At 62.8% G+C, this 113497-nt stretch carries 103 protein-coding genes (1 of these 103 running past the window's edge); 32 read left to right on the top strand and 71 right to left on the bottom strand.

Translation table 11 applies throughout. The annotated features are described in order from the left end of the window. Positions 1 to 225: 225 nt before the first annotated feature. From rpoS to ABIE20_RS09020, 8 genes are all read right to left on the bottom strand, one after another. Entirely contained in the window at positions 226 to 1233 is a 1008-nt protein-coding gene (rpoS, locus tag ABIE20_RS09055; protein WP_130263482.1) for an RNA polymerase sigma factor RpoS, read from the bottom strand. 106 nt (positions 1234 to 1339) lie between these two features. Further along, positions 1340 to 2239: a peptidoglycan DD-metalloendopeptidase family protein gene (locus ABIE20_RS09050; RefSeq protein ID WP_429504511.1), complete on the bottom strand. Its 900-nt coding sequence runs from the start codon at positions 2237 to 2239 to the stop codon at positions 1340 to 1342. A gap of 179 nt (positions 2240 to 2418) precedes the next feature. Continuing rightward, positions 2419 to 3096, bottom strand: a complete 678-nt coding sequence (locus ABIE20_RS09045) for a protein-L-isoaspartate(D-aspartate) O-methyltransferase (RefSeq protein WP_115088362.1) — start codon at positions 3094 to 3096, stop codon at positions 2419 to 2421. After that, positions 3096 to 3845, bottom strand: a complete 750-nt coding sequence (gene surE / locus ABIE20_RS09040) for a 5'/3'-nucleotidase SurE (RefSeq protein ID WP_429504509.1) — start codon at positions 3843 to 3845, stop codon at positions 3096 to 3098. The genes ABIE20_RS09045 and surE overlap by 1 nt, the downstream gene beginning before the upstream one ends. Beyond that, complete coding sequence (gene truD, locus ABIE20_RS09035; RefSeq protein ID WP_429504507.1) at positions 3833 to 4891, bottom strand: tRNA pseudouridine(13) synthase TruD; 1059 nt, start codon at positions 4889 to 4891, stop codon at positions 3833 to 3835. Before truD ends, surE begins: the two co-directional genes overlap by 13 nt. After that, a complete protein-coding gene (ispF, locus tag ABIE20_RS09030) occupies positions 4888 to 5361 on the bottom strand; it encodes a 2-C-methyl-D-erythritol 2,4-cyclodiphosphate synthase (RefSeq protein WP_429504505.1) in 474 nt (157 codons plus the stop codon). The genes truD and ispF overlap by 4 nt, the downstream gene beginning before the upstream one ends. 71 nt (positions 5362 to 5432) lie before the next feature. After that, on the bottom strand, positions 5433 to 6287 hold the full coding sequence (gene fghA / locus ABIE20_RS09025; protein ID WP_429504504.1) for an S-formylglutathione hydrolase: 855 nt from the start codon (positions 6285 to 6287) through the stop codon (positions 5433 to 5435). An 8-nt stretch (positions 6288 to 6295) separates the two neighbouring features. Further along, complete coding sequence (locus tag ABIE20_RS09020; RefSeq protein ID WP_123565778.1) at positions 6296 to 7408, bottom strand: S-(hydroxymethyl)glutathione dehydrogenase/class III alcohol dehydrogenase; 1113 nt, start codon at positions 7406 to 7408, stop codon at positions 6296 to 6298. Positions 7409 to 7514: 106 nt separating this feature from the next. Between ABIE20_RS09020 and ABIE20_RS09015 the strand changes: the two genes are divergently transcribed. Continuing rightward, positions 7515 to 8411: a LysR substrate-binding domain-containing protein gene (locus tag ABIE20_RS09015; RefSeq protein ID WP_429504501.1), complete on the top strand. Its 897-nt coding sequence runs from the start codon at positions 7515 to 7517 to the stop codon at positions 8409 to 8411. A gap of 60 nt (positions 8412 to 8471) precedes the next feature. Here ABIE20_RS09015 and ispD read toward each other — a convergent pair whose 3' ends face one another. The 23 genes from ispD to rpsB form a co-directional block, all read right to left on the bottom strand. Then, a complete protein-coding gene (ispD, locus tag ABIE20_RS09010; RefSeq protein WP_429504499.1) occupies positions 8472 to 9179 on the bottom strand; it encodes a 2-C-methyl-D-erythritol 4-phosphate cytidylyltransferase in 708 nt (235 codons plus the stop codon). Next, positions 9176 to 9454: a cell division protein FtsB gene (gene ftsB / locus ABIE20_RS09005; protein ID WP_038996723.1), complete on the bottom strand. Its 279-nt coding sequence runs from the start codon at positions 9452 to 9454 to the stop codon at positions 9176 to 9178. Before ftsB ends, ispD begins: the two co-directional genes overlap by 4 nt. Positions 9455 to 9615: 161 nt before the next feature. Beyond that, positions 9616 to 10905, bottom strand: a complete 1290-nt coding sequence (gene eno / locus ABIE20_RS09000) for a phosphopyruvate hydratase (RefSeq protein ID WP_123565775.1) — start codon at positions 10903 to 10905, stop codon at positions 9616 to 9618. Positions 10906 to 11058: 153 nt separating this feature from the next. Further along, positions 11059 to 11904 carry a 3-deoxy-8-phosphooctulonate synthase gene (gene kdsA, locus ABIE20_RS08995; RefSeq protein WP_429504497.1) on the bottom strand — a complete coding sequence of 282 codons (846 nt, stop codon included), beginning with the start codon at positions 11902 to 11904 and terminating at the stop codon, positions 11059 to 11061. A 3-nt stretch (positions 11905 to 11907) separates the two neighbouring features. Continuing rightward, positions 11908 to 13536, bottom strand: coding sequence for a CTP synthase (locus ABIE20_RS08990; RefSeq protein ID WP_038996727.1), 1629 nt, complete (start codon positions 13534 to 13536; stop codon positions 11908 to 11910). A 271-nt stretch (positions 13537 to 13807) separates the two neighbouring features. Next, a complete protein-coding gene (gene tilS, locus ABIE20_RS08985; RefSeq protein ID WP_429504495.1) occupies positions 13808 to 15103 on the bottom strand; it encodes a tRNA lysidine(34) synthetase TilS in 1296 nt (431 codons plus the stop codon). Positions 15104 to 15220: 117 nt separating this feature from the next. After that, complete coding sequence (locus ABIE20_RS08980; RefSeq protein WP_045193615.1) at positions 15221 to 16168, bottom strand: acetyl-CoA carboxylase carboxyltransferase subunit alpha; 948 nt, start codon at positions 16166 to 16168, stop codon at positions 15221 to 15223. A gap of 98 nt (positions 16169 to 16266) precedes the next feature. After that, complete coding sequence (gene dnaE, locus ABIE20_RS08975) at positions 16267 to 19788, bottom strand: DNA polymerase III subunit alpha (protein WP_429504493.1); 3522 nt, start codon at positions 19786 to 19788, stop codon at positions 16267 to 16269. Between the two features lie 107 nt (positions 19789 to 19895). Beyond that, positions 19896 to 20525: a ribonuclease HII gene (rnhB, locus tag ABIE20_RS08970; protein ID WP_429504491.1), complete on the bottom strand. Its 630-nt coding sequence runs from the start codon at positions 20523 to 20525 to the stop codon at positions 19896 to 19898. Then, on the bottom strand, positions 20526 to 21653 hold the full coding sequence (lpxB, locus tag ABIE20_RS08965; RefSeq protein ID WP_429504489.1) for a lipid-A-disaccharide synthase: 1128 nt from the start codon (positions 21651 to 21653) through the stop codon (positions 20526 to 20528). Between the two features lies 1 nt (position 21654). Further along, positions 21655 to 22431: an acyl-ACP--UDP-N-acetylglucosamine O-acyltransferase gene (gene lpxA / locus ABIE20_RS08960; protein WP_045193619.1), complete on the bottom strand. Its 777-nt coding sequence runs from the start codon at positions 22429 to 22431 to the stop codon at positions 21655 to 21657. Beyond that, positions 22428 to 22868 carry a 3-hydroxyacyl-ACP dehydratase FabZ gene (gene fabZ, locus ABIE20_RS08955; protein WP_010224833.1) on the bottom strand — a complete coding sequence of 147 codons (441 nt, stop codon included), beginning with the start codon at positions 22866 to 22868 and terminating at the stop codon, positions 22428 to 22430. Before fabZ ends, lpxA begins: the two co-directional genes overlap by 4 nt. 110 nt (positions 22869 to 22978) lie before the next feature. Beyond that, positions 22979 to 24034, bottom strand: a complete 1056-nt coding sequence (gene lpxD / locus ABIE20_RS08950; protein ID WP_429504487.1) for a UDP-3-O-(3-hydroxymyristoyl)glucosamine N-acyltransferase — start codon at positions 24032 to 24034, stop codon at positions 22979 to 22981. A gap of 2 nt (positions 24035 to 24036) precedes the next feature. Further along, complete coding sequence (locus ABIE20_RS08945; RefSeq protein WP_038996736.1) at positions 24037 to 24540, bottom strand: OmpH family outer membrane protein; 504 nt, start codon at positions 24538 to 24540, stop codon at positions 24037 to 24039. A gap of 44 nt (positions 24541 to 24584) precedes the next feature. Next, a complete protein-coding gene (bamA, locus tag ABIE20_RS08940; RefSeq protein WP_429504485.1) occupies positions 24585 to 26945 on the bottom strand; it encodes an outer membrane protein assembly factor BamA in 2361 nt (786 codons plus the stop codon). A gap of 74 nt (positions 26946 to 27019) precedes the next feature. Beyond that, the gene (rseP, locus tag ABIE20_RS08935) at positions 27020 to 28372 is read right to left on the bottom strand and encodes an RIP metalloprotease RseP (protein ID WP_429504483.1); all 1353 of its coding nucleotides are present in this window, start codon (positions 28370 to 28372) and stop codon (positions 27020 to 27022) included. A 57-nt stretch (positions 28373 to 28429) separates the two neighbouring features. Beyond that, complete coding sequence (gene ispC / locus ABIE20_RS08930; protein WP_429504482.1) at positions 28430 to 29620, bottom strand: 1-deoxy-D-xylulose-5-phosphate reductoisomerase; 1191 nt, start codon at positions 29618 to 29620, stop codon at positions 28430 to 28432. Beyond that, entirely contained in the window at positions 29617 to 30432 is an 816-nt protein-coding gene (locus ABIE20_RS08925; RefSeq protein ID WP_429504480.1) for a phosphatidate cytidylyltransferase, read from the bottom strand. Before ABIE20_RS08925 ends, ispC begins: the two co-directional genes overlap by 4 nt. Beyond that, complete coding sequence (gene uppS, locus ABIE20_RS08920) at positions 30432 to 31187, bottom strand: polyprenyl diphosphate synthase (RefSeq protein ID WP_429504478.1); 756 nt, start codon at positions 31185 to 31187, stop codon at positions 30432 to 30434. Before uppS ends, ABIE20_RS08925 begins: the two co-directional genes overlap by 1 nt. 18 nt (positions 31188 to 31205) lie before the next feature. Next, positions 31206 to 31763 carry a ribosome recycling factor gene (gene frr / locus ABIE20_RS08915; protein WP_429504476.1) on the bottom strand — a complete coding sequence of 186 codons (558 nt, stop codon included), beginning with the start codon at positions 31761 to 31763 and terminating at the stop codon, positions 31206 to 31208. Next, a complete protein-coding gene (gene pyrH / locus ABIE20_RS08910) occupies positions 31760 to 32503 on the bottom strand; it encodes a UMP kinase (RefSeq protein ID WP_010224848.1) in 744 nt (247 codons plus the stop codon). Before pyrH ends, frr begins: the two co-directional genes overlap by 4 nt. A gap of 182 nt (positions 32504 to 32685) precedes the next feature. Further along, positions 32686 to 33549 carry a translation elongation factor Ts gene (tsf, locus tag ABIE20_RS08905; RefSeq protein WP_429504474.1) on the bottom strand — a complete coding sequence of 288 codons (864 nt, stop codon included), beginning with the start codon at positions 33547 to 33549 and terminating at the stop codon, positions 32686 to 32688. A 193-nt stretch (positions 33550 to 33742) separates the two neighbouring features. Further along, entirely contained in the window at positions 33743 to 34483 is a 741-nt protein-coding gene (gene rpsB, locus ABIE20_RS08900; RefSeq protein ID WP_045193628.1) for a 30S ribosomal protein S2, read from the bottom strand. Positions 34484 to 34827: 344 nt separating this feature from the next. On the opposite strand from rpsB, the gene map reads away from it, so the two are divergent. The 4 genes from map (at position 34828) to ABIE20_RS08880 (ending at position 40428) form a co-directional block, all read left to right on the top strand. Continuing rightward, entirely contained in the window at positions 34828 to 35610 is a 783-nt protein-coding gene (map, locus tag ABIE20_RS08895) for a type I methionyl aminopeptidase (protein WP_429504472.1), read from the top strand. A 21-nt stretch (positions 35611 to 35631) separates the two neighbouring features. Continuing rightward, positions 35632 to 38331, top strand: coding sequence for a [protein-PII] uridylyltransferase (locus ABIE20_RS08890; RefSeq protein WP_429504470.1), 2700 nt, complete (start codon positions 35632 to 35634; stop codon positions 38329 to 38331). Positions 38332 to 38354: 23 nt separating this feature from the next. After that, entirely contained in the window at positions 38355 to 39548 is a 1194-nt protein-coding gene (dapC, locus tag ABIE20_RS08885; RefSeq protein ID WP_429504468.1) for a succinyldiaminopimelate transaminase, read from the top strand. Between the two features lie 127 nt (positions 39549 to 39675). Continuing rightward, entirely contained in the window at positions 39676 to 40428 is a 753-nt protein-coding gene (locus ABIE20_RS08880) for a M12 family metallopeptidase (RefSeq protein WP_429504466.1), read from the top strand. On the opposite strand, the gene ABIE20_RS08875 is transcribed toward ABIE20_RS08880, so the two are convergent. Then, the gene (locus ABIE20_RS08875; protein WP_429504464.1) at positions 40421 to 42067 is read right to left on the bottom strand and encodes a Na+/H+ antiporter; all 1647 of its coding nucleotides are present in this window, start codon (positions 42065 to 42067) and stop codon (positions 40421 to 40423) included. The genes ABIE20_RS08880 and ABIE20_RS08875 overlap by 8 nt on opposite strands. A gap of 230 nt (positions 42068 to 42297) precedes the next feature. On the opposite strand from ABIE20_RS08875, the gene ABIE20_RS08870 reads away from it, so the two are divergent. Genes ABIE20_RS08870 through ABIE20_RS08855 form a run of 4 tightly spaced genes read left to right on the top strand, consistent with a single transcriptional unit; the run spans position 42298 to position 45404 of the window. Beyond that, the gene (locus tag ABIE20_RS08870; RefSeq protein ID WP_429504462.1) at positions 42298 to 42660 is read left to right on the top strand and encodes an ArsC family reductase; all 363 of its coding nucleotides are present in this window, start codon (positions 42298 to 42300) and stop codon (positions 42658 to 42660) included. Positions 42661 to 42702: 42 nt separating this feature from the next. Further along, positions 42703 to 43737: a 2,3,4,5-tetrahydropyridine-2,6-dicarboxylate N-succinyltransferase gene (gene dapD, locus ABIE20_RS08865; protein WP_429504460.1), complete on the top strand. Its 1035-nt coding sequence runs from the start codon at positions 42703 to 42705 to the stop codon at positions 43735 to 43737. A gap of 54 nt (positions 43738 to 43791) precedes the next feature. Next, the gene (locus tag ABIE20_RS08860) at positions 43792 to 44997 is read left to right on the top strand and encodes an aminotransferase class V-fold PLP-dependent enzyme (protein WP_429504458.1); all 1206 of its coding nucleotides are present in this window, start codon (positions 43792 to 43794) and stop codon (positions 44995 to 44997) included. After that, a complete protein-coding gene (locus tag ABIE20_RS08855; RefSeq protein ID WP_429504456.1) occupies positions 44994 to 45404 on the top strand; it encodes a SufE family protein in 411 nt (136 codons plus the stop codon). Before ABIE20_RS08860 ends, ABIE20_RS08855 begins: the two co-directional genes overlap by 4 nt. On the opposite strand, the gene tcdA is transcribed toward ABIE20_RS08855, so the two are convergent. Next, a complete protein-coding gene (gene tcdA, locus ABIE20_RS08850) occupies positions 45383 to 46204 on the bottom strand; it encodes a tRNA cyclic N6-threonylcarbamoyladenosine(37) synthase TcdA (RefSeq protein WP_429504454.1) in 822 nt (273 codons plus the stop codon). The two genes, ABIE20_RS08855 and tcdA, sit on opposite strands and share 22 nt — an antisense overlap. Before the next feature lie 289 nt (positions 46205 to 46493). Here tcdA and ABIE20_RS08845 point away from each other — a divergent pair, with 289 nt between their 5' ends. The 4 genes from ABIE20_RS08845 (at position 46494) to ABIE20_RS08830 (ending at position 51637) form a co-directional block, all read left to right on the top strand. Continuing rightward, positions 46494 to 49085, top strand: coding sequence for a glycosyltransferase (locus ABIE20_RS08845; RefSeq protein ID WP_429504452.1), 2592 nt, complete (start codon positions 46494 to 46496; stop codon positions 49083 to 49085). 193 nt (positions 49086 to 49278) lie between these two features. Beyond that, positions 49279 to 50430, top strand: a complete 1152-nt coding sequence (gene dapE / locus ABIE20_RS08840; protein WP_429504450.1) for a succinyl-diaminopimelate desuccinylase — start codon at positions 49279 to 49281, stop codon at positions 50428 to 50430. Next, positions 50430 to 51242, top strand: a complete 813-nt coding sequence (locus ABIE20_RS08835; protein ID WP_429504448.1) for a putative RNA methyltransferase — start codon at positions 50430 to 50432, stop codon at positions 51240 to 51242. The genes dapE and ABIE20_RS08835 overlap by 1 nt, the downstream gene beginning before the upstream one ends. Positions 51243 to 51259: 17 nt before the next feature. Continuing rightward, positions 51260 to 51637, top strand: a complete 378-nt coding sequence (locus tag ABIE20_RS08830; protein WP_429504447.1) for a hypothetical protein — start codon at positions 51260 to 51262, stop codon at positions 51635 to 51637. An 87-nt stretch (positions 51638 to 51724) separates the two neighbouring features. On the opposite strand, the gene ABIE20_RS08825 is transcribed toward ABIE20_RS08830, so the two are convergent. Further along, on the bottom strand, positions 51725 to 51934 hold the full coding sequence (locus tag ABIE20_RS08825; protein ID WP_038996759.1) for a cold-shock protein: 210 nt from the start codon (positions 51932 to 51934) through the stop codon (positions 51725 to 51727). Positions 51935 to 52156: 222 nt separating this feature from the next. Between ABIE20_RS08825 and plsB the strand changes: the two genes are divergently transcribed. From plsB to ABIE20_RS08810, 3 genes are all read left to right on the top strand, one after another. Further along, on the top strand, positions 52157 to 54643 hold the full coding sequence (gene plsB, locus ABIE20_RS08820) for a glycerol-3-phosphate 1-O-acyltransferase PlsB (RefSeq protein ID WP_429504444.1): 2487 nt from the start codon (positions 52157 to 52159) through the stop codon (positions 54641 to 54643). An 84-nt stretch (positions 54644 to 54727) separates the two neighbouring features. Beyond that, positions 54728 to 55126, top strand: coding sequence for a YbaY family lipoprotein (locus ABIE20_RS08815; protein WP_038996762.1), 399 nt, complete (start codon positions 54728 to 54730; stop codon positions 55124 to 55126). Positions 55127 to 55159: 33 nt separating this feature from the next. Continuing rightward, entirely contained in the window at positions 55160 to 55849 is a 690-nt protein-coding gene (locus ABIE20_RS08810; RefSeq protein ID WP_429504442.1) for a DUF4197 domain-containing protein, read from the top strand. Positions 55850 to 55960: 111 nt separating this feature from the next. Here the strand turns inward: ABIE20_RS08810 and ABIE20_RS08805 are convergent, their stop codons facing one another. After that, on the bottom strand, positions 55961 to 59026 hold the full coding sequence (locus ABIE20_RS08805) for an efflux RND transporter permease subunit (protein WP_429504440.1): 3066 nt from the start codon (positions 59024 to 59026) through the stop codon (positions 55961 to 55963). A gap of 6 nt (positions 59027 to 59032) precedes the next feature. Continuing rightward, positions 59033 to 60133, bottom strand: coding sequence for an efflux RND transporter periplasmic adaptor subunit (locus ABIE20_RS08800; protein ID WP_429504438.1), 1101 nt, complete (start codon positions 60131 to 60133; stop codon positions 59033 to 59035). Positions 60134 to 60328: 195 nt separating this feature from the next. Here ABIE20_RS08800 and ABIE20_RS08795 point away from each other — a divergent pair, with 195 nt between their 5' ends. Then, on the top strand, positions 60329 to 60961 hold the full coding sequence (locus ABIE20_RS08795; protein ID WP_429504436.1) for a TetR/AcrR family transcriptional regulator: 633 nt from the start codon (positions 60329 to 60331) through the stop codon (positions 60959 to 60961). Here the strand turns inward: ABIE20_RS08795 and ABIE20_RS08790 are convergent. Further along, positions 60958 to 61740: a class I SAM-dependent methyltransferase gene (locus tag ABIE20_RS08790; RefSeq protein ID WP_429504434.1), complete on the bottom strand. Its 783-nt coding sequence runs from the start codon at positions 61738 to 61740 to the stop codon at positions 60958 to 60960. The genes ABIE20_RS08795 and ABIE20_RS08790 overlap by 4 nt on opposite strands. 95 nt (positions 61741 to 61835) lie before the next feature. Between ABIE20_RS08790 and ABIE20_RS08785 the strand changes: the two genes are divergently transcribed. Then, positions 61836 to 62456 carry an energy transducer TonB gene (locus ABIE20_RS08785; RefSeq protein WP_429504433.1) on the top strand — a complete coding sequence of 207 codons (621 nt, stop codon included), beginning with the start codon at positions 61836 to 61838 and terminating at the stop codon, positions 62454 to 62456. A 3-nt stretch (positions 62457 to 62459) separates the two neighbouring features. Here ABIE20_RS08785 and ABIE20_RS08780 read toward each other — a convergent pair whose 3' ends face one another. The 7 genes from ABIE20_RS08780 to ppc all read right to left on the bottom strand — a co-directional run bounded on the left by ABIE20_RS08780 (position 62460) and on the right by ppc (position 69622). After that, positions 62460 to 63155, bottom strand: coding sequence for an extensin family protein (locus ABIE20_RS08780; RefSeq protein ID WP_429504431.1), 696 nt, complete (start codon positions 63153 to 63155; stop codon positions 62460 to 62462). Between the two features lie 6 nt (positions 63156 to 63161). After that, positions 63162 to 63992: an isocitrate lyase/PEP mutase family protein gene (locus ABIE20_RS08775; RefSeq protein ID WP_429504430.1), complete on the bottom strand. Its 831-nt coding sequence runs from the start codon at positions 63990 to 63992 to the stop codon at positions 63162 to 63164. Between the two features lie 33 nt (positions 63993 to 64025). Further along, complete coding sequence (locus ABIE20_RS08770) at positions 64026 to 64895, bottom strand: DUF72 domain-containing protein (RefSeq protein WP_429504429.1); 870 nt, start codon at positions 64893 to 64895, stop codon at positions 64026 to 64028. A 3-nt stretch (positions 64896 to 64898) separates the two neighbouring features. Next, positions 64899 to 65195 (bottom strand): hypothetical protein, encoded by a 297-nt coding sequence (locus tag ABIE20_RS08765; protein WP_429504427.1) that lies wholly within the window; start codon positions 65193 to 65195, stop codon positions 64899 to 64901. A 129-nt stretch (positions 65196 to 65324) separates the two neighbouring features. Continuing rightward, entirely contained in the window at positions 65325 to 65999 is a 675-nt protein-coding gene (gene tsaB / locus ABIE20_RS08760; protein ID WP_429504425.1) for a tRNA (adenosine(37)-N6)-threonylcarbamoyltransferase complex dimerization subunit type 1 TsaB, read from the bottom strand. An 87-nt stretch (positions 66000 to 66086) separates the two neighbouring features. Further along, positions 66087 to 66737: an adenylate kinase gene (gene adk, locus ABIE20_RS08755; protein ID WP_429504423.1), complete on the bottom strand. Its 651-nt coding sequence runs from the start codon at positions 66735 to 66737 to the stop codon at positions 66087 to 66089. 257 nt (positions 66738 to 66994) lie between these two features. Then, complete coding sequence (gene ppc, locus ABIE20_RS08750) at positions 66995 to 69622, bottom strand: phosphoenolpyruvate carboxylase (RefSeq protein ID WP_429504421.1); 2628 nt, start codon at positions 69620 to 69622, stop codon at positions 66995 to 66997. A gap of 132 nt (positions 69623 to 69754) precedes the next feature. Between ppc and ABIE20_RS08745 the strand changes: the two genes are divergently transcribed. From ABIE20_RS08745 to ABIE20_RS08735, 3 genes are all read left to right on the top strand, one after another. Then, positions 69755 to 70099, top strand: a complete 345-nt coding sequence (locus ABIE20_RS08745; RefSeq protein ID WP_429504420.1) for a pilin assembly protein — start codon at positions 69755 to 69757, stop codon at positions 70097 to 70099. A 271-nt stretch (positions 70100 to 70370) separates the two neighbouring features. Beyond that, complete coding sequence (locus tag ABIE20_RS08740; protein WP_429504418.1) at positions 70371 to 70784, top strand: DUF4398 domain-containing protein; 414 nt, start codon at positions 70371 to 70373, stop codon at positions 70782 to 70784. A 50-nt stretch (positions 70785 to 70834) separates the two neighbouring features. Next, complete coding sequence (locus tag ABIE20_RS08735; protein ID WP_429504417.1) at positions 70835 to 71623, top strand: OmpA family protein; 789 nt, start codon at positions 70835 to 70837, stop codon at positions 71621 to 71623. A 166-nt stretch (positions 71624 to 71789) separates the two neighbouring features. On the opposite strand, the gene ABIE20_RS08730 is transcribed toward ABIE20_RS08735, so the two are convergent. From ABIE20_RS08730 to ABIE20_RS08660, 15 genes are all read right to left on the bottom strand, one after another. Next, on the bottom strand, positions 71790 to 72116 hold the full coding sequence (locus tag ABIE20_RS08730) for a hypothetical protein (protein WP_195885810.1): 327 nt from the start codon (positions 72114 to 72116) through the stop codon (positions 71790 to 71792). Then, the gene (locus tag ABIE20_RS08725; protein ID WP_429504414.1) at positions 72113 to 73036 is read right to left on the bottom strand and encodes an alpha/beta hydrolase; all 924 of its coding nucleotides are present in this window, start codon (positions 73034 to 73036) and stop codon (positions 72113 to 72115) included. Before ABIE20_RS08725 ends, ABIE20_RS08730 begins: the two co-directional genes overlap by 4 nt. Next, complete coding sequence (locus ABIE20_RS08720; RefSeq protein ID WP_038996779.1) at positions 73008 to 74285, bottom strand: flavohemoglobin expression-modulating QEGLA motif protein; 1278 nt, start codon at positions 74283 to 74285, stop codon at positions 73008 to 73010. The genes ABIE20_RS08725 and ABIE20_RS08720 overlap by 29 nt, the downstream gene beginning before the upstream one ends. Before the next feature lie 24 nt (positions 74286 to 74309). Next, on the bottom strand, positions 74310 to 74855 hold the full coding sequence (locus tag ABIE20_RS08715) for a hypothetical protein (RefSeq protein WP_045193668.1): 546 nt from the start codon (positions 74853 to 74855) through the stop codon (positions 74310 to 74312). A gap of 28 nt (positions 74856 to 74883) precedes the next feature. Further along, on the bottom strand, positions 74884 to 75588 hold the full coding sequence (locus tag ABIE20_RS08710) for a TetR/AcrR family transcriptional regulator (RefSeq protein WP_429504413.1): 705 nt from the start codon (positions 75586 to 75588) through the stop codon (positions 74884 to 74886). Between the two features lie 100 nt (positions 75589 to 75688). Beyond that, positions 75689 to 77191 carry a lysine--tRNA ligase gene (lysS, locus tag ABIE20_RS08705; protein WP_429504411.1) on the bottom strand — a complete coding sequence of 501 codons (1503 nt, stop codon included), beginning with the start codon at positions 77189 to 77191 and terminating at the stop codon, positions 75689 to 75691. Positions 77192 to 77284: 93 nt separating this feature from the next. Next, a protein-coding gene (prfB, locus tag ABIE20_RS08700) for a peptide chain release factor 2 (RefSeq protein WP_429504409.1) occupies positions 77285 to 78380 on the bottom strand; the annotation gives its coding sequence in 2 pieces (ribosomal slippage) (positions 77285 to 78307 and positions 78309 to 78380; 1095 coding nt in all). A gap of 153 nt (positions 78381 to 78533) precedes the next feature. Continuing rightward, positions 78534 to 79538, bottom strand: coding sequence for a diguanylate cyclase (locus ABIE20_RS08695; RefSeq protein WP_429504407.1), 1005 nt, complete (start codon positions 79536 to 79538; stop codon positions 78534 to 78536). Between the two features lie 51 nt (positions 79539 to 79589). Then, positions 79590 to 80603 carry a chemotaxis response regulator protein-glutamate methylesterase gene (locus ABIE20_RS08690; protein ID WP_429504405.1) on the bottom strand — a complete coding sequence of 338 codons (1014 nt, stop codon included), beginning with the start codon at positions 80601 to 80603 and terminating at the stop codon, positions 79590 to 79592. Continuing rightward, complete coding sequence (locus ABIE20_RS08685) at positions 80600 to 82885, bottom strand: hybrid sensor histidine kinase/response regulator (RefSeq protein ID WP_429504403.1); 2286 nt, start codon at positions 82883 to 82885, stop codon at positions 80600 to 80602. Before ABIE20_RS08685 ends, ABIE20_RS08690 begins: the two co-directional genes overlap by 4 nt. After that, complete coding sequence (locus tag ABIE20_RS08680; protein ID WP_429504401.1) at positions 82882 to 83547, bottom strand: chemotaxis protein CheW; 666 nt, start codon at positions 83545 to 83547, stop codon at positions 82882 to 82884. The genes ABIE20_RS08685 and ABIE20_RS08680 overlap by 4 nt, the downstream gene beginning before the upstream one ends. After that, a complete protein-coding gene (locus ABIE20_RS08675) occupies positions 83544 to 84812 on the bottom strand; it encodes a CheR family methyltransferase (RefSeq protein WP_429504399.1) in 1269 nt (422 codons plus the stop codon). The genes ABIE20_RS08680 and ABIE20_RS08675 overlap by 4 nt, the downstream gene beginning before the upstream one ends. Then, a complete protein-coding gene (locus ABIE20_RS08670; protein WP_429504397.1) occupies positions 84809 to 85339 on the bottom strand; it encodes a chemotaxis protein CheW in 531 nt (176 codons plus the stop codon). The genes ABIE20_RS08675 and ABIE20_RS08670 overlap by 4 nt, the downstream gene beginning before the upstream one ends. Positions 85340 to 85346: 7 nt before the next feature. Then, positions 85347 to 86969 carry a methyl-accepting chemotaxis protein gene (locus ABIE20_RS08665; protein ID WP_429504395.1) on the bottom strand — a complete coding sequence of 541 codons (1623 nt, stop codon included), beginning with the start codon at positions 86967 to 86969 and terminating at the stop codon, positions 85347 to 85349. Positions 86970 to 87099: 130 nt separating this feature from the next. After that, on the bottom strand, positions 87100 to 87819 hold the full coding sequence (locus ABIE20_RS08660; RefSeq protein ID WP_429504394.1) for a tellurite resistance TerB family protein: 720 nt from the start codon (positions 87817 to 87819) through the stop codon (positions 87100 to 87102). Positions 87820 to 87971: 152 nt separating this feature from the next. Between ABIE20_RS08660 and ydcS the strand changes: the two genes are divergently transcribed. The 8 genes from ydcS (at position 87972) to ABIE20_RS08620 (ending at position 95953) form a co-directional block, all read left to right on the top strand. Further along, a complete protein-coding gene (gene ydcS / locus ABIE20_RS08655; protein ID WP_429504392.1) occupies positions 87972 to 89123 on the top strand; it encodes a putative ABC transporter substrate-binding protein YdcS in 1152 nt (383 codons plus the stop codon). Between the two features lie 72 nt (positions 89124 to 89195). Then, on the top strand, positions 89196 to 90236 hold the full coding sequence (locus tag ABIE20_RS08650) for an ABC transporter ATP-binding protein (protein WP_429504390.1): 1041 nt from the start codon (positions 89196 to 89198) through the stop codon (positions 90234 to 90236). A 1-nt stretch (position 90237) separates the two neighbouring features. After that, positions 90238 to 91176: an ABC transporter permease gene (locus ABIE20_RS08645; RefSeq protein WP_429504389.1), complete on the top strand. Its 939-nt coding sequence runs from the start codon at positions 90238 to 90240 to the stop codon at positions 91174 to 91176. Further along, positions 91166 to 91972: an ABC transporter permease gene (locus tag ABIE20_RS08640; RefSeq protein ID WP_429504387.1), complete on the top strand. Its 807-nt coding sequence runs from the start codon at positions 91166 to 91168 to the stop codon at positions 91970 to 91972. Before ABIE20_RS08645 ends, ABIE20_RS08640 begins: the two co-directional genes overlap by 11 nt. An 18-nt stretch (positions 91973 to 91990) precedes the next feature. Beyond that, positions 91991 to 93415 (top strand): gamma-aminobutyraldehyde dehydrogenase, encoded by a 1425-nt coding sequence (locus ABIE20_RS08635; protein ID WP_429504385.1) that lies wholly within the window; start codon positions 91991 to 91993, stop codon positions 93413 to 93415. A 13-nt stretch (positions 93416 to 93428) separates the two neighbouring features. Next, complete coding sequence (locus ABIE20_RS08630; protein ID WP_429504383.1) at positions 93429 to 95291, top strand: NAD(P)-binding protein; 1863 nt, start codon at positions 93429 to 93431, stop codon at positions 95289 to 95291. 162 nt (positions 95292 to 95453) lie between these two features. Continuing rightward, positions 95454 to 95624, top strand: coding sequence for a type II toxin-antitoxin system HicA family toxin (locus ABIE20_RS08625; RefSeq protein WP_429504382.1), 171 nt, complete (start codon positions 95454 to 95456; stop codon positions 95622 to 95624). Next, a complete protein-coding gene (locus ABIE20_RS08620; RefSeq protein ID WP_429504380.1) occupies positions 95621 to 95953 on the top strand; it encodes a type II toxin-antitoxin system HicB family antitoxin in 333 nt (110 codons plus the stop codon). The genes ABIE20_RS08625 and ABIE20_RS08620 overlap by 4 nt, the downstream gene beginning before the upstream one ends. Before the next feature lie 54 nt (positions 95954 to 96007). Here the strand turns inward: ABIE20_RS08620 and ABIE20_RS08615 are convergent, their stop codons facing one another. The 3 genes from ABIE20_RS08615 to ABIE20_RS08605 form a co-directional block, all read right to left on the bottom strand. Further along, positions 96008 to 97114: an NADH:flavin oxidoreductase/NADH oxidase gene (locus tag ABIE20_RS08615; protein ID WP_429504378.1), complete on the bottom strand. Its 1107-nt coding sequence runs from the start codon at positions 97112 to 97114 to the stop codon at positions 96008 to 96010. A gap of 117 nt (positions 97115 to 97231) precedes the next feature. Beyond that, positions 97232 to 98941 (bottom strand): single-stranded-DNA-specific exonuclease RecJ, encoded by a 1710-nt coding sequence (recJ, locus tag ABIE20_RS08610; protein WP_429504376.1) that lies wholly within the window; start codon positions 98939 to 98941, stop codon positions 97232 to 97234. A 57-nt stretch (positions 98942 to 98998) separates the two neighbouring features. After that, entirely contained in the window at positions 98999 to 99541 is a 543-nt protein-coding gene (locus ABIE20_RS08605) for a YaeQ family protein (protein WP_429504375.1), read from the bottom strand. Between the two features lie 130 nt (positions 99542 to 99671). On the opposite strand from ABIE20_RS08605, the gene ABIE20_RS08600 reads away from it, so the two are divergent. Together ABIE20_RS08600 and ABIE20_RS08595 are read left to right on the top strand one after the other, a co-directional pair. Further along, positions 99672 to 100871, top strand: a complete 1200-nt coding sequence (locus ABIE20_RS08600) for a CaiB/BaiF CoA transferase family protein (RefSeq protein WP_429504373.1) — start codon at positions 99672 to 99674, stop codon at positions 100869 to 100871. 44 nt (positions 100872 to 100915) lie between these two features. Beyond that, positions 100916 to 101803 (top strand): TIGR02285 family protein, encoded by an 888-nt coding sequence (locus ABIE20_RS08595; RefSeq protein WP_429504372.1) that lies wholly within the window; start codon positions 100916 to 100918, stop codon positions 101801 to 101803. 160 nt (positions 101804 to 101963) lie between these two features. On the opposite strand, the gene ABIE20_RS08590 is transcribed toward ABIE20_RS08595, so the two are convergent. Next, positions 101964 to 102260 carry a DUF3509 domain-containing protein gene (locus ABIE20_RS08590; RefSeq protein ID WP_429504370.1) on the bottom strand — a complete coding sequence of 99 codons (297 nt, stop codon included), beginning with the start codon at positions 102258 to 102260 and terminating at the stop codon, positions 101964 to 101966. A 138-nt stretch (positions 102261 to 102398) separates the two neighbouring features. Between ABIE20_RS08590 and ABIE20_RS08585 the strand changes: the two genes are divergently transcribed. Continuing rightward, a complete protein-coding gene (locus ABIE20_RS08585; protein WP_429504368.1) occupies positions 102399 to 103061 on the top strand; it encodes a response regulator in 663 nt (220 codons plus the stop codon). Between the two features lie 7 nt (positions 103062 to 103068). On the opposite strand, the gene ABIE20_RS08580 is transcribed toward ABIE20_RS08585, so the two are convergent. From ABIE20_RS08580 to ABIE20_RS08545, 8 genes are all read right to left on the bottom strand, one after another. Beyond that, the gene (locus ABIE20_RS08580) at positions 103069 to 104289 is read right to left on the bottom strand and encodes an EAL domain-containing response regulator (RefSeq protein WP_429504366.1); all 1221 of its coding nucleotides are present in this window, start codon (positions 104287 to 104289) and stop codon (positions 103069 to 103071) included. A gap of 84 nt (positions 104290 to 104373) precedes the next feature. Continuing rightward, positions 104374 to 107970, bottom strand: coding sequence for a transporter substrate-binding domain-containing protein (locus ABIE20_RS08575; protein ID WP_429504364.1), 3597 nt, complete (start codon positions 107968 to 107970; stop codon positions 104374 to 104376). Between the two features lie 89 nt (positions 107971 to 108059). After that, positions 108060 to 109469 (bottom strand): threonine synthase, encoded by a 1410-nt coding sequence (gene thrC / locus ABIE20_RS08570; RefSeq protein WP_045193698.1) that lies wholly within the window; start codon positions 109467 to 109469, stop codon positions 108060 to 108062. Between the two features lie 105 nt (positions 109470 to 109574). After that, positions 109575 to 110879, bottom strand: a complete 1305-nt coding sequence (locus tag ABIE20_RS08565; RefSeq protein WP_429504362.1) for a homoserine dehydrogenase — start codon at positions 110877 to 110879, stop codon at positions 109575 to 109577. Between the two features lie 79 nt (positions 110880 to 110958). Next, entirely contained in the window at positions 110959 to 111687 is a 729-nt protein-coding gene (dsbC, locus tag ABIE20_RS08560) for a bifunctional protein-disulfide isomerase/oxidoreductase DsbC (RefSeq protein WP_429504360.1), read from the bottom strand. A gap of 173 nt (positions 111688 to 111860) precedes the next feature. After that, complete coding sequence (locus ABIE20_RS08555) at positions 111861 to 112319, bottom strand: hypothetical protein (protein WP_429504358.1); 459 nt, start codon at positions 112317 to 112319, stop codon at positions 111861 to 111863. Positions 112320 to 112392: 73 nt separating this feature from the next. Beyond that, positions 112393 to 112695: a hypothetical protein gene (locus ABIE20_RS08550; protein ID WP_258578838.1), complete on the bottom strand. Its 303-nt coding sequence runs from the start codon at positions 112693 to 112695 to the stop codon at positions 112393 to 112395. A gap of 1 nt (position 112696) precedes the next feature. Further along, positions 112697 to 113497 carry the final stretch of an RHS repeat-associated core domain-containing protein gene (locus ABIE20_RS08545; protein ID WP_429504356.1) on the bottom strand. Its footprint extends 3522 nt past the window's final position, so only the last 801 of its 4323 coding nucleotides appear in the window; its start codon lies off the right edge, out of view; the stop codon is at positions 112697 to 112699.

The following is a 113497-nucleotide window of genomic DNA, read 5'->3' as shown; positions in this document are numbered from 1 at the left end:
CACTGAAAACGACAACTGTTTACTACAGCGTACAGCCAAGGCTTACACAACGAGTAAGCGATGGCTTACATGAACTAGAACAGTACCAACATCGCCGTCGGATCGCGCCCAAACCCGAATGTTTCCAGAACGCCATCGGGAAACCGTTCACGGGTAATTTTGTGTTCTGCAGATGCAAAAACGCCCCGACGTGTCGGGGCGCTCTTCACAGCGATATCGCAGTTTTTACTGAAACAGCGACTCGCTGGACAGGCCGTTCTTTTCGAGAATCTCGCGCAAGCGCTTGAGGCCCTCTACCTGGATCTGCCGCACCCGTTCCCGGGTCAGGCCGATCTCCAGGCCTACATCTTCCAGCGTACTGCTTTCATGGCCGCGCAGGCCGAAGCGGCGGATCACCACCTCGCGTTGCTTGTCGGTCAGCTCGCTGAGCCACTGGTCGATGCTCTGGGACAGATCGTCATCCTGAAGCAGCTCGCACGGATCAGTAGGACGGTCGTCGGTGAGGGTATCGAGCAGGGTTTTGTCCGAATCAGGCCCCAGGGACACATCCACCGACGATACCCGTTCGTTGAGCCCAAGCATGCGCTTGACCTCGCCGACCGGTTTTTCCAGCAGGCTGGCGATCTCTTCCGGGGACGGTTCGTGATCGAGCTTCTGGGTCAGTTCGCGGGCGGCGCGCAGGTAGACGTTGAGTTCCTTGACCACGTGAATGGGCAAGCGGATGGTACGGGTCTGGTTCATGATCGCCCGTTCGATGGTCTGCCGGATCCACCAGGTGGCGTAGGTAGAGAAACGGAAGCCGCGTTCAGGGTCGAACTTCTCGACCGCCCGGATCAGGCCGAGGTTGCCCTCTTCGATCAGGTCGAGCAGCGAAAGCCCCCGGTTGACATAACGCCGGGCGATTTTAACCACCAGGCGCAGGTTGCTTTCGATCATGCGTTTGCGCCCGGCCGGATCGCCACGTTGCGACAGGCGCGCAAAGTGCACTTCTTCTTCCGGCGAGAGCAATGGCGAGAAGCCAATTTCATTGAGGTAAAGCTGGGTTGCATCAAGTGCCCGAGTGTAATCGATGTACTTGTGCTGTTTGAGCGTAGAGCCCTGTTTAGCCTTGGTCCGAACCGTAGATACAGCAGGTTCGTCTGACATCACATCCGTTTCCAAAACAATGCCGGTCTCCATCAGGAGAACCTCATCGTCGATGTCAAACTCCGGCACTTCTTTACTGAGAGCCATTGTTATAGTCCTTTGCTGAGTTCGAACTCAGACTCAAGCGACGCCTTTATCCCTGGCAGCGCTGGAGCCTGTCCCCTCTACGCGAGGAACAGGCCGGGCCGAGCAATCAACGACGTGGCAGGAATTGCAGTGGATCGACAGGTTTGCCCTGGCGGCGAATTTCAAAATGAAGCTTCACCCGGTCGGTACCCGTGGACCCCATTTCGGCAATTGTCTGCCCTACCTTGACCTGCTGTCCCTCCCGAACCAAAAGCCTGCGGTTGTGGCCGTAGGCACTGACGTAGGTATCGTTGTGCTTGATGATTACCAACTCGCCGTAGCCCCGCAAGCCACTCCCGGCGTAGACAACTGAACCATCAGATGCAGCAAAAACAGGCTGTCCCAAATCACCGGCGATATCAATGCCTTTATTCAAACTACCGTTTGAAGCGAATTTTCCAATCAGCACGCCATTGGCCGGCCAGGCCCAGCCGGCCGTAGAACGGCCCGCAGGGGGCACTTGCACGGGTGCCGTGGTGGTCACCACCGGCGCTACTGGCGGGGTGCTTGGCGTGGTCGCAGGCGCCGTGGTGGGCGGCGGCGTTATCGGCTTGCCGGAGCTGTCCAGCGGACGCTTGATGATGGTGGTCTTGCTTGAAGAAGATGGCGAGCTGGTGACCACGGTGGTGCCGACGACTGGCGCCGGGCCACTGGAGCGGCCATCGAAGCGAATCGCCTGGCCCGGGCGAATGGTGTACGGCGGGGCGATGCCGTTGCGCGCAGCCAGGGCCTTGTAGTCCCAGCCATAGCGAAAGGCGATGGAGAACAGCGTGTCGCCAGGGCGCACCACGTACTGACCGGTTGTAACCACAGGGCGTTTGGGCGCGGCGTTGTTGCGATCGACCACGCGAACACTGTTGGAGGACGTGCTGGAGCACCCCGTCACCAGTGTGCCCAAGGCCAGTGCAATCAGCAGAAGCTTGAAGCTTGATGGATCCTTGCGCTGCCGAATGTTTGTGTGACCCACCCGCCGCTCCCTCTAATGGTGACCGATGTTAAAAATGCAATATTGTTGCAATTATACCCGAGCGCACTGCCCTGCGGATGTCAGGCCATTGCTAAACGTGATCTGCAACAGACTATGGTAGCCCGCCAGATAGACAGGGCAATGCCGCCGAAATTCGCCCGGGCGAAAAAAAAGCCCGGTCAGGCCAGCGGCCCGGTGAGCAACGGCACGAAACGCACGGCGCCCAGTACCCGTCGCGAGAAGCCGTGCTCTTCGCGCACGATCAACATCAATTGCTGGGTTTCACCGGCCGGCCCCACCGGAATGACCATGCGCCCACCCGGGGCGAGCTGGTCGAGCAGCGCTTGCGGCACCTCGGGTGCCACGGCGGTGACAATGATGCCGTTGTAAGGTGCCAGCGCCGGCCAGCCTTCGCAGCCATCACCCCAGCGGAACACTACGTTACGCAGGTTCAGCTCGATCAGGCGCTCTTTGGCGCGATCCTGCAGGACCTTGATGCGTTCAACGGAAAACACCCGCTCGACCAGTTGCGCAAGAATCGCGGTCTGGTAGCCGGAACCTGTGCCGATCTCCAGCACCTTGTCCAGCGGGCCGGCTTCGAGCAGCAGCTCGCTCATGTGCGCGACCATGAACGGCTGGGAGATGGTCTGGTTGTTGCCGATCGGCAACGCGGTGTCTTCGTAGGCACGGTGGGCCAGGGCTTCATCGACGAACAGGTGACGAGGCGTACGGCGCAGCACATCGATCACTTTGGGGTTTGAGACCCCCTCTTCGATCAGGCGCTTGATCAGCCGTTCGCGGGTTCGCTCAGAGGTAAAACCGATACCGTGGCGCATCAGATCGTCCTGTTCGCGCATCAGAGTAAGCCCTCCAGCCAACCGTCGAGGCGCTCGAAGGCATCGTTGAAGGTCCGGTCGAGCTGCAGCGGGGTAATCGAGACATAGCCCTGCATCACCGCGTGGAAGTCAGTGCCCGGGCCGCCATCTTCGGCATCGCCGGCCACGGCGATCCAGTAGCCTTCCTTGCCCCGTGGGTTGACCTCCTTGGTCGGCGCCGCGGCGCGCGCGCGATGGCCCAGGCGGGTCAACTGGATGCCACGGATGTGCTCCAGCGGCAGGTTGGGGATGTTGACGTTGAGCACCGTGCGCGGCGGCAGCTCAAGGCTGGCGTGGGCCTCGACCAGTTTACGGGCGAAATAGGCCGCTGTCGGCAAGTTGTCGGGGAGCCGCGAGAGCAACGAGAAGGCAAACGAGGTACCGCCGAGAAAACGGCCCTCAAGCGCAGCAGCCACGGTGCCGGAATACAGCACGTCATCGCCAAGGTTGGCGCCCAGGTTGATCCCCGACACCACCATGTCCGGAGCGGTCTCCAGCAGGCCGTTGAGGCCCAGGTGGACGCAGTCGGTCGGCGTGCCGTTGAGGCTGATAAAACCATTGGCCAGGGTTTGCGGGCACAGCGGCCGGTCGAGCGTCAGCGAGCTGCTGGCGCCGCTTTTGTCCTGGTCCGGGGCGATCACCACACATTCGGCATAATCCGCCAGCGCAGCATGCAGCGCGGCGAGACCGGGTGCGGTAACCCCGTCGTCGTTCGAAATCAGAATACGCATGGGCTGTCCGTCTGCCCTGCCGGCACCAGATCAACAAGCTCGCGCACCACCACGGTGGCGAAGCATCCGGCCGGAAGGACGAATTCCAGTTGCAGGATATCAGGCTCGGGATAATGCCACGTCAGCCCGCTAATGGGCAGTCGCAGAATGCGTCGTTCGTGACTCATGCCCGCCCGCGCCAGCCATTGGCACAAGGCGCCATGCTGTTCACCGATACGTTGCTCGAGTTCACCAGCCGCGCCGCTGGCGCCGGACTGCCCCTCGCCCCATAGCGGGCCGGTGGGGTGCAAGTCGAGAATCGCCAGGCGCGGATCGGAGCATTCAGCCTCGCCTGCCGGAAAAAAACTTCGGCTGTCGGTAAACGCCAGCAGATCACCGACCTGCGCCTGCTGCCAGCTGCCGTCGCCGACACGCGCAGCCAATACCTGGTTGAACAGGTAGCTACGGGCGCTGGAGAGCAGGCGCGAGCGAACGTTGCGCTGTTCAGGCAAGGCCTGGCGGTTGGCCCACTCGCGGGCATCGTGAAGATTACCGCCGCCGTGGCCGAAGCGCTGGGTACCAAAGTAGTTAGGTACGCCCTGGCTGCGGATCTGTTCAAGCCGTGCATCCAGCGCCGCACGTTCGGCCTTGAGGCCGGTCAGGCGCAAGGTGAAGCCGTTGGCCGAATGCGCGCCACGCTGCAGTTTGCGCGAGTGGCGGGTCTGCTTGAGGATGCTCAGGGTTTCGTTTTCGGCAGCGCTCAGGTCCGGGTCGGCCTTGCCCGGCAGGTGCAGGCTGAACCACTGGCGGGTCAGGGCCTGGCGGTCCTTGAGGCCGGCGTAGCTGATGCTGCGCACCGGCACACCGGCGGCGCGGGCCAGGCGGCGGGCAGCCTCTTCGGTGTTCAGGTCACGTTTTTCGACCCACAGCCACAGGTGTTCACCGCTGCCACTGAGGGGAATGTCGAGCACTTCATCGACCTGGAAGTCTTCAGCGCTGGCCTTGAGAATTGCGCTGCCCAGCGCTTCGCCCGCAGCACGCGGGCCGAGCAGTTCGAGTTCGGTCATGCCGGCAGCAACAGGGCAACGGCGTGGACGGCAATGCCTTCTTCACGCCCGGTAAAACCGAGTTTTTCGGTGGTGGTGGCCTTGACGTTGACCTGGTCCAGCTCGACCTGCAGGTCCTGGGCGATCAACTGGCGCATGGTGTCGATATGCGGAGCCATTTTCGGCGCCTGGGCAACGATGGTGGCGTCGATGTTGCCAACCTTCCAGCCCTTGGCCAGGACGATCTGCACCACATGGCGCAGCAGCACGCGACTGTCGGCGCCCTTGAACTGCGGATCGGTGTCGGGGAAGTGCTTGCCGATATCGCCCAGCGCCGCAGCGCCAAGCAGGGCATCGCTCAGGGCGTGCAGCACAACGTCGCCATCAGAATGCGCCAGCAGCCCGAACTTGTGCGCAATGCGCACCCCACCCAAGGTGATGAAATCGCCTTCCGCGAAGCGGTGCACATCGTAGCCGTGGCCAATACGCATAAAAAAAAGCCCTGATTGAGTCAGGGCGTGATTCTACCTGCTTTGCCGGCGCTTGGGCTTGATTTGTAGGATCAGTTACCCGCCCCTGTCAGCGCTGCGGCATGATGACGCAAGTGGTCATTGATGAAGCTGGCGATGAAGTAGTAGCTATGGTCATAGCCCGGTTGCAGGCGCAAGGTTAGCGGATGGCCCGCCGCCCTGGCCGCCTGTTCGAGCACCTGCGGCTTGAGCTGGTTGTCGAGGAAATCATCACGATCGCCCTGGTCGACCAGTAGCGGCAAGCGCTCGCCGGCCTGGGCAAGCAACACGCTGGCATCCCACTCGCGCCAGCGCGCCCGGTCCTCACCCAGGTAGCGACTGAAGGCCTTCTGCCCCCACGGGCACTCCATCGGGTTGCCGATCGGCGCGAACGCCGACACCGAACGGTAACGCCCCGGGTTGCGCAAGGCGCACACCAGCGCGCCATGGCCGCCCATGGAGTGACCACTGATACCGCGCTGGTCGGAGGCCGGGAAATGCGCCTCGACCAATGCCGGCAGTTCCTCCACTACGTAATCGTGCATGCGGTAGTGCTGGGCCCACGGCTGCTCGGTGGCGTTGAGGTAGAACCCGGCCCCCAGGCCAAAGTCCCAGGCGCCATCGGGATCAGCCGGCACCTGTGGACCGCGCGGACTGGTGTCAGGGGCGACGATGATCAAGCCAAGCTCGGCAGCCAGCTTGTGCGCACCGGCCTTTTGCATGAAATTCTCGTCGGTGCAGGTCAGGCCGCTCAGCCAGTACAGTACCGGCAGCTTGCCGCCCTGCTCGGCCTGCGGCGGCAGGTACACGGCAAACACCATGTCGCAGCCAAGCACCTGGGAGCGATGGCGGTAGCGTTTATGCCAGCCGCCGAAGCTCTTCTGGCAAGAGATGTTTTCCAGGCTCATGGCAGACCTCAGAAGTGGATGACGCTGCGAATGCTCTTGCCTTCGTGCATCAGGTCGAATGCCTTGTTGATGTCTTCCAGGCCCATGGTGTGGGTGATGAAGGTATCCAGCGGGATTTCGCCTTTTTCCGACATTTCCACGTAGCTTGGCAGCTCGCTACGGCCACGCACGCCCCCGAAGGCCGAACCACGCCAGACCCGGCCAGTTACCAGCTGGAATGGACGGGTGGAAATTTCCTGGCCGGCACCGGCAACGCCGATGATCACCGACTCGCCCCAGCCCTTGTGGCAGCATTCCAGCGCCGCACGCATCAGTTGCACATTACCCACGCACTCGAACGAGAAGTCGACGCCGCCGTCGGTAAGGTCGACGATCACTTCCTGGATCGGACGGTCGTAATCTTTCGGGTTGACGCAGTCGGTGGCACCCAGCTGTCTGGCGATCTCGAATTTGCTCGGGTTGATGTCCACGGCAATGATCCGCGAAGCCTTGGCCTTGACCGCACCGATGATCGCCGACAGGCCGATGCCACCGAGGCCGAAGATGGCCACGGTATCGCCCGGCTTGACCTTGGCGGTGTTCAGCACCGCGCCGATACCGGTGGTCACGCCGCAACCGAGCAGGCAGACCTTCTCCAGCGGCGCTTCTTTCTGGATCTTGGCCACGGAGATTTCCGGCAGCACGGTGTACTCGGAAAAAGTCGAGGTGCCCATGTAGTGGAACAGCTGCTGACCCTTGTAGGAGAAACGCGTGCTGCCGTCGGGCATCAGGCCCTTGCCCTGGGTGGCGCGGATGGCCTGGCACAGGTTGGTCTTGCCGGAGCGGCAGAATTTGCACTGGCCGCATTCGGGGGTATATAGCGGGATCACATGATCACCCACGGCAACCGAGGTCACGCCCTCACCGATGGCCTCAACGATGGCACCGCCTTCGTGGCCGAGGATCGACGGGAAGATGCCTTCCGGGTCGGCGCCCGACAGGGTGTAGGCGTCGGTATGGCAGACGCCGCTGGCGACCACGCGCAGCAACACCTCGCCGGCCTTGGGCATGGCCACGTCGACTTCGACGATCTCCAGCGGTTTCTTGGCCTCGAAGGCAACGGCGGCACGGGACTTGATCATCAATCTTCTCCAGCAAAGGGTCAGTTCAGGCTTGCAGTGTAATTCATCGTCATTTGGTGAATAATCCGGGCTAAGACAAAACATTATTGCCATGCAGGGATAATCGATGAGCAATCAGTGGGAAGGTATCGACGAGTTCGTCGCCGTCGCCGAAGCCGGGCAGTTCACCGCTGCCGCCGAACGCCTCGGGGTGTCGTCGTCCCACGTCAGCCGGCAGATCGCTCGCCTTGAGGAACGCCTGCAAACCCGCTTGCTGTACCGCAGCACCCGGCGGGTGACCTTGAGCGAAGCCGGGCAGACCTTCCTGCAACACTGCCAACGCCTGCAGGACGGCCGCGAGGAAGCCCTGCGCGCCATGGGCGACCTGACCAGCGAGCCCAAGGGGCTGCTGCGCATGACCTGCGCCGTGGCCTACGGTGAGCGTTTCATCGTGCCGTTGGTGACGCGCTTCATGGCCGCTTACCCGCACCTGAGAGTGGACATCGAGCTGAGCAATCGCCCGCTGGACCTGGTGCATGAGGGCATGGACCTGGCCATTCGCCTCGGCCGCCTGCAGGACTCGCGGCTGGTGGCCACACGCCTGGCGCCACGGCGCATGTACCTGTGCGCGTCACCGGCCTATCTGGAACGCTACGGCAGGCCGCACAGCCTTTCGGAACTGGCGCGGCACAACTGCCTGATCGGCAGCTCCGACAACTGGGCGCTGCAACTGGATGGACGGGAAATCGGCCAGCGGGTCCAGGGCAACTGGCGCTGCAACAGTGGCCAGGCGGTGCTGGATGCGGCGCTACAGGGGATGGGCTTGTGTCAGTTGCCGGACTACTACGTGCTTGAGCACCTCAAAACCGGCGCGCTGGTGTCGCTGCTGGAAGCGCATCAGCCGCCGAATACGGCGGTTTGGGCGTTGTATCCGCAGCAGCGGCATCTGTCGCCGAAAGTGCGCAAGCTGGTGGACTATCTGCGTGAGGGATTGGCGGGGTTGCCTGAGTATCGAGGTGCCTGAAAAGCATCGCGGGGCAAGCCCGCTCCTACTGTAGGAGCGGGCTTGCCCCGCGAAGAGTGCTCAACCGCGCTTGGCCCAGCGCTGGCGCAGCCATTCGAGGTCTTCGGGGCGGGTGACCTTGATGTTGTCGCTGCGCCCTTCGATCAGCCGCGGCGCCTGCCCGGCCCATTCGATGGCCGATGACTCGTCGGTAATCGCCACGTCGGCCACCAGGCTGTCGGCCAGGGCCCGGTGCAAGGCACCGAGGCGGAACATCTGCGGCGTATAGGCCTGCCACACGGTGCTGCGGTCGATCGTACTGCTGACCCGGCCGTTGGCATCGGCGCGCTTGAGGGTATCGCGCGCTGGCACCGCCAGCAGCCCGCCGACCGGATCGTCGGCCAGTTCGCCCAGCAGGCGGTCGAGATCGCTGCGGGCCAGGTTTGGCCGCGCGGCGTCGTGTACCAGCACCCAGTCAGTGTCCGCAGCGCCCTGGGCGTGCAGCAGCAACAAAGCATTGAGCACTGAATCGGCACGTTCCTGGCCGCCTTCGGCGCGCTGGATACGTGGATCGCTGGCGCAGCGCAAACCGGGCCAGTAAGGATCGTCAGCAGCAACGCTGACCACCACCCCTTTGACACCGGGATGGTCAAGAAAACAGTCGAGGCTATGCTCGAGAATGGTCTGCCCGCCCAACTGCAAGTACTGCTTGGGACGGTCGGCAGCCATGCGGGCACCAACACCCGCGGCGGGAATCACGGCCCAGAAGGCCGGCAAGGTCTGGTTCATTGGGCAAGCTGGTAGAGGGTTTCGCCCTCCTTGACCATACCCAGTTCGTGGCGAGCCCGTTCTTCGACGGTTTCCATACCTTTCTTCAACTCCAGTACCTCGGCGTCAAGCACACGGTTACGCTCCAGCAAACGCTCGTTTTCAGCGTGCTGGTCAGCGATCTGTTGCTTGAGTTCGGTGACCTGGGCCAGGCTGCCATTGCCCACCCACAGACGATACTGCAGGCCACCGAGCAGCAGGAGCAAGACGAGGAACAACCAATAAGGACTGCGCATCAGGGTATCCAGTGGAAAAGACCGCCACCTCTGCAGGTCGCTGATGGCACGAAGCCTGACCGAAGCCAGGCTTTGTGTTCAGACACCTGCAGCAAGGGCATCTGAACGATCAGTATGACCGTTCAGCGCCGCTTTGCTGCGGTCTTTTTACCATCTCTTGCTTAGCCGCGAAACTCGGCACGGCCACGGTACACAGCCTTGCTGCCCAATTGCTCTTCGATACGCAGCAGTTGGTTGTACTTGGAGACGCGGTCGGAACGGCACAGAGAACCGGTCTTGATCTGGCCGGCAGCGGTACCCACGGCCAGGTCGGCAATGGTCGAGTCTTCGGTTTCGCCCGAACGGTGCGAGATCACCGCGGTGTAACCGGCAGCCTTGGCCATCTGGATGGCTTCCAGGGTTTCGGTCAGCGAGCCGATCTGGTTGAACTTGATCAGGATCGAGTTGGCGATGTTCTTGTCGATGCCTTCTTTCAAGATCTTGGTGTTGGTTACGAACAGGTCGTCACCGACCAGTTGCACCTTGGCGCCGATTTTGTCGGTGAGGATCTTCCAGCCAGCCCAGTCGGACTCGTCCAGGCCGTCTTCGATCGAGATGATCGGGAAGCGCTCGGTCAGGCCTTTGAGGTAGTCGGCAAAACCTTCGGCGTCGAACGACTTGCCTTCGCCGGACAGGTTGTACTTGCCGTCTTCGTAGAACTCGCTGGCCGCGCAGTCCAGAGCCAGGGTCACGTCGGTGCCCAGCTTGTAACCGGCGTTGGCGATGGCTTCGGCGATGGCCGACAGCGCGTCTTCGTTGGATGCCAGGTTAGGCGCGAAACCACCTTCGTCACCGACAGCGGTGTTCAGGCCACGGGCCTTCAGCACAGCCTTGAGGTGATGGAAAATCTCGGTGCCCATGCGCAGCGCGTCGGAGAAGGTCTTGGCGCCAACCGGCTGTACCATGAACTCCTGGATGTCGACGTTGTTGTCGGCGTGCTCGCCGCCGTTGATGATGTTCATCATCGGAACCGGCATCGAGTACTGGCCTGGGGTGCCGTTGAGGTTGGCGATGTGCGCGTACAGCGGCAGGTCCTGGTCCTGGGCAGCGGCCTTGGCGGCAGCCAGGGACACGGCGAGGATGGCGTTGGCGCCCAGCTTGGCCTTGTTCTCGGTACCGTCCAGTTCGATCATGGCGCGGTCGAGGGCTTTCTGGTCAACCGGGTCCTTGCCCAGCAGCAGGTCGCGGATCGGGCCGTTGATGTTGGCAACTGCCTTGAGTACGCCCTTGCCCATGTAACGGCTCTTGTCGCCATCACGCAGCTCCAGCGCTTCGCGCGAGCCAGTGGAAGCACCGGACGGCGCGCAGGCGCTGCCGATGATGCCGTTGTCGAGCAGCACGTCCGCTTCTACGGTAGGGTTACCACGCGAATCGAGAACTTCACGACCTTTGATGTCGACGATTTTTGCCATTGTTGTAAGCACTCCAGAATTGACGAAAACAACGCAGCTGAGAAAAATCTTGCCGCTCGCCGGGCAATTTGAAACAGGCAGGCCCGGCGAAAGCAGACCCCTGACCCGAGGGTCAGAGGTTGAACGGGGGGTACTTTACCGGAGAATCGAGGATTACGCGGTTTCTACCGTCGGAAAACTCTTCACCAGATCATCAAGTTGCTTGAGCTGGGCCAGGAAAGGCTCCAGTTTGTCCAGGCGCAGGGCGCATGGACCGTCACACTTGGCGTTGTCCGGATCCGGATGCGCCTCGAGGAACAGGCCGGCCAGGCCCTGGCTCAGGCCCGCCTTGGCCAGGTCGGTGACCTGGGCGCGGCGACCACCGGCGGAATCGGCGCGACCACCCGGCATCTGCAGGGCGTGGGTGACGTCGAAGAACACCGGGTACTCGAACTGCTTCATGATGCCGAAGCCGAGCATGTCCACCACCAGGTTGTTGTAACCGAAGCTCGAACCACGCTCGCAAAGGATCAACTGATCGTTACCGGCCTCTTCGCACTTGGTCAGGATGTGTTTCATTTCCTGGGGTGCGAGGAACTGCGCCTTCTTGATGTTGATCACCGCGCCGGTCTTGGCCATGGCCACCACCAGGTCGGTCTGGCGCGAGAGGAAGGCCGGCAACTGGATGATGTCGCAGACCTTGGCCACCGCGGCAGCCTGCTCGGGCTCGTGCACGTCGGTGATGACCGGCACGTTGAAGGTCTTCTTGATCTCTTCGAAGATCTTCATCCCCTCTTCCAGGCCGGGGCCACGGTAGGAGTTGATTGACGAACGGTTGGCCTTGTCGAAGCTGGCCTTGAACACGTAAGGGATACCGAGTTTCTCGGTAACCCGCACGTACTCTTCACAGACCTTCATTGCCAGGTCACGGGATTCCAGCACGTTCATGCCGCCGAACAGGACGAACGGCTTGTCGTTGGCGATCTCGATGTTACCGACGCGAATGATCTTCTGGGTCATGGATCAGGCCTTGTTCTTTTGAGCCAGTGCCGCCTTGACGAAGCCGCTGAACAGCGGATGGCCGTCACGCGGGGTCGAGGTGAACTCTGGGTGGAACTGGCAAGCGACGAACCATGGATGATCCTGGGACTCGACCACTTCGACCAGCGCGCCGTCACCGGAACGACCGGAGACTTTCAGGCCGGCTTCGACCAGTTGCGGCAGCAGGTTGTTGTTCACTTCGTAGCGATGACGATGACGCTCGACGATCACGTCCTTGGCGTAGCAATCGTGGACCTTGGAGCCGCTTGCCAGCTGGCATTCCTGGGCGCCCAGACGCATGGTGCCGCCCAGGTCCGAGGCTTCGGTACGGGTTTCGACTGCGCCAGTGGCATCTTCCCACTCGGTGATCAGGCCGACCACCGGGTGACCGCTGTTGCGATCGAACTCGGTGGAGTTGGCGTCTTTCCAGCCCATGACGTTACGGGCGAATTCGATGACCGCCACCTGCATGCCCAGGCAGATACCCAGGTACGGGACCTTGTTCTCGCGGGCGTACTGCACGGCAGTGATCTTGCCTTCGACGCCACGCAGGCCGAAACCGCCTGGAACCAGGATGGCATCGGCGCCTTCGAGCAGGCTGGTGCCCTGGTTCTCGATGTCTTCGGAGTCGATGTAGCGCAGGTTGACCTTGGTGCGGTTCTGGATGCCGGCATGGCTCATCGCTTCGATCAGCGACTTGTAGGCGTCCAGCAGCTCCATGTACTTGCCGACCATGGCGATGGTGACTTCGTGCTCGGGGTTGAGCTTGGCGTCGACGACCTTTTCCCACTCGGACAGGTCGGCACCGTTGCACTGCAGGCCGAAACGCTCGACGACGAAGTCATCCAGGCCCTGGGCGTGCAGTACGGCCGGGATCTTGTAGATGGTGTCGACGTCTTCCAGGGAGATCACCGCACGCTCTTCGACGTTGGTGAACAGGGCGATCTTGCGGCGCGAGGAGACATCCACCGGATGGTCGGAGCGGCAGATCAGCACGTCTGGCTGCAGGCCGATGGAGCGCAGCTCCTTGACCGAGTGCTGGGTCGGCTTGGTCTTGGTCTCGCCAGCGGTGGCGATGTACGGAACCAGGGTCAGGTGCATCAGCATGGCGCGCTTGGAGCCCACTTCAACGCGCAACTGACGGATAGCCTCGAGGAACGGTTGCGACTCGATGTCACCCACGGTACCGCCGATTTCCACCAGGGCCACGTCGGCATCGCCGGCACCCTTGATGATGCGGCGCTTGATCTCGTCGGTGATGTGCGGAATGACCTGGATGGTCGCGCCCAGGTAATCACCACGGCGCTCCTTGCGCAGCACGTGCTCGTAGATACGGCCGGTGGTGAAGTTGTTGTTCTGGGTCATGGTCGTGCGGATGAACCGCTCGTAGTGGCCCAGGTCCAGGTCGGTCTCGGCGCCGTCGTGGGTGACGAACACTTCACCGTGCTGGAACGGGCTCATGGTGCCCGGGTCGACGTTGATGTACGGGTCCAGCTTGAGCATGGTGACCTTGAGCCCCCGCGCCTCCAGGATGGCCGCCAATGAAGCCGAGGCAATGCCTTTCCCCAATGAAGAAACAACACCGCCCGTGACGAATATGTAGCGCGTCATGAAAAACCCTAGAAGTCTGCGTTAAAGCGGTCAGTGCCGCCGGGGAAAGCGAAGGAAGGCCGAAGCCCCCGATCACCTGCGTCAATCACAGTGCATCTTAAAAAACTGCCGCGTCTGGTCACACCGGGGGTTGGATACCCGGTAAGGAGCTCGCTAAACATTTTTAGAATCGCCCAGCAAAAAACTGCTTGGTAATCGGCAACTGCTGTGATTTCGGGGAAGCCACAGAAGCTGTATCAAGAAGGGAGCGTAGTCTACCCGAATGTGCCTTTCATCTCAAACCTTGCTCGCTCGTCGGCGCATGCCAATGCAATTGCCAGTCACCCTGGCTCAATCCCGGCAGGTTGGCGACCGCCAGCAATTGCGCGCCGCGATACAGCAATGGCAGGCGTGAGCGGACGAATGACGGTAGCTGCGACTCGTTGAGCAGACGCTTCAGATCGCGTTGGCCGCGGCCAGCGATTGCCAGGGTTTCGCCGCCCTGGCGATAGGCAATGTGCAAGGGGCCCTGCGGCAACGTGCCGCTGAGGCTGACGCTGCCGTTGTGGCTCAAGGTCAGCGCTTTGTGCGGGTCAGCCCAGGCCTGGCGGCCACCTGCAGGGGTCAGCCAGTCAGCGGCCAGCCACCAGATACGGCCAGCGGCGCGATGCAATTCGCCGTCGGTCAGCTGCCACAGCGGCCGTCCGTCGGATGCAGCATCGCGCATTGCCTCCCAGCCGGCCCAGTGGCGGCTGTCGGGCAGGCGAGTGCGCGGTGCAAGCCAGTATTGCAGGGCATTGCGCTGACGGGCTGGGGATAGCTGGCGCAGCACCTCGAGGTCGAGCGAGGCCAGGCCAAGCCAGGAAAACGCTGCCGGGGTCGCGGCCCGGGCCAGGTCTTCCAGGGCCAGCTCATCGAGCAGGCCCTGGGCTTCGCTCAGGTGCTCGGCACTGCGTGCCAGGTTCTGCGCGGCCTGCGGCCAGCGCTGCAACAATCCGGGGAAAACCTGATGGCGCAGGTAGTTGCGGGAAAACCGCGTATCGATGTTGGACGGGTCGTCGATCCAGCTCAACTGCCGAGCCTGGGCGTACACCTGCAGGTCATCGCGCGAAACACCCAGCAACGGCCGCACCAATATGCCCTGCCCTAGCGGCCGCTGCCCGGGCATGGCGCTCAGGCCGCGCAGGCCGGCGCCGCGTAACAGGCGAAACAGCAGGGTTTCGGCCTGGTCTTCGCGGTGCTGGCCAGTCAAGAGGATTTCGCCGGGGCGCAAGGCTTCGGCGAATGCGGCATAACGCGCGTCACGGGCGCCCTGCTCAATGCTGGCGCCGGGGGCGACCTTGACCCGGATGATCTGCAGTTCGACACCCAGGGTGTCGCACAGGCGCTGGCAGTGGTCCGGCCAGGCGTCAGCCGCAGCCTGCAGGCCGTGGTGGATGTGAATCGCGCGGATGGGCGGTATTGGCTGCTGGCGGGACAGGCTTGCCAGCAGGTGCAGGAGGACGCTGGAGTCCAGGCCGCCGGAGAGGGCGATGCACCAGGAGGGGGCGGTGAGCCAGGGGGACAGCCTTGAGTAGAGATCGAGCATCGGGTAGACCTCTTTTACGAGTGCTGCGCACTCGTTCGCTGGCAAGGCCAGCTCCCACAGGTCAGGCAGTGAATCCAATTCCTGTGGGAGCCGGCGTTGCCGGCGATGAACCTCAAATCAGAGCCCGTAGCTCATCAGACGGTCATAGCGGCGCTTGAGCAGCGCATCGTTGTCGAACTTCTTGAGCATGTCCAGTTGCTCGATCAGCTCGCCGCGAACGGTGGCGGACATTTTCGCCGGATCACGGTGCGCGCCGCCCAGGGGCTCGGCGATGACCTTGTCGACGATGCCCAGGCCTTTCAGGCGCTCGGCGGTGATGCCCATGGCTTCGGCTGCATCCGAGGCCTTTTCGGCAGTCTTCCACAGGATCGAGGCGCAACCTTCCGGCGAGATGACCGAGTAAGTCGAGTACTGCAGCATGTTCAGCTGGTCGCAGACACCGATGGCCAGCGCACCGCCGGAACCACCTTCACCGATTACGGTGGCGATGATCGGGGTTTTCAGGCGGGCCATGACCCGCAGGTTCCAGGCAATGGCTTCGCTCTGGTTGCGCTCTTCGGCATCGATGCCAGGGTAGGCGCCCGGGGTGTCGATGAAGGTCAGGATCGGCATCTTGAAACGCTCGGCCATTTCCATCAGGCGGCAGGCCTTGCGGTAGCCTTCAGGGCGCGGCATGCCGAAGTTGCGGCGCACCTTCTCGCGTACTTCGCGGCCTTTCTGGTGGCCGATGACCATCACCGGCTTATCGTCCAGGCGGGCGATACCGCCGACAATCGCGGCGTCGTCGGAGAAGTGACGGTCACCGTGCAGCTCGTCGAACTCGGTGAAGATGTGTTCGATGTAGTCCAGGGTGTACGGACGACGCGGGTGACGGGCCAGGCGGGCGATCTGCCAGCTGGTCAGGTTGCCGAAAATGCTTTCGGTCAGGGTGCTGCTCTTGTCTTGCAGACGGGCGATCTCATCGCCGATGTTCAGCGAGTTGTCATTGCCAACCAGGCGCAGCTCTTCGATCTTGGCTTGCAGGTCAGCAATCGGCTGTTCGAAATCCAGGAAATTCGGGTTCATAGGCATCCGTCTTGGGTCTACGGCCAGGCGGCCGGCCGGTTGATCCGTTTGGCGCCCTACCTTAAGGGATCAGGCGCATTCAGGTCGAGATTAAAAATTCATCGATATTGCAAAAAGACGTTCTCACGTCCGAACTGGTCACGCAGGGCCTGAATCAGGCCATCGGCCGGGTCGATACGCCAGCTTTCACCGAACTGCAGCATGGCCTTGGCATCGCTGCCGGTGTACTCCATGGTGATCGGGCAGGCGCCGCGGTGACGCTTGAACAGCTCGCCCAGCCAGTTCAGCCGGTCGCCCTTGAGGGCGTCGGTGTGCACCTTCAGACGCAGGCTTTCGGCCAGATTGGTGCGGGCATCTTCCATGCTCATCACGCGCTTGACCCGCAGGCGCAGGCCACCGGAGAAGTCATCGTTGCTGACCTCGCCTTCCACCACCACCATAGCATCGGTCTGCAACAGCGCCTGGGCAGCCATGAAGGCGTCGGCAAACAGCGACGCTTCGATGCGCCCTGAGCGGTCATCCAGGGTGACAAAGCCCATCTTGTCGCCCTTCTTGTTCTTCATCACGCGCAGGGCAATGATCATCCCGGCGACGGTCTGGGTATCGCGCGCAGGCTTGAGGTCAATGATGCGCTGGCGGGCAAAGCGGCGGATCTCGCCTTCGTACTCGTCGATCGGGTGGCCGGTGAGGTACAGGCCCAGGGTGTCTTTTTCACCGCGCAGGCGCTCCTTGAGGGTCAGCTCGCGGGCTTTGCGGTGGTTGGCATAAACGTCGGCATCTTCTTCGACAAACAACCCGCCGAACAGGTCGGCGTGGCCACTGTCGGCGGTACGCGCTGTCTGCTCGGCTGCCTTGATCGCCTCTTCCATCGCCGCCAGCAACACGGCACGGTTGCGGTCGATGTTGGCCTGGTAGGCCTTGAGCTCGTCATGGAAGTACGGGCCCAGACGGTCCAGCGCGCCGCTGCGGATCAAGGCATCGAGGGTGCGCTTGTTGATGCGCTTGAGGTCGACCCGCTCGCAGAAGTCGAACAGGTCCTTGAACGGACCGCTGGCACGGGCTTCGACGATAGCCTCGACCGGCCCCTCGCCCACGCCCTTGATCGCGCCCAGGCCGTAGACGATGCGGCCATCGTCGTTGACCGTGAACTTGAAGTCGGAGGTGTTCACGTCCGGCGCATCAAGGCGCAGCTTCATGCTGCGCACTTCCTCGATCAAGGTCACGACCTTGTCGGTGTTGTGCATATCCGCCGACAGCACCGCAGCCATGAACGGTGCCGGGTAGTGGGTCTTGAGCCAGGCAGTCTGGTACGAGACCAGGCCGTAGGCGGCGGAGTGGGATTTGTTGAAGCCGTAGCCGGCGAACTTCTCTACCAGGTCGAAGATGTTACCGGCAAGGTCCGGATCAATGTTGTTGCTGGCGCAACCTTCAATGAAACCGCCACGTTGCTTGGCCATTTCCTCGGGCTTTTTCTTACCCATGGCCCGGCGCAGCATGTCCGCACCACCGAGGGTGTAGCCGGCCATGACCTGGGCGATCTGCATCACCTGTTCCTGGTACAGGATGATGCCGTAGGTGGGTGCCAGAACGGGCTTGAGGCCTTCGTACTGATAATCGGAGTGCGGGTAGGCAAGTTCCGCGCGACCGTGCTTGCGGTTGATGAAGTCGTCAACCATGCCCGATTGCAACGGGCCGGGACGAAACAGCGCCACCAGTGCGATGAGGTCTTCCAGGCAGTCGGGCTTGAGCTTCTTGATCAGCTCCTTCATGCCCCGCGATTCAAGCTGGAACACCGCCGTGGTTTCGGCCTTTTGCAGCAGGTCGTAGGTCTTCTTGTCATCCAGCGGGATGAAATCGATGTTCAGGTCATCCAGGCCTTTCTTGGCCTGTTCGCGGTTGATGGTTTCCATCGCCCACTTGATGATGGTCAGGGTACGCAGGCCGAGGAAGTCGAACTTCACCAGGCCCGCGGCTTCGACGTCATCCTTGTCGAACTGGGTGACCAGGCCGCCGCCCTCTTCATCACAGGCAATCGGCGAGAAGTCGGTGAGTTTGGTTGGCGCGATAACCACGCCACCGGCGTGTTTACCGGTACCCCGGCAGACGCCCTCGAGCTTGAGGGCCATGTCCCAGATTTCCTTGGCGTCTTCGTCGCTCTTGAGGAAATCGCGCAGGATCTCTTCCTGCTCGTAGGCTTTTTCCAGGGTCATGCCGACTTCGAAGGGGATCATCTTCGACAGGCGGTCAGCCAGGCCGTAGGACTTGCCCTGGACCCGCGCCACGTCGCGCACCACCGCCTTGGCGGCCATGGTGCCGAAGGTGATGATCTGGCTCACGGCGTTGCGCCCGTAGGCGTCGGCCACGTACTCGATTACCCGGTCGCGGCCATCCATGCAGAAGTCGACGTCGAAGTCGGGCATCGATACCCGTTCCGGGTTGAGGAAACGTTCGAACAGCAGGTCATAGGCCAGCGGGTCGAGGTCGGTAATCTTCAGTACGTAGGCGACCAGCGAGCCGGCACCCGAACCCCGGCCCGGGCCAACCGGCACGCCGTTGTTCTTGGCCCACTTGATGAAGTCCATAACGATAAGGAAGTAACCGGGGAAGCCCATCTGGATGATGATATCCAGCTCGAACTTCAGCCGGTCGAGATAGACCTGGCGCTTCTCTTCGTAATTTGGCGTGGTCTCTTTCGGCCACAGCACCGCCAGGCGCTCTTCCAGGCCCTCGTGGGAAACATGACGCAGGTAGTCATCGATGCCCATACCGTTGGGCGTCGGAAAGTCCGGCAGGAAGTGCTTGCCCAACTGCACCTGGATGTTGCAGCGCTTGGCGATCTCGACAGTGTTGGCGATCGCTTCGGGCAGGTCGCTGAACAGCTCGGCCATTTCTTCCGGGCTTTTCAGGTACTGCTGGTCACTGTAATTGCGCGAACGACGCGGGTCGTCCAGGGCCCGGCCTTCACCGATGCACACGCGGGTTTCGTGGGCGTCGTAGTCGGACTGCTTGATAAAGCGCACATCGTTGGTGGCTACCAGCGGCGCATCGAGCTTGTCGGCCAGGGCCACGGCGGCGTGCAGGTATTCTTCGTCACCGGCGCGGTTGGTGCGCTGAACTTCGACATAGAAGCGGTCCGGGAACATCTGCATCCAGTCGCGCAGCAAGGCTTCGGCTTCATCCGGGTTGCCATTGAGCAACGCCATGCCGATATCGCCCTCTTTGGCCGCGGACAGCGCAATAACGCCCTCGCTGGCTTCGGCGATCCACTGGCGCTCGATGATCACCAGGCCATTGCGCTGGCCATCGACCCAGCCACGGGAAATCAACTCGGTGAGGTTGCGGTAGCCCTTGGCGTCCATGGCCAACAGGCAGATGCGCGACAACGGCGCATCCGGGTCGCTGTTGGCCAGCCACAGGTCAGCACCGCAGATCGGCTTGATGCCGGCGCCCATGGCGTTCTTGTAGAACTTGACCAGCGAGCACATGTTGCTCTGGTCGGTAACCGCGACCGCCGGCATGTTCATCGCCGCCAATGCCTTGGCCAGCGGCTTGATCCGCACCAGGCCATCGACCAGCGAGTATTCGGTGTGCAGGCGAAGATGAACGAAAGAAGCCGACATGATGATCCTATAGCAGCACAAAACAACAAGGCCCGGATTGTACCGGGCCTTGATCAAAACAACAGCCAGTGCGGGGCGATCCTGATTACTGACCCCGCCGCGCCTGGTCAGACCTCGGCAAACCCGCCGTTAATGGTGTCGCGGGCTTCGAAGGCGGCGCGTACCGGTGCGAACGAGCGCCGGTGAATCGGCGTCGGCCCCAGGCGCGCCAGGGCTTCGAGGTGCACCGGGGTCGGGTAGCCCTTGTGCCCGCCAATGCCGTAGCCGGGGTAAATCAGCTCAAATGCTGCCATCTCACGGTCGCGGGTGACCTTGGCCAGGATCGACGCAGCGGCAATCGCCGGCACCTGGCTATCGCCCTTGACCACCGGCGCCGCCGGCACCGACAGCTGCGGGCAGCGGTTACCGTCGATCAGCGCCAGTTTCGGCGTGACGCTCAGGCCTTCGACCGCACGCTGCATGGCCAGCATGGTGGCGTGGAGGATGTTGAGCTGGTCGATTTCCTCGACCTCGGCGCGGGCGATGCAGAAACTCAGGGCTTTTTCACATATTTCGTCAAAAAGCTTTTCACGCTTGGCTTCGGTGAGCTTCTTCGAATCGTTGAGCCCCAGAATCGGCCGCTGCGGGTCGAGAATCACCGCCGCCGTCACCACCGCGCCGCACAGCGGGCCACGGCCCACTTCGTCGACACCGGCGACCAGGTCCTCGACCAGGTTGAAGTCCAATCCCATTTGCATCTATCGGTTTTCCAGCAGGGCCAGCACCGCGTCAGCTGCCTGGTTCGAGGCATCGCGGCGCAAGGTACGGTGAATCTGGTCAAAGCCTTCGGTCTGCTGCACACCGCCATGCACCAGTGGTGCCAGGGTCTGGGCCAGGGCTTCAGCAGTGGCGGCTTCCTGCAGCAACTCGGGCACCAGCATGCGCTGGGCCAGCAGGTTGGGCAGGGACACATACGGGCTTTTTACCAGGCGTTTCAAAATCCAGTAGGTCAGCGGCGCCAAACGGTAAGCCACCACCATCGGCCGCTTGAACAGCAGCGCTTCCAGGGTGGCAGTGCCGGAGGCGATCAGCACCGCGTCGCAGGCGGCCAGGGCCTGGTGCGAGCGACCGTCGAGCAGGGTCACCGGCAGGTCGCGGCCCTGGAGCATCTGTTCAAGCTGGGCACGGCGCTCGGCATTGGCACACGGGGAAATAAAACGCACCCCCGGCACCAACTCGCGCAGACGCTGGGCGGTATCAAGAAACAGCGCCCCCAGGCGCCCTACTTCACCGCCACGGCTGCCGGGCATCAGGGCGACCAGCGGCCCGTCGGCCAGGCCCAGCTGTTCACGGGCAGCAGCACGGTCAGCGTCGAGCGGAATACTGTCGGCCAGCGGGTGACCGACAAAACGTACCGGCACGCCCTTCTCTTCATAGAACTTGGCTTCGAACGGAAACAGCGTGAGCATCAAGTCGCAACCTTCGCGAATCTTCAGCACGCGCTTCTGCCGCCAGGCCCAGACCGACGGGCTGACGTAATGCACGGTCTTGATCCCGGCCTTACGCAGGTTCAGTTCGATATTGAGGGTAAAATCCGGGGCGTCGATACCGATGAACACGTCCGGGCGCTCGGCGATCAGGGTCTGGATCAGCTCCTTGCGGCGCTTGAGCAGCTCGCGCAGGCGCCCTAGCACCTCGACCAGGCCCATCACTGCCAGGCGTTCCATGGGGAAGTATGAGGTCAGGCCTTCAGCCTGCATCAACGGCCCACCCACGCCAATGAAACGTACCTGCGGATGGTGCGCCTTGAGTGCACGCATCAACCCGGCGCCGAGAATATCGCCGCTGGCCTCACCTGCCACCAGCGCTACACAAAGCTCGGCCATGTCAGCGGGTGATGCCGCGGGTGGAGTTCTGGATCGACTTGAGGAACACGTCGACTTCAGGGAACTGGGTAGCCGGCTCGGCCAGCTCGGCAATCGCCTGCTCGACGGTCAGGCCCTGGCGGTAGACCACCTTGTAGGCACGGCGCAGGGCGTGAATGGCGTCTTCGCTGAACCCGCGACGGCGCATGCCCTCGAAGTTCATGCTGCGCGCTTCGGCCGGGTTGCCGAACACCGTGACGTAGGCCGGAACATCCTTGCCGATCGCCGTACCCATGCCGGAAAAGCTGTGGGCACCGATGTGGCAGAACTGATGGACCAGGGTGAACCCGGAAAGGATCGCCCAGTCGTCGACGTGCACATGGCCCGCCAGCGCGGTGTTGTTGACCAGGATGCAATGGTTGCCGATGACGCTGTCGTGACCGATGTGGGCATAGGCCATGATCAGGTTGTGATCACCCAGGGTGGTTTCCGAGCGGTCCTGCACGGTGCCACGGTGGATGGTCACGCCTTCGCGGATCACATTGTGATCACCGATCACCAGACGCGTGGCTTCACCCTTGTACTTGAGGTCAGGGGTGTCTTCGCCTACCGAGGAAAACTGGTAGATGCGGTTGTGCCGACCGATGCGGGTCGGCCCTTTGAGAATCACGTGCGGACCGATCACGGTCCCCTCGCCGATCTCGACCCCGGCACCGATGATCGACCAAGGGCCTACCTCGACGCCGTCGGCGAGCTTCGCCGATGGATCGATGATCGCCCGAGGGTCAATCAAACTCATAGTTTGCGTTCCGCGCAGATGATCTCGGCCGAGCATACCGGCTTGCCGTCGACCGACGCCTGGCATTCGAACTTCCAGATCTGGCGCTTGCAGCTGATGAACTTGGCTTCGAGGATCAGTTGGTCACCCGGCAGCACTGGCTGGCGGAAACGCAGCTTGTCGGACCCGACGAAGTAGTACAGGGTACCGTCCGCAGGTTTGACGTCGAGCATCTTGAAGCCGAGGATACCGGCCGCCTGGGCCATGGCCTCGATGATCAGCACGCCCGGCATGATCGGATGCGCGGGGAAGTGACCATTGAAGAAAGGCTCGTTGATGCTGACATTCTTGTAGGCACGAATGCGCTGGGCCTCGACGTCCAGTTCCACCACCCGGTCCACCAGCAGGAACGGGTAACGGTGAGGCAGGTATTCGCGAATCTCGTTGATGTCCATCATTTCGGGGGGAAGCCTGTAGTAAAGATAGGGAGCGCCGGTTTTCACACGGCGCTCCTTTAGCAAATCAAAGAGTCAGTCTAGGGCTGTTCACTCTTGATCAGGAAATGGTATCAGCCTTCTGATGAAGCTTTATCGCCAGAGGTCACGGCGGCGAGACGCTTTTCCAGTTGTTGAAGGCGTTTTGACATCTCGTCCAGCTGGCGAATTCGGGCGGCGCTCTTGCGCCACTCTGCCAGCGGCTGCATCGCCGTACCGGAAGAATAGGCGCCTGGCTCGGTAATCGAGCGCGTCACCATGGTCATCCCGGATACGAAAACGTTGTCGCAGACATCGATGTGGCCAACCATGCCGACACCGCCGGCAATGGTGCAATGCTTGCCGATCTTGGTGCTGCCGGAAATCCCGACACACGCCGCCATCGCCGTATGATCGCCGATCTGCACGTTATGGGCGATCTGGATCTGGTTGTCGAGCTTGACCCCGTCACCGATACGGGTGTCAGCCAGGGCGCCGCGGTCGACCGCGGTGTTGACGCCGATCTCGACATCGTCACCGATGCTCACGCCACCGATCTGGGCGATCTTCTGCCACACGCCTTTTTCGTTGGCAAAGCCGAAGCCTTCGCCACCGATCACTGCGCCCGACTGAATGACCACACGCTTGCCGATACGCACGTCGTGGTACAGGGTCACCCGCGCAGCCAGCCATCCACCTTCACCGATCACGCAGCGCGCGCCGATGAAGCACTGGGCACCGATGGTCACACCCGGGCCGATCTGAGCACCGCTCTCGATCACCGCGCAGGCACCGACGCTGGCGCTGGCATCGACCTGGGCATCGGCGGCAACCACGGCGCTGGGATGAATTCCCGCTACAGCCCTGGGCTTTGGATCGAACAGGTGGGAGATGCGCGCGTAGGCGAGGTACGGGTCGGGAACGATCAGGGCGTTGCCGGCAAAGCCTTCGGCGTCGGCCGGCTTGAGCAGGATCGCCGCCGCATGGGTTTCACCCAGGTACTTGCGGTACTGTGGGTTGGCGAGGAAGCTCAACTGCCCCGGCCCAGCTTCCTGAAGGGTTGCCAGGCCGGTGATTTCCAGCTCCTCGGGGCCACTCAGGGTGGCTCCGAGGAACTCGGCCAGCTGACCGAGTTTCATGGTCACGGTCATGATCAACGGGACTGGTTCATGCGCTCGATGACCTGGCGGGTGATGTCGTACTGAGGTTTGACATCAATCACCGCGCCACGCTCGAGAACCAGGTCGAAACCGCCTTTCTTGATCACTTCTTCAACCGCGCCATCCAGCTTGGGCTTCAGTTGCTTGAGCATTTCGCGGTCGGCCACGGCCTTGGACTCGTTCAGTTCCTTGGACTGGAACTGGAAGTCACGGGCTTTTTGCTTGTATTCAAGCTCCAGGCGCTCGCGCTCAGGCTGGGCCATCTTGTCGCCACCGGCACGGATGCGGTCGGCAATGCCCTTGGCGCTGCTTTCCAGGTTTTTCAGCTTGGTCAGCTGCGGGCCGAACTTCTTCTCGGCATCGACCGCGTACTTCTTCGCCGCGTCCGATTCGAGCAGGGCCATCTGATAGTTCAGCACGGCAACTTTCATTTCGGCGAAAGCCGGGGTTGCGATCAGGGTCGCAGCCAGTACTGCCAGTTGAGTCAACTTACGCACGATGCACTCCTACAGAATCCGTTGTCGTTAGCAAGGGGCAGACCTTAGAAGGTCTGGCCCAGAGAGAATTGGAACACCTGGGTATCGGCTTCGTCCGGCTTCTTCACCGGCATTGCCAGGCTGAAGCTCAACGGACCGAGCGCGGTAATCCAGGTCACGCCCAGGCCGACGGAGCTGGCCAGGCCCGACAGGCCGACCTTCTCGCAGTCCGGCTTGGAACCGCAGTTGGTGTCGAAAACGTTACCCACATCCCAGAAGACCGAGGTGCGCAGCGAGCGTTGGTCCTTGACGAACGGCAGCGGGAACAGCAGCTCTACACCACCCTGAACGAGAACGTTACCACCAAATGGCAGCGGGTCCTGATCCGGGTCGGCAATAGTGCCCTGGTTACCGGTGACATCCGCACCACGGCTCGGGGTACTGCGCGGACCGAGACTGCTGTCCTTGAAGCCACGTACCGAGTTGAAACCACCGGCATAGTAGTTCTCGTAGAACGGCAGGCCGGAAGTGCCGCCGAAACCGTCACCATAGCCCAGCTCGGTGTGCAGGCGCAGGGTGTAATCATTGTTGATTGGCTTGAACAGCTGGCCACGGTAATCCAGTTTGAAGAACGACAGGTCGCTACCCGGGGTGGTCGCTTCCAACACCAGGCTTTGCGAGTGGCCGCGGGTGGCCAGTACGCCCTTGTTCAGGGTCGACTCGGACCAGCCGGCCGAGGCCTTAAAGTTCAGGTACTTGTCACCTTCTTCGTTAACGAACTTGAAGATCTCGTCAACGGTGTACTTACCGGTCTTGATCTCGTCCTGCTGTACGGTCAGGCCGAAGGTCAGGCGCGAGGTTTCGCTGATCGGGTAGCCAACGCTGACACCGGCACCCAGGCTGTCGACCGCATAGCTGGCCACGTCGACGTCGAGGTCATCGTAGTCGGTGGTGCGATAGAAGGCGTTGTAACCCAGGCTGACGCCGTCGGCAGTCCAGTAGGGGTCGACGTAGCCGAAGTTGTAGCGGCTCTGGTATTCACTGCGGGTCAGGCCCAGGGAAACCTTGTTACCGGTACCGAGGAAGTTGTTCTGGCTGATCGAACCACCGAGGATCAAACCTGCGCTCTGGGCGAAACCGACGCTGGCGGTGATCGAACCGGAGGCTTGCTCTTCTACGCTGTAGTTGACGTCGACCTGGTCGTCGGTGCCGGGAACGGCCGGGGTCTCGACGTTGACTTCCTTGAAGAAGCCCAGGCGCTCCAGACGGGTCTTGGACTGGTCGATCAGGTAGGTCGAAGCCCAGCCACCTTCCATCTGGCGCATTTCACGGCGCAGCACTTCGTCTTCGGACTTGGTGTTACCACGGAAGTTGATGCGGTTGACGTAGGCACGCTTGCCCGGGTCGACAACGAACATGATATCGACGGTGTGGTCTTCGTCGTTCGGCTGTGGCACGCCGTTGACGTTGGCGAAGGTATAGCCTTCGTTACCCAGGCGACGGGTGATCAGCTCGGAAGTAGTGGTCATTACCTTGCGCGAGAATACCTGGCCAGGCTGTACCAGCAGCAGCGACTTGATCTGGTCTTCAGGCACCTTGAGGTCACCGGAGAGCTTCACGTCACGAACGGTGTACTTCTCGCCTTCGTTGACGTTGACGGTGATGTAGACGTGCTTCTTGTCAGGGGTGATCGACACCTGGGTAGAAGCGATGTCCATGTTGATGTAGCCGCGGTCCAGGTAGTAGGAACGCAGACGCTCCAGGTCACCGGAGAGTTTTTCGCGGGCGTACTTGTCATCGTTCTTGAAGAACGACAGCCAGTTGGTGGTCTTGAGTTCGAACAGGCCGATCAGGTCTTCATCGGCGAAGACGGTGTTGCCGACCACGTTGATGTGCTGGATGGCAGCAACGGTACCTTCGTTGATCTTGATCTTCAGGCCCACGCGGTTGCGCGGCTGCGGCAACACCTCGGTGTCGACCTCGGCCGAGTAGCGGCCCTGGGCAACGTACTGGCGTTGCAGCTCGTTGCGCACGCCTTCGAGGGTGGCACGCTGGAAGATCTCGCCTTCGGACAGACCGGACTGCTTCAGACCCTTCATCAGGTCTTCGGTGCTGATCGCCTTGTTACCTTCGATCTCGATGCTCGACACCGAAGGACGCTCGACCACGGTAATGATCAGGACGTTACCGTCCCGGCTCAGTTGGATGTCCTGGAAGAAACCGGTCTTGAACAGGGACCGGGTGGATTCCACCAGGCGCCGGTCATCGGCCTGATCACCGACGTTCAATGGCAAGGCACCAAAAACACTGCCCGCGGAAACCCGCTGCAGACCATTGACACGAATATCGGAGATGGTGAAGGACTCGGCGTGAACTTCAGCGATCATCAGTACGGCGAGAACCGCAGTTAGCAGCAGACGTTTCATGAAGTCCTTTCTTATTCCAACTGGCAATAAACGACCCGCCGCGGGACGCGGCAGGTTCGCAATTGAGCGAAGCTTTACAGTCGACCCAAATCGTTGATCAGGGCAAGCAACATCACCCCGACTACCAAACTGATACCGATCTGGATCCCCCAACCTTGCACCCGATCCGAAAGCGGACGACCACGCGCCCACTCGATCAGGTAGAACAGCAAATGCCCCCCATCCAGTACAGGAATGGGCAGCAAATTAAGAACCCCCAGGCTAATGCTCAGGTAGGCGAGGAAATTCAGGAAATCTCCAACGCCGGACTGGGCCGAAGCGCCCGCCACTTTAGCAATGGTTATCGGTCCGCTCAAGTTTTTTACCGAGAGCTCGCCGAACAGCATTTTCTTCAGCGATTCGAGGGTCAGCACGCTCATGTTCCAGGTGCGTGAAAGCCCCTCCCCCACAGCCTCGAGCGGCCCATAGCTGACCTCGCGAAGCATGGCATCCGGCCACTTCACCGCCTTGACCCCGGCCCCCAGATAACCCGTGGCCGATTGGCCTTCGCCACGGCTGGCCAGGGTTACTGGCAGCTCCAGCGGCGCGCCGTCACGCTCGATACGCAGGACAATCCTGCTGCCGGCGCGGCCGCGTACGGTATCAACCACTTGCTGCCAGTCATTCAGTGCCTGGCCGTCCAGGGCCAGCAGACGGTCGCCGGTTTTCAGCCCGGCGGCCTGCGCCGGCCCCTTGGGGTCCAGCTCAGCCAGCACCGGCGGCAAGGCCGGGCGCCACAGGCGCAGGCCCAGGGAGCGGATCGGGTCAGGCTCGTCGGCCCCCTTGAGCCAGTTGTTCAGGGTCAGCACGTGGGGGCTGTCGACGCTCGCGCCCTCTTCCCGCACGTTGATGTGCAACTGACCGCTCTCGCCCAGGCGGCGGATCAGTTGCAGATTGACCGCAGCCCAACCACTGGTCGGCTTGCCATCAATGGAAACAATTTCCTGACCAGCCTTGAGCCCCGCCACTTCGGCAATGCTCCCGGCCTCCACCGCACCAATGACCGGGCGCTCCTGCTGGGTGCCGACCATGGCCAGGATCCAGAAGAAGAAGATCGCCAAAAGAAAGTTGGCCACCGGACCCGCCGCCACAATCGCGATACGCTGGCGCACGGATTTACGATTGAACGATTGCTCGACCTGATCGCGTGGCACCTCGCCTTCGCGCTCGTCGAGCATCTTCACATAGCCGCCCAGCGGAATCGCCGCGACCACGAACTCGGTACCGTGACGGTCATGCCAGCGCAGCAGCGGCATGCCGAAACCGACGGAGAAACGCAAAACCTTGACGCCGCAACGCCGGGCCACCCAGAAGTGTCCGAATTCGTGAAAGGTGACCAGCACACCCAATGCCACCAGGGTGCCGATAATCATGTAGAGCGCACTCATGTCTTTCTCCGAATGACGTTCAGCGGCACCGGGCCTGACGCATTGCTGCGCCAGACCTCAGCGGCCGTGATGAGCCAACCATTGTCCGGCCAGTTGCCGCGCGCGCTGATCGGCGGCAAACACCGCATCGAGCGACTCCACGGCAACCACCGGCTCCTGATCGAGCACTTGTTCGATCATACTCGGGATCTCGGGGAAGCGGATGCGCCGCTGGAGAAATGCCTCCACCGCCACTTCGTTGGCCGCATTGAGCATCGCCGGCGCGCTGTTGCCCGCCTCCGCTGCCTCACGGGCCAGGCGCAGGCACGGAAAACGCTGCTCGTCCGGGGCCTTGAAGTCCAGCCGGGCAACCGCGAACAGGTCCAGTGGCGCCACGCCTGAATCGATACGCTCGGGCCAGGCCAGGGCGTTGGCGATCGGCGTGCGCATGTCCGGGTTGCCCAGTTGGGCCAGCACCGAACCGTCGACATAATCAACCAGCGAGTGGATCACACTTTGCGGGTGCACCACCACCTCGACCTGGCTGGGGCGGGCATCGAACAGCCAGCACGCCTCGATCAGTTCCAGGCCTTTGTTCATCATGCTTGCCGAGTCGACCGAGATCTTGCGCCCCATCGACCAGTTCGGGTGGGCGCAGGCCTGCTCGGGGCTGACATCCATGAGCTCGGCCAACGGGGTTTCGCGAAACGGTCCGCCCGAGGCGGTCAGCAAGATACGACGCACGCCAACCTGGGCCAGGCCGCGGGAATAATCCCCCGGCAGGCATTGGAAGATCGCATTGTGCTCGCTGTCGATCGGCAGCAACACAGCGCCACTGCGTCGCACTGCCTGCATGAACAAGGCGCCGGACATCACCAGCGCTTCCTTGTTGGCCAGCAGCACCTTCTTGCCGGCTTCGACGGCTGCCAGGGTTGGACGCAAGCCGGCAGCACCGACGATCGCGGCCATCACGGCATCGACCTCGGCAGCTGCGGCGACCTGGCACAAGCCCTCTTCACCGACCAGTACTTGGGTAGCCGAACCCGCTGCCGCCAGGCCTTCACGCAGTTGCTGCGCTGCTTCGGCCGACGGCACCACGGCAAACGCCGGGGCATGGCGCACGCACAGGGCCAGCAGCTCTTGCAGGCGCGAGTAGCCGCTCAGGGCAAATACCTGGTAACGATCCGGATGACGGGCAATCACATCAAGGGTGCTAAGACCGATGGAACCGGTCGCACCCAGTACGGTAATACGCTGCACGCCGCTCACATCACGCCCCAATTGGCTGCCCAGAGCAGCACTGCAAATACCGGGATCGCCGCAGTGAGGCTGTCGATACGATCCAGCACGCCGCCGTGACCCGGCAGCAGGTTACTGCTGTCCTTGATCCCCGAGCGGCGCTTGAACATGCTTTCGGTCAGGTCGCCCACCACCGAGACCAGCACCACCACTGCTGCGCCGAACAGGCCCAGGACCAGCTCGCCGGCGCTCCAGTCGCGGTAGATGCCCACTGCCGCGGTAATCACCAGGCTCAGGGCCAGGCCACCATAGACGCCTTCCCAGCTCTTGCCCGGGCTCACCTGCGGGGCCAGCTTGCGCTTGCCAAAAGCACGGCCCGAGAAATACGCACCGATGTCCGCCCCCCAGACCAGCACCATGACCGCCATGATCAGCCAGTTGCCCAGCGGCCATTGTTTGAGCAGTACCAGGCCTTGCCAGGCTGGCAACAGAATCAGCAGGCCGATCAGCAGCCGGCAGGCGGCACTGGCCCATAGCTCGCTGCTGCGCGGGTAGGTGAGTACCAGCCAGGTGGCCAGCGCCCACCACAACACCGACGCACCCAGCACCCAGGGCGCCAGGTCCGGCATCAGGTAGAGCAGCATCAGCAACCCGGCGACCACCGCCGCGTAAGCCACCCGCAGGGCCTGGCCGACCAGGCCGGCCAGACGCGCCCACTCCCAGGCGCCGAGGGTTACCACTACGCCGATGAACAGGGCAAAGTCGCCGCCGTTCAGCAGGAAGAAGCCACACAGGGCGATCGGTAGCAGGATCAGCGCAGTAATGATGCGTTGTTTAAGCATTAAGCACGGGCTCCAGCTTCGACCTGGTCGCTGGTTTTCCCGAAGCGGCGCTGGCGCGAAGCGAAATCGGCCAGCGCAGTGCGCATGGCCTCGTGTTTGAAGTCCGGCCAGAACAGGTCGGAAAAGTACAACTCGGCGTAGGCCAGCTGCCACAGCAGGAAGTTGCTGATGCGGTGCTCGCCACCGGTACGGATGCACAGATCGGGCAGCGGCAGGTCACCTGTGGCCAGGCAAGTCTGCAGCAACTCGGGGGTGATGTCGTCCGGGCGCAGGTGACCGGCCTGGACTTCCCGCGCCAGCCGCTGGGCGGCCTGGGCGATATCCCACTGACCACCGTAGTTGGCGGCGATCTGCAGGATGAAACGATTGGCGCCCGCGGTCAGCGTTTCGGCCTCACGCATGGCAGCCTGCAATTCAGGATGAAAACGCGAACGGTCACCGATGATACGCAGGCTGATGTTGTTGTCGTTGAGACGCTTGGCTTCCCGGCGCAACGCCGAGAAGAACAGCTCCATCAACGCCCCGACCTCTTCGGCCGGGCGCTGCCAGTTTTCACTGGAAAAGGCGAACAGGGTCAGCACCTCGACCTTGGCCTCGGCGCACACCTCGATGACCGCGCGCACCGCATCGACACCGGCCTTGTGCCCGGCAACACCGGGCAACAGGCGCTTCTTCGCCCAGCGATTATTCCCATCCATGATGATCGCGACATGGCGCGGCACCGATGGGGACACACCTTGTTTGGTCTTTTCCATTAAAAAAAGTCCCGACCCTTAAACGGCCATCAGGTCCTTTTCTTTCTCTTCGGTGGCCTTGGTGATCTGGGCCTCGGTATCTTTCGTCAGCTTGTCGATATCAGCGATGGCGCGCCGCTCTTCGTCTTCACTGATTTCCTTGTCCTTGACCAGCTTCTTCAGTTCACCCAGAGCATCGCGGCGAATGTTACGCACAGCAACGCGAGCATCTTCGGCCGCACTGCGCGCCTGCTTGGTGAAGCCCTTGCGGGTTTCTTCAGTCAGGGCTGGCATGCTGATCAGCAGCAACTCACCCAGGTTGGTCGGGTTGAGATTCAAACCGGCGCTCTGGATGGCCTTGTCGACGGCAGCGAGCATGTTGCGTTCGAAAGCCACGACCTGCAGGGTGCGCGAATCTTTCACGGTGACGTTGGCGACGCCGCTGATCGGGGTATCGGTACCGTAGTAAGGCACCATCACACTTGCCAGGATGCTTGGGTGTGCCTTGCCGGTACGAATCTGGCTGAACGCGTAAGTCAGAGACTCCAGGGATTTCTGCATACGCGCTTGAGCGTCTTTCTTGATTTCGTTGATCATTTTTGAACTTCCTCGATCAGAGTTCCTTCAGCGCCGCCATGCACGATGTTCAGCAGGGCGCCGGGCTTGTTCATGTTGAAGACGCGCAGCGGCATCTTGTGGTCGCGGCAAAGGCAGATTGCCGTCAGGTCCATCACGCCCAGCTTGCGATCCAGCACTTCATCGTAGGTCAGATGATCGAACTTCTCGGCATGCGGGTCTTTGAATGGATCTGCAGTGTATACACCATCGACCTTGGTTGCCTTCAATACCACGTCGGCATCGATTTCGATGGCGCGCAGGCAGGCGGCGGAGTCGGTGGTGAAGAACGGGTTGCCGGTACCGGCAGCGAAGATGACCACTTCTTTCGAGTTCAGGTGGCGCATGGCTTTGCGGCGATCATAGTGATCGGTGACGCCTACCATGGAGATGGCCGACATGACGATCGCAGTAATGTTGGCGCGCTCCAGCGCATCGCGCATGGCCAGGCCATTCATTACGGTTGCCAGCATGCCCATGTGGTCGCCGGTGACGCGGTCCATGCCGGCTGCACTGAGCGCCGCGCCACGGAACAGGTTGCCACCACCGATCACCAAACCTACCTGAACACCAATGCCGACCAGTTGGCCGACTTCCAGTGCCATGCGATCCAGGACCTTGGGGTCGATCCCGAACTCTTCCGAGCCCATCAGGGCCTCGCCGCTAAGCTTGAGTAGAATGCGTTTATAGCGAGCTTGATAACCACTGCCCTGCTGAGCCATTGCGAATCTCTCCTGCGGCGTTTGTAAAAAAATCTGGCGGGCTGTTTTCAGCCTGCGCGTAACTCTAGCGTGGCGCAGCTACTGCGCCAGCGAAAGGCGGTCTTGTAAACCGCTCCCGCTTTGACAAAGAGGCTGCGCGCGTGAGCGGGCAGCCTCTTCGGGGCGACAGAAGTGAATCTGTCTTATTGCTTGGCAGCAGCCAGCTGAGCAGCAACTTCTTCAGCGAAGTTGTCGACTGGCTTCTCGATGCCTTCGCCTACTTTGAAGTAGGTGAAGGAAACGATTTCAGCACCGGCTTTCTTGGCCAGTTCGCCGACCTTGACTTCCGGGTTCATGACGAAGGCTTGCTCGACCAGCGAAGCTTCGGCCAGGAACTTCTTGATGCGACCGTCGATCATGTTGGCGACGATGCTCTCAGGCTTGCCCTTCATCTTCTCTTCGTTCAGCTGCATGAATACAGCCTTCTCGCGCTCGATTGCTTCAGCGGAGACTTCCGAAGGATTGAGGAACTCTGGGTTGCTGGCAGCCACGTGCATGGCGATTTCTTTGGCCAGCTGGACGTCGCCGCCCTTCAGGACAACAGCAACACCGATCTTGTTGCCGTGCAGGTAGGTACCGACAACGTCACCTTCAACGCGCACCAGGCGACGGATGTTGACGTTCTCACCAACCTTGGCAACCAGCGCTTCACGTGCTGCTTCGCGCGAGGCGATCAGCGGAGCGGCGTCGGTCAGTTTTTCAGCGAAAGCCTGTTCAACGCTTTCAGCGACGAAGTTCTTGAAGTCGTCTTGCAGGGCCAGGAAGTCGGTCTGCGAGTTCACTTCCAGCAGGACGGCGGACTTGTCGTCGGCCTTGATGGCGATAGCGCCTTCAGCAGCAACGTTGCCAGCCTTTTTGGCGGCCTTGATGGCGCCCGAAGCACGCATGTCGTCGATGGCTTTTTCGATGTCGCCGCCGGCCTTGGTCAGGGCCTTTTTGCAATCCATCATGCCTTCGCCGGTACGCTCGCGCAGTTCTTTAACCAGCGCCGCAGTAATCTCTGCCATTTCAAAATCCTCTTGGATAGGTTTTCAACCATTCCACCCGATACTTGACGGGCGTTCAATTCTGTAAATCCACTTACCAGCACTCATGCAGTAACAAGGTTGCAACGGCGATGCTGACAAGAGGATTTCAAGGTGGCAAAAAGGGGGCAAAGCCCCCTTTTCGCGTGCCGAGTAGACGCTAAGCGTCAGCTACTCAGGCTTCGGCAGCCGGTGCTGCTGCTTCTTCGGCGTACACTTCGGTACCGCCAGCAACGTTGTTGCGGCCACGGATCACGGCGTCAGCCATCGAACCCATGTACAGCTGGATAGCGCGGATGGCGTCATCGTTACCTGGGATGATGTAGTCAACGCCTTCTGGGCTGGAGTTGGTATCGACAACGCCGATGACCGGGATGCCCAGCTTGTTGGCTTCGGTGATAGCGATGCGCTCGTGGTCAACGTCGATCACGAACAGGGCATCAGGCAGGCCGCCCATGTCCTTGATACCACCCAGGCTGCGATCCAGTTTTTCCAGATCACGGGAGCGCATCAGGGCTTCTTTCTTGGTCAGCTTGGCGAAAGTGCCGTCTTCGGCCTGGGTTTCCAGGTCGCGCAGACGCTTGATCGAAGCGCGGATGGTCTTGTAGTTGGTCAGCATGCCGCCCAACCAGCGGTGATCGACGTACGGCGAACCGCAACGTGCTGCTTCTTCAGCAACGATCTTGCCAGCGGAACGCTTGGTGCCGACGAACAGAATCTTGTTTTTGCCCTGAGCCAGACGCTCGACGAAAGTCAGTGCGTCGTTGAACATTGGCAGGGTTTTTTCAAGGTTGATGATGTGGATCTTGTTGCGCGCGCCGAAAATGTACTTGCCCATTTTCGGGTTCCAGTAACGGGTTTGGTGACCGAAGTGCACACCGGCCTTCAGCATATCGCGCATGTTGACTTGGGACATGATAGTTCCTTGATAAGTCGGGTTGGGCCTCCACGTATCCCAATGACCAACCCGCGATCCGAAGATCGAAGGCACCCAGGTCATCGTGTCGACACGTGTGTGGGTTTAATGCTTCCGGAGCTATCCCCGGAAAGCGGCGCATTTTATACCACACAAGCCCGCCGAGCGAAACCCGAATTACCATAGAACGTTACAGGCTTTTGCACACACCGCCCATTAGCGCCAGAATGGCCCCTATATAAAGGCTGTATCAGCGCCATAGCCGCCTGAATCGGGCTTCGCTCTGTTAGAATCCGGCCTTTCCCCAGATTATTCGCGCCTTGCCGCGCCGTAGAGAGCCTGTAATGACCGTTACCATCAAAACCGCCGAAGACATCGAAAAGATGCGCATCGCCGGCCGCCTGGCCGCCGAAGTCCTGGAGATGATCGAAGAGCACGTCAAGCCCGGTGTCACCACCGATGAGCTCGACCGCCTGTGCCACGACTACATCGTCAACGTCCAGAAGGCTATTCCGGCGCCGCTCAACTACAAGGGTTTCCCCAAGTCGATCTGCACTTCGGTCAACCACGTGGTCTGCCACGGCATCCCCGGCGACAAGCCGCTCAAGGATGGCGATACGCTTAACATCGACGTCACGGTGATCAAGGACGGCTACCACGGCGATACCAGCCGCATGTTCCACGTCGGCAACGTGCCAGTCTGGGCCGAGCGCCTGTCGCAGGTCACCCAGGAATGCATGTACAAGGCCATCGAGCTGGTCAAGCCGGGCTGCCGCCTGGGCGACATCGGCGAAGTGATCCAGAAGCACGCTGAAAAGAACGGCTTCTCGGTGGTACGCGAATTCTGCGGCCACGGCATCGGCAAGGTGTTCCATGAAGAGCCGCAGATCCTTCACTACGGCCGCGCCGGCACCGGCATGGAACTGAAAGAAGGCATGACTTTCACCATCGAGCCGATGATCAATCAGGGCAAGGCCGACACCAAGGTGCTGGGCGACGGCTGGACCGCCATCACCAAGGACCGCAAGCTCTCGGCCCAATGGGAACACACCCTGGTGGTGACCGCGACCGGTTACGAGATCTTCACCCTGCGCAAAGACGACACCATTCCTCGCACATCGGCCTGATTCTTACAGGAAAGCCTCTCGATGCCCCAGGTGGATCCCGAGCTGTTCGATCGCGGCCAGTTCCAGGCGGAACTGGCCCTCAAGGCAAGCCCCATCGCTGCCTTCAAGAAAGCCATCCGCCAGGCCGGCGAGGTGCTCGACAACCGTTTTCGCAGCGGTCGCGAGATCCGCCGGCTGATCGAGGACCGCGCCTGGTTCGTCGACAATATCCTGCAACAGGCGTGGAACCAGTTTACCTGGAGCGAAGATGCCGATATCGCCCTGATCGCCACCGGCGGTTATGGGCGCGGCGAGCTGCACCCCTATTCCGACATCGACCTGTTGATTCTGCTCGACAGCGCCGACCACGAAGTCTTTCGCGACTCGATCGAGCGTTTTCTGACCCTGCTTTGGGACATTGGCCTGGAAGTTGGCCAGAGCGTGCGCTCGGTCGATGAATGTGCAGAACAGGCCCGTGCCGACCTGACGGTTGTCACCAACCTCATGGAAAGCCGCACCATTGCCGGCCCCGAGCACCTGCGCCAGCGCATGCTCGAAGTGACCAGCACCGCACACATGTGGCCAAGCAAGGAATTCTTCCTGGCCAAGCGTGCCGAGCAAAAGGCCCGGCACCACAAGTACAACGACACCGAGTACAACCTGGAGCCTAACGTCAAGGGCTCGCCGGGCGGTCTGCGCGACATCCAGACGGTACTGTGGATCGCCCGCCGCCAGTACGGCACCCTCAACCTGCACGCCCTGGCCGGCGAAGGCTTCCTGCTCGAAAGCGAGAACAACCTGCTGGCCTCGTCCCAGGAGTTCCTCTGGAAGGTGCGTTACGCCCTGCACATGCTGGCCGGGCGCGCCGAAGACCGCCTGCTGTTCGACCACCAGCGCAGCATCGCCGCCCTGCTCGGCTTTGGCGACGAGAACCCCAAGCGCGCCATCGAACAGTTCATGCAGCAGTATTACCGGGTGGTGATGAGCATCGCCGAGCTCAGCGACCTGATCATCCAGCACTTCGAAGAGGTCATCCTCGACGACGACAGTGGCAGCGCCCAGCCACTTAATGCGCGCTTCCAGCTGCATGACGGCTATATCGAGGCCGTGCGTACCAACGTGTTCAAGCGCACGCCGTTCGCCATGCTGGAAATCTTCGTGCTGATGGCCCAGCACCCGGAAATCAAGGGCGTACGCGCCGACACCATCCGCCTGCTGCGCGAACACCGGCACCTGATCGACGACGATTTTCGTAACGATATCCGCAATACCAGCCTGTTCATCGAGCTGTTCAAGTGCGAGATCGGCATCCACCGCAACCTGCGGCGGATGAACCGCTACGGCATTCTCGGCCGCTATCTGCCGGAGTTCGGCCTGATCGTCGGGCAAATGCAGCACGACCTGTTCCACATCTACACGGTCGATGCGCACACCCTGAACCTGATCAAGCACCTGCGCAAACTGCAATACACGCCGGTTTCGGAGAAATTCCCGCTGGCCAGCAAGCTCATGGGACGTTTGCCCAAGCCGGAGCTGATTTACCTCGCCGGGCTCTATCACGACATCGGCAAGGGCCGCCAGGGCGACCATTCCGAGCTCGGCGCGGTAGACGCCCAGGCCTTCTGCGCGCGTCATCAGTTGCCAAGCTGGGACAGCCGGCTGATTGTCTGGCTGGTGCAACATCACCTGGTGATGTCCACCACCGCCCAGCGCAAGGACCTCTCCGACCCGCAGGTGATCTACGATTTTGCCCAGCTGGTGGGCGATGAAACCCGCCTGGACTACCTCTACGTGCTGACCGTGGCCGACATCAACGCCACCAACCCGAGCCTGTGGAACTCCTGGCGCGCCAGCCTGCTGCGCCAGCTCTACACCGAGACCAAGCGCGCCCTGCGTCGCGGCCTGGAGAACCCGCTGGACCGCGAAGAACAGATCCGCCAGACCCAGAGCGCGGCGCTGGACATCCTTATTCGCGAAGGCACCGACCCGGACGACGTCGAGCAGCTGTGGTCGCAACTGGGCGATGACTACTTTTTGCGCCATACCGCCGCTGACGTGGCCTGGCACAGCGATGCCATCCTCCAGCAGCCGGCTGACGGCGGGCCGCTGGTGCTGATCAAGGAAACCACCCAGCGCGAGTTCGAGGGCGGTACCCAGATCTTCATCTACGCCCCTGACCAGCATGACTTCTTCGCCGTGACCGTGGCGGCCATGGACCAGCTCAACCTGAACATTCATGACGCCCGCATCATCACCTCGAGCAGCCAGTTCACCCTCGACACCTATATCGTCCTCGACAACGATGGTGGCTCGATCGGCGACAATCCCGTGCGCGTCAAACAGATTCGCGATGGCCTGACTGACGCCCTGCGCAACCCCGACGACTACCCGACCATCATCCAGCGCCGGGTACCGCGCCAGCTCAAGCACTTCACCTTTGCCCCGCAGGTGACCATCCATAACGATGCCCAGCGCCCGGTGACCATCCTCGAACTCAGCGCCCCCGACCGTCCAGGCCTGCTGGCGCGGATCGGCAAGATCTTCCTGGAGTTCGACCTGTCGCTGCAAAATGCCAAGATTGCCACCCTCGGCGAACGGGTCGAAGACGTGTTCTTCATTACCGACGCCGACAACCAGCCCCTGTCCGACCCGCAACTGTGCAGCCGCCTGCAGGATGCGATCGTCGAGCAACTGCGCGTCGACCAGGCGACCGGGGTGCCTTTGACCCGCCTGACTATTTGACCGTTTGACGAGACCTTGCGCCGATGAACAACGCTTTGAACCAGCTTCAGCCCTACCCGTTCGAGAAACTCCGCGCGCTGCTCGGCAGCGTGACGCCTGCGGCGGACAAACGCGCCATTGCCCTGTCGATCGGTGAACCGAAGCATGAGTCGCCGGCATTCGTCGCCCAGGCCCTGGCCGATAGCCTCAAGCAAATGGCCGTGTACCCGACCACTGCTGGCCTGCCAGCCCTGCGCCAGGCCATCGTGCGCTGGTGCGAACAGCGCTTTGGCGTACCCGCCGGGTGGCTGGATGCCGACAAACACGTATTGCCGGTCAATGGCACCCGTGAAGCGCTGTTCGCCTTCACCCAGGCAGTGGTCAATCGCGCCGATAACGGCCTGGTGATCAGCCCCAACCCGTTCTACCAGATCTACGAAGGCGCAGCCTTGCTGGCCGGCGCCACCCCGCACTACCTGCCATGCCTGGACAGCAACGGCTTCAACCCGGACTTCGACGCGGTGTCGGCCGAAACCTGGCAGCGCTGCCAGATCCTCTTCCTCTGCTCCCCGGGCAACCCCACCGGCGCCCTGGTGCCGATGGACACCCTGAAAAAACTGATCGCCCTGGCTGACCGGTACGACTTCGTGATTGCCGCCGACGAGTGCTACAGCGAACTGTACTTCGACGAACAAAGCCCGCCGCCAGGCCTGCTCAGCGCCTGCGTCGAGCTTGGTCGCAGCGACTTCAAGCGTTGCGTGGTGTTTCACAGCCTGTCCAAGCGCTCCAACCTGCCGGGCCTGCGCTCGGGCTTCGTCGCAGGCGATGCCGAGATCATCAAGCCGTTCCTGCTCTACCGCACCTACCATGGCTGCGCCATGCCGGTACAAACCCAGCTGGCGAGCATTGCCGCCTGGAACGACGAAGAGCATGTGCTGGCCAACCGCGACCTGTACCGCGAGAAGTTCGATGCAGTGCTCGAGATCCTCGCCCCGGTGCTGGACGTGCAGCGCCCGGACGGCGGCTTTTATCTATGGGCCAAGGTGCCAGGCGATGACGCCGCGTTCACCCGCGACCTGTTCGAAGCCCAGCACGTGACCGTAGTGCCGGGTTCGTACCTGTCGCGCGAAGTGGATGGCGTCAATCCGGGCGCCGGTCGGGTGCGCATGGCATTGGTAGCGCCATTGGCCGAGTGCGTCGAGGCGGCCGGGCGGATTCGAGATTTCCTCACCCGCTGATGGATCGGCGGCATCGGAACAGCCGGTGCCGCCTGCCCTAAAAAAGCCGCAACTAAAGCTTTATCTACCACTAGATCCGGCGCCTGGCTGGAGACACTTCACGCTCACGAACGAGAAGGACTCCCTCATGAGCGATCTGATCTTTTGCCGTTACCGCCACGACGTCGATCCGCAGCTTTCCTACGAAGCAGCCATCGCGGAAAACCCTGCCAATGCTCCCAGCCAGCCAGGTTCGCGCAAAAAGCGCGCAATTTATGGCTCCACCCGTCTCTGGCAGCCAGGGCGCACCCTGAAATTTTCGTTTCTGGGCTCACCCAGCACCGAACTGAAGTTGAAAATTCTCAATACAGGGAGCCAATGGGTGTCGCAGTCAGGCGCCAACCTTGGCATAGCCCTGTACCACGACAACTACCTGCAGGCCGATATCAGGATCAAGCTCGATCCCAAGGCCCTGCACAATGAGTCTGCCTTGGGAACTGATGCACTGCTGATCAAAACAAACGAAACAATGACCCTGAACGTCCTGGCGGACAGCGAAGATTTCGAGCCGATCGTCCTGCATGAGTTCGGTCATGTCTTTGGCGCGACCCACGAACATCAAAACCCGTTAGCTGACATTCCCTGGAATGAAGGCGAGCTCATGAAGGTCATGACCAAGCAGCGGGGATGGAGCGAGGCCGATGTGCGCAGCCAGTTTCTGGAGAAGCGAACTGAAGCAAATACCTTGTTCACAACCTACGACCGCGAGTCGATCATGCATTATCAAATTGCGCAGTGGATGACCCTGGGTGACTGGGAAGTGGGGGCAAACAAGACGTTGAGCGAATATGATCTGGCATTCATGCGCCGAGCCTACCCCCTAGCCAACACACCTACCTGACCTGCCCCAGATTCGCCTCACTCATATCCAGCTCCCCCAGCACCTGACGCACCACATCATCACCAATCAGGTGCTGGCGGTGCAGGTTGTACAGTTCCAGGCGCTGGGCCCGCAGCGCCCGCAATCGCAAGCGCCGCTCCAACTGGTCCATCTGTTCGGCCAGGGCCTGGGCTTCGGCGCTGTCGTTGAAGGTATCGAGCTGATGCCGGTACTCAGCCATCAAGCGCGCCTTGAGCTCGGCCGCCAGTGCGGCCTGGGAGGCATCCAGCGGAGTACCGGCCTCGCTCAGGTCCTCTGCCTCAAGGGCATGAATCGCCGCTTCGGCGGTGCGACGCCAGGCCTCCTGGGCTTCCTGACGCAGGGCGTCATCCGGGCTCTTGGTCACCCCGCGCAATAGCAACGGCAAAGCAACGCACGCCGCCACCAGCGACAGCAGAATCACCCCGGCAGCGATGAAAATCAGCAGATCGCGCTCCGGGAAGTCCTTGCCGGCGCTAATCAGCAGCGGCACCGACATCACACCGGCCAGAGTCACTGCACCGCGCACACCACCCACGGTCAACAGCCAGCAGGAGCGGGCATTGGGCATCAGCACCAGGTCTTCCTTACCGCGCCAGCGGCGGATCACCCCGATCAGGCGCCAGATGCTCTGCACCCAGATAAAGCGCAAGGCCAGCAGTACCGCGAAAATCGCCAGCACATCCAGGCAGCGCCACAGCAAGGTCGGCCACAGCGAGGCTTCGTGGCTGGTCACCGCCTTGATGATGTCGGGCAGTTGCAAACCCAGCAGCAGGAAGATCAGGCCATTGAAGGCGAACTCCAGCAGCGACCAGACGCTGCGGTTGAGCAGGCGCGTGCTGGTCTGCCGTGGCAGCAGGTCGAGCCAGCTTTGCATCATCCCTGCCGCTACCGCCGATAGAATCCCGGAGGCGCCCAGGCGTTCGGCCAGCACGTAGGCGGCAAACGGCAACAGCAGCATGAACACCACATGAGTGGCCGGGTCATCCCAGCCGCGGGCAATCATCCAGGCGCGCAGGCGGCCGACCAGCCAGCTCAGGGCCACACCAATGGCCAGGCCGCCGACGGCGACCAGCACGAAGGTCAGGCTGGCCTCGGCCAGCGAGAACACGCCAGTGATTGCCGCAGCCAGGGCGAACTTGAAGGTCACCAGGCCGGAAGCGTCGTTCATCAGCGCCTCGCCCTGGAGCATGTGCATCAAGGGGGTCGGCAAGCGGTCCTGGGTGATGGCCGAGACCGCCACGGCATCGGTGGGCGACAGTACGGCAGCCAGGGCAAAGGCCACTGGCAACGGAATGCTCGGCAAGATCCAGTGAATGAAATAGCCGGCCCCGACCACAGTAAACAGTACCAGGCCAACGGCCAGGGTCAGAATCGGCCCGCGCAACTTCCACAGGTCACGTTTGGGCATTCGCCAGCCATCGGAAAACAGCAGCGGCGGCAAAAACAGGAATAGAAACAATTCCGGGTCCAGCGCCACGTGCAGGCCCAGGGTAGGCCACGCCAGCAGGGCGCCAGCGGCGATCTGCACCAGCGGCAACGGCAGCGGGATCATTCGCCCGACCAGTTTGGAAACACTCACCAGCATCAGCAGGATGAGAACGGTGTAGGCTGATTGCATTCGGCGAGTCCTGTTCAATTCAAACGCATTCAATAACTTATGCGGGCCTGGGCACGGTTTTGCCATTGAAACGACATATTAGCCGCTTAGGCTGCCGGCGCACCGCTGCACAAAAGTCGCAGAACCGCCCAGAACCTGTAACACAATGCTACAAAGAGCCATGGCAACGCCAACCCAACGCCGCCGACCATGGCATAATCCTTCACCATTTTTTCCCAGGGGGGCAAGACATGACCAAACGCGACACGCCATTGCACCTTTATGGAATCAAGGCCTGCGACACCATGAAAAAAGCCCGCACCTGGCTCGAAGAGCAGGGCCTGGGCTACGATTTCCACGACTACAAGACCCAGGGTATCGACCGTGAGAGCCTTGAGCGCTGGTGTGATGAACATGGCTGGCAAACAGTGCTCAACCGTGCCGGCACCACGTTCCGCAAACTCGACGACGCCCAGAAGGCCGATCTCGACCAGGCCAAGGCCATCGAACTGATGCTGGCCCAGCCGTCGATGATCAAGCGCCCTGTGCTCGACCTCGGCAAGCGGACCCTGGTTGGCTTCAAGCCTGATCTGTACGCGGCCGCCCTTCAGTAACCCGGCGCCGAGCTTTCATTCAATTTCGCAAGAGGTAACTGCATGTCCACTACCCTGTTCAGCCTGGCCTTCGGTGTCGGCACCCAGAACCGTCAAGGCGCCTGGCTGGAAGTCTTCTACGCCCAACCGCTGATCAACCCGGCTGCCGAACTGGTCGCTGCCATCGCCCCGGTCCTGGGCTATGAAGGCGGCAACCAGGCGATCGCCTTCAGCACCAGCCAGGCCGCGCAGCTGGCCGAAGCCCTCAAAAGCGTCGACGCCGCCCAGGCCGCGCTGCTGACCCGCCTGGCCGAAAGCAACAAGCCGCTGGTGGTCACCCTGCTGGCTGAAGACGCCGCACTGACCTCCACCCCGGAAGCCTACCTGAAGCTGCACCTGCTCTCGCACCGCCTGGTCAAGCCACATGGCCTGAACCTGGCCGGGATCTTCCCGCTGCTGCCAAACGTTGCCTGGACCAGCCAGGGCGCCGTCGACCTGGCCGAGCTTGCCGAGCAGCAACTGGAAGCGCGGCTGAAGGGCGAGTTGCTGGAAGTATTCTCGGTAGACAAGTTCCCGAAAATGACCGACTACGTCGTCCCTGCCGGCGTGCGTATCGCCGACAGCGCCCGTGTGCGCCTGGGTGCCTACATCGGCGAAGGCACCACCATCATGCACGAAGGCTTCGTCAACTTTAACGCCGGCACCGAAGGCCCGGGCATGATCGAAGGCCGCGTTTCCGCGGGCGTCTTCGTCGGCAAGGGTTCGGACCTGGGCGGCGGCTGCTCGACCATGGGCACCCTGTCCGGTGGCGGCAACATCGTCATCAAGGTTGGCGAAGGCTGCCTGATCGGTGCCAACGCCGGTATCGGCATCCCGCTGGGCGATCGCAACACCGTCGAAGCCGGCCTGTACATCACCGCTGGCACCAAGGTGAACCTGCTGGACGAGAACAACCAACTGGTCAAGGTCGTCAAGGCCCGTGACCTGGCTGGCCAGACCGACCTGCTGTTCCGCCGCAACTCGCTCAACGGCGCCGTGGAGTGCAAGACCCACAAGTCGGCCATCGAGCTGAACGAAGCGCTGCACGCCCACAACTAAGTGGTACCATCGGGTCTGGCCTAACGCCAGGCCCGATTTTCAGGTCCGATCATCATGTTCCAGCCCTCCCCCTGGCGCGCTGACTTTCCAGCCATCGACGCCCTGCAACGCCAGCACCAGACCTACCTGGACAGCGCCGCTACCACGCAAAAACCGCAAATCCTGCTCGATGCCCTGAGCCACTATTACGGCCACGGTGCTGCCAATGTGCACCGTGCCCAACACTTGCCCGGCGCCCTGGCCACCCAGGCCTTCGAACGCAGCCGCGACAAGGTCGCCGGCTGGCTGAACGCCGCCGACAGCCAGCAGATTGTCTTCACCCACGGCGCCACCTCGGCCCTGAACCTGCTCGCCTACGGGCTTGAGCCACTGTTCGAGGCTGGTGACGAAATTGCCATCAGCGCCCTTGAGCACCACGCCAACCTGCTGCCCTGGCAGCAGCTGGCCCAGCGTCGCGGGCTCAGGCTGGTGGTCCTGCCGCTGGACAGCCGCGGCCTGATCGACCTCACTATCGCCCTGCACCTGATTGGCCCGCGTACCCGGGTGCTGGCGGTCAGCCAGTTGTCCAACGTACTCGGCGCCTGGCAGCCGCTGGAGCCGCTATTGGCGCACGCCCAGGCCCAAGGTGCGCTGACCGTGGTCGACGGTGCCCAGGGCGTGGTCCACGGCCGTCACGACGTACGCCAACTGGGCTGCGACTTCTATGTATTCTCCAGCCACAAGCTCTATGGCCCTGACGGCGTTGGCGTGCTCTACGGTCGCAGTGAAGCCCTGGCGCGCCTGCGGCACTGGCAGTTCGGCGGCGAGATGGTGCAAATTGCCGATTACCACAGCGCCAGCTTTCGCCCGGCGCCCCTGGGTTTCGAGGCCGGTACCCCGCCGATTGCCAGCGTGATCGGCCTAGGGGCAAGCCTCGATTACCTGGCCGGCCTGGATGCCAACGCGGTCGCCGAGCACGAAGCGGGCTTGCACCGCCACCTGCTGCGCGGCCTCAACGACCGCGAAGGCATCCGCCTGCTTGGCCAGCCGCAAGTCGCCCTGGCCAGCTTCGTGGTCGAGGGCGTGCACAACGCCGACCTGGCCCATATGCTCACCGAACAGGGCATCGCCGTGCGCGCCGGCCATCACTGCGCCATGCCGCTACTGAAAAGCCTGGGCCTGGACGGTGCGATCCGCGTGTCCCTGGGCCTGTACAACGACTCCGACGATCTGCAGCGCTTCTTCGACGCCCTGGATCAAGCCCTGGAGCTGCTGCGATGAGCCTTCCTGTCGCGGCACAGCAAGCCCTGGATGCCTTCGAACAGGCGGCTGGCTGGGAACAGCGCGCGCGCCTGCTGATGCAATGGGGCGAGCGCCTGGCGCCCTTGAGCGAAGAAGAAAAGTCCGAAGCCAACCGAGTCCATGGCTGCGAAAGCCAGGTCTGGCTGGTGGCCGAGCAGCAGGACGGTCAGTGGCGCTTCAAGGGTGCCAGCGATGCGCGGATCATCCGCGGCTTGCTGGCGCTGCTGCTGGTGCGGGTCGAAGGGTTGTCCAGCGCTGAGCTTGCGCAACTGGACCTGCCCGCCTGGTTCAATCAACTGGGCCTGGGCCGCCAGCTCTCGCCCTCGCGCAGCAACGGCCTGAACGCCGTGCTGCAACGCATGGCTCAGCTTGCGGCAGGCACCTGAGCCTGGCGCTCGGACGGGCGTCGGGCGCCGGCCACGAGTTTTTCCACCGCCTTGCTAGCGGCAACCATGCCGAAGGTCGCGGTGACCATCATCACCGCGCCGAAGCCGCCGGAGCAGTCCAGCTTCACCCCTTCGCCGACAAAACTCTTCTGCAAGCAGACGCTTCCGTCGCCCTTGGGGTAACGCAGCTGTTCGGTGGAAAACACGCAGGGCACGCTGTAGTTGCGGGTTACCGTGCGAGAAAAGCCATAGTCGCGACGCAGGGTCGAACGCACCCGCGAGGCCAGCGGATCGTTGAAGGTCTTGTTCAGGTCGGCGACGCGGATCTGGGTCGGGTCGATCTGCCCGCCGGCACCACCAGTGCTGATGATGGTGACCTTGTGGCGCTTGCACCAGCCGATCAGTGCGGCCTTGGCCATCACGCTGTCGATGCAGTCGATCACGCAATCGATATGCTCGCCGATGTACTCGGGCAGGGTTTCCTTGGTGACGAAGTCCACCACCGCATGCACCTTGCACGCCGGGTTGATCGCACGCAGACGCTCGGCCATGACCTCGGCCTTGGCCCGGCCGATATTGCCTTCCTGGGCATGCAACTGGCGGTTGGTGTTGCTGACGCAGACATCATCGAGGTCGAACAGCGAAATTTCGCCCACGCCGCTACGGGCCATGGCTTCGGCCGCCCAGGAGCCGACCCCGCCAATACCGACGATGGCCACATGGGCCTCGCGCAGGCGCTGCAGGCCGTTGTCACCGTATAACCGGGCAACACCGGCAAAGCGTGGATCTTCTGTACTCATGGCCCAACCCCGAAAAAACCGGCGCGCATTATAGGCCTCTTGCGACGCGATGGCACCCTGCTGTGACCGCCGCCCGAGTCATGCATTGGTAAAGGTAGTTGTAATCCTGCTTTAATGTCCTATGCAATCCAAAGACTTGTACGACAAAAGTACGGGCTAAGAACTTCAGCTCCTGAAGCCAATCCAATCTTCTGCCACCGACCTGATCCCACACAGCCTGGGCAGGTTGCACGCAGGATTAGCGCCCTCAGGCGCCCGCCCGTTCCACCTTTCGGAACCCGAACTATCTATGTCATCGCGTAAATTTGGTATCAACCTGGTAATAGTCATGGCTATCGCCGCGCTATTCACCGGGTTCTGGGCGCTGATCAACCGCCCGGTTTCCGCCCCCAACTGGCCGGAGCAGATTTCCGGTTTCTCCTATTCGCCGTTCCGCCAGGGCGAGAGCCCGCAAAAGGGCCAGTATCCTAGCGAAGACGAACTGCGCCAGGACCTGGAGCAGCTCAGCAAGCTGACCGACAGCATCCGCATTTATACGGTGGAAGGCACCCAGGCGCAGATTCCGCGCCTGGCCGAAGAGTTCGGCCTGCGTGTGACCCTGGGGGTGTGGATCAGCCCGGACCTTGAGCGCAACGAGCGGGAAATCGAGAAAGCCATCGAACTGGCCAACAGCTCGCGCAGTGTCGTGCGGGTGATGGTCGGCAACGAAGCGCTGTTTCGCAAGGAGATCACCCCAGAGGCGCTGATCCAGTATATGGATCGTGTTCGCGCCGCAGTGAAAGTCCCGGTGACCACCAGTGAACAGTGGCACATCTGGAAAGACCATCCTGAGCTGGCCAAGCACGCCGACCTGGTGGCTGCGCACATCCTGCCGTACTGGGAGTTCATCCCGATGAAGGATGCCGGCCAGTTCGTGCTGGATCGTGCCCGCGACCTCAAGCAACAATTCCCACGCAAACCACTGCTGTTGTCTGAAGTCGGCTGGCCGAGCAACGGCCGCATGCGCGGCGGTGCCGATGCCACTCAGGCCGATCAGGCCATCTACCTGCGCACCCTGGTCAACAAGCTAAACCGCCAGGGTTACAACTACTTTGTCATTGAAGCCTACGACCAGCCGTGGAAGGCCAGCGACGAAGGCTCGGTGGGCGCCTACTGGGGCGTGTTCAACGCTGCCCGCCAGCAGAAATTCAACTTCGAAGGCCCGGTAGTGGCCATCCCGCAATGGCGCGTGCTGGCGGTCGGTTCAGTGGTACTGGCGATGCTCTCGCTGACCCTGCTGCTGATCGACGGCTCGGCGCTGCGCCAGCGCGGCCGGACCTTCCTGACCTTCATCGCCTTCCTGTGCGGTTCAGTACTGGTGTGGATCGGCTACGACTACAGCCAGCAATACAGCACCTGGTTCAGCCTGACCGTGGGCTTTTTGCTCGCCCTCGGCGCCCTTGGGGTGTTTATCGTGCTGCTCACCGAGGCCCATGAACTGGCCGAAGCGGTGTGGATTCACAAGCGTCGCCGGGAGTTCCTGCCGGTGCAGGCCGACGCCGCCTACCGACCGAAAGTCTCGGTGCATGTACCGTGCTACAACGAGCCGCCGGAGATGGTCAAACAGACCCTCAATGCCCTGGCCGCGCTGGATTATCCGGACTACGAAGTCCTGATCATCGACAACAACACCAAAGACCCGGCGGTGTGGGAGCCGATCAAGGCGCACTGCGAAATGCTCGGCGAGCGCTTCAAGTTCTTCCACGTCGCGCCCCTGGCCGGCTTCAAGGGCGGCGCGTTGAACTACCTGATCCCGCATACCGCCAAGGACGCCGAAGTGATCGCGGTGATCGACTCGGACTACTGCGTTGACCGCAACTGGCTCAAGCACATGGTGCCGCACTTCGCCGATCCGAAGATCGCCGTGGTGCAATCACCCCAGGACTACCGCGACCAGAACGAAAGCACCTTCAAGAAGCTGTGCTACAGCGAGTACAAGGGCTTCTTTCATATCGGCATGGTCACCCGCAACGACCGTGACGCGATCATCCAGCACGGCACCATGACCATGACCCGGCGCTCGGTGCTCGAAGAGCTGGGCTGGGCCGACTGGTGCATTTGCGAAGACGCCGAACTCGGCCTGCGGGTGTTCGAGAAAGGCTACTCGGCGGCGTATTCCCACGAGAGTTACGGCAAGGGCCTGATGCCCGACACCTTCATCGACTTCAAGAAGCAGCGCTTTCGCTGGGCCTATGGCGCCATCCAGATCATCAAGCGCCATGCCGCAAGCCTGTTGCGCGGCAAGGACTCGGAACTGACCCGTGGCCAGCGTTACCACTTCCTCGCCGGCTGGCTGCCGTGGATTGCCGATGGCATGAACATCTTCTTCACCGTTGGCGCCCTGCTGTGGTCGGCGGCGATGATCATCGTGCCGCAACGGGTTGACCCGCCGCTGCTGATCTTCGCGATTCCGCCGCTGGCGCTGTTCGTGTTCAAGGTCGGCAAAATCGTGTTCCTCTACCGCCGCGCGGTGGGCGTGAACCTCAAGGACGCCTTCGCCGCGGCCCTGGCGGGCCTTGCGCTGTCGCACACCATTGCCAAGGCGGTGCTGTACGGCTTCTTCACCAGCAGCATCCCGTTTTTCCGCACGCCGAAGAACGCCGACAGCCATGGCGTGCTGGTGGCGCTGTCCGAAGCCCGTGAAGAGCTGTTCATCATGTTGCTGTTGTGGGGCGCGGCAGCCGGGATCTACCTGGTCCAGGGCCTGCCCAGCAACGACATGCGCTTCTGGGTGACCATGCTGCTGGTGCAGTCGCTGCCGTACCTGGCGGCGCTGATCATGGCCCTGCTGTCGTCGCTGCCAAAGCCTGTGGATGCCGCGCAGCCGGCCCAGGCCTCCTGACCCGGGGGCGGCCTTGCCGCCCTTTCGCCGGCAAGGCCGGCTCCCACAGGACGGGTAAACACCCAACCTGTGGGAGCTGGCTTGCCAGCGATGAGGCGCTGACAAACAGCGCAGATCCAAGGTCCTCAACCCCTGCTTTTGCTATAAGATAACCCCCTCGAATTCGTGCCCTGCCTTGCCCCCGGAGTTCTCCATGACGGCCCCAGCCGACCTCTCGCCTACCCTTGAACTGGCCTGCGACCTGATTCGCCGTCCGTCGGTAACCCCGCTGGACTTCGACTGCCAGAAACAAATGATGCAACGCCTGGGCGATGCCGGTTTCATGCTTGAGCCGATGCGCATCGAAGACGTCGATAACTTCTGGGCCACTCACGGCAGCCAGGAAGGCCCGGTGCTGTGTTTTGCCGGTCACACCGATGTGGTCCCGACCGGCCCGGTGCAGGCCTGGCAGAACGATCCGTTCGACGCCCTGATCGATGCCGACGGCATGCTCTGCGGGCGTGGCGCGGCCGACATGAAAGGCAGCCTGGCGGCCATGGTGGTGGCGACCGAGCGTTTCGTCGCCGACTACCCCAACCACCGCGGCAAGGTCGCCTTCCTGATCACCAGCGATGAAGAAGGCCCGGCCCACCACGGTACCAAGGCCGTGGTCGAGCGCCTGGCCGCACGCAACGAACGCCTGGACTGGTGCATCGTCGGCGAACCCTCGAGCACCAGCCTGGTTGGTGATGTGGTCAAGAACGGCCGTCGTGGCTCGCTCGGTGCCAAGCTCACCGTACGCGGCGTACAGGGCCATGTGGCCTACCCGCACCTGGCCAAGAACCCGATTCACCTGGCAGCTCCGGTACTGGCGGAACTGGCTGGAGAGCACTGGGACGAAGGCAATGCGTTCTTCCCGCCGACCAGCTTCCAGATCTCCAACCTCAATTCCGGCACCGGCGCCACCAACGTGGTGCCGGGCGAGCTGACCGCGCTGTTCAACTTCCGCTTCTCTACCGAGTCGACGGTCGAAGGCCTGCAGCAGCGGGTTGCCGCCATCCTCGACAAGCACCAGCTCGACTGGCACGTGGACTGGGCGCTGTCGGGCCTGCCGTTTCTTACCGAGCCGGGCGATTTGCTCGACGCGGTATCGGCCAGCATCAAGGCGGTCACCGGCCGTGAAACCAAGGCATCGACCAGCGGCGGTACCTCCGACGGGCGCTTCATCGCCACCCTGGGCACCCAGGTGGTCGAACTGGGCCCGGTCAACGCCACCATTCACCAGGTCAACGAGCGGATCCTGGCCAGCGACCTCGATGTGCTGACCGAAATCTACTACCAGACCCTGACCCGGTTGCTTGCCTGATGCTCACCTGCCCGATCTGCAGCGCCGCGCTGAGCACCCTCGACAATGGCGTGGCCTGCCCGGCCGGCCACCGTTTCGACCGTGCCCGCCAGGGTTACCTGAACCTGTTGCCGGTGCAGCACAAGAACAGCCGTGACCCGGGCGACAACCAGGCCATGGTCGAGGCCCGCCGCGACTTTCTCAACGCCGGCCATTACGCGCCGGTCGCCCGGCGCCTGGCTGAGCTGGCTGCCGAACGCGCACCACAGCGCTGGCTGGACATCGGTTGTGGCGAGGGTTACTACACCGCACAGATCGCCGAAGCGCTGCCCGAGGCAGATGGCTACGCCCTGGACATCTCCCGCGAAGCGGTCAAGCGTGCCTGCAAGCGCAATCCGGCGCTGACCTGGCTGGTGGCAAGCATGGCCCGGGTACCGCTGGCCGATGGCAGTTGCCAGTTCCTCGCCAGTGTCTTCAGCCCGCTGGACTGGCAAGAGGCCCTGCGCCTGCTGAGCCCCGGCGGCGGCCTGATGCGGGTCGGCCCGACCAACGAGCACCTGATCGAGCTGCGCCACAAGCTCTACGATGAAGTGCGTGACTACAGCGACGACAAGCACCTGGCACTGGTGCCCGAGGGCATGCAGCACGCCCATAGCGAAACCCTGAAATTCCGCCTGAGCCTTGCCGACAGCAAGGCCCGCGCCGACCTGCTGGCCATGACCCCTCATGGCTGGCGTGCCAGCGCCGAGAAACGTGCGCGCGTCATCGACCAGGCCGAGCCTTTCGAGGTCACGGTATCGATGCGTTACGATTACTTTGTGCGCCAAGACTGAGCGCACCCGGAGCCCCTATGCGCCAACCCGATATCGAGATTTACCTGAAAGACGCCGACGTCGACCACAAGCAAATCGCTGCCTGGCTCAGCGAAGCGCTCGGCCCGTGCAGCGACTGGCAGCAGAAAGGCCAGACCTACAAGTGCAGGGCCGGTAACATTCCAGTTACCTGGTTACCGAAGGCTGTGGGCAAATGGAACAGTCTTTACCTGGAAAGCGACCAGACGCCATGGGATGACGACATTGCCTGCGCTCGCGCAGCCTTTGCCGCGCTGAACGTCGAAGTGCGCTGCGCACCCGGCAGCTGGGTCGAGGAAGAAGGTGAAGAAGATGCCGATCGCTGGATCCGCATCAGTGCCGACGGTGAAGAGGAAATCACCTGGCGCACCAGCTGAAAATCGTTTTCGAAAAGGCCCGCCCCGGTCGTCCGGCGGCGGGCCTTTTCGCTTCTGGGCCCAGGCTCGAGGCTTGTGGCCCGGCGCTTACAGACCGACTACGTCTTCTGCCTGCAGGCCTTTCTGGCCCTGAGTCAGATTGTATTCGACCTGCTGCCCCTCGAGCAGGGTGCGATGCCCCTCCCCGCGAATGGCGCGGTAGTGAACGAACACGTCCGCGCCACCTTCACGCTGAATGAAGCCGTAACCTTTGGCGTCATTGAACCACTTTACACTTCCAGTCTCACGAGACGACATCTGCACTACTCCGGATTTTTATTTTGGAATCGCCTTGCATGCAGAGGGGTCACGGCCCCCTGCCGACGCAGCTTGCCGAAATCTCTTGCAAGCGGCGGACCGAGTATATGACACACTTAAATTAATTTTCATGACCGGGGCGCTTTTTGCTGAACTTGCGCAGATACGGCACACTAGTCGACTGAGCAAATACTCAAAAAACTCATCCAGAGCACACACCGTATGACCCGTTCCCCCTTGCGCCGCCTGATCTTCGGCGCCCTGCGTCGCCTGTTGTACCTGTGGGTTCGCTCCGAGACCATCAACCAGTCGTCCTTTACCCTGAACCTGGATCGCAGCCGGCCGGTGTTCTACGCCCTGCAGTCGCCGTCGCTCACCGACCTTGCGGTGCTCGACCGCGAATGCACCAAAGCCGGGCTGCCACGCCCGGTGCTGCCGGTCGCCGTCGGCACCCTGCACGAGCCTGCAGCGTTCTTCTACCTGACCCCGGAGCCAGACTGGCTCGGCCGCCAGGACAAACGCGGCGCCCCGCCGACCCTGGCGCGGCTGGTCAACGCCATCAGCCAGCATGCCGAAGAAGATGCACAGATCATCCCGGTCAGCGTGTTCTGGGGCCAGTCGCCGGCCAGCGAGTCCAGCCCGTGGAAGCTGCTGTTCGCCGACAGTTGGGCGGTTACCGGGCGCCTGCGGCGCTTGCTCACCGTGCTGATCCTCGGGCGCAAGACCCGCGTGCAGTTCTCGGCGCCGATTCATCTGCGCGAGCTGGTGCAGCACAACAAAGGCCACGAGCGCACCGTACGCATGGCCCAGCGCCTGTTGCGGGTGCATTTTCGCAACCTCAAGACCGCTGTCATCGGCCCGGACATTTCCCACCGTCGCAACCTGGTCAAGGGCCTGGTCCACGACCCACTGGTGCGCCAGGCCATCGCCGATGAAGCCGAGCGCGAGAAAATCCCGCTGGCAAAAGCCGAGGCCCAGGCCCTGCGCTACGGCAACGAGATCGCCTCGGACTACACCTACACTGCCATCCGCTTCCTCGAAGTGGTTCTGAGCTGGTTCTGGAACAAAATCTACGACGGCATCAAGGTCAACCACATCGAACAGGTACAGGGCATCGCCCCGGGCCACGAAGTCATCTATGTGCCGTGCCACCGCAGCCATATCGATTACCTGCTGCTGTCCTACCTGCTGTTTCGCAACGGCCTGACCCCGCCGCACATCGCCGCCGGGATCAACCTCAACATGCCGGTGATCGGCGGTCTGCTGCGCCGTGGCGGGGCGTTCTTCATGCGCCGCACGTTCAAGGGCAACCCGCTGTACACCGCAGTGTTCAACGAGTACCTGCATACCCTGTTCACCAAGGGCTTCCCGGTCGAGTACTTCGTCGAAGGCGGACGCTCGCGCACCGGGCGCATGCTCCAGCCAAAAACCGGCATGCTCGCCATCACCCTGCGCAGCTACCTGCGCTCCTCGCGCACGCCAATCGTCTTCGTGCCGGTGTACATCGGCTATGAACGCGTGCTCGAAGGCCGCACCTACCTGGGCGAACTGCGCGGGGCGAGCAAGAAGAAAGAGTCGATCTTCGACATCTTCAAGGTCATCGGCGCACTCAAGCAGCGCTTCGGCCAGGTGGCGGTCAACTTCGGCGAACCGATACGCCTCGGGGCCTTCCTCGACCAGCAGCAACCCGGCTGGCGCGAGCAGGAACACGGACCGCAGTTCCGCCCGGCCTGGCTCAACGAGACCACCTCGCGCCTGGGCGAAAAGGTCGCCCAGCACCTGAACGAGGCTGCGGCGATCAACCCGGTCAACCTGGTGGCCCTGGCGCTGCTCTCCACCAGCCGCCTGGCCCTGGACCAACGCGCCCTGGCGCGGGTGCTGGACCTGTACCTGGCGCTGCTGCGCAAGGTGCCCTACTCGCCGCACACCACGCTGCCTGAAGGCGATGGCCTGGCGCTGATCAGCCACGTCAAGGGCATGGACCTGCTGGCCGAGCAGAGCGACGCACTGGGCAAGATCCTCTACCTGGACGAGCAGAACGCCGTCCTGATGACCTACTACCGCAACAACGTGCTGCACATCTTCGCCCTGCCGGCCTTGCTGGCGAGCTTCTTCCAGAGCAGTTCGCGGATGAGCCGCGAACTGATCCTGCAGTACACCCGGGCCTTGTACCCGTACCTGCAATCGGAGCTGTTCATTCGCTGGGAGCTCGATGAGCTGGACGCGGTCATCGACCAGTGGCTGGAGGCGTTCGTCGAGCAAGGCCTGCTGCGTTTTGAAAACGGCGTGTACCTGCGCCCGGCACCGAGTTCGCGGCAGTTCGTGCTGCTGACCCTGCTGGCCCGCGCCATCACCCAAACCCTGCAGCGCTTCTACATGGCCACCGCCTTGCTGCTCAACAGCGGCCAGCACACGCTGAGTGCCGAAGAGCTGGAAGACCTGTGCGTGATCATGGCCCAGCGCCTGTCGATCCTGCATGGCCTGAATGCACCGGAGTTCTTCGACAAGACCCTGTTCCGCCACTTCATCCAGACCCAGATCGAGCAAGGCGTATTGCGTCCGGATACCACCGGCAAACTCGGGTATCACGAAAAACTCAGCGAACTGGCAGAGGGCGCGGCCAAGCGCGTGCTGTCGGCGGAGGTGCGCCTGTCTATTCGCCAGGTCGCCCTGCAGCGCAGTGAAGAAACCACCGAAACCGCGGCATAAGCCATACTGGCCAGTGCCTTTGGAGCAACACGAATCGAACCGCCTGGCGACCGCAACCGCGGCGCCGGCGCTAAGGAGCTACTGATGAAAAAACTGTCCCTGATCCTTCTTGGCAGCCTGCTGGCCGCGTGCAGCAGCACCCCTGAAGCCCCCAAGGCCAGCCTCGACGGCGAAGTCTTTTACCTGCAACGCATCGCCCTGCCGCCCGCCGCTACCCTGAGCGTCGCCCTGCAGGACGTTTCGCTGATGGACGCCCCTGCCGTTACCCTGGCCAGCCAGAGCGGCCCGGTCAAAGGCAATGTGCCGCTACCCTTCCACCTGAGCTACGACCCGGCCCAGGTCAAGCCCGGCCACCGCTATGCAGTGAGCGCGCGGATCGAGCTGGACGGCAAGCTGCTGTTCATCAACACCGAGCACCATGGCGTGCAACTTGATGGCAACGACCCGCAGCCGGTGCGCATCAAGGTCGATGCCGTTCGTTGATTGAATGTTTTTCCTTCGCATAAGGATGCTGCCATGTTCCGCCCTGCTCTAACCTTCACCGGCCTGTGCGCCGGCCTGCTGCTGTCGGCCAGCGCCCTGGCGCTGTCGCTCGGCGACCTCTCGCAAAAAGATGCTTCCATGGGCCTCAAAGACGCCCTGACCCAGGGCGCCCAGGTGGCGGTGAAACAACTGGGCACCCCGGGTGGCTTCAGCAACAACCCGGATGTGCGCATCGAACTGCCCGGCAACCTGGGCAAAGTGGCGAAGAAGATGAAAGCCTTCGGCATGGGCGCCCAGGTCGATCAACTGGAAACCAGCATGAACAAGGCCGCCGAGGCCGCCGTACCGCAGGCCCAGGCGCTGCTGGTCGATGCCGTCAAGAAGATGACCGTGGAAGATGCCAAAGGCATTCTCAGCGGCGGCAACGACTCGGCTACCCAGTACCTGAGCAAGACCAGCCGCGAGCAGATCCGCGCCAAGTTCCTGCCGATCGTCAAGAAAGCCACCGACCAGGTCGGCCTGGCCCAGCAGTACAACAACTTCGCCGGGCAAGCAGCGACCCTGGGCGTGCTGGACGCCAAGAACGCCAATGTCGAAGGCTACGTGACCGAGCAGGCGCTCAACGGCCTGTTCGAGATGATTGCCAAGCAGGAAGAAACCCTCCGCCAGAACCCGGCTGCTGCGGCCACGAGCATTGCCAAGAAGGTGTTTGGCGCGCTTTGAGCCTCTCGCCCCAAAGGGCTGCTTGCGCAGCCCATCGCCGGCAAGGCCGGCTCCCACAATAGATCTGTGTCACCGGACCTGTGGGAGCCGGCGTTGCCGGCGATGAGGCCCTCAGGCTTTCTTGACCCTGAACCACGCGGCATACAGCGCCGGCAGGAACAATAGCGTCAACGCCGTCGCCACGATCAAACCGCCCATGATCGCCACCGCCATCGGCCCGAAGAACACGCTGCGTGACAACGGGATCATCGCCAGCACCGCCGCCAGGGCGGTCAGCACGATTGGCCGGAAGCGTCTTACCGTTGCCTCGATAATCGCCTGCCAGCGGTCCAGCCCGGCAGCAATGTCCTGCTCGATCTGATCGACCAGGATCACCGAGTTGCGCATGATCATGCCCGACAGGGCGATGGTCCCGAGCATCGCGACAAAACCGAACGGCTGGCGGAACACCAGCAGGAACAGGGTCACGCCGATCAGCCCCAAGGGCGCGGTGAGGAACACCATTACCGTGCGCGAGAAGCTGCGCAGTTGCAGCATCAGCAGGGTCAGTACCACAACGATGAACAACGGCACGCCGGCGTTTACCGACTTCTGCCCGCGGGTGGAATCCTCCACCGTGCCGCCTACGTCCAGCAGGTAGCCATCGGGCAGTTCGGCGCGTATCGGATCCAGGGTCGGCAGAATCTGCTGAACCAGGGTAACCGGCTGTTCCTTACCGTAGATATCGGCGCGCACGGTAACGTTGGGCAAGCGGTTGCGGTGCCAGATCACGCCTTCTTCAAAGCCGTATTCCAGAGTCGCCACCTGCGACAGCGCCACGCTGCGGCCGTTGTCGGTAGGCACCGCCAGGCTCGGCAGGTTGGCAAGCTCGCTGCGCTCCTGCTGGGTACCGCGCAGGAGGATCTCGATCAGCTCGTTGTCCTCGCGGAACTGGCTGACAGCCGAGCCGGTCAGCGAGCTTTGCAGGAACTTCGCCAGGTTCGCCGTGCTCACCCCCAGGGCGCGGGCGCGGTCCTGGTCGATGTTCAGGTAGACCACCTTGCTCGGCTCTTCCCAGTCCAGGTGAACGTTGACCACATGCGGGTTCTCGCGCACCTTGGCGGCCACCTTGCGGGCCAGGGCACGCACCTGCTCGATGTGCTCGCCAGTGACCCGGAACTGCACCGGGTAGCCCACGGGTGGGCCGTTTTCCAGGCGCGTCACCCGCGAACGCAAGTCGGGGAACTGCTCATCGAGGGTGGCGATCAGCCAGCTGCGCAGCTGTTCGCGCTCCTCGATGGTTTTCGCCAGCACTACGAACTGGGCGAAACTCGGCGCCGGCAGTTGCTGGTCGAGCGGCAAGTAGAAGCGCGGCGAACCGGTGCCGACATAGGCCACATAGTTGTCGATACCGGCACGTTCCTTGAGCATCCCTTCCAGGCGCTTGACCTGCTCGGCGGTGTTGCTTAACGAGGCGCCTTCGGCCAGCTTCAGGTCAACCATCAGTTCCAGGCGCCCGGACGCCGGGAAGAACTGCTGGGGCACGAAACGGAACAACAGGATGCTGCCAATGAACAGGGCGAGGGTCGCCACGATCACTGTCTTGCGCCGTTCTACGCACCAGCCGACCAGGCGCCGCACGCGCTGGTAGAACGGCGTGCCGTAAGGGTCCGGGCCACCTTCGGCGGTGCCGTGCTTGGCCGCGTGCAGCTTGGCAAGATCGGGCAACAGGCGCTCGCCCAGATAAGGCACGAACACCACCGCGGCGATCCATGAGGCGAGCAAGGCGATGGTCACCACCTGGAAGATCGAGCGGGTGTATTCACCAGTGCCGGACTGCGCGGTGGCAATCGGCAAAAAGCCTGCGGCGGTGATCAGGGTGCCGGTGAGCATCGGGAAGGCCGTGCTGGTCCAGGCGTAGCTGGCGGCCTTGAGCCGGTCGAAGCCCTGCTCCATCTTGATCGCCATCATCTCCACGGCAATGATCGCGTCATCCACCAGCAAACCCAGGGCCAGCACCAGCGCGCCGAGGGAAATCTTGTGCAGGCCGATGCCGAAGTAGTACATGGCGGCAAAGGTCATCGCCAGCACCAGCGGAATGGCCAGGGCCACCACCAGGCCGGTGCGCATGCCCAGCGAGAAGAAGCTCACCAGCAAGACGATGGCCAGCGCCTCGACCAGCACCTGGACGAACTCGCCGACACCGGTCTTCACTGCTGCCGGCTGGTCGGAGACCTTGCGCAGCTCCATGCCGGCCGGCAGGTTGTGGGCGATGCGGGCGAATTCGGTTTCCAGGGCCTTGCCCAGTACCAGGATATCGCCGCCGGCCTTCATCGACACCGCCAGGCCGATGGCGTCCTCGCCCATGAAGCGCATGCGCGGGGCGGGTGGATCATTGAAGCCCCGGCGCACATCGGCGACATCGCCGATACGGAAGGTGCGGTCACCGACCCGGATCGGGAACTGCTGGATCTGCTCGACCGTGGTAAAGCGTCCGCTGACCCGCAGTTGCAGGCGCTCGCTCGGCGTCTCGAAGAAGCCTGCGGTGCTCACTGCGTTCTGCTCTTCCAGCGCCTGCTGCACTGCTGCCAGGGGCAGGCCGAGGGTGGCCAGCTTGAGGTTGGACAGCTCGATCCAGATCTTCTCGTCCTGCAGGCCAAGCAGCTCGACCTTGCCGACGTCCTTGACCCGCTGCAACTGGATCTGCACGCGGTCGGCGTAGTCCTTGAGCACGGCGTAGTCGAAGCCGTCGCCGGTCAGCGCATAGATATTGCCGAAGGTGGTGCCGAATTCGTCGTTGAAGAACGGCCCCTGGATACCCTGGGGCAAGGTGTGGCGGATATCGGCGACCTTCTTGCGGATCTGGTACCAGAGCTCGGGGATGTCGGCCGAATGCATCGAGTCGCGGGCCATGAAGGTGACCTGCGATTCACCGGGCCGCGAGAACGAGACAATCCTCTCGTACTCGCCGGTTTCCATCAGCTTCTTTTCGATACGCTCGGTGACCTGGCGCGAGACTTCCTCGGCACTGGCCCCTGGCCAGTTGGTGCGGATCACCATGGCCTTGAAGGTAAAGGGCGGGTCTTCGCTTTGCCCCAGCTTGGTGTAGGACAACGCGCCGACCACTGCCAGCAAAATCATCAGGAACAGCACGATCTGCCGATTGCGCAGGGCCCAGGCGGAAAGGTTGAAACCCATCGGGACTTACTCCTTGGCCGCCAGATTCACCACACGATTGGACCGGTCCACCGGACGCACCTGTTGCCCCTCCTGGAGCACATGCACGCCGGCCGCCACTACCCAGTCCGAGGCATTCAGGCCTTCGAGCACCGGCACGCTGTTTTCACCGTAGGCGCCGACTCGCACCGGCACGCGCTTGAGGGTGTTGTTGGCATCGACACGCCAGACGTAGGTCTGGCCGTTTTCTGCGGTCAGCGCCGAGAGCGGCACCGCCAGGGGAATGTTCTCGGCATGTTGGATGTACACCCGGGCGCTTTGGCCAAGCTCGGCAGGCACCTTGCCGGCGGTGAAGGCGATGCGCGCGGCAAAGGTTCGCGAGCGCGGGTCGGCCGAAGGCGACAGTTCGCGAATACGGCCGTTGAAGCGTTGATCGGGTTGCGACCAGAGCTCCACCGACACTGTCTGGCCAACCTTGAAGCGGCCGAAGTTTTGCTCCGGCAGGCCGATCAGCACTTCGCGCTCGCCATCGGTGGCCAGGGTGAATACCGTCTGGCCTGCAGCCACCACCTGGCCCACTTCAACCTGGCGCTTGGCAATCACGCCGTCCTGGGACGCGCGCAGCACGGCGTATTCGGCCTGGTTGCCGGCGACGTCGAACTCGGCGCGCACCTGCTTGAGCCGGGCCAGGCCTGCGCGGTAGAGGTTTTCAGCGTTGTCGTATTGCGAATGGCTGACCATCTGCCGGTCGAGCAAGGTCTTGTAGCGGTCGCGCTCGGCCTTGACCAGGTTCAGGTTGGCTTCGGCGGCGGCGAGCTGGGCACGGCTGGCTTCCAGTTGCAGGCGCACGTCCTGGGGGTCGAGTTCGGCCAGTGGCTGCTCGGCCTTGACCCGCTGCCCCTCCTCGACCAGGCGCTTGCTGACCTTGCCACCGATGCGGAACGCCAGCTCCGGCTCGAAGCGCGCGCGCACCTCGCCGGGGTAACTGTCGGCAGCGGCACTGGCCGGCTGCGGCTGCACCACCATGGCCGGACGAAGGGAAGTCTGCGGTGCGCTTTGCTGCCCACAGGCAGCAAGCAACAGGACGAGACCGACGGGCAAAGCGAGGGGCAAGGCATGGCGCAACATGATGGATGACCTTTCGCGAATGACGCTTTGAATATTTATACTGGCGGGTATATTAAATCAGGGAACCGGACCGGGGAAGCAGGCGTCCGAGAGAAATCCCATATTTACGCCGGGAGCAGCGCGTCGATATTTGCCCGCCGAAATGCCGGTCGCGATGTACCATGTGCACTTACTGGAATATGTAACTTTTCACTCATGCCTAAAGTCACCGCTCCCACCGGCCCCGGCCGGCCCAAGGACCTGGCAAAACGCCAGGCCATTCTCGAAGCAGCCAAGGCGCTGTTTCTAACCCTTGGCTATGCCAACACCAGCATGGATGCGGTCGCGACAGCGGCAGGTGTGTCAAAACTCACGGTCTACAGCCACTTCACCGACAAAGAGACGCTGTTCTCTTCGGCAGTGGTCGCTACCTGCACGGCGCAGTTGCCCGAGCTGATTTTCGAGCTACCGGAAGGGGTGCCGCTGGAACAGGTACTGCTGAAGATCGGCCGGGGCTTTCAGGCGCTGATCAGCAGCGACCTGTCGGTCAAGCTGCACCGCCTGATCATGGCCCTGGGCAATCAGGACCCGAAGCTCAGCCAGATCTTCTTCGAGGCCGGCCCGTTGCGGGTCCTGCACGAGATGGAGGCGCTGCTGCGTCAGGTGGACGCCCGCGGGCTGCTGCGCATTGAATTGCCGGCCAACGCTGCCGAGCACTTCTTCTGCCTGCTCAAGGGCGCGGCCAACTTCCGCCTGTTGCTTGGCTATGCCCCGGCGCTGGATGCCGAGGCCGCCGAGGCCCATGTGCAGGAAGTGGTGGCGCTGTTCATGCGCGCCTACCGGCCTTAAGCCTTGAGGGCTTTTTTCGGGTAGATGTCGTAGCGGCTGGATTTGCCTTCCAGGCAGTGGCTGGGCTTGGGCCCGTCGATGATCGGCGCCTTGCGCGGGCGCTTGACCACCACCCGGTGGCTGGCCAGGGCCAGGGCGGCTTCGAGCAGCGCCGGGGCGTCGAGGTCGTCACCGACCAGCGGGCGGAACACGCGCATTTCCTTTTTCACCAGGGCGCTCTTGTCGCGGTGCGGGAACATCGGGTCGAGGTAGATGACCTGCGGTGGTTCGCCCTGCCAGTTGCGCATGTGTTCGATGGCATTGCCGGTGAGCAAGCGCATACGCGCGACGATCGGGCCGACCTCGGCATCGCTGCCGGCGCGGGCCAGGCCGTCTTCGAGCAGGGCGGCAACCAGCGGCTGGCGCTCGATCAGGGTCATCTGGCAACCGAGGCTGGCCAGCACGAACGCGTCCTTGCCCAGCCCTGCCGTGGCGTCGAGCACCTGTGGGCGTACGCCCTGGGCGATGCCCACGGCCTTGGCGATCATCTGCCCGCTGCCGCCGCCGAACACCCGCCGGTGCGCCGCCGCGCCTTCGACGAAATCCACTCGCACCGGGCCCGGCGCTTGCGGGCCCAATTGCTGGATCTGCAAACCATGGGCACCGACCTGCACGGCGAAGCCTGCGTTGTCATCGCTCAGCGGCAACGCCAGGCGCTGCGCCCACTCGGCTGCCTGGGCCTGATAATCGGCCGTCAATGCCTCGACCCGGATGCCGCCGTCCGCCAGTTGCTCCACCATCAAATCCTGTACTCAAAAAAATTAAATGATCGCCGGCCGCGGCCGATATATGAAGTATTCGCTATTTTGCCAGACCAGAACCCTCTGCGACTGCCATGACCGACATTCTTCAGCTCAACTCAGGTTATATCTCGCCCGTCGGCGACTATGGCCGGCACAATACCCAGGCACTGGGCGGCGTCAGCCACCTGTGGCAGGACTTTTTTGCCCGCGCCCTGGCTGAGCAGCAAGGTCAGGAGGACGCAGCCAAGGCCGTGGCCACCGAGCAGTTCGACAAGGTCACCGGCGAGCCGCTGGGCGGCAGCCAGGTGCTGGCGCAGATTCACAACCAGCGCCTGTGCGATGTGCACGACACCGAACTGGCCCCACCCGAGCCGCTGTTCCTGCCGATCGCCGAGCTCGAACCTGAACTGCTGGAAAAACTCGCGCCGCCGTTCAGCGCCGCCGAACTGATCGAGCAACAGCGCCAGCTGGATATCAGCAACGCCTGGGTACGCCCGGTGGTCATGAGCCAGGGCCACCCGCTGCCTGAGCCTGGCCCGGCACCTCAGGCCAAACCGTTGTACCTGCCGATCGCCGAATTCGAGATGGACCTGCTGGACAAGGCGCCCGAGCCTTTCGACGAAGCCACCATGGCCGTGCAGCAATCGCAACTGGACTTCGACAATCGCTGGGCCCGCCCAGTGGTGCTGAACAACGTGCGCATCGCCGCCTGAGCCCTAGCGGCAGATCTGCCAGAAGCCCATGTCCAGGTGAAAGTGATTGCGGTGCGCGGCGTTGTACTCGGGCCCCAGCACCGTGTTGAAACTGTCACAGGCACTGGCGTGCACATCCCTTAGAAACTTCGCTTTGACGCCCTCCCCCGGCCAATCCTTGAGCAACTGGATGCGCTGCCCGTCGGCCAGGCGAAAACCGGCGATATCCAGGGCATTGGCCGTGGCATGCTGGCTCAAGCGGCCATTCTTGCGGTTGTACATGTTGCGACAGGCAAAGCTGCCCAAGTGATCGACCTGCACCACCGGCTGGGCAAAGGCGCGCTGCGCCGCCGGCTGCAGGGCATGACGCTCGAACAGCGCATAGGCCACCGCCAAGGGGCAACTGGCAATAAAGCTGCTGCTAAGACGCACCGACGAGCCTTCGACCCGCACCACGTTTTCCAGGGGGCACGGCGCATTGGCCGGGCTGTCGGCCTGCTTGCGGTAGCGCAGGCTGGAAGTGGCCAGGGCTTGCTCGCACAGCTGCGGATCATCCTCAAGGCGGCCCAATTTATACGGCGTAAGCAGGTTCGGCGGCTGGCGCACATCCAGCACCGCCCAGGGGTTCCAGGCATCCGGCAGACGCCAGCCCAGGCGCCAGGCAACGCCCAGTGCAACGAGCAGAATCAGACACAGTACCGCGAGCAATCCTTTGCGCATTGTTGATCAGCGCCTGAACAATGCATTGAGCTGGTCGAACGACAGCGCCTGGTCGGCGTAGTCAAAACAGCCTTGATCATGAATCTGCTGCGCAGCGTTGAAAAACGCCCCATAGGCCGCCCGCGCCAGCGACGAGCCGACGCTGATGCGCTTGACCCCAAGCGCTTGAACGTCGGCAAAACTCAAGCGCACACCGCTCAAGCCCATCAGCACGTTGACCGGCTTCGGCGCCACCGCCTGGACCACCCGACGGATCTCGTCGGCCGTACGCAAGCCCGGCGCATACAGCACATCGGCGCCCGCTTCGGCAAAGGCCTGCAGGCGGGCGATGGTGTCGTCCAGGTCGATGCGACCGTGCAGCAGGTTTTCGGCACGGGCACAGAGCATGAACGGAAAATCCAGGCTGCGGGCAGCCGCAACTGCCGCCTCGACCCGCTCCACCGCGTGGTGGAAGCTGTAGATCGGCTCGTCGGCATTGCCGCTGGCATCCTCGATCGAGCCCCCCACCAGGCCGACGGCGGCGCCCTGCAGGATCGCCTCGGCGCAACCCTTGGGATCATCGCTGAAACCGTTCTCAAGGTCCGCGGCTACCGGCAATGCCGTGGCATCAACAATGGCCCGTGCATTGACCAGGGTTTCATCCAGGCTCATCGCCCCTTCGGCATCAGGCCGGCCCAGGGAGAATGCCAGGCCGGCGCTGGTGGTGGCCAGCGCCTCGAAGCCGATGCTCGCCAGCAGCTTGGCCGAGCCGGCATCCCAAGGGTTGGGAATGACGAATGCGCCATCGCGCTCATGCAGGGCTTTGAAGGCTTCGGCACGCAGGGTTTGCACATCCATGATCTCGGCTCCCGGGCAGGCGGCAGGACGCGCTCAGAGCAGGCCGAGTTGTTCGGCCTCTGGCGTGCGGTCCAGTTCAGGCAAGGCCACAAGCCCCGGCAGGCGCTCCATCAGACCTTGATGGAAACGCCGGGCCAGGGCGGCGGCCAGGCGGTTGTCGGCAGTATGCAGGAAAACATAGGGGCTGCGCCCCTCCTCGATCCAGGCCGCGACCTTGTCCAGCCACGGCAGCAGGAACGGCTCGTTGGCGGCCAGTTCCGGGTGGCCGATGAAGCGGATCTGCGGGTGCTGGGTGAAAGCGGTCGGGCGTGGCGGCACGCGCGGCTTTTTCGATTGGGCGTGGAGCACCTCGGGCGTCTGTGAAGAGCAACTGAACAACGCGCGAGGGTCGAGACAGATGCGCTCGACGCCACGCTCAAGCAACAGGCGGTTGAGCAGGCGCTCTTCATCACCCTTGCTGAAGAACGCCGCGTTGCGCACCTCCACGGCGATGGGTACGCCAGCCTCGTCGATAAAGCTCAGCAGTTCGCCCAGGCGTGCCGGGCCGAAGGTTGCCGGCAGCTGCAACCAGTACGGCGCAACCCGTGCGCCAAGGGGCTTGAGCAATTCGATGAAGGACTGGGCGGCGGCCAGTTGAGCGTGCAAGTCACCGCTGTGGCTGATGTCGCCGGGGAACTTGGCGGTAAAGCGAAAATGCGCCGGCATCAGCTGCGCCCAGCGCTCAATGGTCGCTGGTGCCGGGCGGGCATAAAAGGTGGTGTTGCCTTCTACGGCATTGAAGACCTGGCTATACAAGCCAAGGAAGTCGCTGGTTTTAGCCTCGGCCGGGTACAGGTACTCGCGCCAGGCGTTTTCACTCCAGGACGGACAACCGACAAAATAGGGCAGCGTGGACAGACTCATCCATCAAATGTACAGGTCCAGCCCCAGTACTTCCATCTCCCAGTCAACGAAACCGGCAGTGGTCAGGTAACTGGCCAGGGCATGGGCGGTGCGCTTGTTGCGCGCCCGCGGGAAGATCATGTCCTGGGGCCGCGCCGGCAGGCCGCCGGTGCGCGCCTGGCCGTGGCTGGCGCCGGCTTGCGCCTGCACTTCGAATTCGCCCGGCAGATCTTCGTCGTCCACGTCATCGGTGCGCACCGGCGCTTTGCGCGGGGCTCGCTTGATGGGGTAGGACTGAGAAGAAAAACCGTCTATGCGCATGGCGATTACTCAGGAGCAGTGATGGCAATTTAGCAGCATCGCTGATCCTTCGCTAATGCCCGATTGATAACTGGACCACAGATCGGGCAAAAGGTTTTATTTTGCCTGGGAATAACCGACGAGCTGCACTCAGCGCGCTTTCGGCGTGGCCACCTTGTCGCGCAGGTACACAGGTTGCGCGAGGTCGGCGGCAATCGCCTCGCCGCGCTGCCAGGCGAAGGTCGCCAGGCTCAGCAGGTCCTGGGCATGAGGCAGCAGGCTGGCATCCTGGCCACTGGCCTTGACCGCCAGGCGCTCGGCATAACCCCAACCAGTGCCCGCGCCAAACCAGTCGCCGCTGGCACCTGCGGGCAAGGCCACTTGCTCCGGTGGCAATACCGCCTCATTGCCCTGCAGGCGCATTTCGCCGTCCACGTTGCGATAGCAACCCCAATAGACTTCGTCCATGCGCGCATCGATTGCCGCCGCCACTTGCTGCACGCCTTGCTCACGCATGGCACGCTGGGCCAGCACGGCCAGGTTGGACACCGGCAGTACCGGACGCTCCAGGGCAAAGGCCAGGCCCTGGACCACGCCAATGGCAATGCGCACGCCGGTGAAGGCGCCCGGGCCACGGCCGAAGGCGATAGCATCGAGCTGTTGCAAGGTGACGCCGGCATCGGCCAGCAGTTGCTGGATCATCGGCAACAGCTTCTGCGCGTGCAGGCGCGGGATCACCTCATAGTGGCTGGAAACCTTGCCGTCATGCAGCAAGGCAACGGAGCAGGCTTCAGTGGCGGTGTCGAGGGCCAGCAAGGTGGTCATCGGGGGTTCCAGGGGCAAGAAAAAAGAGCGGCATTATAAACAACAACGGCCCGCAAGCGGGCCGTTGTCTGCACTACCGAGCGTCGATCAGCTCAGTGCGGCCAAGACCTTGGCGGTGATCGCGTCAACCGAGCCCACGCCTTCGATATGCGCGTACTTCGGTTTGCCAGCGTTGGCAGCCGAGAGCTTCTGGTAGAAGTCCACCAGCGGCTTGGTCTGGTCGTGGTAGACCGACAGGCGATGACGCACGGTTTCTTCGGTGTCGTCTTTGCGCTGCACCAGCGCTTCGCCGGTTTCGTCGTCCTTGCCTTCAACCTTTGGCGGGTTGTAGACGATGTGATAGACGCGGCCCGAACCTTCGTGCACACGGCGGCCAGCGATACGCTGAACGATTTCTTCGTCTTCGACGGCGATTTCGACCACGGCATCCAGCTCGACACCGGCAGTCACCAGGGCTTCAGCCTGAGGAATGGTGCGCGGGAAGCCGTCGAACAGAAAACCCTTTGCGCAGTCAGGCTGGGCAATGCGGTCCTTGACCAGGTTGATGATCAGCTCGTCGGAGACCAGCTTGCCAGCGTCCATGATCGCCTTGGCTTCCAGGCCCAGCGGGGTGCCGGCCTTGACTGCGGCGCGCAGCATGTCGCCAGTGGAAATCTGTGGAATACCGAACTTTTCGGTGATGAACTTTGCCTGAGTACCTTTACCGGCCCCGGGAGCTCCCAGCAGAATTACGCGCATCTCGTGCTCCTCATTTTTTTGTAAGCAAATCAGTGGGTTTGCCACGCAGGGCCAATCCCGGAATTTGGGTGATGATCGTAATTTCGATCAAAAGGCTGCTCAAGATACACAGCGCCCGCAAGCCACACAAGCGGTCGAAAGTCGGAAAAACCCACGCACTGTGGCCACTTGAAGCACAGGTTGCGCCGAGCGCAACCTGTTGCTTTACAAGCATTCTGCTCTTGCTGGGCAAACCCTCGGCAAAGCGTTTTGCCAACTCAGCCGGTATTGCGCAAACCTGCCGCGATGCCGGCCACGGTGACCAGCAAGGCCTGCTCCAACGGGCTGTCCAGAGCGGCTTCGCGCCCGCGCGAGCGCGCCAGCAGCTCAGCCTGCAATAGATGCAGCGGGTCCAGATAGGTGTTGCGCAAGCGGATGAATTCCAGGGTTTCGGGGCTGTGTGCCAGTAGCACCGGCTGCCCGGTCAGCCCCAGCACCACCTGGCACGCCTGCGACAATAGGTCGCGCAAATGTGCACCCAAAGGTCGCAGTTCTGGTTGCACCAGACGTTCGTCGTAGGAGCGGGCAATATCGGCATCGGCCTTGGCCAGGACCATTTCCAGCATGTCGATGCGTGTGCGGAAAAACGGCCACTGCTCGCGCATCTCGGCCAGCAACGGCCCCTGGCCACGGGCCAGGGCATTGCTCAATGCAGCTTCCCAGCCTAGCCAGGCCGGCAGCATCAGGCGGGTCTGGGTCCAGCCGAAAATCCACGGAATCGCCCGCAGGCTCTCGATGCCACCGGCCCGGCGCTTGGCCGGGCGGCTGCCCAGCGGCAAGCGCCCCAGTTCCTGCTCGGGGGTGGACTGGCGGAAGTACTCGACGAACTCGGGGTTGTCGCGCACCACGCCGCGATAGGCCTTGACGCCATCGGCGGCCAGCTGGTCCATCAGCGCGCGCCAGGCCGGTTGTGGCGGCGGCGGTGGCAGCAGGGTCGCTTCGAGCACCGCCGCCAGGTAGAGGTTCAGGTTCTGCTCGGCGATGTCCGGCAAACCGAATTTGAAGCGGATCATCTCGCCCTGCTCGGTAGTACGGAAGCGCCCGGCCACCGAACCCGGCGGCTGCGACAGGATCGCCGCGTGGGCCGGGCCGCCGCCACGCCCGACAGTACCGCCACGGCCGTGAAACAGCAGCAGTTCGACCTGCTGCTCGCGGCAGATGCGCACCAGGGTTTCCTGGGCGCGGTACTGGGCCCAGGCTGCGGCCGTGGTGCCGGCATCCTTGGCCGAGTCGGAATAGCCGATCATTACTTCCTGCGGCCCATGCAGCCCGGCGCGATACCCCGGTAAGCCCAGCAGGCGCTCCATCACCGGGCCGGCGTTATCCAGGTCGGCGAGGGTTTCGAACAACGGCACCACGCGCATCGGCCGCAGCACGCCCGCTTCTTTGAGCAGCAACTGCACCGCCAGTACGTCGGAAGCGGCGCCAGCCATGGAGATCACATAGGAGCCCAGCGAGGCCGCGGGTGCGGCGGCAATCTCGCGGCAGGTGGCGAGCACTTCGCCAGTGTCGGCCTGGGGCTTGAAATAGCTTGGCAGCAGCGGCCGACGGCTGTTGAGTTCCTGCTGCAGGAAGGCGATGCGTGCCTCTTCATCCCACTCGGCATAGCGGCCAAGGCCCAGGTATTCGGTGATTTCACTCAGCGCCGAGGTGTGCCGCGCTGCGTCCTGGCGCACGTCCAGCCGCACCAGGAACAGGCCGAAGGTCACCGCCCGGCGCAGGCAGTCGAGCAATGGCCCATCGGCAATCACGCCCATGCCGCAGGCATGCAGCGATTCGAAGCACAGTTGCAGCGGCTCGAACAGTTCGCGGTTGTCCTGCAGCACTTCAGGGCCCGGCGCCTGGGCAGTGGTCAGCGCGGCATGGGCCCAGGCGCGAGTGATGCGCAGGCGCTCGCGCAACTGCTTGAGCACGGCGCGATAAGGCTCGGCTGAATCGCCCACCCTGGCCCTCAGGGCCTCGCTGGCCTGTTGCATCGACAGTTCGGCGGCCAGGGCATCGATATCGCGCAAAAACAGGTCAGCGGCCATCCAGCGCGCCAGCAGAAGCACTTCGCGGGTCACCGGCGCGGTGACATTGGGGTTGCCGTCACGGTCGCCGCCCATCCACGAAGCAAAGCGGATCGGCGCCGCCTCCAGCGGCAAACGCAGGCCGGTGGCCTGGTGCAGGGCCTTGTCAACCTTGCGCAGGTGGTGAGGTACCGCCTGCCATAGCGAATGCTCGATCACCGCAAAGCCCCATTTGGCTTCGTCTACCGGGGTCGGCCGGGTGCGGCGGATTTCTTCGGTGTGCCAGGCTTCGGCGATCAGCCGTTGCAGGCGTTCGCGGATCTGCTCGCGTTCGGCGGGGATCAGGTCGCGGTGATCCTGGGCGGCCAGTTGCGCGGCAATCGCGTCGTACTTCTGGATCAAGGTGCGCCGGGCGACTTCGGTCGGGTGGGCGGTGAGCACCAGTTCGATGCTCAGTTTACCCAACTGCCGCGCCAGAGCATCGTCGCTGTGCCCGGCGGCCTTGAGCCGCGCCAGCAGTTCGGGCAGCACCCGCGCCTCGAAGGGCTCGGCCTGGCCGGCGTCGCGGCGGCGAATCAGCTGATACTGCTCGGCGATGTTGGCCAGGTTGAGAAACTGGTTGAAGGCCCGCGCCACGGGCAGCAACTGGTCTTCGGCCAGGTCATTGAGGGTCGAGCTCAGTTGCTCGGCGCTACCGCTGCGGTCGGCCTTGGCACTGCGGCGTATGTCCTCGATGGTCTGCAAAAACGCTTCGCCGTGCTGTTCGCGCACGGTATCGCCCAACAACTCGCCCAACAAATGAACATCTTCACGCAAGCGCACATCGATATCAGTCATCAGCCATGTCTCCGGCATTCGGGAAAACCGCTCTGGGTCCAGAGTGCCCCAGTAGCGGCCGAGCATCAAGGCAGGGCCGGAGCTGGGCCATTTGGCTGAACTACGCTCAACACAGGCACACAGGAGACCATCATGAAAATCCGTGATCTTGCCCAGCATTGGGAACAGCACGCCAAAGGCTCGCTGAGTCCCACCGGCCATGTCCTGCACCTGGACATGGAAGCGGCGGCGCGCCTGGCGGCGTTGGCCGAGATGTACCCCAAGCGCCAGCCCGAAGAACTGCTCGGCGAACTGCTCGGGGCTGCGCTTGAAGAGCTCGAAGCGAGCTTTCCGTATGTTCAGGGCGCGCAGGTGATTGCTACCGATGAAGAAGGTGATCCGCTCTATGAAGACATCGGCCCGACCCCGCGTTTTCTCGCCCTTTCCCGTCGCTATCTGCACGAAATGAGCAGCGCCAAAGACGCCGACAAGCCGTGATCGACACGCCTTCACCCGCGCTGCGAGCGCCCGCGCAGGCGCTCGCGTACCGCGGTCAGGTCTGAAAGTTCAACGAAAAATCCACTGACCGATCAGTCAGAAAAAACCGCGAACAAGCGGCACTTTTTTCTGAACTATTCAAAAAACGCTTCGGTCACAGCCAATAGCCATCACGGCAAAACCCTTTCAGAACCGGGTCAGAGCAGTCCCGAAACTGACGGGTCGCGCCGATGGACTGTTACGGAATTCGTTGTTCATCAGGAGTGATCCAATGGAGTTGACCACCATGAAGACCCGCACCGCAAACACCTCGTCCACTCACCTGCGCGGGCTCAAGCTGGCCGCGCTGGCACTGGGCAGCAGCCTGGTCCTGGCCGGCTGTGCCGGCAACCCACCCACCGAGCAGTACGCTGTAACGCAATCGGCGGTCAATTCCGCTGTCAGCGCCGGCGGTACCGAGTTCGCCGCTGTCGAAATGAAGGCTGCGCAGGACAAGCTGAAACAGGCGGAAATCGCCATGCACGACAAGAAGTACGACGACGCCAAGCGCCTGGCCGAACAGGCCGAGTGGGACGCCCGCGTCGCCGAGCGCAAGGCCCAGGCCGCCAAGGCCGAGAAAGCCGTACAGGATGCCCGCCAGGGTGTTCAGGACCTGCGTGAGGAAGGCATGCGCAGCGTCGAATGACGCCCGCTCGCCGACCCGTGCATTCGTAATCGATCAAAGGATGAACCATTATGCGTAAACACGTGATGATCCCAGCCCTTCTGGCCCTGAGCGTTGGCCTGGCCGCCTGCTCCACGCAGCCGAACGCCAACCTGGAATCGGCCCGGACCAACTTCTCCGCCCTGCAGAGCAACCCGCAGGCAGCCAAGGTCGCGGCCCTTGAAACCAAGGATGCCCAGGACTGGCTGAACAAGGCCGACAAGGCCTACATGGACAAGGAAGACGAGAAGAAAGTCGACCAGCTCGCCTACCTGACCAACCAGCGCGTTGAAGTGGCCAAGCAGACCATTGCCCTGCGTACCGCCGAAGGCAACCTGAAAAACGCTGCCGCCCAGCGTGCCCAGGCTCGCCTTGATGCCCGCGATGCGCAGATCAAAAAGCTGCAGGACAGCCTCAACGCCAAGCAGACCGACCGCGGCACCCTGGTGACCTTCGGTGACGTGCTGTTCGACTTCGACAAGGCCACGCTCAAAAGCGGCGCCTACCCAAACATCACCAAGCTGGCGCAGTTCCTCCAGGAGAACCCTGACCGCAAGGTGATCGTCGAGGGCTACACCGACAGCAAAGGCAGCGCCAACTACAACCAGACGCTGTCCGAGCGTCGCGCCGCCTCGGTGCGCGCGGCACTGGTTCGCGCCGGGGTAGATCCTGCGCGCATCGTCGCCCAGGGTTATGGCAAGGAGTATCCGGTTGCCGATAACACCAGCAACTCGGGCCGTGCGCAGAACCGTCGGGTGGAAGTGACCATTTCCAACGACAACCAACCGGTGGCGCCGCGTTCGGTGAGCCAGCTGAACTGATGATTGCCGAGCAGTAACAAGAATCCCGCCGAGTCTGGCGGGATTTTTGTTTGTGTTGCCGGCCTCATCGCTGGCAAGGCCAGCTCCCACAAATGGATCTGTATACGCCGTCCAACCTGTGGGAGCCGGCCTTGCCGGCGATTGGGCTGCAAAGCAGCCCCGGGGCTTACTGGACTTCTTGCGGGGTCTCCTGGCCCAGGCAGCGCACCGCCTGCTTCTTGTTGTTGACCAGCACACCAGTCAGGCCCTTTTGCGCGGTATCGAACAACACCAGCACGCCATCAACGCACTGCGCCACCTGGCTGGCCGGCTGCAGCGAGATCTTGTAGTCCTCGCCCGGGATGGTCTTGAGCATGGTGAAGTCGGACAGCAGCAGCGCATCCTCGGGCTTGGCGAAATGCAGGTAACCGTAGTACCACAGGGCCGCGACGGTACCGATGATGCTGCAGACACCGGTAATGATCAGCGGGATGGCGTTGCGTTCTTCACTCATTGCGACTTCTCGTCAGGGTAATTGGGGACTTCGGCCAGGCGCCGCAGCCCGTTGAAATGGCTCGGGTCGTCCAGAAAGCGCAACATGACCTGGCGCCAGGTCTTGTCAGCAAAGGTCTGCACATGCCCGCCACGGGTCAGCTGCAACACCCGTGGTGGAGGCGCAGCCTGGTACAACTGCAAGCCGTTGACCAGCGGCACGATGGGGTCGTCGATGCTGTGGAAGAACAGCTTGGGCGGGGCCTTGATCCGTGCGATCGAATGGATCGCACTGTCGCCATCGGGCACCAGCCACGACAACGGCACCTGCAGCGGCCAGGTCATCCAGGAATTGCTCAGGGCAAAGCGCCCGACCTGGCGATAGCTGGCCGGCACACCATCGAAGACCATGGCCTTGAAGCGTTCGGCCTGGCGCGGATGCTCGGCCAGGTAATGGATGGCCATCGAGCCGCCCAGGCTCTGGCCGAGCAGGATCTGCGGCGTGCCCTGCACCTCGGGCGCCTTGTCCAGCCAGTCCAGCGCCGCGGCGATATCCAGGTAGACCTCGGGCAGACTAGGCTTGCCCTGCGACAGGCCGTAGCCGCGGTAGTCGAGCAACAGCACCTGATAGCCCTGCTCCGGCAACCACCAACTGCCACCCAGGTGCCAGGCCAGGTTGCCGCCATTGCCATGCAGGTGCAGCACCGTGCCCTTGACCTCGACACCAGCCTTGGCCGGCAGCCACCAGGCATGCAGGCGAGTGCCGTCGGCGGCGGTCAGGGTTACGTCGCGGTACGCGAGTTTGGCTTTCTCGGGGGTGAACGGCTGGCCTGGTTCGGGATAGAACAACAGCGAACTGCAGCCGTTCAGACTCAGCAACACCAGCAGCAGGCCCAGGGGCCTGCGCCATGCATCAGAGAATGTTCGAGTAATCAGCTTCAATCCGGTCCAGGCTCAGGTGGTTGAGGAAGTTGGAGAAACACATCCAGGCCGACAGCGCGTTGAGGTCGCGAAACTGCTCCGGCAGGTACTTGGGCGGTTCCACCAGGCCTTCATCGACCAGTTGGCGCAAGGTGCGCATGTCTTCAAGAGTGGTCTTGCCGCAGAACAACAAGGGGATCTGTTCGAGCTTGCCCTTGCGCACGGCCAACTGAATATAGTTGTAAACCATGATAAAGCCCTTGAGATAGGACAAGTCCTTGGTAAACGGCAGGCCGTTGGGCACCGAGCCACGGAACACCCGGCTGGCGTTGCCATAGCTTTCGGCCATCTCGAAGCCCTGGGCGCGGAAAAACTCGTAGACCTGCATGAAGTCGGCGCCCTCCTCGACCATATGGATGGCGCGGGTGCGGTTGGTCAGCTTGCGCAGACGGCTAGGGTAGGAAGCGAAAGCGATCACCTCCATGAGGATCGCCAGGCCTTCCTGGGTCACGGTCGATGAGGGCGGGCCCTTGGCCAGGAAGGTGCAGATCGGCTGGTTGAGGCCGTTGAGGGTGGTGCCGACGTGCACCAGGCCTTCGTGAACCTCCAGCGCGCGCACATCGCGGCTGTTGAACATGGCGTCGGCGCGGATCTTGATGTAGTCGGCACCAGCGGCGGCGTCGGCGACGATACCGTCGGACTCGAACACCCGGATGGTGTCCTCGGCCTCGTTGAACACCTTGTTCAGGCGGCCCTGGAGCATCTCAACGGCCTGCTTGGCGGTGAGGTTCTTCGGCTCGTCCTTGAGGTCGCCACGGCCGTCGATGTTGTTCAGGTAATCCGAGAGCATCAGGCCGAGGTCGGCCAGGGTCGGGTCACCGGCGTGGAAGGCATCGGAGGCGGCGCCGTACAGCTCCTGGGAAATCAAACCGAAATCCTCGGTGCCGCGCGCTTCGAGCATGCGCACCACCATGCGGTATTCCTTGCACATGCGCCGCATGATCTGCCCGACCGGGTTGAACTGGCCAAGCTGGCGGGTGATGTCGCGTTCGATGTTCTGGAACTCGAGCTTGACCGCGGCGGAGTCGAACGACAGCGGCCGGCCCTGGTAGTAGGCGCGGTCTACCGCTGGCAGCTCCTTGCCCTTGGCCTTGAGGAAACCCTGGCGGATGCTGTCGTCCCACTTCACCGCATCGAGCACGCGAATGGGCGTTTGCGCCAGGACAATGCGATCAGACAGGGCACGTATCGTCTGCTGGTACTCGTCCACCCTACACTCCTTGAATTGCGCTGATTACTTGCCGGCCCGCTTGAAGCGCGCCACTTCGATGAACAGGTCGGAGTTGGCCGGATCGTCCAGGTAAGCCAGGACGCGCTCGGCCGGGCTGTCGATAAGAACGCCTTCGCCGTTTTCTTCGGGCACCTCGATGCTGCGGCCGCTGAGTTCTTTCTTCTGCACGGCCTGGTTGACCTGCTCGACGTCGAGGTTGTAGACCACCAGTTCCTTGTTATCGAGCACTTCAAAGCCGCCGATCAGGAAGTTGCCGCCCAGGCGCTTGGGCACGCCGGCCGAGAGGTACCAGCGGTTGCCGTGCTGGGACACGGTGAAGGCGTACTCGTCGCGCTTCTTGTTCTTGCCGATGGCCACTGCCTTGTAGGCGTTGCCACCGCTGCGGCTGATCTGCAGGGTCAGCGGCTCGCCCCAGGCGTCCTTGCTGGTCCAGGTGCCGAGCAGGGCCTTGGGCGCAGGTTTGTTGCCCGGGATCGGCTCATTGAAGGTGACCAGACAACCGCCAAGCAGTAAGAACGACAATGCCAACAGCAGGGTTCTGGCTTTCATCAACCTCTCCTTGAAATAGGTTCGCGCCTTACACCGACGCCAAGACCAGATGCAGGTACCGGGTAAGAATAGCGAGCATCGGCGCTTCAGCCTGGGCTTGTTCGCCGTCGAGCAGGCCCTGATATTCCATCTGCTCGATTATCGCCGTCAACACCAGGGCATCCTGTTGTGGCTGACGCGAGCCTACCACTTGCAGCATCTGCACGGCGCCGCGCAGCAGAATCTGCTCGTGCAGTTTGACCAGATCGGCCAGGCGCGGGCACAGCAACGCCTCCTGGCGAAAGGCCTGCTCGGCCATCAAGAAGTCGCGGCGGTTATGCAACTGGCGCTGTACATAGTCAGTGGTCATCTTCGCCACTTCGTCGGCCAGCCGCGCCCGCCACTGCGGGCTGCCATCGCCCTGGGAGAGCAACTGGCGCAGCACCACCTCGGTGTTCTCCCAGAGCTTGGCCATGTAGGCCGCGCTGCGTTCGACATACTGGGCGAAGGTGTCGGTGAGCAGGTCTTCGATGTCTTTGAAGTAATAGGTGGTGGCCGACAGCGGCACCCCGGCCTCGGCCGCCACCGCGCGGTGGCGCACGCCGCGCACGCCGTCACGCACGACGATGCGCATGGCCGCGTCGAGGATCTGCTGGCGGCGCTGCTCGCTGCCTTCACGGCTGGCCTTACGGCCCTGGTACTGCACGCTTTCGGCCACCGCTGTAGCCACACCGGCGGCGCCTTGTTGAGTCATTGCGGGAGTCACTGCTGGTCTACCCCAAACGTTGGATCCGATCGATGAATTTCTTGCAGGCATGAAAAAGCCGCCCCGGGAGGCGGCTTGTTCAGTTCGCTCAGGCCTGTGGGCGCATGTGCGGGAACAGGATCACGTCGCGAATCGATGGCGAGTTGGTCAGCAGCATCACCAGGCGGTCGATGCCGATGCCTTCACCGGCGGTTGGCGGCATGCCGTATTCCAGGGCACGGACGAAGTCGGCATCGTAGTGCATGGCTTCGTCGTCACCGGCGTTCTTCTCGGCCACCTGGGCCATGAAGCGCTCGGCCTGGTCTTCGGCATCGTTGAGCTCGGAATAGGCGTTGGCGATTTCACGGCCACCGATGAACAGCTCGAAGCGGTCGGTGACGTTCGGGTTCTCGTCGTTGCGACGGGCCAGCGGCGAGACTTCGAACGGGTACTGGGTGATGAAGTGCGGCTGCTCCAGCTTGTGCTCGACCAGTTCTTCGAAAATCATCACCTGCAGTTTGCCCAGGCCTTCGAAGCCGAGCACCTTGGCGCCGGCTTTCTTGGCGATCTCGCGGGCCTTGTCGATGTCCTGCAGGTCGGCTTCGGTGAGTTCCGGGTTGTACTTGAGGATCGAGTCGAACACCGACAGGCGTACGAACGGCTCGCCGAAGTGGAACACCTTGTCGCCGTACGGCACGTCGGTGCTGCCCAGAACCAGCTGGGCCAGTTCACGGAACAGCTCCTCGGTGAGGTCCATGTTGTCTTCGTAGTCAGCATGGGCCTGGTAGAACTCGAGCATGGTGAACTCGGGGTTGTGCCGGGTCGATACGCCTTCGTTACGGAAGTTGCGGTTGATCTCGAAGACTTTCTCGAAACCACCGACCACCAGGCGCTTGAGGTACAGCTCCGGGGCGATACGCAGGAACATCTGCATGTCCAGGGCGTTGTGGTGGGTTTCGAACGGCTTGGCCGCAGCACCACCAGGGATGGTTTGCAGCATTGGCGTCTCGACTTCGAGGAAGTCGCGGGCCATCAGGAAGTTGCGGATGTGCGCGATGACCTGCGAGCGAACGCGGAAGGTGTGACGGGTTTCCTCGTTGACCATGAGGTCGACGTAGCGCTGGCGGTAGCGCTGCTCGGTATCGGTCAGGCCGTGGTGCTTGTCCGGCAGCGGGCGCAGCGACTTGGTCAGCAGGCGCACGCTGGTCATTTCGACGTACAGGTCGCCCTTGCCCGAGCGCGCCAGGGTACCTTCGGCGGCGATGATGTCGCCCAGGTCCCAGGTCTTGACCGCAGCCAGGGTTTCTTCCGGCAGGGTCTTGCGGTTGACGTAGACCTGGATGCGCCCGGTCATGTCCTGGATCACCATGAACGAGCCACGGTTGAGCATGATGCGCCCGGCAACCTTGACCGGAATCGCTGCAGCTTCCAGCTCTTCCTTGGTCTTGTCGACATACTGTTTCTGCAGGTCGTTGCAGTAGCTGTCACGGCGGAAGTCGTTGGGGAAGGCATTACCCTTGGCGCGCTCGGCAGCAAGTTTTTCCTTGCGCAGCGCGATCAGGTTGTTTTCTTCCTGTTGCAGGTCTTGCGATTCGGTCTTCAGGTCGCTCATGTCGTCATTTTTTCCATCAGGTATTCGTTGCCCTTTTCGGGCAGGGCACGCGATGCCGGCGGGCGGCCGGGCATCGCGGCGGTGGTGTGCGGCTTACAGCCCCTGCTTGAGGCTCGCTTCCAGGTACTGGTCGAGGTCGCCGTCCAGCACCTTCTGGCAATCGCTGCGCTCGACGCCGGTGCGCAGGTCCTTGATACGCGAGTCATCCAGCACGTACGAACGGATCTGGTGGCCCCAGCCGATGTCCGACTTGCTGTCTTCCAATGCCTGCGAGGCGGCGTTGCGCTTCTGCATTTCCAGCTCGTACAACTTGGCCCGCAGCATTTTCATGGCGGTGTCCTTGTTGGCGTGCTGGGAGCGTTCGTTCTGGCAGGCCACCACGGTGTTGGTCGGCACGTGGGTGATACGCACCGCCGAGTCGGTGGTGTTTACGTGCTGACCACCGGCGCCCGAGGAGCGGTAGGTGTCAACGCGCAGGTCAGACGGGTTGATGTCGATTTCAACCTTGTCGTCGATCTCGGGCGACACGAACACCGCCGAGAACGAGGTGTGGCGACGGGCGCCGGAGTCGAACGGGCTCTTGCGCACCAGGCGGTGCACGCCGATCTCGGTACGCAGCCAGCCGAAGGCGTACTCGCCCTTGATGTGCACGGTGGCGCCCTTGATGCCGGCGACTTCACCTTCGGAAAGCTCGATGATGGTGGCGTCGAAACCGCGCTTGTCGGCCCAGCGCAGGTACATGCGCAGGAGGATGTTGGCCCAGTCCTGGGCTTCGGTGCCACCGGAACCTGCCTGAATGTCCAGGTAAGCGTTGTTCATGTCCATCTCGCCGCTGAACATGCGGCGGAACTCGAGCTTGGCCAGGCTTTCTTCCAGGCCTTGCAGCTCGGTCATGACGTCGCTCACGGCGCCTTCGTCATTTTCTTCGACGGCCATGTCGAGCAGGTCCTGGCAGTCGGCCAGGCCGTTGGCCATCTTGTCCAGGGTGTCGACGATCTGCGCCAGCATGGCGCGCTCGCGGCCCAGTTCCTGGGCGTACTCGGGCTTGTTCCAGACGTTCGGGTCTTCGAGCTCGCGGTTGACTTCGATCAGGCGGTCATGCTTGTGATCGTAGTCAAAGATACCCCCGAATGGACTCGGAGCGCTCGGTCAGGTCCTTGATGGTGTTCAGGATCGGTTGGATTTCCATGGGCGGGCAGCTCTCGTGCGTATTCTGTAGAAAAGCCGGAGAGTATAGCGGAGTTAGAGCTTCAAGCGGCAAGCTACAAGCGACAAGAGGCCGGAGAAATGCCCGGCGCTGCGGTTTTTCTTCCAGCTTGTAGCGTGCCGCTGGTGGCTGCTGTCAATCCACCCCGACCTGGTTGCGGCCGTTGTTCTTGGCCAGGTACAGGCCTTTGTCCGCTGCCGAAATCAACTGCCGGCAGTGGCTGCCGATGCCCGGGGTGAGGGTCGCCAGGCCGATGCTCACGGTCAGCACCGAGTCGGGGTCGGGCATGGTGTGGGCGATGTTCATCGCCGCGACGGTCTGACGCAGTTTTTCCGCGACCAGGCGCGCGCCGCCCGGCGAGGTGTTGGGCAGCACCAGGGCGAACTCCTCGCCGCCGTAACGGGCCGGCAGGTCGCTGGGGCGGGCGCAGGAGGCGCGAATGGCTTCGGCGACCTTGCGCAGCGCTTCGTCACCAGCCAGGTGGCCGAAGGTGTCGTTGAACGACTTGAAGTAGTCGACGTCGATCATCAGCAACGACAGCTGCGCCTGCTCACGCATGGCCCGGCGCCATTCCAGTTCCAGGTACTCGTCGAAGTGGCGACGGTTGGAAAGCCCGGTGAGGCCGTCGGAGTTCATCAGCCGCTGCAGCACCAGGTTGGTGTCGAGCAACTGCTGCTGGCTGACGCGCAGGGCCCGGTAGGCCTCGTCGCGTTGCAGCAGGGTCAGGTAGGAGCGCGAGTGGTAACGGATGCGCGCCACCAGCTCGATGTTGTCCGGCAGTTTCACCAGGTAGTCGTTGGCCCCGGCGGCGAAGGCCGCGCTCTTGACCAGCGGATCTTCCTTGGTCGACAGGACGATGATCGGGATGTCCTGGGTGGCCGGGTTGTTGCGGTACTCGCGCACCAGGGTCAGGCCGTCCAGGCCTGGCATGATCAGGTCCTGGAGGATCACCGTGGGCTTGATCCGCACGGCCTGGGCCACCGCCTGGTGCGGGTCGGCACAGAAGTGGAAGTCGATGTTCTCTTCGTGAGCCAGGCCACGCCGCACCGCCTCGCCGATCATTGCCTGATCGTCGACCAAGAGGACCATTGCCGAGTTTTCGTTCATGGTCGGAAAACCGTCGAGCGGTAAATCATTCATGCGCTGTCACCTGGTCACTGCCGGCCAGCCGGCGTGGCTCAATACATATCGTCATTTTGGAAAAATTTCCATCAATCGCGCGGCGATTCGCTCCAGTGGGCGAATTTCGACGGCGGCGTCTATCGCGGCGGCTGCCTTGGGCATGCCGTACACCGCGCTGCTCTGCTGATCCTGGGCGATGGTCAGAAAGCCCTGTTGGCGCATCAGCTTCAGGCCCTGGGCGCCATCGCGCCCCATGCCGGTGAGCAGTACGCCGACCGCGTCGCCGCGCCAGTAGCGGGCCACGCTTTCAAAAAATACGTCGATGGAGGGCCGGTAGATCTCGTTTACCGGCTCCGCGGTATAGGCCAGGTTGCCGTTCTTGAGCAGGCGGATGTGGTGGTTGGTCCCGGCCAGCAGCACCTGCCCCGGTTGCGGCGGCTCGCCTTCGCGGGCCAGGCGCACGGCCAGGCCCGAGGCGCTGCTGAGCCATTCGGCCATGCCGGCGGCGAACACCTGGTCAACGTGCTGGACCAGCACGATGGCCGCCGGAAAACTGCCGGGCAAGCCTTTGAGCAGTACCTCGAGGGCCGCCGGGCCGCCCGCCGAGGAGCCGATGGCGACCAGGCCCTGGCGCTGCGCGGCTTCTCGCACCGGCGCGGCCATGGCCCGGGTCGGGGTGCTGCGCTGCTGGCCGATCAGCCAGCCGATATTGAGGATCTTGCGCAGCAACGGCGCTGCGGCTTCACGCGGATCGCCCGCGCCCAGGGCCGGGGTGTCGACCACATCGAGGGCGCCATGGCCCATGGCCTCGAACACCCGGTGGACGTTCTGCTGGCGGTCGACGGTGACGATCACGATGGCACACGGCGTTTCGGCCATGATCCGCCGGGTAGCCTCGACGCCATCCATGACCGGCATGATCAGGTCCATGAGGATCAGGTCCGGCAACTGCTCGGCGCACAGCTTGACCGCTTCGGCGCCATTGCTGGCGACCCAGATCACCTGGTGGGCCGGTTCGAATGCCAACGCCCGGCGCAAGGCCTCCACGGCCAGGGGCATGTCGTTGACGATGGCGATTTTCATCCCTGCGCTCCCCCGATCAACTCGACGACGGCGTCGAGCAAGGCATCATCGTGAAAACTGGCCTTTGCCAAATAGTAGTCGGCCCCGGCGTCCAGTCCACGGCGACGATCTTCTTCGCGGTCTTTATACGACACCACCATCACCGGCAAGGATTGCAGGCGGCTGTCGCGGCGCAACAGGGTGACCAGCTCGATGCCGTCCATGCGCGGCATGTCGATGTCGGTGATCAGCAGGTCGAAGTCTTCGCTGCGCAAGGCGTTCCAGCCGTCCATGCCGTCTACTGCGACGGCCACTTCATAACCCTTGTTGCTCAGCAGCTTGCGTTGCAGCTCGCGCACCGTCAGCGAGTCGTCGACCACCAGCACGCGTTTGCGCGCGGCTTCACGGACGCTACGCTGGCCGCGCTCGATACGCTCCAGGCGGCCGGTACTGAGGAGTTTTTCCACCGAGCGCAGCAGGTCTTCGACGTCGATGATCAGCACCACCGCGCCGTCGTCGAGCAACGCTCCGGCGGAGATGTCCTGAACCTTGCCCAGGCGCGCGTCCAGCGGCATCACCACCAGCACCCGCTCGCCGATCAGGCGCTCGACCGCCACACCATAAAGCATCTCGCGCTCGCGAATCACCACCACCTTGATGCTCTGGCCCTCACCCTGGCTCGGCGGACGGTTGAGCAACTGGCTGGCCGCGACCAAACCGATATGCCGGCCCTCATGCCAAAAATGCTGGCGGCCCTCGATCTGCACGATGGCCTCGGCCGGCAGCTCCAGGGTGCGCTCGATGTGCGCCAGCGGGAAGGCATAGGCTTCGGCGCCAACCTCGACCACCAGGCTGCGCACCACCGACAGGGTCAGCGGCACTTCGAGGTGAAAGCAACTGCCCTGGCCGCTGGTCTGGGTCAGCTCGATCGAGCCGCGCAACTGGCGAACCATGTGCTGCACGGCGTCCAGGCCGACACCGCGTCCGGACACCTCGGTGACCCGGTCGCGCAGGCTGAAACCGGGCAAGAACAGGAAGGTCAGCAGTTCGGCCTCGCTCATCTGCGCCACGGTTTCGGCGGGCGACAACTGGCGCTCGACGATGCTCTGGCGCAAGTGCGCAAGATCGACGCCGCCGCCATCGTCGCTGATCTCAAGCACCAGCAACCCGGCCTGGTGCGAGGCGCGCAGGCGGATCTGCCCTTCCAGTGGCTTGCCGGCCACCAGGCGCCGTTCGGGCGATTCGATGCCGTGATCGACGGCATTGCGCAGCAGGTGGGTCAAGGGCGCTTCGAGCTTTTCCAGTACGTCGCGGTCGACCTGGGTCTTCTCGCCTTCAATTTCCAGGCGCACCTGCTTGCCCAGCGAACGGCCCAGGTCACGGACCATGCGGCTTTGCCCGGTCAGCACATCGGCGAACGGGCGCATGCGACAGGCCAGCGCGGTGTCGTACAGCAGTTGCGCGCGCTGGCTGGCCTGCCAACCGAACTCATCGAGGTCGGAGGCTTGCTGCAACAGAATTTGCTGGGTCTCACCGAGCAGGCGCTGGGCCTGGGCCAGGGCGTCCTGGACTTCCGCGCTCTGGCCGCTGCTTTCCAGTTGCTGCTTGAGGCCATCGAGGGCACGGATACTTTGCCCATGCATGCGCTTGAGGCGCTGCAGGGTAGCCAGGTAGGGCTTGAGCCGCTGGGTTTCGACCAGCGATTTGCTCGACAGGTCGAGCAGGCTGTTCAGGCGCTCGGCAGTCACGCGCAAGACCCGCTCGCCACCCTCGCCCGTGCGTTTGCCACTGCGCACCGGCGCCGCTTCGACCTCGGGCTCGGGTTCTACGCTTGGCGGCTCGACCGCCAGGGGTTCGGGTTCCGGTTCCGGCAATAGCGCCGGCGGCGCTGCGACAGCAGGCGCGGGTGTCGCACCGGGGTCGAGCAAGGCGGCCATCTGCACCAGGAAGGTCTGAACCGCAGCGTCGATGCTGGCATCGCCCGGGGTGGCGATGCGCATCAGCAGGTCAGTGCCCTGCAACAGCGCATCGATATGTTCCGGGCGCAGCAGCAGCCGGCCTTCCTGGGCGCCGACCAGGCAGTCTTCCATCACATGGGCGACGCTGACCCCGGCATCGACGCCGACAATCCGCGCCGCGCCCTTGAGCGAGTGGGCCGCACGCATGCAGGCTTCCAGCTGATCGGCTTGGGTCGGGTTGCGCTCCAGCGCCAGCAGCCCGGCACTGAGCACCTGGGTCTGGGCCTCGGCCTCCAGGCTGAACAGCTCGAGCAACGAAGCGTCGCGCATTTGCTCTGGGGTCATGACAGGCTCCGGTTCACGGCAGACAGCACTTGGTCTTCATCCAGCACGCGAACACTGCGCCCGCGCCATTGCAGCACCGCTGCGGTAAAACGGGTTTCGCCCTGCTCGGCCTCCAGGCGACGGGGGTCCAGGCCATGGATGCCGTCCACTTCATCGACCTGGACCACCACCGAGCCGCCGGCAGCGGCGATGATCAGCATGCGCGGCATGATCCGCGCCGAGATTGGCGCCGCAGCCTGGCTTTCAAGGCCAAGCAGATCGCCCAGCGACAGGCACGGCACCAGCGCACCCCGCACATTGGCCACGCCATGCAACACCCGCGAGCGCTGGTGCGGCAAGGAATGTACCTGCTGCAGCGGTGCGACCTCGACCAGGCAGCGGGTAGCCAGTGCCAGCCACTCCTCGCCCAGGCGAAACAGCAACAGCGAGCGGCCACTACTGGCTTGCTCAGGCACCTCGCTCTGTTCGTGAGCTTCCTGGGACAGCGAGTAGCGGTCCAGCAGGCGCGTCGCCGCAGCCGCGTAAACATCGCAGTTGCGGCAATGAATATGTTCTTCGAGCAGCGGGCAGCTCTTGTCGCCATGCACGCCAATACGGTTCCAGCAGTCATCGATGCTGGCGGCGTCACTGGCGACCAGTTGCACGTCGTTGTCACCCATCATTGTTCAGACTCCCGGTCGGCGCGCCGTGCGGCCCGCTCCTGCAGGCGCCGGGCGCCTGCGACATCACCTTGCGAGGCCAGCAACGCAGCCAGGTGCACCAGCGCCTCCGGATGCTGGGGGTCGAGGTACAACGCCTTACGGTAGTGGCTCAGGGCCTCGCCGCTGTCCCCGGCGGTGTCGCTGAGCAAGCCCAGCCAGTAGAACACCTGGGCAGTGGGCGGGTACTGCTGCAAATAGCGGGCGCAAGCCGCCTGGGCTTCGGCGCTGCTGCCGGCGTTGGCCAACTGGGCGATCTGCGCCAGCAACTCGCCGGCCGATTCCTGCGCGGCGGGCCTTGCCTGCGCAGGCGCAATCGGTTGGATCTTGCGCAGCGTCACCGACGCCGGGCGCGGCACGCTGGCCGCCGTCACCGGCACGGTCAACGGCAGGGGGATAGCCAGCGGCTTGCTGGGCGGCACCGGGTCCATTGCAGCCTGGCGCACATAGGCAAACGACTGGGCAATGCCCACCGGACGCATACCCATGCGCGCCAGCAGGCTACCTTCGGCCGGGCCGATAAACAGCACGCCCTGCTCGTGGATCAGACTTTTGAGCACCTCGAACACCCGCTGCTGGGTGGGGACGTCAAAGTAGATCAGCAAGTTGCGGCAAAACACGAAATCGTAGCTGCCTTCACGGGCTTTTAGCGCCGGGTCCAAGACGTTGCCGACCTGCAGTTTGACCTGCTGGCGAACCCGCTCGTCAAGGCTATGGCCTTCGTCAGTCTCGCTGAAATGCCGCTCGCGAAAATCCAGGTGCGAGCCCCGGAACGAATTGCGCCCATACAGCGCCTGCTCGGCGCGGCCAATGGAATTGGGGCTGATGTCCATGGCGTCGACGCGAAAGCTGTGAGAGGCAAAGCCGCCGTCGAGCAGGGCCATGGCAATCGAGTACGGCTCTTCACCGGTCGAGCACGGCAGGCTGAGGATCCGCAGCGGGCGCATGCCAGCCAGCTCGGCCAGGCGTTTGCGCGCCAGGGTCAGCAGGGCATTGAACGACTCCGGATAGCGGAAGAACCAGGTTTCGGGGACGATCACCGCTTCGATCAGCGCCTGCTGCTCCTGGCTCGACTGCTGCAGCCGCAGCCAATAGTCATCCAGGTCGCGGGCTTCAAGGGTCGCGCAGCGCTGACGCAAGGCGCGTTCGACCATCGGCGCGCCGACCGAGGCAACGTCCAGGCCAATACGATCCTGCAAAAAACGAAAGAAGCGCTGTTCGCCGCTCATGCCAGGCCCCCGCCGTTCGCCGCCAGCTCAGGCGGAAACAGCAACTGGCGCACCTCGGCGCTGAGCAGGTCCTGCACGCCAATGCGCTGGAGCAGGCCGTGGGCATCCTCGCGCACCGGCCCCAGGTAAGGCGCCTGCTGGTTGTCCAGGCCATAGGGCTGGAACTCGGCGGGCTCGCAACGCAGGGTATCGGTGGCCTGTTCGAGGATCAGCCCCAGCAGCAAGTGTGGGCGCAACGGGTCGGCACGGTAGTGCACCAGTACCAGGCGCGTGCTGGTGCGCACCGGCGCCGGCAGGCCGAAACTCAAGGCGCCGACGTCAATCACCGGCACCAGCGCGCCGCGATGCGCCAGCACCCCGGCCACCCAGGCCGGGGTCTGGGCGATGGGCTTGAGCGGCAGGCGCGGCAGCACCTCGGCGACTTCATGGGCGTCCAGGGCAAAGCGCTGGTCGCCGATGCGAAACACCAGGTACAAGGTGCCGTGGGAGGCCGCATCCTGGTTGCGGCGAGGCTGTAGGTCGTTCATCGGCAGGTCAGACTTTGAACCGCGACACGCCGCCACGCAGGCCGGTGGCCACCTGGCTCAGTTCGTCGATGGCAAAGCTGGCCTGGCGCAGCGATTCGACCGTCTGGCTGCTGGCATCGCCCAACTGCGCCAGGGCGTGGTTGATCTGTTCGGCGCCGGTGGCCTGGGCCTGCATGCCTTCATTGACCATCAGCACCCGCGGCGCCAGGGCCTGGACCTGGTGAATGATCTGAGTCAGCTGCTCGCCAACCTGCTGCACCTCGAACATGCCGCGGCGCACTTCCTCGGAGAACTTGTCCATGCCCATGACCCCGGCCGACACCGCCGACTGGATCTCGCGAACCATCTGCTCGATGTCGTAGGTAGCAACGGCGGTCTGGTCGGCCAGGCGCCGCACTTCGGTGGCGACCACGGCGAAACCACGGCCGTACTCACCGGCTTTTTCCGCCTCGATGGCGGCGTTGAGCGAGAGCAGGTTGGTCTGGTCGGCGACCTTGACGATGGTCACCACCACCTGGTTGATGTTGCCGGCCTTCTCGTTGAGGATCGCCAGTTTGTTGTTGACCAGGTCGGCTGCGCCCATCACCTGGTGCATGGTTTCTTCCATGCGCGCCAGGCCCTGCTGGCCGGAGCCGGCAAGGATCGAGGCCTGGTCGGCGGCCGAGGTGACTTCGGTCATGGTCCGGACCAGGTCGCGGGAAGTCGCGGCGATTTCCCGCGAAGTGGCGCCGATTTCAGTGGTAGTGGCGGCGGTTTCGGTAGCGGTAGCCTGTTGCTGCTTGGAGGTGGCGGCGATCTCGGTCACCGAGGTAGTGACCTGCACCGACGAACGCTGGGCCTGGGACACCAGGTTGGTCAGTTCGCCCATCATTTCGTTGAAGCCGGTTTCGACCGCGCCGAACTCGTCCTTGCGGTCCAGGTTCAGGCGCACGCTGAGGTCGCCGCCGCTGAGCTTGTCCAGGGCATGGACGATACGCTGCATCGGTGCGGTGATGGCCCGCATCAGCACCAGGCCGCAGATGGTCGCGGCAACGATGGCCAGCAGCAGCGAGACGATCATGCTGAACTTGGCCGTGGCCACGGCGCTGACGATGGAGTCGGTGGCGGATTCGGCCGAGTGACGGTTGCGCTCGATCACCCCGTTCAAGTGCTTGCGGCCATCGACCCAGGCCGGGGTCAGCACCTCGGCGAGCAGGCGCTGTGCCTCGGGGTAATCCTTCTTGCGGTAGGCTTCCAGTACGGTATCCACCGCTTTCAGGTAGGCGGCTTCGAGCTGTCCGAACTGGTCGAAGCTGGCCTGGTCGTCCTTCTCGCGAATGGTCTCCTGGTAGCTGGCCATGTGCTGCTTGAGGCGCTCTTCAAAGCCCTTGTACAGCTCCATGTCGGCCGAGGTGATCTCGCGGTGGTCGCTCAGGCCCACCAGTTGCTGGGTCAGTACATAGCTGTCGACCCAGGCGCTGCGGATCATGGAGCTGTAGTAAACCCCGGGGATGCTGTCGGTTCGCACCGCTTCCTCGCCGGATTCTATGGCCACCAGTCGCGAATAGGCGGCGACCACCATCAGCGACATGATGGCGATAATCACGGCGAAGCTCGCCAGGATCCGTTGGCGCAAGGTCCAGTTTTTCACAGTCAGCCCTCAAGTGTTCTACGCGAGCAGGAAAAATGGGCAGAGTATAGCCCAGCGGCTGCGCGCATTTGCGGCTGACTTAACGGCTGGATCGGGCCAAACGGGCTAGATACTGGCCATTAGCCCGGTTTCATTGACTGGCGGCAATCTTTACCTGGTTTTCCAGCTCGCTCTTGAGCGCCGGATCAAGCTTGAGCTGGCGCGCCAGTTCGTCCAGGTAGGCACGCTCCATGAAATGTTCTTCGTCTACCAGCATGACACTGGCAATGTACATTTCGGCGGCCATTTCCGGGGTGCTGGCGGCGCGGGCGACATCGGCCGGGTCCAGCGGTTTGTTCAGCTCGGCGTGCAGCCAGTGTTGCAGCTCCTGGTCGCTGGACAGCTTGACGAATTCGCCCTCAATCAGCGCCCGCTCGCGTTCATCGACATGACCATCGGACTTGGCCGCCGCCACCAGCGCCTTGAGGATCGCCTGGCTGTGCTGCTCGACCTGGGCCGGCGGCAGGCGGTCGAGGGTTTGCGGCTCGCCCTGTACGGCGGCGCCCTGCTTGGCCTGCCAGTTGCCGTAGGCCTTGTAGGCGATCACCCCGAGGGCCGCCAGGCCGCCGTAGGTCAGGGCCTTGCCGCCGTACTTGCGAGCCTTTTTGTTGCCCAGCAGCAAGCCCATCGCCCCTGCCGCCAGGGCACCGCCACCGGCACCTGAGAGCAGGCTGCCCAGGCCACCACCGCCCTTGCCGCCGAGCAGGTCGCCAAGGCCGCCGGATTTGCCGGCGGGGCTTTTGCCGCCCTGGTTCTGCAGCAGGTCCTGGCCGGATTTGAGCAGTTGATCGAGCAAGCCACGGGTGTTCATGGGGCATCTCCATGGGGAGGAAAGAAGCCCAAAGAGTACTGCCGCTGGCTGAAGCGAAGCTGAATGCATTTGCTTCCAGATGTTGCCTACGCTTAAACCAGCTATACCTGCACTTTCACCGCCCCGAGATAATTCCAACAAGAGGGAACACCATGTTCGTGCACAAGACCGCCACGCTCTGCGCCCTGAGCACCGCCCTGCTGGCCAGCGCCAGCCTGCAGGGCGCCGAACCCTTGAAAGCCGTGGGCGCCGGCGAAGGCCAGCTGGATATCGTTGCCTGGCCGGGTTACATCGAGCGCGGTGAAAGCGACAAGGCCTACGACTGGGTGACCGGCTTCGAGAAAGACACCGGCTGCAAAGTCAGCGTCAAGACCGCCGCCACCTCTGACGAGATGGTCAGCCTGATGACCAAGGGCGGTTACGACCTGGTCACCGCCTCCGGTGACGCCTCGCTGCGGCTGATCGCCGGCAAGCGCGTACAGCCGATCAACACGGCGCTGATCCCCAACTGGAAGAACCTCGACCCACGGCTCAAGGACGGCGCCTGGTACGTGGTCAACCAGCAGGTGTACGGCACGCCGTACCAGTGGGGCCCGAACGTGCTGCTGTACAACACCAATGTATTCAAGCAGGCGCCCAGCAGCTGGGGGGTGGTGTTCGAGCCCCAGGATCTGCCCGACGGCAAGCCCAACAAAGGCCGGGTGCAGGCCTACGACGGGCCGATCTACATCGCCGATGCGGCGCTGTACCTGAAATCGGCCAAGCCCGAACTGGGCATCCAGAACCCCTACGAACTGAACGAAACCCAATACAAGGCGGTGCTCGACCTGCTGCGCCAGCAACAGCCGCTGATCCACCGCTACTGGCACGACGCCACAGTGCAGATGAGTGACGTCAAGAACGAAGGCGTAGTCGCCTCCAGCTCCTGGGGCTACATGGTCAATGGCCTGCAAGCCGACAAGCAGCCGGTGGCCTCGACCATTCCCAAGGAAGGTGCCACCGGCTGGGCCGACACCACCATGCTGCACAGCGAGGCCAAGCACCCCAACTGCGCCTACAAGTGGATGGACTGGTCGCTGCAGCCCAAGGTCCAGGGTGACGTAGCGGCCTGGTTCGGCTCACTGCCAGCGGTGCCGGCGGCTTGCACCGGCAGCGAACTGCTCGGTGCCGAGGGCTGCAAGACCAATGGTTTCGACCAGTTCGACAAGATCGCCTTCTGGAAGACCCCGCAGGCTGAAGGCGGCAAGTTCGTGCCCTATAGCCGCTGGACCCAGGACTATATTGCGATCATGGGCGGCCGCTAGGGCCCTATCGCGGGGCAAGCCCGCTCCCACCTGAAAACACGGGCTTGCTCCCTCTTGCTGGAGCTTCGCACCATGACCCTTGCAGTGCAGTTCACCAATGTCTCGCGCACCTTTGGCGAGGTCAGGGCCGTTGACCAGGTATCGGTCGACATCCACGACGGCGAGTTTTTCTCGATGCTCGGGCCTTCGGGTTCGGGCAAGACCACCTGCCTGCGCCTGATCGCAGGCTTCGAGCACCCCAGTGCCGGGTCGATCCATATCCACGGTGAAGAGGCGGCGGGGTTGCCGCCCTACCAACGCGACGTCAACACGGTGTTCCAGGACTACGCGCTGTTCCCACACATGAACGTACGCGACAACGTCGCCTATGGCCTCAAGGTCAAGGGCGTGGCCAAGGCCGAACGCCATGCCCGCGCCGAAGAAGCCCTGGCCATGGTTGCCCTGGCCGGCTATGGCCAGCGCAAGCCGGTGCAACTGTCTGGCGGCCAGCGCCAGCGCGTGGCCCTGGCGCGGGCGCTGGTCAACCGTCCGCGGGTGCTGCTGCTCGATGAACCGCTGGGAGCGCTGGACCTGAAACTGCGCGAACAGATGCAGGGCGAACTGAAAAAACTGCAGCGCCAACTGGGCATCACCTTCATCTTTGTCACCCATGACCAGACCGAGGCGCTGTCGATGTCGGACCGCGTCGCGGTGTTCAACCGCGGCCGCATCGAGCAGGTCGACACTCCACGCAACCTGTACATGAAGCCGGCGACCACTTTCGTCGCCGAGTTCGTCGGCACCTCTAACGTGCTGCGCGGCGCCCTGGCGCAGCAACTCAATGGCAGCCAGCTGCCGTTCTCGATCCGTCCGGAACACATCCGCCTTGGCGACCAGCCGCCGGCCAGCGACGAAATCCAGGTCAGCGGCCTGCTCCACGATATCCAGTACCAGGGCAGCGCCACCCGCTACGAACTGCAACTGGACAACGGCCAACTGCTGAGCATCAGCCAGGCCAACAACCAGTGGCAGGAACACGCCGCGCCCTGGCAGCCCGGCCAGCGCCTGCAGGCGCGCTGGGCCCGCGAGGCGATGACGGCGCTGCAGGAAACCATGCCCGGCGAGGGCCGCTGAGATGGCCCAGGCCCTGGCAAGCCGCGCGCCGAGCGCCATGCGGCGCTTCTCCACCCTGCTCTACCGGCGCCCCAACCTGTACCTGGCACTGCTGCTGGTGCCGCCGCTGATCTGGTTCGGCGCGATTTACCTGGGGTCGCTGCTGAGCCTGCTGTGGCAGGGTTTCTACACCTTCGACGACTTCACCATGGCGGTCACCCCCGACCTGACCCTGGGCAACTTCGCCGCGCTGTTCAACCCGTCGAACTTCGACATCATCCTGCGCACCCTGGGCATGGCCATCGCCGTGTCGCTGGCCAGCGCCGTGCTGGCTTTTCCCATCGCCTACTACATGGCCCGCTACACCAGCGGCAAAACCAAGGCGTTCTTCTATATCGCGGTGATGATGCCGATGTGGGCCAGCTACATCGTCAAGGCCTACGCCTGGACCTTGCTGCTGGCCAAGGGTGGCGTCGCCCAGTGGTTCGTCCAGCAGCTCAACCTGGGACCGGTGTTGCAGTTCATCCTCGGTATTCCCGGGGTGGGCGGCAGCACCCTGTCGACCTCGCACCTGGGGCGCTTCCTGGTGTTCGTGTACATCTGGCTGCCGTTCATGATCCTGCCGATCCAGGCTTCGCTGGAGCGCCTGCCGCCGTCGTTGCTGCAAGCCTCAGCGGACCTTGGCGCGCGCCCGCGGCAGACCTTCATGCAGATGATCCTGCCGCTGTCGGTGCCGGGCATCGCCGCAGGCTCGATCTTCACCTTCTCGCTGACCCTGGGCGATTTCATCGTCCCGCAACTGGTCGGCCCGCCCGGCTACTTCATCGGCAGCATGGTCTACGCCCAGCAAGGCGCCATCGGCAACATGCCCATGGCCGCGGCCTTTACCCTGGTGCCAATCGTGCTGATCGCCGTGTACCTGTCCATGGTCAAACGCCTGGGGGCCTTCGATGCACTCTGACCGCGCCTCGATCGGCCTGCGCCTGGCGGCCTGGGGCGGGCTGGTGTTCCTGCACTTCCCGATCCTGATCATCTTTCTTTATGCCTTCAACACCGAGGATGCCGCCTTCAGCTTTCCGCCCCAGGGCTTGACCCTGAAGTGGTTCAGCGTGGCGTTTGCGCGCCCGGACGTGCTGGAGTCGATCAAGCTGTCGCTGCAGGTCGCCTGCCTGGCGACATTGATCGCCCTGGTGCTCGGCACCCTGGCCTCGGCGGCGCTGTACCGGCGCAGCTTTTTCGGCAAGGAGAGCATTTCGCTGATGCTGATCCTGCCCATCGCCCTGCCCGGGATCATCACCGGCATCGCCCTGCTCTCGGCATTCAAGACCCTGGGCATAGAGCCGGGTATTTTCACCATCGTCGTCGGTCACGCCACCTTCTGCGTGGTGATCGTCTACAACAATGTCATCGCCCGCCTGCGGCGCACCTCGCAGAGCCTGATCGAGGCATCGATGGACCTGGGCGCCGACGGCTGGCAGACCTTTCGCTACATCGTTCTGCCCAACCTCGGTTCGGCATTGCTGGCAGGCGGCATGCTGGCCTTTGCCTTGTCGTTCGATGAAATCATCGTCACCACCTTTACCGCAGGCCACGAACGCACCCTGCCAATCTGGCTGCTCAACCAGTTGAGCCGGCCGCGCGACGTGCCGGTCACCAACGTGGTGGCCATGCTGGTGATGCTGGTGACCATGCTGCCGATCCTCGGCGCCTATTACCTGACCCGCGGCGGCGAAAGCGTAGCCGGCAGCGGCAAATAACTCCTGGAGGACTGGACCATGCAAACCCGACTGTTGATCAACGGCCAACTGGTGGACGGCGAAGGCGCAGGCTACGCGGTGCTCAACCCGGCGCTGGGCAGCGTGCTGGTGGAAGTCAACGAGGCCAGCGAGGCCCAGGTCGATGCTGCCGTGCGCGCCGCCGACCGGGCTTTTGACAGCTGGTCGCAGACCACGCCCAAAGACCGCTCGCTAGTGCTGCTCAAACTTGCCGACGCTATCGAGGCCCACGGCGAAGAGCTGGCCCGGCTGGAGTCGGACAACTGCGGCAAGCCTTACGCCGCCGCGCTCAATGACGAAATCCCGGCCATCGCCGATGTGTTCCGCTTTTTTGCCGGCGCCAGCCGCTGCCTCGGCGGTTCGGCCGCTGGTGAATACCTGCCGGGGCATACTTCGATGGTGCGCCGCGACCCGCTGGGCGTGGTCGCCTCAATCGCGCCGTGGAACTACCCGTTGATGATGGTCGCTTGGAAGATCGCCCCGGCGCTGGCCGCCGGCAACACCGTGGTGCTCAAGCCGTCGGAGCAAACGCCGCTGACTGCACTGCGGCTGGCAGAACTTGCCAGCGAGCTGTTGCCGGCTGGCGTGCTGAACATTCTTTTCGGCCGCGGCCCGAGTGTCGGCACGCCGCTGGTGACCCACCCGAAAGTGCGCATGGTGTCGCTGACCGGCTCCATTGCCACCGGCGCCAACATCATCGCCAGCACCGCCGACAGCGTGAAGCGCATGCACATGGAGCTGGGCGGCAAGGCCCCGGTGATCATTTTCGACGACGCCGATATCGACGCCGCCGTCGACGGCATCCGCACCTTCGGCTTCTACAACGCCGGCCAGGATTGCACGGCCGCTTGCCGCATCTATGTCCAGAGCGGCATCTACGAGAAATTCGTCGAGAAGCTCGGCAAGGCCGTGGCCAGCATCAAGCATGGCCTGCAGAACGACCCGGACACCGAGCTCGGCCCGCTGATCACCGCCCAGCACCGCGACCGGGTGGCGGCCATGGTCGAACGGGCGGTTGCCCAGCCGCATATTCGTCTGGTCACCGGTGGCAAGGCGGTGGCCGGTGACGGCTTTTTCTTCGAACCCACCGTGCTGGCCGATGCCCAGCAGGATGACGAAATCGTGCGCCGCGAAGTGTTCGGGCCGGTGGTCTCGGTGACCCGCTTCGACGATGAAGACCAGGCCCTGGCCTGGGCCAACGATTCCGACTACGGCCTGGCCTCGTCGCTGTGGACCGCTGACGTCGGCCGTGCCCACCGCGTCTCGGCGCGCCTGCAGTACGGCTGTACCTGGGTCAACACGCACTTTATGCTGGTCAGCGAAATGCCCCATGGCGGTCAGAAACTATCCGGCTATGGCAAGGATATGTCCATGTATGGACTGGAGGACTACACCTGCGTCCGGCATGTGATGTTCAAACATTAAGGTAAGGACACCCATGGAAATCACCCGACGCGACTTCATCAATGGAGTCGCCATCGGCGTTGCAGCGGGCCTGACCCCGCTGCAACTGCTTCAGGCTGCCCCCAGCGGGCGCTATTACCCACCGGCCTTGACCGGTTTGCGCGGCAGCCATGCCGGCGCCTTCGAAGTCGCCCACCAGATGGGCTGGGAGAAAAAGACCTTCGCCACCGACGCCCTGCCGATCAGCGAGGAATACGACCTGGTGGTGGTCGGCGGCGGGATCAGCGGCCTGGCGGCGGCGTTTTTCTACCGCGAGAAACATCCCGCCGCGAAGATCCTGATCCTCGAAAACCACGACGACTTCGGCGGCCACGCCAAACGCAACGAGTTCAGCGCCGGCGGGCGAATGATCCTCGGCTACGGCGGCAGTGAAGCCTTGCAGTCGCCCAATCACCTGTACAGCAAGGAGGTCAACGGCCTGCTGGAAAAACTCGGCGTGGATATCAAGCGCTTCGAGACTGCCTTTGACCGCAGTTTCTACCCGAACCTGGGCCTGTCGCGCGCGGTGTTCTTCGACCAGGAGACCTTCGGTGAAGACAAGCTGGTCACTGGCGACCCGACACCGATGGTTGCCGACGACATCGCCCCGGTGCAGCTCAATGCCCGCCCGATCGCCGACTTCATCAACGACTTCCCCCTGCCGGCAAGTGATCGCAAGGCCCTGATCGATCTGCACCAGGCGCCCCGGGATTATCTGGCCGGCAAGTCGCTGGAAGACAAGACCGCCTATCTGGAGCGCACCAGCTACCGCGACTTCCTGCTCAAGGACGTCGGCCTGTCGGCCAGGGCAGTCAAGTACTTCCAGGGCCGCGGCAACGACTTCATGGCCGTGGGCATTGATGCCGTCGCCGCTGCCGACGCCTACTCTGTCGGCTTCCCGGGCTTTGCCGCGATGAACCTGGCGCCGCTTAGCGAGGAAGCCAAGGCGGAGATGGAAGAGCCCTACATCTACCACTTCCCCGACGGCAACGCCTCGCTGGCACGCCTGCTGGTGCGCAGCCTGGTGCCATCGGTGGCGCCGGGCCAGAGCATGGAAGACATCGTCCTCGCCCACTTCGACTACAGCCAGCTCGACCGCGCCGGGCAGCCAGTACGCCTGCGCCTGAACAGCACCGCGGTGAGCGTGCGCAACGTCGCGGGCGGGGTCGATGTCGGCTACAGCCGCGCCGGGCAACTGGCCCGGGTGCGCGGCAAGCACTGCATCCTGGCCTGCTACAACATGATGATCCCCTACCTGCTGCGCGACCTGTCGGCCGCACAGGCCCATGCCCTGAGCCAGAACGTCAAGTTCCCGCTGGTGTACACCAAGGTCATCGTGCGCAACTGGCAGGCGTTCCAGAAGCTTGGCGTGCACGAAATCTACGCCGCCACCCAGCCCTACAGCCGGATCAAGCTCGACTACCCGGTAAGCCTCGGCGGCTACGAGCATCCACGCGACCCGGCGCAGCCCATCGGCCTGCACATGGTGTTAGTCCCGACCAGCCCCGACAGCGGCATGAACAGCCGCGACCAGGCCCGTGCCGGACGCGGGCGCCTGTACGGCACCTCATTCGAGGTGCTGGAACGCCAGTTGCGCGAGCAGTTGCAACGCATGCTGGGCCCTGGCGGCTTTGACCACAACAAGGACATCCTGGCGATCACGGTCAACCGCTGGCCCCATGGTTATGCCTGCTCCACCAATACCCTCTACGACGACCCGGCGCAGATCGAGCAGTGGATGGAACTGGCGCGCCAGCCGGTGGGCAAGGTCAGCATCGCCAACTCGGACGCGGCCTGGAGCGCCTATGCCCATGCGGCGATTGATGAGGCGTGGCGGGCGGTGGGGGAATTGGCCTAAATCCAGGAAACCTCCTTCATCCGTTGAGGCTTCGCCCTACGGACATCCCATTGCTGCATCGCCGACGGTATCATAACCTGATACCATGAATAATCATCAGGGCTGAAGTCGATCTTCAGCAAACCGATACCCAACAATCTTGAAGGGGCTCGCATCGAATCTATGTTGGTCGGTGCGCGAGCCCGGGTAATCGAAGGCAGAGGTTCACGCGTGCGCTTTGAACTCAATGGCGTGATCGCGACGTTCCATCGCCCTCATCCGGATAAAGATGCCAAGCCTTATCAGATCCGCGATGCGCGGTGCTTTCTGGAGCAGGCAGGAGTGACCCCATGAATGTCATGAACTACAAGGGCTACGCCGCCCGTATTGAATACAGCGATGAAGACCAATTGCTGATTGGCCATGTCGCCGGTATACGCGATGTGATCGGCTTTCACGCGCAATCGGTCCCGCAGTTGCGCAGCGCCTTCGAAGAAGCCGTGGATGATTACCTTGATACCTGCGCACGTCTGGGACGTGAGCCACAGAAAGCTTACTCGGGGAAATTGAGCTTGCGCCTTGAGCCGACGCTGCATGCCAGCGTCGCGCAAAAAGCTGAATTGGCAGACAAGAGCATCAACCAGTGGGTCTGCGATGTATTGAGCCAGGCCGCACATGCCTGAGGACCGATCGCAGGGCCTTGCCCGGCGATCGAGCACAAAGCACTGGCAACTCAGTCAATCACGCAAATCAGACTCATGTATCGGCTGCTCGCGACTGGTAGCCCGTTGATACTGTGCCGGCCACACCGCCTTGTTGCCGCCCAGGTCGTCGTCGGCGTGCAGCGGCCAGTACGGGTCGCGCAGTAGTTCGCGGGCGAGGAAGATGATATCGGCCTGCGCGGTACGCAAGATGGTTTCAGCCTGCATCGGGTCGGTAATCATCCCCACCGTCCCGGTGGCGATCCCCGCCTCTTCCCGCACTTTGGCCGCGAACTGGGTTTGATAACCCGGCCCGGTGGGGATCTCGGCTTTTACCGAAGTGCCGCCAGAGGACACGTCGATCAGGTCCACGCCTAATTTGCGCAGGCGCTTGGCCAGCTCCACAGTCTCATCCGGGTTCCAGCCATCTTCGACCCAATCGGTGGCCGAAAGCCGCACGAACACCGGCAATTCGGCCGGCCACACCTCGCGCACCGCTTCGGTCACTTGCAGGGTCAGGCGGATGCGGTTTTCGAAGCAGCTGCCGTACTGGTCACGGCGCTGGTTGCTCAATGGCGACAGGAACTGGTGCAACAGGTAACCATGGGCGGCATGCACTTCGACCACCTTGAAGCCTGCCTCAAGGGCGCGCCGCGCGGCAGCGACAAAGGCCTGGATGATCTCGCCGATCTGCGCTTCGCTCAGTTCAGTGGGTGCGGTGTGCTCCGGGTCGAAAGCAATCTTCGAGGGCCCCACTGGCACCCAGCCGCCATCCTCCACCTTGACGCTGCCATGCTTGCCCAGCCACGGCCGATGGGTGCTGGCCTTGCGCCCAGCATGGGCCAGTTGAACGCCTGGCACCGCGCCCTGGGCGGTGATGAATCGGGTGATGCGCTGCAGTGGCGGGATCTGTGCGTCGTCCCACAAGCCCAGGTCCTGGGCGCTAATGCGCCCGTCAGCGGTCACGGCAGTGGCTTCAGTGAAAATCAGCCCGGCACCACCCACCGCGCGGCTGCCCAGGTGCACCAGGTGCCAGTCATTGGCCAGGCCGTCGACACTGGAATACTGGCACATGGGTGAGACGGCTATGCGGTTGGGCAGGATCAGCTGGCGCAGGGTGTACGGTTCAAGCAGCAGGCTCATGGGGCACCTCTCAAATCAAGTGGTAAGGCTCCAGGTAGTTGACCGGCCGACTACAGAATCTTCCCCGCAGGTTCTTCGACCCATCTTTCGAAGCCTAGACCACTTTGCCCCGTGAGATCAGCGTGGCTCGATATGCGCGATCATCAGTTGCACGCTTTCCTGGCCGCGGAACTCGTTGACGTCAAGCTTGTAGGCCAGCTCGACCCAGCGCACGGTCGGATTGGGCCAGACTTCGCGATCGACGCCAAAGGCAATGCCATCGAGTTTGAGCGAACCGCATTCACTCTTGAGCACCACTTTCAAGTGACGCTCACCGACGACCCGCTGTTCGACCAGTTGGAATACCCCGTGGAACAGCGGTTCAGGGAAGTGCTGGCCCCAGGGCCCGGCGTGGCGCAAGGCGCGGGCCAGCTCCAGGTGAAATTCCTCGACCGCCAGGGTGCCGTCCGACAACAAGCGGCCGGTAAGGTCTTCTTCACGCAGCTGGCGGCGGGTTTCTTCGTCGAAGGCCTGGGCAAAGGCCGGGAAGTTCTCGGCCGGCAGCGACAGGCCGGCGGCCATGGCGTGGCCACCGAACTTGCTGATCAACTGCGGGTGACGCGCCGCCACGGCATCCAGCGCATCGCGAATATGAAAGCCCGGCACCGAGCGCGCCGAGCCCTTGAGCATGCCCTCGCCGGCATCGGCAAAGGCAATGGTCGGGCGGTGATAACGCTCTTTCAGGCGCGACGCGAGAATGCCGATCACGCCCTGGTGCCAGTCCGGCTCGAACAGGCACAGGCCGAACGGCATCGACTCCAGCGGCAGGTCCTTGAGCTGGGCCAAGGCTTCGCGCTGCATGCCCTGCTCGATGGACTTGCGGTCCTGGTTCAGTTCGTCGAGCTGGCCAGCCATCTCCCGGGCCAGGTTGGCATCGTCGCTGAGCAGGCACTCGATGCCCAGGCTCATATCGTCCAGGCGCCCGGCGGCATTGAGCCGTGGGCCGAGGATAAAACCAAGGTCAGTGGAAGTGATACGGGCATGATCGCGGCGGGCCACTTCAAGGATCGCCTTGAGCCCCGGCCGCGCACGCCCGGCGCGGATGCGCTCCAGGCCCTGATGAACCAGGATGCGGTTGTTGGCATCCAGTGGCACCACGTCGGCCACGCTGCCCAGGGCCACCAGGTCGAGCAGCTCGCCGATGTTCGGTTGCGCCGCGTTGTCGTAGTGACCGAGGCTGCGCAACCGCGCGCGCAGGGCCATCAGCACATAAAAGATCACCCCGACCCCGGCCAGCGCCTTGCTGGGGAACTCGCAGCCCGGCTGGTTGGGGTTGACGATGGCGTCGGCCGCCGGCAGCTCATGGCCAGGCAGGTGGTGATCGGTCACCAGTACCTTCAAGCCCGCAGCTTTGGCGGCGGCCACGCCTTCGACGCTGGAGATGCCATTGTCGACGGTGATCAGCAATTGCGGCTGGCGCTGCAAGGCCACTTCGACGATCTCCGGGGTCAGGCCGTAGCCGTACTCGAAGCGATTGGGCACCAGGTAATCGACATGCGCTGCGCCGAGCAGGCGCAGCCCGAGTACGCCGACAGTGCTGGCCGTGGCGCCGTCGGCATCGAAGTCGCCGACGATGAGGATGCGCTGGCGTTCTGCCAGTGCCGTCACCAACAAGTCGACCGCCGCCTCGATGCCCTTGAGCTGCTGGTAAGGCAGCAGGCGCGCCAGGCTTTTATCCAGCTCGGCTGCCGATTGCACGCCACGGGCGGCATACAGACGGGTCAGCAACGGTGGCAGGTCGCCAAGAAATGGCAGCGTGGACGGCAACGGGCGGGGATCGATACGCATGGGGCGATTAAGGCTTCTCGTGAATCAGGAAAATGTGATGGCGAGGCAATCGCGGCATCAGCCGCGCTCGCCCATCAGCCATTGCAGCTGGACTTCGTGCTGGCCGCGATCGTCGGTGACGAACACCGTGCCTTCGCTGATCATCACGTCCCACTTGATCGCCCGCGGCATGTCCGTGGCCAGGGTTTCCAAAACTTCCTGTGGCACGGCGGCGATGTTGAGGTTTTTCAGGTTCTTGACCGCCGGCAGCACCTTGGTTTCCCACACACGCAGGCTGCCATAGGCCAGCAGGCTGGTGCGCTCGGTGCGGCGCGAACACCAGGTCAGACGATCGGCATCGGGCTGGCCGACTTCAATCCAGTGCAGGATGCGATCGTCCAGGCTCTTTTCCCACACCGCCGCTTCGTCCACGTCCGACAGGCCGCGACCAAAAGACAGTTGCTCGTTGTACCACAAGGCGTAGGCCAGCAGACGCACGGCCATGCGCTCTTCGGTTTCCGACGGGTGACGGGCAATGGTCTGCTTGACGCTTTCGTACACGCCGCGGTCAAGGTCGGTAAGGTTCAGTTCAAACTTGTAGGTGGTGGAAGGCTGGGCCATGGACGGGCTTCTTGCGGCAAGGAAAGTCGCCCAGTCTAACCGATCCGCATGTTCCTTGCGCCGCGGCAGTATCTGGGCGCGCCCAGCTATGATAAAAACGGGGGCCCTGACCCGCTGCCACGGACGCCTCATGCCTACGCCCAGCAAACCCCTCGCCGGCCTCAAAGTCATCGAACTCGGCACCCTGATCGCCGGCCCGTTCGCTTCGCGCATCTGCGCAGAATTCGGCGCCGAGGTGATCAAGGTCGAGTCGCCCGATGGCGGCGACCCGCTGCGCAAGTGGCGCAAGCTGTATGAAGGCACCTCGCTGTGGTGGTTCGTCCAGGCCCGCAACAAGCAGTCGCTCACGCTCAACCTCAAGCATGCCGAAGGGTTGGAGATTCTCAAGAAGCTGCTGGCCGAAGCCGACATCCTGATCGAGAACTTCCGCCCCGGCGTGCTGGAAAAACTCGGCCTGGGTTGGGATGTGCTGCACGCCCTCAACCCCAAGCTGGTGATGGTGCGCCTGTCCGGCTTCGGCCAGACCGGGCCAATGAAAGACCAGCCCGGCTTCGGCGCCGTCGGCGAATCCATGGGCGGGCTGCGCTACATCACCGGGTTCGAGGACCGCCCGCCAGTGCGTACCGGCATCTCCATCGGTGACTCGATCGCGGCCTTGTGGGGCGTGATCGGTGCCTTGATGGCCCTGCGTCATCGCGAAGTCAACGGCGGCCAGGGCCAGGTGGTGGACGTGGCCCTGTACGAAGCGATCTTCGCCATGATGGAGAGCATGGTGCCGGAGTTCGACGTGTTCGGTTTTATCCGCGAGCGCACCGGCAACATCATGCCTGGCATCACCCCCTCCTCGATCCACACCAGCGCCGACGGCAAGCATGTGCAGATCGGCGCCAATGGCGATGCGATCTTCAAGCGCTTCATGCAGGCCATCGGCCGCAACGACCTGGCTGACGATCCGGCGCTTGCCGGCAATGACGGCCGCGACCTGCGCCGCGATGAACTGTACGGGGTGATCGACCGCTGGGCGCGGACCCTGCCCCTGGATACGCTGATGCAAGTGCTCAACGACGCCCAGGTGCCGGCCAGCCGCATCTACAGCGCCGAGGACATGTTCAGCGACCCGCAGTTTCTCGCCCGCGAGATGTTCCTGCAGGCCAAACTGCCCGACGGCAAGCCATTCAAGATGCCGGGAATCGTCCCCAAGCTCTCGGACACCCCGGGCTCCAGCGAGTGGGTCGGGCCGGAGCTTGGAGCCCATACCGAGCAGGTACTGGCCGGGCTGGGTTATGACACGGCAGCGATCGCCCGGCTACGCACACAAGGCGCAGTCTGAACGAGGCACTACTCAAGTTGCGTGGCAACGGTGGAGACCTGGACATGACCCATCACTGGCAAGCGAGCATGCGTCGTGGATTGCCGCTGTTGCTAGGTCTGTTGCTTTGCCTGGGCCTGCCCGCGTCGGCCTGGGCCAAGGAGCGTCTGTTCTGGTTGTTGCGCGACCTGCCGCCGCTGACCATTTTTGAAGGCACCGGCAAGGGCCAGGGGGTGATCGACCAGTTGCTGCCGCTGCTGATCGAACAGATGCCCGAGTACGATCACAGCGTTATCCGGGTCAACCGGGCGCGGGGCATCCAGATGCTCCAGGAGTCCAGTTTCACCTGCGACCCTACCCTGTTGTGGACCCCGGAACGTGCGCGCTATGTGCATTTCTCGATACCCAGCCTGGGTGTGCTCAGCAGCGGCCTGGTGATCCGGCGCAAAGACCAGCACCTGCTCGAATCCTACTTGCACAATGACAAGGTCGACCTGCAGGCACTGCTCGGCCATACCCCGCTCAAGCTCGGGGTCGTCGCCCAGCGCAGCTATAGCCCGGCCGTTGATGAATTGCTCAAGACCCTGCCCGACACCACCCTGAGTCGGCACTACGGCAATGATGCCGTTACCAGCCTGCTGCAGATGCAGCAACATGACCGTCTGCAACTGGTGCTCGGCTACTGGCCGGAGGTGCGCTACCTGTTGCAACAACAAGGCTGGTCCCCCGATGACTACGCCTTCTACCCGGTCCAGGGCGTCGAGCAGTACCAGTTGCTGCGGGTCGGCTGCTCCGACACGCCCCTGGGGCGCGAAGCCATCAGCCATATCAACAAGCTGTTGCTGGGGCTGCGCAACGACACCTTGCCCGACCTGTACGCGCAGTGGCTGGCGCCGCAAATGCGCGAGCAGTACCGGCACGACAGCCTGCGTCTGTTTGGCGAGCATCCCTGAGCCTGAATCGCAGGCAAAAAGAAACCCCGAACGGTGGGGAGGCCGCGCGGGGCTAAACAAAAGCCCTTGGGGGCTTCGCACGACAGCTTCACGACATCGGAGCAAAATCCCGATCAGCTGTCCTTGTTAGGTCTGATTGCTCTGTCCGGCAAAGGTTCCGTCACACCCCGGCGCTGATCGAACGCGCTTGTTGCAGGTGGCGCTGCGCCGCGATAACGCAAGGCTGCAGGCGCCCTTCGACGATCAACAGGTCACGCTGCAAGCCATCGACCAGATCGACCAGCAAGCGCTGGTCCTGCAACTGGCTGGGCTTGACCGTGCGCTGCAGCACGCTGCGGTTGGTTTCATCGGTCAGGCGCAGGTCGAAATCACAGCCGGTGCTCAGGCGCACAAGCCTGACCCGGTACGGTGCCAATGCTTCACCAAGCAACAATCTGATACACTCCATCTCATTCATTGTTCACCTACCTGTCGAGAAGGGGTCTTTCACTGACCCTGAGGCAGCCGGAAAAGTTCTCTCAGTGCGATTTCCTTTACCCAGCATGCCCGGCAAAAATGACAGATTGAAATCCAGCACGTTGAGCGGAGCCTGCCTGTGACAGCCCCTGCCCCCAGTGAACTGCGCATCATCCTGGCCGATGACCACCCGATCTTTCGCATCGGCTTGCGGGCCGTGCTCGAGCAGCTTGCGGGCATTCGCGTGGTGGGCGAAGCCGGCGGCCCGCTGGAGCTCACGACCCTGCTGCAACGTCAGGAATGCGACGTGCTGATCACCGATTTCATGATGCCGCTGGAGCAGCAGAACGACGGCCTGAAGCTGCTTGAACAACTGCGCCGGCACCATCCACAACTGCCGCTGCTGGTGGTGACCATGCTCAACAACGCCGGGCTGTTCCGGGCGATGCTGGGCCTGGGCGTCAATGGCCTGCTGAGCAAGGCCAGCCTGGCCGACGAATTGCCCCAGGCCATCGCGCGCCTGCGCAGCGGCAAGATTTACCTGGCCGACTCGGTGCAGCAGTTGTTGTTGCAGGACGGTGCCGTGCGTGAAGACCTTGCCCGTGAGCAGACGGCGTTGTCGCCGCGGGAACTGGAAGTCGCTCGCCTGCTCGCCGCCGGCCATACGGTCGGCCAGATTGCCGCCCTGCTCAACCGCAGCAAGCAGACGGTGAGCAGCCAGAAGGTCAGTGCCATGCGCAAGCTGGGCCTGGCCAATGACGCTGCGTTGTACCTTTACTTGCAGGAACACGGCTTGGGCTGAAGGAGGCTCACGCCCTGCGCCGATGCCTGGCCTCGCCCGGTTCGCGTTCCAGCATCCACTGGCGCAGGTCTTGCCCGGCCATCGGCCGGGCAATGAAATAGCCCTGCATGATCGGGCTGCCCAGGGCCTTGATCGCCATCAGGTCATCCACGGTCTCGACGCCCTCGACCACCACCTTAAGGTCCATGCGCCGGGCCATGATCAGCACCCCCGCCACCACCGCGGCCTTGCGGCCATCGTCGGCCATGCCACGGACAAACTCGCTGGGCAGCTTCAGTTCACTGAACGGCAGTTCCAGCAGGCGCTGCAGGTTGGACACACCCATGCCGAAGTCATCGATCGACAGCTGGCAACCCTGGATACGCAAGTGCAGCAGCCCTTCAAGCTGGTTGCTGTCGAGCTGGCAGCCATGGGTTTCGATGACCTCCAGGGTCAGGGCACTGGCCGGTACATCATGACGCTTGAGGGCCGCGACGACCTGTGCGGCGAAATCGTCGCGGGTGAGCATCTGCGGGGCAATATTGACCGCCACGGGCAGTGGCTGGCCGCTGTCCAACCGGGCCTGGGCACTGAAGGCCAAAGCCTGGTCAAGTACATGCCAACTGAGGGTCTCAAGCAACCCGGCGCCTTCGATCAAGGGGAAGAACTGGCCGGGGCTGAGCAGGCCAAGGCTCGGATGCTGCCAGCGCACCAGCGCCTCGACCCCGGCGACGGCGCCGTCGAACCCGACCTTGGGTTGATAGTGGACGACCCACTGCGCCTTGCTCTGCGCCACTTCGGCCGGCGACATGGCCAACAGCTCGGCATGCGCTGGCACGGCGAGCGCCTGGGGCGAATCGCCGGGTTCGTCCAGGTAGCGGCGCATCAGCTTGTGCAGGGAAACGCTGCAAGCCGGCTTCTGCAGACTGCCAAGGACCCGCAAGCCCAATTGCCGGGCCAGGTCGGCAACGCTGTCGAGCACCCCGCGCTCGGCACTGCTGAGGATAATCAGCGCCGCCGCCAGGCCACTGTCGGCCAGGTGACGGATCAGCTCCAGGCCGTCCTGACCGTCCATGTGCAAGTCGCAGATGGCGATGTCGACCCGCCCGCGCCGGGACAGGGTCTGCCGTGCGCCGTCGACCGACTCCGCCGTCAGCACATCGAAGACGCCATTGGCGTTGAGCATCTGATGCAAGGCCATCAGTTGGAAAGGATGATCCTCAAGAATCAGAACCTTCAGTGAGCGCATGAAAATTTCCCCGCAGTAGCCGATCTGTACGACAGCACCCTGCCACTCTAGGAAAATTGGCCTAGGACGCCCATAGGACATGTCCTAAAGTTCAGACGACATTTTCCACAGCTCTTGTTGAATGTCCTGCTGCAACTGCTCTATCGCGGCTTCAAGCGTTGTCCATGCCAACTTCGCCAATGCCGTGTCACGCCCTTGGCTGGCGGCCTCCAGTTGCGCACAGGCCTGCGCCAGCGGCAACGCATCAATCAGGCAGGCGACGCCCTTGAGACGATGCAAGGCCACGCCAATACGTTCCCATCCCTGCGCCTGGACGGCAGAGGCCAGCAAGGCGGATTCTTCGCGCAGGTTTTTCAGCAGCTCTTCCAGCATGCGTTGCAGCACGGCGCTATTGGCCTGGGTCATTTTCTGCAGGGTCTGCATCCTGAAGCTGAGCGGCGCAACCAGGCTTTCGATCACAGCGACAAGCTGGGTCAGCGCGACCGGCTTTACCAGGCATTCATCCATACCGGCCTCAAGGCAGCGGGCGCGCTCTTCCTTCATGGCGTTGGCGGTGCAGCCGACGATGGCCACGGCGGGCCGCTGGCTGCTGCGCTCCAGGCGGCGGATGCCACGGGCCAGGGCGTAGCCGTTCATCACCGGCATGTTGCAGTCGCTGAGCACCAGGTCGAACTCACTCTCCTGCAAGGCCTGCAACGCACTTTGGCCGTTTTCCACGGCCAGCACCTGGTGGCCGAGAAACTCCAGTTGCTGGCTGAGCACCAGGCGGCTGGCAGACAGGTCATCGACCACCAGGATCCGCCGCGCAGGCCCGGCGTACAGCCGTGGCGCCTCCACGGGTGGTGCAGTTTCGCTGGTCACAGCTTCGAGGGTCAGTTCGACACTGACCTCGGTGCCTTTGCCGAGCACGCTGCGCAAGGCAATGCTGCCGCCCATCAATTCGAGCAACTGCCGGCAAATACTCAGGCCCAGGCCCGAACCGCCATATTCGGCGCCCGCACCGGCCTGGGCGAAGGGCTGGAACAACTCGCTCTGCTGTTGCGCGCTGATTCCAATACCGGTGTCGCGCACACACAGCCGCAAGCCGACGCCGTGCACGCTGTCACGCCCACTGCGGCTGACCTGCAACTCCACCACCCCCAGGTGGGTGAATTTCAGGGCATTGCCCAGCAGGTTGGTCAGCACCTGACGCAAACGCACCGGGTCGAACCAGTACACCCCGTGAGCATCGCTGGCCAGTTGCAGGCGCAAGTCCAGGCCCTGAGCCAGGGCCTGGGCCTGGAACTGATCGACGATAGCCTTGAGGAACGGCGCCAGCGCCCGGGCCTGAGGTTCAAGGTGCAGGCTGCCAGCCTCGATACGGGCAAGGTCCAGGCTGTCACCGATCAGGGCAATCAGCTCGCGGGCCGACTGATGGGCGGTTTCCAGCCGCTGGGACGGCTGCTCACCCCGACCCAGGGTGGTTTCCCGCTCAAGTTCGAGCAGGCCGATGATCACTGCCATGGGTGTACGAATCTCGTGGCTCATGGTTGCCAGAAACGCACTTTTGGCCTGGTTGGCCTGCTCGGCCTGCTGCCTGGCCTCGACCAACGCCGCTTCCAGCTGCTTGCGCTCGGTGATGTCGATCCAGCCACCCAGCAAGCCCTGCAACTGGCCATCGGCACGGTAGAACGGCACGGTCCATTGGTAGGCATCGACGCGCTGGCCCTGGAATTCGATATGCCTGTCGACGAAAACCGGCTTGGGGTCGCGCAGCAGGTCGAGGTAATCGGCATGCATCTGCGCGGCAAGCTCAGGCGGGATTACCTCGATGTCGGTCAGGCGCTGGCCCTTGACGTCATCCAGTTGCAGCGAAAACACCTGTTCATAGCTCTTGTTGCAGGTGATCAGCCGCCCTTGCAGGTCGCGCACGTAGATTGGGTTGGGAATGCCGTCGAGCAAGGCACGCTTGAACGCCAGCTGGTCGTTGAGGGCTTCTTCGGCCTTTTGCCGCTGGTTGATCTGCGCCCGCAGGCGGCTGCTCCAGACCAGCGACACCAGCCCGAACAGCACCGCTGCCGCCACGGTCCAGTAGATCCACGGTGCAATCCGCTGCCAGGCCGGCGCCGGCGGCGCCAACGCACCCAGCCACTTCATGCGCACAGTGCGCAGCTCGGCGACCGGGAAGGCTTCCAGGGCCTTGTTCAAAATGCTCTCCAGCTCCGGAGCACTGCGCCGCACCGAGAACCTGTCCGGCGCCCACTTGCCCTCGACTCCGCGCCCGACCTTGAGCACCGGGTCATTGCCAATCACGCTGTAGGCGCCGATTTCACTGTCGATGGTCGCCAGGGCTTCGCCGTTGCGGACCTTTTCCCGGGCTTGCTCCAGCGAGTCGACCAAGAGCAGGCGAATACCGGGGTGGTCCTGGCGGATAGTGCCTTCGAGCGCGTGCTGCGCCGGCAGTGCCAGGGTCTGCCCGGCCAGTTCATCCAGGGACGCCAGGCCCAATTGCGCCTGGCGCACGATGAACACCCAGCTCTGCCCGCCAAAGGAGTGGGTAAAGTCGAGAAATTCACGACGCTCCGGGGTCTCGCTCAAGGTAGTGCTCATGTCGGCCTGGCCGCTCCTGAGCATCTCCAGGCTCTGGGCAATCGACGCCGATGGCGCGTAGACAAACCGCAGCCCGGTCATCTGCGCGATGGTCGCCAGGACATCACTGCTAAGGCCAACCCAGGCGCCCTGGCGGGTGCGGAACAGGTAAGGCGGGTACTGGCTGCCGACCACCGTCACGCTCGGATGACGGGCGATCCATTGGCGCTCCGCCACGCTCAGCTCGACCCGGTGATGGGCAACGTCCGAGCCCAGCCCGGAGGTCCAGCGCCCTAGAATCTCGCGGCGCACCGACTCATCAATGCTGGCCAGCGCGTCGTTGAACATCTGCTGCAGCAGTCGGTCCTCGGCGCGCACGGCAAAAGCGAAGCCGATCGGTGGCAAGGCGCTGGGGCCGACCACCTGCAGCCCTAGATACGGACGCAGGGCATTGAAGGCACGGATGATGATCTCGTTGCCAACAAACGCATCCACTTCGCCCTGGTTGAGCGCTTCCAGTGCACTGCTCAGGTTCGGCGCCAGCAGCACCTGGCTGTCGGGATAGACCCGGTGCATGACCCGGGTGTCGGCGTAGCCGTCGAGCAGGACCACCTTCATCCCCGCCAGGGAAGCAGGCGGAACCGGCGCGCCGCCACGCACCACGACCATCGAGCGGTCCGGAATGTAATCGTCGGAGAACGCCAGGCCCGGCACGCTGCGCTCAAAGCCATTGGCACTGGTCAGTACATCGATCTCGCCCTGGTGCAGGGCATCGATGGCCTGCTCGCGTTTGGCAAAGGCCAGCACCTGGGTCTTCACCCCCAGGCGTTCAGACACAAGGCTCAGGTAGTCGGCGCTGATACCCTGGTAGCGATTGCGATCGATGGTGATGTCCACCGGCTCGTAATCGGCAAACGAAATGCCGACCCGCAGTACCCGCGCCGGGCCCAGCCACTTTTGCTGGGCCGGGGTCAACGGCATTGGCCCAAGCTCGGTGAACGGTGGCGCCAGGGTAAACGACAGGCTCTGGGCGGCCAGGGCCCACGGCACGATGCCCAGCCAGAACAGGCAGGCTAGCAACAGCCCTGTTGTGCGACGATGTCCTGTGCTCATTGATACCCTTGATCCGTTGCTGCAAACCAATGCCAGTGTAGAAATAAAAAAGCCCGTCAGAGACGGGCTTTATTGTGCCAATCAGTCGATCAGAGCGGTTTGCCGCGATTACCGTGCTGGCTGACGAAGGCCTGAACGGCTTTCAGGTCATTGGCCAGTACTGTGCACTTCTCTTCGCGGGCGAACAGGTCAGTCAGGTGCGCCGGCAGCTCCAGAGCCTTGCCGACACCGGCCTTCTCCACCGCTTCGGGGAACTTCACCGGATGCGCAGTGCCCAGCACCACCATTGGTGTGTCCAGGCTGCGGCGGCACTCGCGGGCGGCCTTGACGCCGATCGCGGTGTGCGGGTCGAGCACCTCGCCGGTCTGGGCGAAGACGTCGGCGATGGTTTCGCAGGTTTGTGCATCATCGACCGCCAGCGAATCGAACAGCTTGCGCGCTTCGGTCCAGCGATCCTGTTCGACGCTGAAGCCGCCACCCTGCTTGAAGTTGTCCATCAGGCCGGCGATGGCCGCACCATTGCGACCGTGCAGGTCGAACAGCAGGCGTTCGAAGTTTGACGAGACCATGATGTCCATGGACGGTGACAGGGTCGCGTGCAGGGTTTCCTTGACGTACTGGTTGCCGCTCATGAAGCGGTGCAGGATGTCGTTGCGGTTGGTGGCGACGATCAGCTGGCTGATCGGCAGGCCCATGTTGCGCGCCAGGTAGCCGGCGAAGATGTCGCCGAAGTTGCCGGTTGGTACCGAGAACGCCACCGAGCGCGCCGGGCCGCCCAACTGCAGGGCTGCGTGGAAGTAGTAGACGATCTGGGCCATGATCCGCGCCCAGTTGATCGAGTTCACCGCCACCAGGCGAGTGCCCTTGAGGAAGCCCTGGTCAGCGAAGCTGGCCTTGACCATTTCCTGGCAGTCGTCGAAGTTGCCTTCGATGGCGATGTTGTGGATGTTCTCGCCGAAGATGGTGGTCATCTGCCGGCGCTGAACCTCCGACACGCGCTGGTGCGGATGAAGGATGAAGATATCGACATTGTCGCAACGGCGGCAGCCTTCGATGGCCGCGGAGCCGGTGTCACCGCTGGTAGCGCCGATGATCACCACGCGCTCGCCTCGCTTGGCCAGCACATGGTCAAGCAGGCGGCCGAGCAGTTGCAGGGCGAAATCCTTGAACGCCAGGGTCGGGCCGTGGAACAGCTCCAGCACCCATTCGTTGCTGTTCAGCTGACGCAGCGGTGCGACTGCGGCGTGGGCGAACTCGCCGTAGGTTTCTTCGAGAATCTTCTTGAAATCGGCATCGGCGATGCTGCCGGTAACGAACGGGCGCATCACCCGGAAAGCCAGTTCGTGGTACGGCAGGCCGGCCCAGGAAGCGATTTCTTCCTGAGTGAAACGTGGCAGGTTTTCCGGCACGTACAGGCCGCCGTCGCTGGCAAGACCGGCCAGCAGCACGTCTTCAAAGTTCAGGGCCGGTGCCTGGCCGCGGGTACTGATGTAGCGCATTTTTGCAAACCTTCGGTTTGAGCTTCAAGCTTCAAGCCTCAAGCTGCAAGTCACCGCAGTCCCGCTGTGATCTTGCAGCTTGTAGCTTGCCGCTTGCCGCAGTTGTCAGTTGAGTTGTTCGACGCGGATACGCACGACGTTTCCGACCACATCCTGCAAGGCTTCCAGGGCGGTAATGGCGTCGTTCATGCGTTGCTCGACCACTCGGTGAGTGAGCAGGATCATGGGCACCAGGCCGTCCTGTTCCTCGACTTCCTTCTGCATGATCGATTCGATGTTGATGCCGCGCTCGGAAAGGATGCTCGCCACCTGGGCCAGCACGCCCGGATGATCCTTGGCCTGGATGCGCAGGTAATAGGCGCTTTCGCAGGCTTCGATCGGCAGGATCGGGTGGGCCGACAGCGAGTCAGGCTGGAAGGCCAGGTGCGGTACGCGGTTCTCCGGGTCGGACGTCATGGCGCGAACCACGTCGACCAGGTCGGCGATCACCGACGAAGCGGTCGGTTCCATGCCGGCGCCAGCACCGTAGAACAGGGTCGAACCGGCAGCATCACCGTTGACCATCACGGCATTCATCACGCCGTTGACGTTGGCGATCAGGCGGTCGGCCGGGATCAGCGTCGGGTGCACACGCAGTTCGATACCGTTGGCAGTGCTGCGGGCCACACCCAGGTGCTTGATGCGATAACCCAGCGCTTCGGCGTAGTTGACGTCAGCGGTGGTCAGCTGAGTGATGCCTTCGGTGTAGGCCTTGTCGAACTGCAGCGGGATACCAAAGGCGATGGACGCCAGGATGGTCAGCTTGTGCGCAGCATCGATGCCTTCGACGTCGAAGGTCGGGTCGGCTTCGGCGTAACCCAGGGCCTGGGCTTCGGCCAGCACGTCAGGGAACGCACGGCCTTTTTCACGCATTTCGGTGAGGATGAAGTTGCCGGTGCCGTTGATGATCCCGGCCACCCAGTTGATACGGTTGGCCGACAGGCCTTCGCGGATCGCCTTGATCACCGGGATGCCACCGGCCACGGCCGCTTCGAAGGCGACGATAACGCCCTTCTCGCGGGCCTTGGCGAAGATCTCGTTGCCGTGCACGGCAATCAGCGCCTTGTTGGCAGTGACCACGTGCTTGCCATTGTCGATGGCCTTGAGCACCAGCTCGCGGGCAATGGTGTAGCCGCCGATCAGCTCGATGACAATGTCGATTTCCGGGTTCGTTGCGACCTCGAACACATCAGCGGTAATGGGGGTACCGGTAATCTGGCAATTCGGGTTTGGCGAACGCATGGCAATCTGTGCCACTTCAATACCACGCCCGGCACGGCGGGCGATCTCCTCGGCGTTACGCTGAAGTACATTGAAGGTACCGCCACCGACGGTCCCCAACCCACAGATGCCTACTTTGACCGGTTTCACTGTGAACTCCCCATGAAACGACCGGCTGGCAGCCGATCGTGAAACTGCCGTCACCCCAGGGTGACGGCTTGCGATTGAATTACTTGGCCAGGGCCAGTTTGGCCACTTGCGGCGCCGGCTGGTAGCCCGGAATCACCTGGCCGTTTTCCAGGACGATGGCCGGCGTGCCGTTGACGCCGATCGACTGGCCCAGGGCGAACTGCTTGCCGACCGGGTTGGCGCACTTGGCGGCCTTGATTTCCTTGCCGTCGATCATCTTGTCCAGCGCCGCCTTGCGGTCGCTCGAACACCAGACCGCCTGCAACTGCTCGTCACCCGGCGAACCCAGGCCCTGACGCGGGAAGGCGACGTAGCGCACTTCGATACCGCGACGGTTGAGCTCAGGCACTTCGGCGTGCAGCTTGTGGCAGTACGGGCAGGTGGTGTCGGTAAACACGGTGATGTGCGACTTGGTCTCGCCCTTGGCAGGATAAACCACCATCTCCCCCGCTGGAATGGCATTGATGGTCTTGGCGATGGCCTGCCGCTCGGTCTTCTCGGTCAGGTTGACCGGCTTGCCGTCCTGGATCTGGAACAGGTAGCCCTGCATGACGAACTGGCCGTCGGCGCTGGCGTACAGCACACGGCCGCCTTCGAGCTTGACTTCATACAGGCCGTTGAGCGGGCTGCTGGCAACGCTGTCGACCGGCACGCCCAGTTCCAGGGACTGCAGGGTCTTGCGGATCGCCTGCTCGGCGTTGTCGGTGGCAGCGGCAAAAGTACTGACCAGCGCCAGGGCGGCGGCGGCGAAAATCTGGGTCACGCGCATGGGATCTCCTGAAGGCGGACAGGGGGCTGGATGCAACACGCCCGTACTGAAAACGGGGTGTCATTGCGGCCCTCGGTGCAAACCGGTCAAGCCTACCACAGAAGCGGCGACGGTCGGAGGCGTGCTCGATCGGGAGCGCAAGGCAGATAGCGCCAGGTGTCGGTGATCGACATTTACCGACAAATCTTGTCCAGATGGCCCAAGGCATAGCTGCACGTACGTTGGGCGCCGGGTTGTATGTTCTGTAAGTGGATGAAGAATTTGCGCGCCTGCTCGCTCATGACCCTGACAAATTCATCTTTATCGGCGGCGACAGACACCTCGCGGTGGCAATTGACGCTCACCTGCAGACGACCATTGGCATGGGTCAGTTTGACTTCGATTGGCTGGTCCGGAAAAAAGCAGCTGAACGATTGACCCTCGCTGACCTTCAGCAGTCCTTCTGACAAATAGCTCCACAGGTCGTCGACGTAATCAAACATGCTTTGATCAATTAGACGTTTACCATTGATAGATAGAACCAAAGCCCCTTCAATTTGATCCAGGTAGCGCACCTCTCCTTGAAACTCAAAAAAGTCAACGAAACCGTCGGCGATTTTAATGTAGGTTTCAACGATGATTCTATTTTTCATGCTCACCCTTGAATGTAATCACCGACTGCAAGCATCTAGAGCGGATATTCACCAGCCGTTACAGATGAAACAGCTAAACCACCTCAACCACTGCAACGTACCGTCTGCCTTCATACACTTTCAAAGAACACCCTTTTCTTAGTAAAGAGGATGGCGCGTTCTCCACCAGAAAATAGGCTTTACCAAGACCGGTTCTGCTACCGACATCTTCTGTATTGCTTTCTATTTCCAACACCAGACTCCAGTTCGTCTCTATCCCTGATTCATTTCGAAGCAGGTCGGTCGTAACATAGAAAGGTGTTTTGTGAGGCAGCACGGCTTTCCCGCCTAATTGCTCATCGACCCAACGCACTCTGACATCAACAATTTTTTTCATTTTATTTTCCTCCACAAGCTATCCGGCGAGTCCATTTCGGTTTGACTTTAGCTTTATTGAGATCACTGATCTCTATGTACCTAGCTTTACCAATTGCATCTAGGTTTGCACTAGAGAATGCCGCGTTAGCAATTTTGTCAGGTACTTTTACCTGAACAATCCGGAAATCACCGCCATGCCCCATCGTTTTCCCCCACGTCACAGCGTCTTTATAGGACTCAGCGAACCACTTTCCTTCCATGGTTCCGTGAGATGACCATGTTCCGGTTTTCATTAGGCTGGAATATTCATCAAGGCTCATGGACCTGTACAGGGTCGTTTCCAATCCTAGCGGGTCGATCCACCGTACTGGATTCTGAGCGTATTGATAGAGATTGGAGCCTCCCAACAAGCCAATCGGGTCGGGTTGGGTGAACCGCCCGATATCCGGGTCATAAAACCGAAACGTGTTGTAGTGCAGGCCCGTCTCACGGTCCAGGTACTGGCCCTGGAACCTGAGGTTCTGCTCTTCGATGAAATGCGCCTCACGCACTTCCTGCAGGGTATTGCCCCAGACCTGATAGCGCGCCTGCCAGACTGCTTCGCCACTGTCATCCGTCAGCTGTTCGGGCAGGCCATTGAGATCGTTATGGTAGTAGCGCACCTGCTGGTGCAGCCCCGTACCGTCAACCCGCGCCAAGGGTTCGTGGCTGTCTTCGACATACAGGTACAGGCTGGTCTGGCTGTATCGATGCTCCTGCAGCAAGCGCAGGCCATCCCAGGCAAAGCGGGTCTGGTCGAGCAGATTGCCCTGATCGTCGTG

This window comes from Pseudomonas sp. 2835, assembly GCF_050435905.1.
Taxonomy (GTDB): domain Bacteria; phylum Pseudomonadota; class Gammaproteobacteria; order Pseudomonadales; family Pseudomonadaceae; genus Aquipseudomonas.
Note: the sequence above shows the minus strand (reverse complement) of the source record. Positions and strands in the feature narration are given on the sequence as shown.

Excerpts from the sequence above, each read along its gene's own strand:
- tcdA (WP_429504454.1), bottom strand. The coding sequence starts at position 46,204 with ATGAGTACAGAAGATCCACGCTTTGCCGGTGTTGCCCGGTTATACGGT.
- ABIE20_RS08830 (WP_429504447.1), top strand. The coding sequence starts at position 51,260 with ATGCGCCAACCCGATATCGAGATTTACCTGAAAGACGCCGACGTCGAC.
- lpxD (WP_429504487.1), bottom strand. The coding sequence starts at position 24,034 with ATGACCGTGACCATGAAACTCGGTCAGCTGGCCGAGTTCCTCGGAGCC.
- lpxA (WP_045193619.1), bottom strand. The coding sequence starts at position 22,431 with ATGAGTTTGATTGACCCTCGGGCGATCATCGATCCATCGGCGAAGCTC.
- map (WP_429504472.1), top strand. The coding sequence starts at position 34,828 with ATGACCGTTACCATCAAAACCGCCGAAGACATCGAAAAGATGCGCATC.
- ABIE20_RS08835 (WP_429504448.1), top strand. The coding sequence starts at position 50,430 with ATGCTCACCTGCCCGATCTGCAGCGCCGCGCTGAGCACCCTCGACAAT.
- ABIE20_RS08640 (WP_429504387.1), top strand. The coding sequence starts at position 91,166 with ATGCACTCTGACCGCGCCTCGATCGGCCTGCGCCTGGCGGCCTGGGGC.
- ABIE20_RS08680 (WP_429504401.1), bottom strand. The coding sequence starts at position 83,547 with ATGATGGGTGACAACGACGTGCAACTGGTCGCCAGTGACGCCGCCAGC.
- ABIE20_RS08730 (WP_195885810.1), bottom strand. The coding sequence starts at position 72,116 with ATGAGTGAAGAACGCAACGCCATCCCGCTGATCATTACCGGTGTCTGC.
- adk (WP_429504423.1), bottom strand. The coding sequence starts at position 66,737 with ATGCGCGTAATTCTGCTGGGAGCTCCCGGGGCCGGTAAAGGTACTCAG.
- ABIE20_RS08795 (WP_429504436.1), top strand. The coding sequence starts at position 60,329 with ATGCCTAAAGTCACCGCTCCCACCGGCCCCGGCCGGCCCAAGGACCTG.
- frr (WP_429504476.1), bottom strand. The coding sequence starts at position 31,763 with ATGATCAACGAAATCAAGAAAGACGCTCAAGCGCGTATGCAGAAATCC.
- ABIE20_RS08790 (WP_429504434.1), bottom strand. The coding sequence starts at position 61,740 with ATGGTGGAGCAACTGGCGGACGGCGGCATCCGGGTCGAGGCATTGACG.
- bamA (WP_429504485.1), bottom strand. The coding sequence starts at position 26,945 with ATGAAACGTCTGCTGCTAACTGCGGTTCTCGCCGTACTGATGATCGCT.
- ABIE20_RS08870 (WP_429504462.1), top strand. The coding sequence starts at position 42,298 with ATGACCAAACGCGACACGCCATTGCACCTTTATGGAATCAAGGCCTGC.
- ABIE20_RS08875 (WP_429504464.1), bottom strand. The coding sequence starts at position 42,067 with ATGCAATCAGCCTACACCGTTCTCATCCTGCTGATGCTGGTGAGTGTT.
- ABIE20_RS09015 (WP_429504501.1), top strand. The coding sequence starts at position 7,515 with ATGAGCAATCAGTGGGAAGGTATCGACGAGTTCGTCGCCGTCGCCGAA.
- ABIE20_RS08765 (WP_429504427.1), bottom strand. The coding sequence starts at position 65,195 with ATGCGCATAGACGGTTTTTCTTCTCAGTCCTACCCCATCAAGCGAGCC.
- ABIE20_RS08575 (WP_429504364.1), bottom strand. The coding sequence starts at position 107,970 with ATGAGCACAGGACATCGTCGCACAACAGGGCTGTTGCTAGCCTGCCTG.
- ABIE20_RS08645 (WP_429504389.1), top strand. The coding sequence starts at position 90,238 with ATGGCCCAGGCCCTGGCAAGCCGCGCGCCGAGCGCCATGCGGCGCTTC.
- rnhB (WP_429504491.1), bottom strand. The coding sequence starts at position 20,525 with ATGCAAATGGGATTGGACTTCAACCTGGTCGAGGACCTGGTCGCCGGT.
- ppc (WP_429504421.1), bottom strand. The coding sequence starts at position 69,622 with ATGACTGATATCGATGTGCGCTTGCGTGAAGATGTTCATTTGTTGGGC.
- ABIE20_RS08690 (WP_429504405.1), bottom strand. The coding sequence starts at position 80,603 with ATGAAAATCGCCATCGTCAACGACATGCCCCTGGCCGTGGAGGCCTTG.
- dsbC (WP_429504360.1), bottom strand. The coding sequence starts at position 111,687 with ATGCGCGTGACCCAGATTTTCGCCGCCGCCGCCCTGGCGCTGGTCAGT.
- ABIE20_RS08860 (WP_429504458.1), top strand. The coding sequence starts at position 43,792 with ATGTTCCAGCCCTCCCCCTGGCGCGCTGACTTTCCAGCCATCGACGCC.
- ABIE20_RS08825 (WP_038996759.1), bottom strand. The coding sequence starts at position 51,934 with ATGTCGTCTCGTGAGACTGGAAGTGTAAAGTGGTTCAATGACGCCAAA.
- ABIE20_RS08670 (WP_429504397.1), bottom strand. The coding sequence starts at position 85,339 with ATGAACGACCTACAGCCTCGCCGCAACCAGGATGCGGCCTCCCACGGC.
- ABIE20_RS08990 (WP_038996727.1), bottom strand. The coding sequence starts at position 13,536 with ATGACGCGCTACATATTCGTCACGGGCGGTGTTGTTTCTTCATTGGGG.
- ABIE20_RS08770 (WP_429504429.1), bottom strand. The coding sequence starts at position 64,895 with ATGAGTCTGTCCACGCTGCCCTATTTTGTCGGTTGTCCGTCCTGGAGT.
- ABIE20_RS08715 (WP_045193668.1), bottom strand. The coding sequence starts at position 74,855 with ATGAAAGCCAGAACCCTGCTGTTGGCATTGTCGTTCTTACTGCTTGGC.
- ABIE20_RS08675 (WP_429504399.1), bottom strand. The coding sequence starts at position 84,812 with ATGAGCGGCGAACAGCGCTTCTTTCGTTTTTTGCAGGATCGTATTGGC.
- lysS (WP_429504411.1), bottom strand. The coding sequence starts at position 77,191 with ATGAGCGACCTGAAGACCGAATCGCAAGACCTGCAACAGGAAGAAAAC.
- fghA (WP_429504504.1), bottom strand. The coding sequence starts at position 6,287 with ATGAGCCTGGAAAACATCTCTTGCCAGAAGAGCTTCGGCGGCTGGCAT.
- ABIE20_RS08650 (WP_429504390.1), top strand. The coding sequence starts at position 89,196 with ATGACCCTTGCAGTGCAGTTCACCAATGTCTCGCGCACCTTTGGCGAG.
- ftsB (WP_038996723.1), bottom strand. The coding sequence starts at position 9,454 with ATGCGCAGTCCTTATTGGTTGTTCCTCGTCTTGCTCCTGCTGCTCGGT.
- ispD (WP_429504499.1), bottom strand. The coding sequence starts at position 9,179 with ATGAACCAGACCTTGCCGGCCTTCTGGGCCGTGATTCCCGCCGCGGGT.
- truD (WP_429504507.1), bottom strand. The coding sequence starts at position 4,891 with ATGACCGAACTCGAACTGCTCGGCCCGCGTGCTGCGGGCGAAGCGCTG.
- ABIE20_RS08745 (WP_429504420.1), top strand. The coding sequence starts at position 69,755 with ATGAAAATCCGTGATCTTGCCCAGCATTGGGAACAGCACGCCAAAGGC.
- ABIE20_RS08805 (WP_429504440.1), bottom strand. The coding sequence starts at position 59,026 with ATGGGTTTCAACCTTTCCGCCTGGGCCCTGCGCAATCGGCAGATCGTG.
- ABIE20_RS09045 (WP_115088362.1), bottom strand. The coding sequence starts at position 3,096 with ATGCGCGAACAGGACGATCTGATGCGCCACGGTATCGGTTTTACCTCT.
- ABIE20_RS08620 (WP_429504380.1), top strand. The coding sequence starts at position 95,621 with ATGAATGTCATGAACTACAAGGGCTACGCCGCCCGTATTGAATACAGC.
- ABIE20_RS08880 (WP_429504466.1), top strand. The coding sequence starts at position 39,676 with ATGAGCGATCTGATCTTTTGCCGTTACCGCCACGACGTCGATCCGCAG.
- ABIE20_RS08695 (WP_429504407.1), bottom strand. The coding sequence starts at position 79,538 with ATGAATGATTTACCGCTCGACGGTTTTCCGACCATGAACGAAAACTCG.
- pyrH (WP_010224848.1), bottom strand. The coding sequence starts at position 32,503 with ATGGCTCAGCAGGGCAGTGGTTATCAAGCTCGCTATAAACGCATTCTA.
- ABIE20_RS08605 (WP_429504375.1), bottom strand. The coding sequence starts at position 99,541 with ATGGCCCAGCCTTCCACCACCTACAAGTTTGAACTGAACCTTACCGAC.
- ispF (WP_429504505.1), bottom strand. The coding sequence starts at position 5,361 with ATGCGTATTGGCCACGGCTACGATGTGCACCGCTTCGCGGAAGGCGAT.
- ABIE20_RS08815 (WP_038996762.1), top strand. The coding sequence starts at position 54,728 with ATGAAAAAACTGTCCCTGATCCTTCTTGGCAGCCTGCTGGCCGCGTGC.
- ABIE20_RS08550 (WP_258578838.1), bottom strand. The coding sequence starts at position 112,695 with ATGAAAAAAATTGTTGATGTCAGAGTGCGTTGGGTCGATGAGCAATTA.
- tilS (WP_429504495.1), bottom strand. The coding sequence starts at position 15,103 with ATGCTCGATCTCTACTCAAGGCTGTCCCCCTGGCTCACCGCCCCCTCC.
- surE (WP_429504509.1), bottom strand. The coding sequence starts at position 3,845 with ATGCGTATTCTGATTTCGAACGACGACGGGGTTACCGCACCCGGTCTC.
- ABIE20_RS08600 (WP_429504373.1), top strand. The coding sequence starts at position 99,672 with ATGCCTACGCCCAGCAAACCCCTCGCCGGCCTCAAAGTCATCGAACTC.
- ABIE20_RS08780 (WP_429504431.1), bottom strand. The coding sequence starts at position 63,155 with ATGCGCAAAGGATTGCTCGCGGTACTGTGTCTGATTCTGCTCGTTGCA.
- ABIE20_RS08635 (WP_429504385.1), top strand. The coding sequence starts at position 91,991 with ATGCAAACCCGACTGTTGATCAACGGCCAACTGGTGGACGGCGAAGGC.
- ydcS (WP_429504392.1), top strand. The coding sequence starts at position 87,972 with ATGTTCGTGCACAAGACCGCCACGCTCTGCGCCCTGAGCACCGCCCTG.
- ABIE20_RS08785 (WP_429504433.1), top strand. The coding sequence starts at position 61,836 with ATGACCGACATTCTTCAGCTCAACTCAGGTTATATCTCGCCCGTCGGC.
- recJ (WP_429504376.1), bottom strand. The coding sequence starts at position 98,941 with ATGCGTATCGATCCCCGCCCGTTGCCGTCCACGCTGCCATTTCTTGGC.
- ABIE20_RS08800 (WP_429504438.1), bottom strand. The coding sequence starts at position 60,133 with ATGTTGCGCCATGCCTTGCCCCTCGCTTTGCCCGTCGGTCTCGTCCTG.
- ABIE20_RS08735 (WP_429504417.1), top strand. The coding sequence starts at position 70,835 with ATGCGTAAACACGTGATGATCCCAGCCCTTCTGGCCCTGAGCGTTGGC.
- plsB (WP_429504444.1), top strand. The coding sequence starts at position 52,157 with ATGACCCGTTCCCCCTTGCGCCGCCTGATCTTCGGCGCCCTGCGTCGC.
- thrC (WP_045193698.1), bottom strand. The coding sequence starts at position 109,469 with ATGCGCTACATCAGTACCCGCGGCCAGGCACCGGCCCTGAACTTTGAA.
- ABIE20_RS08590 (WP_429504370.1), bottom strand. The coding sequence starts at position 102,260 with ATGAATGAGATGGAGTGTATCAGATTGTTGCTTGGTGAAGCATTGGCA.
- ABIE20_RS08625 (WP_429504382.1), top strand. The coding sequence starts at position 95,454 with ATGTTGGTCGGTGCGCGAGCCCGGGTAATCGAAGGCAGAGGTTCACGC.
- ABIE20_RS08740 (WP_429504418.1), top strand. The coding sequence starts at position 70,371 with ATGGAGTTGACCACCATGAAGACCCGCACCGCAAACACCTCGTCCACT.
- ABIE20_RS08845 (WP_429504452.1), top strand. The coding sequence starts at position 46,494 with ATGTCATCGCGTAAATTTGGTATCAACCTGGTAATAGTCATGGCTATC.
- ABIE20_RS08615 (WP_429504378.1), bottom strand. The coding sequence starts at position 97,114 with ATGAGCCTGCTGCTTGAACCGTACACCCTGCGCCAGCTGATCCTGCCC.
- ABIE20_RS08980 (WP_045193615.1), bottom strand. The coding sequence starts at position 16,168 with ATGAACCCGAATTTCCTGGATTTCGAACAGCCGATTGCTGACCTGCAA.
- dnaE (WP_429504493.1), bottom strand. The coding sequence starts at position 19,788 with ATGTCGGCTTCTTTCGTTCATCTTCGCCTGCACACCGAATACTCGCTG.
- ABIE20_RS08890 (WP_429504470.1), top strand. The coding sequence starts at position 35,632 with ATGCCCCAGGTGGATCCCGAGCTGTTCGATCGCGGCCAGTTCCAGGCG.
- lpxB (WP_429504489.1), bottom strand. The coding sequence starts at position 21,653 with ATGGCCGAGCTTTGTGTAGCGCTGGTGGCAGGTGAGGCCAGCGGCGAT.
- ABIE20_RS08580 (WP_429504366.1), bottom strand. The coding sequence starts at position 104,289 with ATGCGCTCACTGAAGGTTCTGATTCTTGAGGATCATCCTTTCCAACTG.
- ABIE20_RS08855 (WP_429504456.1), top strand. The coding sequence starts at position 44,994 with ATGAGCCTTCCTGTCGCGGCACAGCAAGCCCTGGATGCCTTCGAACAG.
- kdsA (WP_429504497.1), bottom strand. The coding sequence starts at position 11,904 with ATGACCCAGAAGATCATTCGCGTCGGTAACATCGAGATCGCCAACGAC.
- ABIE20_RS08685 (WP_429504403.1), bottom strand. The coding sequence starts at position 82,885 with ATGACCCCAGAGCAAATGCGCGACGCTTCGTTGCTCGAGCTGTTCAGC.
- rseP (WP_429504483.1), bottom strand. The coding sequence starts at position 28,372 with ATGAGTGCGCTCTACATGATTATCGGCACCCTGGTGGCATTGGGTGTG.
- ABIE20_RS08660 (WP_429504394.1), bottom strand. The coding sequence starts at position 87,819 with ATGAACACCCGTGGCTTGCTCGATCAACTGCTCAAATCCGGCCAGGAC.
- ABIE20_RS08595 (WP_429504372.1), top strand. The coding sequence starts at position 100,916 with ATGACCCATCACTGGCAAGCGAGCATGCGTCGTGGATTGCCGCTGTTG.
- ABIE20_RS08775 (WP_429504430.1), bottom strand. The coding sequence starts at position 63,992 with ATGGATGTGCAAACCCTGCGTGCCGAAGCCTTCAAAGCCCTGCATGAG.
- tsaB (WP_429504425.1), bottom strand. The coding sequence starts at position 65,999 with ATGACCACCTTGCTGGCCCTCGACACCGCCACTGAAGCCTGCTCCGTT.
- fabZ (WP_010224833.1), bottom strand. The coding sequence starts at position 22,868 with ATGATGGACATCAACGAGATTCGCGAATACCTGCCTCACCGTTACCCG.
- dapD (WP_429504460.1), top strand. The coding sequence starts at position 42,703 with ATGTCCACTACCCTGTTCAGCCTGGCCTTCGGTGTCGGCACCCAGAAC.
- eno (WP_123565775.1), bottom strand. The coding sequence starts at position 10,905 with ATGGCAAAAATCGTCGACATCAAAGGTCGTGAAGTTCTCGATTCGCGT.
- ABIE20_RS08555 (WP_429504358.1), bottom strand. The coding sequence starts at position 112,319 with ATGAAAAATAGAATCATCGTTGAAACCTACATTAAAATCGCCGACGGT.
- ABIE20_RS09020 (WP_123565778.1), bottom strand. The coding sequence starts at position 7,408 with ATGATCAAGTCCCGTGCCGCCGTTGCCTTCGAGGCCAAGAAACCGCTG.
- dapE (WP_429504450.1), top strand. The coding sequence starts at position 49,279 with ATGACGGCCCCAGCCGACCTCTCGCCTACCCTTGAACTGGCCTGCGAC.
- uppS (WP_429504478.1), bottom strand. The coding sequence starts at position 31,187 with ATGGAAAAGACCAAACAAGGTGTGTCCCCATCGGTGCCGCGCCATGTC.
- ABIE20_RS08710 (WP_429504413.1), bottom strand. The coding sequence starts at position 75,588 with ATGACTCAACAAGGCGCCGCCGGTGTGGCTACAGCGGTGGCCGAAAGC.
- rpoS (WP_130263482.1), bottom strand. The coding sequence starts at position 1,233 with ATGGCTCTCAGTAAAGAAGTGCCGGAGTTTGACATCGACGATGAGGTT.
- rpsB (WP_045193628.1), bottom strand. The coding sequence starts at position 34,483 with ATGTCCCAAGTCAACATGCGCGATATGCTGAAGGCCGGTGTGCACTTC.
- ABIE20_RS08810 (WP_429504442.1), top strand. The coding sequence starts at position 55,160 with ATGTTCCGCCCTGCTCTAACCTTCACCGGCCTGTGCGCCGGCCTGCTG.
- tsf (WP_429504474.1), bottom strand. The coding sequence starts at position 33,549 with ATGGCAGAGATTACTGCGGCGCTGGTTAAAGAACTGCGCGAGCGTACC.
- ABIE20_RS08630 (WP_429504383.1), top strand. The coding sequence starts at position 93,429 with ATGGAAATCACCCGACGCGACTTCATCAATGGAGTCGCCATCGGCGTT.
- dapC (WP_429504468.1), top strand. The coding sequence starts at position 38,355 with ATGAACAACGCTTTGAACCAGCTTCAGCCCTACCCGTTCGAGAAACTC.
- ABIE20_RS08925 (WP_429504480.1), bottom strand. The coding sequence starts at position 30,432 with ATGCTTAAACAACGCATCATTACTGCGCTGATCCTGCTACCGATCGCC.